Annotated in this window: 105 protein-coding genes, 1 tRNA gene, 2 pseudogenes and 1 riboswitch (1 of these 109 cut by a window edge); of the genes and pseudogenes, 64 read left to right on the plus strand and 44 right to left on the minus strand. The window is 72.1% G+C overall.

The features are described 5' to 3' along the window. Positions 1 to 62: 62 nt before the first annotated feature. Positions 63 to 515 (plus strand): annotated as a pseudogene (locus ABD976_RS01225) (methyltransferase domain-containing protein); the annotation flags it as partial. 73 nt (positions 516 to 588) lie between these two features. Here the strand turns inward: ABD976_RS01225 and ABD976_RS01230 are convergent. The 9 genes from ABD976_RS01230 to ABD976_RS01270 all read right to left on the minus strand — a co-directional run bounded on the left by ABD976_RS01230 (position 589) and on the right by ABD976_RS01270 (position 7,442). After that, positions 589 to 1,251, minus strand: coding sequence for a hypothetical protein (locus ABD976_RS01230; protein WP_345355696.1), 663 nt, complete (start codon positions 1,249 to 1,251; stop codon positions 589 to 591). 478 nt (positions 1,252 to 1,729) lie between these two features. After that, positions 1,730 to 3,181 (minus strand): chromate efflux transporter, encoded by a 1,452-nt coding sequence (gene chrA, locus ABD976_RS01235; RefSeq protein WP_186361366.1) that lies wholly within the window; start codon positions 3,179 to 3,181, stop codon positions 1,730 to 1,732. 29 nt (positions 3,182 to 3,210) lie between these two features. After that, positions 3,211 to 3,642 carry a chromate resistance protein ChrB domain-containing protein gene (locus ABD976_RS01240; protein WP_186361365.1) on the minus strand — a complete coding sequence of 144 codons (432 nt, stop codon included), beginning with the start codon at positions 3,640 to 3,642 and terminating at the stop codon, positions 3,211 to 3,213. Between the two features lie 3 nt (positions 3,643 to 3,645). Then, positions 3,646 to 4,110, minus strand: coding sequence for a Chromate resistance protein ChrB (locus ABD976_RS01245; protein WP_345355707.1), 465 nt, complete (start codon positions 4,108 to 4,110; stop codon positions 3,646 to 3,648). A 134-nt stretch (positions 4,111 to 4,244) separates the two neighbouring features. Continuing rightward, complete coding sequence (locus ABD976_RS01250; RefSeq protein WP_186361363.1) at positions 4,245 to 4,460, minus strand: DUF378 domain-containing protein; 216 nt, start codon at positions 4,458 to 4,460, stop codon at positions 4,245 to 4,247. 126 nt (positions 4,461 to 4,586) lie between these two features. Then, positions 4,587 to 5,645 (minus strand): phosphatidylglycerol lysyltransferase domain-containing protein, encoded by a 1,059-nt coding sequence (locus ABD976_RS01255; protein WP_345355712.1) that lies wholly within the window; start codon positions 5,643 to 5,645, stop codon positions 4,587 to 4,589. Further along, a complete protein-coding gene (locus ABD976_RS01260; RefSeq protein ID WP_186361361.1) occupies positions 5,642 to 6,601 on the minus strand; it encodes a lysylphosphatidylglycerol synthase transmembrane domain-containing protein in 960 nt (319 codons plus the stop codon). Before ABD976_RS01260 ends, ABD976_RS01255 begins: the two co-directional genes overlap by 4 nt. Positions 6,602 to 6,613: 12 nt before the next feature. Next, positions 6,614 to 6,934 (minus strand): DUF1259 domain-containing protein, encoded by a 321-nt coding sequence (locus ABD976_RS01265; protein ID WP_222132560.1) that lies wholly within the window; start codon positions 6,932 to 6,934, stop codon positions 6,614 to 6,616. Between the two features lie 22 nt (positions 6,935 to 6,956). Then, positions 6,957 to 7,442 carry a DUF1259 domain-containing protein gene (locus ABD976_RS01270; protein ID WP_222131394.1) on the minus strand — a complete coding sequence of 162 codons (486 nt, stop codon included), beginning with the start codon at positions 7,440 to 7,442 and terminating at the stop codon, positions 6,957 to 6,959. A 246-nt stretch (positions 7,443 to 7,688) separates the two neighbouring features. Between ABD976_RS01270 and ABD976_RS01275 the strand changes: the two genes are divergently transcribed. From ABD976_RS01275 to ABD976_RS01290, 4 genes are all read left to right on the plus strand, one after another. Further along, positions 7,689 to 8,369 (plus strand): ABC transporter ATP-binding protein, encoded by a 681-nt coding sequence (locus tag ABD976_RS01275; RefSeq protein WP_186361360.1) that lies wholly within the window; start codon positions 7,689 to 7,691, stop codon positions 8,367 to 8,369. Further along, positions 8,366 to 9,130, plus strand: coding sequence for an ABC transporter permease (locus ABD976_RS01280; protein ID WP_186361359.1), 765 nt, complete (start codon positions 8,366 to 8,368; stop codon positions 9,128 to 9,130). Before ABD976_RS01275 ends, ABD976_RS01280 begins: the two co-directional genes overlap by 4 nt. 192 nt (positions 9,131 to 9,322) lie before the next feature. Next, positions 9,323 to 10,021: a response regulator transcription factor gene (locus ABD976_RS01285; protein ID WP_186362846.1), complete on the plus strand. Its 699-nt coding sequence runs from the start codon at positions 9,323 to 9,325 to the stop codon at positions 10,019 to 10,021. After that, entirely contained in the window at positions 9,966 to 11,096 is a 1,131-nt protein-coding gene (locus ABD976_RS01290; protein ID WP_345355738.1) for a sensor histidine kinase, read from the plus strand. Before ABD976_RS01285 ends, ABD976_RS01290 begins: the two co-directional genes overlap by 56 nt. 256 nt (positions 11,097 to 11,352) lie before the next feature. Here the strand turns inward: ABD976_RS01290 and ABD976_RS01295 are convergent, their stop codons facing one another. From ABD976_RS01295 to ABD976_RS01305, 3 genes are read right to left on the minus strand one after another with little or no spacing between them, the layout of a single operon-like run. Continuing rightward, positions 11,353 to 12,150: a DUF2637 domain-containing protein gene (locus tag ABD976_RS01295; protein ID WP_186361356.1), complete on the minus strand. Its 798-nt coding sequence runs from the start codon at positions 12,148 to 12,150 to the stop codon at positions 11,353 to 11,355. Continuing rightward, entirely contained in the window at positions 12,150 to 12,521 is a 372-nt protein-coding gene (locus tag ABD976_RS01300) for a sigma factor-like helix-turn-helix DNA-binding protein (protein WP_345355741.1), read from the minus strand. The genes ABD976_RS01295 and ABD976_RS01300 overlap by 1 nt, the downstream gene beginning before the upstream one ends. Positions 12,522 to 12,547: 26 nt before the next feature. After that, positions 12,548 to 13,555, minus strand: coding sequence for a recombinase family protein (locus ABD976_RS01305; RefSeq protein ID WP_345355743.1), 1,008 nt, complete (start codon positions 13,553 to 13,555; stop codon positions 12,548 to 12,550). Positions 13,556 to 14,390: 835 nt separating this feature from the next. Between ABD976_RS01305 and ABD976_RS01310 the strand changes: the two genes are divergently transcribed. Further along, complete coding sequence (locus tag ABD976_RS01310) at positions 14,391 to 14,972, plus strand: TetR/AcrR family transcriptional regulator (RefSeq protein WP_179773548.1); 582 nt, start codon at positions 14,391 to 14,393, stop codon at positions 14,970 to 14,972. Next, positions 14,969 to 15,499, plus strand: a complete 531-nt coding sequence (locus tag ABD976_RS01315) for a dihydrofolate reductase family protein (RefSeq protein WP_345355752.1) — start codon at positions 14,969 to 14,971, stop codon at positions 15,497 to 15,499. The genes ABD976_RS01310 and ABD976_RS01315 overlap by 4 nt, the downstream gene beginning before the upstream one ends. 184 nt (positions 15,500 to 15,683) lie before the next feature. Here ABD976_RS01315 and ABD976_RS29560 read toward each other — a convergent pair whose 3' ends face one another. The 4 genes and pseudogenes from ABD976_RS29560 to ABD976_RS01335 all read right to left on the minus strand — a co-directional run bounded on the left by ABD976_RS29560 (position 15,684) and on the right by ABD976_RS01335 (position 18,054). Next, positions 15,684 to 15,878 carry a helix-turn-helix domain-containing protein gene (locus tag ABD976_RS29560; protein ID WP_246338559.1) on the minus strand — a complete coding sequence of 65 codons (195 nt, stop codon included), beginning with the start codon at positions 15,876 to 15,878 and terminating at the stop codon, positions 15,684 to 15,686. Between the two features lie 101 nt (positions 15,879 to 15,979). Next, entirely contained in the window at positions 15,980 to 16,624 is a 645-nt protein-coding gene (locus ABD976_RS29565) for a hypothetical protein (RefSeq protein ID WP_369774548.1), read from the minus strand. Continuing rightward, positions 16,624 to 16,839: pseudogene (locus tag ABD976_RS01330) on the minus strand (transposase); the annotation flags it as partial. The gene ABD976_RS29565 and the pseudogene ABD976_RS01330, both read right to left, overlap by 1 nt. Positions 16,840 to 16,854: 15 nt before the next feature. Next, a complete protein-coding gene (locus tag ABD976_RS01335) occupies positions 16,855 to 18,054 on the minus strand; it encodes an MFS transporter (protein WP_345355755.1) in 1,200 nt (399 codons plus the stop codon). 149 nt (positions 18,055 to 18,203) lie between these two features. On the opposite strand from ABD976_RS01335, the gene ABD976_RS01340 reads away from it, so the two are divergent. The 6 genes from ABD976_RS01340 to ABD976_RS01365 all read left to right on the plus strand — a co-directional run bounded on the left by ABD976_RS01340 (position 18,204) and on the right by ABD976_RS01365 (position 24,105). After that, positions 18,204 to 19,952 (plus strand): tetratricopeptide repeat protein, encoded by a 1,749-nt coding sequence (locus ABD976_RS01340; RefSeq protein WP_345355758.1) that lies wholly within the window; start codon positions 18,204 to 18,206, stop codon positions 19,950 to 19,952. Positions 19,953 to 20,053: 101 nt separating this feature from the next. Continuing rightward, a complete protein-coding gene (locus ABD976_RS01345) occupies positions 20,054 to 20,620 on the plus strand; it encodes a TetR/AcrR family transcriptional regulator (RefSeq protein ID WP_345355761.1) in 567 nt (188 codons plus the stop codon). A 275-nt stretch (positions 20,621 to 20,895) separates the two neighbouring features. Then, positions 20,896 to 21,516 carry a phosphatase PAP2 family protein gene (locus ABD976_RS01350; RefSeq protein WP_345355764.1) on the plus strand — a complete coding sequence of 207 codons (621 nt, stop codon included), beginning with the start codon at positions 20,896 to 20,898 and terminating at the stop codon, positions 21,514 to 21,516. A gap of 11 nt (positions 21,517 to 21,527) precedes the next feature. Beyond that, positions 21,528 to 22,202 (plus strand): response regulator, encoded by a 675-nt coding sequence (locus ABD976_RS01355; RefSeq protein ID WP_345355767.1) that lies wholly within the window; start codon positions 21,528 to 21,530, stop codon positions 22,200 to 22,202. Beyond that, complete coding sequence (locus tag ABD976_RS01360) at positions 22,196 to 23,641, plus strand: ATP-binding protein (protein ID WP_345355770.1); 1,446 nt, start codon at positions 22,196 to 22,198, stop codon at positions 23,639 to 23,641. Before ABD976_RS01355 ends, ABD976_RS01360 begins: the two co-directional genes overlap by 7 nt. Continuing rightward, a complete protein-coding gene (locus ABD976_RS01365) occupies positions 23,638 to 24,105 on the plus strand; it encodes a hypothetical protein (protein WP_345355773.1) in 468 nt (155 codons plus the stop codon). Before ABD976_RS01360 ends, ABD976_RS01365 begins: the two co-directional genes overlap by 4 nt. Positions 24,106 to 24,121: 16 nt before the next feature. On the opposite strand, the gene ABD976_RS01370 is transcribed toward ABD976_RS01365, so the two are convergent. The 4 genes from ABD976_RS01370 to ABD976_RS01385 form a co-directional block, all read right to left on the minus strand. Further along, a complete protein-coding gene (locus ABD976_RS01370; protein WP_345355776.1) occupies positions 24,122 to 24,919 on the minus strand; it encodes a TIGR03084 family metal-binding protein in 798 nt (265 codons plus the stop codon). Beyond that, positions 24,916 to 26,094, minus strand: a complete 1,179-nt coding sequence (locus ABD976_RS01375) for a CaiB/BaiF CoA transferase family protein (RefSeq protein ID WP_345355779.1) — start codon at positions 26,092 to 26,094, stop codon at positions 24,916 to 24,918. Before ABD976_RS01375 ends, ABD976_RS01370 begins: the two co-directional genes overlap by 4 nt. Before the next feature lie 131 nt (positions 26,095 to 26,225). Next, positions 26,226 to 26,618, minus strand: coding sequence for a Zn-ribbon domain-containing OB-fold protein (locus tag ABD976_RS01380; RefSeq protein WP_345355782.1), 393 nt, complete (start codon positions 26,616 to 26,618; stop codon positions 26,226 to 26,228). Positions 26,619 to 26,650: 32 nt separating this feature from the next. Next, positions 26,651 to 27,820: a thiolase family protein gene (locus ABD976_RS01385; protein WP_345355785.1), complete on the minus strand. Its 1,170-nt coding sequence runs from the start codon at positions 27,818 to 27,820 to the stop codon at positions 26,651 to 26,653. Between the two features lie 82 nt (positions 27,821 to 27,902). Between ABD976_RS01385 and ABD976_RS01390 the strand changes: the two genes are divergently transcribed. Next, on the plus strand, positions 27,903 to 28,508 hold the full coding sequence (locus ABD976_RS01390) for a TetR/AcrR family transcriptional regulator (protein WP_345355788.1): 606 nt from the start codon (positions 27,903 to 27,905) through the stop codon (positions 28,506 to 28,508). An 82-nt stretch (positions 28,509 to 28,590) separates the two neighbouring features. Beyond that, positions 28,591 to 29,217 carry a LysE family translocator gene (locus tag ABD976_RS01395; RefSeq protein WP_345355791.1) on the plus strand — a complete coding sequence of 209 codons (627 nt, stop codon included), beginning with the start codon at positions 28,591 to 28,593 and terminating at the stop codon, positions 29,215 to 29,217. A gap of 9 nt (positions 29,218 to 29,226) precedes the next feature. Here the strand turns inward: ABD976_RS01395 and ABD976_RS01400 are convergent, their stop codons facing one another. After that, positions 29,227 to 29,829, minus strand: coding sequence for a response regulator transcription factor (locus tag ABD976_RS01400; RefSeq protein WP_345355794.1), 603 nt, complete (start codon positions 29,827 to 29,829; stop codon positions 29,227 to 29,229). Continuing rightward, complete coding sequence (locus ABD976_RS01405) at positions 29,826 to 30,950, minus strand: sensor histidine kinase (protein ID WP_345355797.1); 1,125 nt, start codon at positions 30,948 to 30,950, stop codon at positions 29,826 to 29,828. The genes ABD976_RS01400 and ABD976_RS01405 overlap by 4 nt, the downstream gene beginning before the upstream one ends. 166 nt (positions 30,951 to 31,116) lie before the next feature. On the opposite strand from ABD976_RS01405, the gene ABD976_RS01410 reads away from it, so the two are divergent. From ABD976_RS01410 to ABD976_RS01425, 4 genes are all read left to right on the plus strand, one after another. Beyond that, entirely contained in the window at positions 31,117 to 32,001 is an 885-nt protein-coding gene (locus tag ABD976_RS01410; RefSeq protein WP_345355800.1) for an ABC transporter ATP-binding protein, read from the plus strand. A 13-nt stretch (positions 32,002 to 32,014) separates the two neighbouring features. After that, entirely contained in the window at positions 32,015 to 32,728 is a 714-nt protein-coding gene (locus ABD976_RS01415) for an ABC transporter permease (RefSeq protein WP_345355803.1), read from the plus strand. A 41-nt stretch (positions 32,729 to 32,769) separates the two neighbouring features. Further along, a complete protein-coding gene (locus ABD976_RS01420) occupies positions 32,770 to 34,131 on the plus strand; it encodes an alpha/beta hydrolase (protein ID WP_369774546.1) in 1,362 nt (453 codons plus the stop codon). A 429-nt stretch (positions 34,132 to 34,560) separates the two neighbouring features. After that, the gene (locus ABD976_RS01425; RefSeq protein WP_345355806.1) at positions 34,561 to 35,406 is read left to right on the plus strand and encodes a Rossmann-fold NAD(P)-binding domain-containing protein; all 846 of its coding nucleotides are present in this window, start codon (positions 34,561 to 34,563) and stop codon (positions 35,404 to 35,406) included. Between the two features lie 76 nt (positions 35,407 to 35,482). Here the strand turns inward: ABD976_RS01425 and ABD976_RS01430 are convergent, their stop codons facing one another. The 5 genes from ABD976_RS01430 to ABD976_RS01450 all read right to left on the minus strand — a co-directional run bounded on the left by ABD976_RS01430 (position 35,483) and on the right by ABD976_RS01450 (position 40,824). Beyond that, a complete protein-coding gene (locus ABD976_RS01430; RefSeq protein WP_345355809.1) occupies positions 35,483 to 36,568 on the minus strand; it encodes a sulfite oxidase in 1,086 nt (361 codons plus the stop codon). Between the two features lie 67 nt (positions 36,569 to 36,635). Beyond that, positions 36,636 to 37,820: an acyl-CoA dehydrogenase family protein gene (locus tag ABD976_RS01435; protein WP_345355812.1), complete on the minus strand. Its 1,185-nt coding sequence runs from the start codon at positions 37,818 to 37,820 to the stop codon at positions 36,636 to 36,638. Between the two features lie 26 nt (positions 37,821 to 37,846). After that, the gene (locus ABD976_RS01440) at positions 37,847 to 38,593 is read right to left on the minus strand and encodes a crotonase/enoyl-CoA hydratase family protein (protein WP_345355815.1); all 747 of its coding nucleotides are present in this window, start codon (positions 38,591 to 38,593) and stop codon (positions 37,847 to 37,849) included. Continuing rightward, the gene (locus ABD976_RS01445) at positions 38,593 to 39,771 is read right to left on the minus strand and encodes a CaiB/BaiF CoA transferase family protein (protein ID WP_345355818.1); all 1,179 of its coding nucleotides are present in this window, start codon (positions 39,769 to 39,771) and stop codon (positions 38,593 to 38,595) included. The genes ABD976_RS01440 and ABD976_RS01445 overlap by 1 nt, the downstream gene beginning before the upstream one ends. Before the next feature lie 144 nt (positions 39,772 to 39,915). Then, complete coding sequence (locus ABD976_RS01450; RefSeq protein ID WP_345355821.1) at positions 39,916 to 40,824, minus strand: LysR family transcriptional regulator; 909 nt, start codon at positions 40,822 to 40,824, stop codon at positions 39,916 to 39,918. Positions 40,825 to 40,913: 89 nt separating this feature from the next. Between ABD976_RS01450 and ABD976_RS01455 the strand changes: the two genes are divergently transcribed. Further along, a complete protein-coding gene (locus tag ABD976_RS01455) occupies positions 40,914 to 42,914 on the plus strand; it encodes an NACHT domain-containing protein (protein ID WP_345355824.1) in 2,001 nt (666 codons plus the stop codon). Here the strand turns inward: ABD976_RS01455 and ABD976_RS01460 are convergent. Continuing rightward, a complete protein-coding gene (locus ABD976_RS01460) occupies positions 42,877 to 43,536 on the minus strand; it encodes a hypothetical protein (protein WP_345355827.1) in 660 nt (219 codons plus the stop codon). The genes ABD976_RS01455 and ABD976_RS01460 overlap by 38 nt on opposite strands. A 191-nt stretch (positions 43,537 to 43,727) precedes the next feature. Between ABD976_RS01460 and lat the strand changes: the two genes are divergently transcribed. Next, the gene (lat, locus tag ABD976_RS01465) at positions 43,728 to 45,080 is read left to right on the plus strand and encodes an L-lysine 6-transaminase (RefSeq protein WP_345355830.1); all 1,353 of its coding nucleotides are present in this window, start codon (positions 43,728 to 43,730) and stop codon (positions 45,078 to 45,080) included. On the opposite strand, the gene ABD976_RS01470 is transcribed toward lat, so the two are convergent. Then, on the minus strand, positions 45,081 to 46,577 hold the full coding sequence (locus tag ABD976_RS01470) for an MFS transporter (protein WP_345355833.1): 1,497 nt from the start codon (positions 46,575 to 46,577) through the stop codon (positions 45,081 to 45,083). Positions 46,578 to 46,656: 79 nt separating this feature from the next. Here ABD976_RS01470 and ABD976_RS01475 point away from each other — a divergent pair, with 79 nt between their 5' ends. Next, complete coding sequence (locus ABD976_RS01475) at positions 46,657 to 47,199, plus strand: TetR/AcrR family transcriptional regulator (protein ID WP_345355836.1); 543 nt, start codon at positions 46,657 to 46,659, stop codon at positions 47,197 to 47,199. Between the two features lie 227 nt (positions 47,200 to 47,426). Here ABD976_RS01475 and ABD976_RS01480 read toward each other — a convergent pair whose 3' ends face one another. Together ABD976_RS01480 and ABD976_RS01485 are read right to left on the minus strand one after the other, a co-directional pair. Continuing rightward, positions 47,427 to 48,020 (minus strand): response regulator transcription factor, encoded by a 594-nt coding sequence (locus tag ABD976_RS01480; RefSeq protein ID WP_345355839.1) that lies wholly within the window; start codon positions 48,018 to 48,020, stop codon positions 47,427 to 47,429. Continuing rightward, positions 48,017 to 49,213: a sensor histidine kinase gene (locus tag ABD976_RS01485; RefSeq protein WP_345355842.1), complete on the minus strand. Its 1,197-nt coding sequence runs from the start codon at positions 49,211 to 49,213 to the stop codon at positions 48,017 to 48,019. The genes ABD976_RS01480 and ABD976_RS01485 overlap by 4 nt, the downstream gene beginning before the upstream one ends. 145 nt (positions 49,214 to 49,358) lie before the next feature. On the opposite strand from ABD976_RS01485, the gene ABD976_RS01490 reads away from it, so the two are divergent. Beyond that, positions 49,359 to 50,255: an ABC transporter ATP-binding protein gene (locus tag ABD976_RS01490; protein WP_345355845.1), complete on the plus strand. Its 897-nt coding sequence runs from the start codon at positions 49,359 to 49,361 to the stop codon at positions 50,253 to 50,255. Then, entirely contained in the window at positions 50,255 to 50,953 is a 699-nt protein-coding gene (locus tag ABD976_RS01495; protein WP_345355848.1) for an ABC transporter permease, read from the plus strand. Before ABD976_RS01490 ends, ABD976_RS01495 begins: the two co-directional genes overlap by 1 nt. An 82-nt stretch (positions 50,954 to 51,035) precedes the next feature. On the opposite strand, the gene ABD976_RS01500 is transcribed toward ABD976_RS01495, so the two are convergent. After that, on the minus strand, positions 51,036 to 52,613 hold the full coding sequence (locus tag ABD976_RS01500; RefSeq protein WP_369774545.1) for a dolichyl-phosphate-mannose--protein mannosyltransferase: 1,578 nt from the start codon (positions 52,611 to 52,613) through the stop codon (positions 51,036 to 51,038). Positions 52,614 to 52,687: 74 nt separating this feature from the next. On the opposite strand from ABD976_RS01500, the gene rsmI reads away from it, so the two are divergent. Next, on the plus strand, positions 52,688 to 53,545 hold the full coding sequence (rsmI, locus tag ABD976_RS01505) for a 16S rRNA (cytidine(1402)-2'-O)-methyltransferase (RefSeq protein ID WP_345355851.1): 858 nt from the start codon (positions 52,688 to 52,690) through the stop codon (positions 53,543 to 53,545). A gap of 176 nt (positions 53,546 to 53,721) precedes the next feature. On the opposite strand, the gene ABD976_RS01510 is transcribed toward rsmI, so the two are convergent. Further along, positions 53,722 to 54,978: an aminodeoxychorismate synthase component I gene (locus ABD976_RS01510; RefSeq protein WP_345355854.1), complete on the minus strand. Its 1,257-nt coding sequence runs from the start codon at positions 54,976 to 54,978 to the stop codon at positions 53,722 to 53,724. 166 nt (positions 54,979 to 55,144) lie between these two features. Between ABD976_RS01510 and metG the strand changes: the two genes are divergently transcribed. The 17 genes from metG (at position 55,145) to ABD976_RS01595 (ending at position 75,725) form a co-directional block, all read left to right on the plus strand. Next, entirely contained in the window at positions 55,145 to 56,938 is a 1,794-nt protein-coding gene (metG, locus tag ABD976_RS01515; protein ID WP_345355857.1) for a methionine--tRNA ligase, read from the plus strand. Between the two features lie 3 nt (positions 56,939 to 56,941). Then, positions 56,942 to 57,778: a TatD family hydrolase gene (locus tag ABD976_RS01520; protein WP_345355860.1), complete on the plus strand. Its 837-nt coding sequence runs from the start codon at positions 56,942 to 56,944 to the stop codon at positions 57,776 to 57,778. 162 nt (positions 57,779 to 57,940) lie between these two features. Beyond that, a complete protein-coding gene (locus ABD976_RS01525) occupies positions 57,941 to 58,291 on the plus strand; it encodes a transglycosylase family protein (RefSeq protein ID WP_425570063.1) in 351 nt (116 codons plus the stop codon). 560 nt (positions 58,292 to 58,851) lie between these two features. Then, positions 58,852 to 60,393, plus strand: a complete 1,542-nt coding sequence (locus ABD976_RS01530; RefSeq protein WP_345355863.1) for a resuscitation-promoting factor — start codon at positions 58,852 to 58,854, stop codon at positions 60,391 to 60,393. Positions 60,394 to 60,900: 507 nt separating this feature from the next. Beyond that, positions 60,901 to 61,755, plus strand: a complete 855-nt coding sequence (rsmA, locus tag ABD976_RS01535; protein ID WP_345355866.1) for a 16S rRNA (adenine(1518)-N(6)/adenine(1519)-N(6))-dimethyltransferase RsmA — start codon at positions 60,901 to 60,903, stop codon at positions 61,753 to 61,755. A gap of 174 nt (positions 61,756 to 61,929) precedes the next feature. Next, a riboswitch (SAM riboswitch) is annotated at positions 61,930 to 62,019 on the plus strand. Between the two features lie 4 nt (positions 62,020 to 62,023). After that, positions 62,024 to 62,176 (plus strand): hypothetical protein, encoded by a 153-nt coding sequence (locus ABD976_RS01540; protein ID WP_345355869.1) that lies wholly within the window; start codon positions 62,024 to 62,026, stop codon positions 62,174 to 62,176. Between the two features lie 70 nt (positions 62,177 to 62,246). Next, on the plus strand, positions 62,247 to 63,266 hold the full coding sequence (locus ABD976_RS01545; protein WP_345355872.1) for a methionine ABC transporter ATP-binding protein: 1,020 nt from the start codon (positions 62,247 to 62,249) through the stop codon (positions 63,264 to 63,266). Then, complete coding sequence (locus ABD976_RS01550; protein ID WP_345355875.1) at positions 63,263 to 63,946, plus strand: methionine ABC transporter permease; 684 nt, start codon at positions 63,263 to 63,265, stop codon at positions 63,944 to 63,946. The genes ABD976_RS01545 and ABD976_RS01550 overlap by 4 nt, the downstream gene beginning before the upstream one ends. 75 nt (positions 63,947 to 64,021) lie before the next feature. Further along, entirely contained in the window at positions 64,022 to 64,837 is an 816-nt protein-coding gene (locus ABD976_RS01555; RefSeq protein WP_345355878.1) for a MetQ/NlpA family ABC transporter substrate-binding protein, read from the plus strand. A gap of 145 nt (positions 64,838 to 64,982) precedes the next feature. Next, positions 64,983 to 65,939 carry a 4-(cytidine 5'-diphospho)-2-C-methyl-D-erythritol kinase gene (locus ABD976_RS01560; protein WP_345356456.1) on the plus strand — a complete coding sequence of 319 codons (957 nt, stop codon included), beginning with the start codon at positions 64,983 to 64,985 and terminating at the stop codon, positions 65,937 to 65,939. Between the two features lie 94 nt (positions 65,940 to 66,033). Beyond that, a complete protein-coding gene (locus ABD976_RS01565) occupies positions 66,034 to 67,812 on the plus strand; it encodes an ABC-F family ATP-binding cassette domain-containing protein (RefSeq protein WP_345355881.1) in 1,779 nt (592 codons plus the stop codon). 685 nt (positions 67,813 to 68,497) lie between these two features. Then, a complete protein-coding gene (locus ABD976_RS01570) occupies positions 68,498 to 70,105 on the plus strand; it encodes an ABC-F family ATP-binding cassette domain-containing protein (protein WP_345355884.1) in 1,608 nt (535 codons plus the stop codon). A 182-nt stretch (positions 70,106 to 70,287) separates the two neighbouring features. After that, on the plus strand, positions 70,288 to 70,617 hold the full coding sequence (locus ABD976_RS01575) for a hypothetical protein (protein ID WP_345355887.1): 330 nt from the start codon (positions 70,288 to 70,290) through the stop codon (positions 70,615 to 70,617). Between the two features lie 54 nt (positions 70,618 to 70,671). Beyond that, positions 70,672 to 71,997 (plus strand): hypothetical protein, encoded by a 1,326-nt coding sequence (locus ABD976_RS01580; RefSeq protein WP_345356459.1) that lies wholly within the window; start codon positions 70,672 to 70,674, stop codon positions 71,995 to 71,997. 27 nt (positions 71,998 to 72,024) lie between these two features. After that, on the plus strand, positions 72,025 to 72,348 hold the full coding sequence (locus ABD976_RS01585) for a hypothetical protein (protein WP_345355890.1): 324 nt from the start codon (positions 72,025 to 72,027) through the stop codon (positions 72,346 to 72,348). A 460-nt stretch (positions 72,349 to 72,808) separates the two neighbouring features. After that, complete coding sequence (locus tag ABD976_RS01590; protein ID WP_345355893.1) at positions 72,809 to 73,675, plus strand: proline iminopeptidase-family hydrolase; 867 nt, start codon at positions 72,809 to 72,811, stop codon at positions 73,673 to 73,675. A gap of 397 nt (positions 73,676 to 74,072) precedes the next feature. Continuing rightward, complete coding sequence (locus tag ABD976_RS01595; RefSeq protein ID WP_345355896.1) at positions 74,073 to 75,725, plus strand: fatty acyl-AMP ligase; 1,653 nt, start codon at positions 74,073 to 74,075, stop codon at positions 75,723 to 75,725. Here the strand turns inward: ABD976_RS01595 and pth are convergent. After that, positions 75,714 to 76,289, minus strand: coding sequence for an aminoacyl-tRNA hydrolase (gene pth, locus ABD976_RS01600; RefSeq protein ID WP_345355899.1), 576 nt, complete (start codon positions 76,287 to 76,289; stop codon positions 75,714 to 75,716). The two genes, ABD976_RS01595 and pth, sit on opposite strands and share 12 nt — an antisense overlap. An 82-nt stretch (positions 76,290 to 76,371) precedes the next feature. Further along, a complete protein-coding gene (locus tag ABD976_RS01605; protein ID WP_345355902.1) occupies positions 76,372 to 76,983 on the minus strand; it encodes a 50S ribosomal protein L25/general stress protein Ctc in 612 nt (203 codons plus the stop codon). A 322-nt stretch (positions 76,984 to 77,305) separates the two neighbouring features. On the opposite strand from ABD976_RS01605, the gene ABD976_RS01610 reads away from it, so the two are divergent. Together ABD976_RS01610 and ABD976_RS01615 are read left to right on the plus strand one after the other, a co-directional pair. After that, positions 77,306 to 78,598, plus strand: a complete 1,293-nt coding sequence (locus ABD976_RS01610; protein WP_345355905.1) for an Nramp family divalent metal transporter — start codon at positions 77,306 to 77,308, stop codon at positions 78,596 to 78,598. A 79-nt stretch (positions 78,599 to 78,677) separates the two neighbouring features. Further along, entirely contained in the window at positions 78,678 to 79,289 is a 612-nt protein-coding gene (locus tag ABD976_RS01615) for a malonic semialdehyde reductase (protein ID WP_345355908.1), read from the plus strand. 98 nt (positions 79,290 to 79,387) lie between these two features. On the opposite strand, the gene ABD976_RS01620 is transcribed toward ABD976_RS01615, so the two are convergent. From ABD976_RS01620 to ABD976_RS01635, 4 genes are all read right to left on the minus strand, one after another. Then, on the minus strand, positions 79,388 to 80,359 hold the full coding sequence (locus tag ABD976_RS01620; protein WP_345355910.1) for a ribose-phosphate diphosphokinase: 972 nt from the start codon (positions 80,357 to 80,359) through the stop codon (positions 79,388 to 79,390). An 11-nt stretch (positions 80,360 to 80,370) separates the two neighbouring features. After that, positions 80,371 to 81,813 carry a bifunctional UDP-N-acetylglucosamine diphosphorylase/glucosamine-1-phosphate N-acetyltransferase GlmU gene (gene glmU, locus ABD976_RS01625; protein WP_369774552.1) on the minus strand — a complete coding sequence of 481 codons (1,443 nt, stop codon included), beginning with the start codon at positions 81,811 to 81,813 and terminating at the stop codon, positions 80,371 to 80,373. 322 nt (positions 81,814 to 82,135) lie between these two features. After that, positions 82,136 to 83,812, minus strand: a complete 1,677-nt coding sequence (locus ABD976_RS01630) for a GGDEF domain-containing protein (protein WP_425570064.1) — start codon at positions 83,810 to 83,812, stop codon at positions 82,136 to 82,138. A 137-nt stretch (positions 83,813 to 83,949) separates the two neighbouring features. After that, positions 83,950 to 84,020, minus strand: a tRNA-Gln gene (locus ABD976_RS01635). 421 nt (positions 84,021 to 84,441) lie between these two features. Between ABD976_RS01635 and ABD976_RS01640 the strand changes: the two genes are divergently transcribed. Both ABD976_RS01640 and ABD976_RS01645 read left to right on the plus strand, forming a co-directional pair. Beyond that, positions 84,442 to 85,410, plus strand: a complete 969-nt coding sequence (locus ABD976_RS01640; RefSeq protein WP_345355916.1) for an acyl-CoA desaturase — start codon at positions 84,442 to 84,444, stop codon at positions 85,408 to 85,410. 173 nt (positions 85,411 to 85,583) lie between these two features. After that, positions 85,584 to 86,183: a TetR family transcriptional regulator gene (locus ABD976_RS01645; RefSeq protein ID WP_345356465.1), complete on the plus strand. Its 600-nt coding sequence runs from the start codon at positions 85,584 to 85,586 to the stop codon at positions 86,181 to 86,183. Positions 86,184 to 86,529: 346 nt separating this feature from the next. Here ABD976_RS01645 and ABD976_RS01650 read toward each other — a convergent pair whose 3' ends face one another. After that, positions 86,530 to 87,678 (minus strand): PQQ-dependent sugar dehydrogenase, encoded by a 1,149-nt coding sequence (locus tag ABD976_RS01650; protein WP_369774551.1) that lies wholly within the window; start codon positions 87,676 to 87,678, stop codon positions 86,530 to 86,532. 366 nt (positions 87,679 to 88,044) lie between these two features. Here ABD976_RS01650 and mfd point away from each other — a divergent pair, with 366 nt between their 5' ends. From mfd to ABD976_RS01680, 6 genes are all read left to right on the plus strand, one after another. Then, positions 88,045 to 91,635: a transcription-repair coupling factor gene (gene mfd, locus ABD976_RS01655; protein WP_345355919.1), complete on the plus strand. Its 3,591-nt coding sequence runs from the start codon at positions 88,045 to 88,047 to the stop codon at positions 91,633 to 91,635. Positions 91,636 to 91,810: 175 nt separating this feature from the next. Next, a complete protein-coding gene (locus ABD976_RS01660) occupies positions 91,811 to 93,562 on the plus strand; it encodes a BCCT family transporter (protein WP_345355922.1) in 1,752 nt (583 codons plus the stop codon). Between the two features lie 73 nt (positions 93,563 to 93,635). Next, positions 93,636 to 94,550 carry a SurA N-terminal domain-containing protein gene (locus ABD976_RS01665; RefSeq protein WP_345355925.1) on the plus strand — a complete coding sequence of 305 codons (915 nt, stop codon included), beginning with the start codon at positions 93,636 to 93,638 and terminating at the stop codon, positions 94,548 to 94,550. A gap of 54 nt (positions 94,551 to 94,604) precedes the next feature. Beyond that, complete coding sequence (locus ABD976_RS01670; protein ID WP_345355928.1) at positions 94,605 to 95,627, plus strand: nucleoside triphosphate pyrophosphohydrolase; 1,023 nt, start codon at positions 94,605 to 94,607, stop codon at positions 95,625 to 95,627. Between the two features lie 112 nt (positions 95,628 to 95,739). After that, positions 95,740 to 96,522, plus strand: a complete 783-nt coding sequence (locus tag ABD976_RS01675) for a lytic murein transglycosylase (RefSeq protein WP_345355931.1) — start codon at positions 95,740 to 95,742, stop codon at positions 96,520 to 96,522. A gap of 36 nt (positions 96,523 to 96,558) precedes the next feature. Next, positions 96,559 to 97,374 carry a lytic transglycosylase domain-containing protein gene (locus ABD976_RS01680; protein ID WP_345355934.1) on the plus strand — a complete coding sequence of 272 codons (816 nt, stop codon included), beginning with the start codon at positions 96,559 to 96,561 and terminating at the stop codon, positions 97,372 to 97,374. Between the two features lie 625 nt (positions 97,375 to 97,999). Here ABD976_RS01680 and ABD976_RS01685 read toward each other — a convergent pair. Continuing rightward, the gene (locus tag ABD976_RS01685; protein WP_345355937.1) at positions 98,000 to 98,383 is read right to left on the minus strand and encodes a tetratricopeptide repeat protein; all 384 of its coding nucleotides are present in this window, start codon (positions 98,381 to 98,383) and stop codon (positions 98,000 to 98,002) included. A 222-nt stretch (positions 98,384 to 98,605) separates the two neighbouring features. Between ABD976_RS01685 and eno the strand changes: the two genes are divergently transcribed. The 3 genes from eno to ABD976_RS01700 are packed head-to-tail and all read left to right on the plus strand — an operon-like array spanning position 98,606 to position 100,941. Next, complete coding sequence (gene eno, locus ABD976_RS01690) at positions 98,606 to 99,892, plus strand: phosphopyruvate hydratase (protein WP_345355940.1); 1,287 nt, start codon at positions 98,606 to 98,608, stop codon at positions 99,890 to 99,892. A gap of 3 nt (positions 99,893 to 99,895) precedes the next feature. Continuing rightward, complete coding sequence (locus ABD976_RS01695; RefSeq protein ID WP_345355943.1) at positions 99,896 to 100,432, plus strand: FtsB family cell division protein; 537 nt, start codon at positions 99,896 to 99,898, stop codon at positions 100,430 to 100,432. A 2-nt stretch (positions 100,433 to 100,434) separates the two neighbouring features. Further along, positions 100,435 to 100,941: a DUF501 domain-containing protein gene (locus ABD976_RS01700; RefSeq protein WP_345356471.1), complete on the plus strand. Its 507-nt coding sequence runs from the start codon at positions 100,435 to 100,437 to the stop codon at positions 100,939 to 100,941. On the opposite strand, the gene ABD976_RS29570 is transcribed toward ABD976_RS01700, so the two are convergent. Together ABD976_RS29570 and ABD976_RS01705 are read right to left on the minus strand one after the other, a co-directional pair. Further along, positions 100,928 to 101,446, minus strand: a complete 519-nt coding sequence (locus ABD976_RS29570; RefSeq protein ID WP_425570065.1) for a CGNR zinc finger domain-containing protein — start codon at positions 101,444 to 101,446, stop codon at positions 100,928 to 100,930. The genes ABD976_RS01700 and ABD976_RS29570 overlap by 14 nt on opposite strands. Then, positions 101,403 to 103,043, minus strand: a complete 1,641-nt coding sequence (locus ABD976_RS01705) for an acyl-CoA dehydrogenase family protein (protein WP_345355946.1) — start codon at positions 103,041 to 103,043, stop codon at positions 101,403 to 101,405. Before ABD976_RS01705 ends, ABD976_RS29570 begins: the two co-directional genes overlap by 44 nt. Before the next feature lie 212 nt (positions 103,044 to 103,255). Between ABD976_RS01705 and ABD976_RS01710 the strand changes: the two genes are divergently transcribed. The 7 genes from ABD976_RS01710 to ABD976_RS01740 all read left to right on the plus strand — a co-directional run bounded on the left by ABD976_RS01710 (position 103,256) and on the right by ABD976_RS01740 (position 111,470). Beyond that, the gene (locus ABD976_RS01710) at positions 103,256 to 104,656 is read left to right on the plus strand and encodes a lytic transglycosylase domain-containing protein (protein WP_345355949.1); all 1,401 of its coding nucleotides are present in this window, start codon (positions 103,256 to 103,258) and stop codon (positions 104,654 to 104,656) included. A gap of 64 nt (positions 104,657 to 104,720) precedes the next feature. Beyond that, the gene (locus ABD976_RS01715; protein ID WP_345355952.1) at positions 104,721 to 105,674 is read left to right on the plus strand and encodes a Ppx/GppA phosphatase family protein; all 954 of its coding nucleotides are present in this window, start codon (positions 104,721 to 104,723) and stop codon (positions 105,672 to 105,674) included. 204 nt (positions 105,675 to 105,878) lie between these two features. Next, complete coding sequence (locus ABD976_RS01720) at positions 105,879 to 107,513, plus strand: peptide ABC transporter substrate-binding protein (RefSeq protein ID WP_345355955.1); 1,635 nt, start codon at positions 105,879 to 105,881, stop codon at positions 107,511 to 107,513. 65 nt (positions 107,514 to 107,578) lie between these two features. Further along, on the plus strand, positions 107,579 to 108,505 hold the full coding sequence (locus ABD976_RS01725; protein ID WP_345355957.1) for an ABC transporter permease: 927 nt from the start codon (positions 107,579 to 107,581) through the stop codon (positions 108,503 to 108,505). Further along, positions 108,498 to 109,454, plus strand: a complete 957-nt coding sequence (locus ABD976_RS01730; protein ID WP_345355960.1) for an ABC transporter permease — start codon at positions 108,498 to 108,500, stop codon at positions 109,452 to 109,454. Before ABD976_RS01725 ends, ABD976_RS01730 begins: the two co-directional genes overlap by 8 nt. Positions 109,455 to 109,465: 11 nt before the next feature. Next, entirely contained in the window at positions 109,466 to 110,476 is a 1,011-nt protein-coding gene (locus tag ABD976_RS01735; protein ID WP_369774542.1) for an ABC transporter ATP-binding protein, read from the plus strand. Continuing rightward, the gene (locus tag ABD976_RS01740) at positions 110,469 to 111,470 is read left to right on the plus strand and encodes an ABC transporter ATP-binding protein (protein ID WP_345355963.1); all 1,002 of its coding nucleotides are present in this window, start codon (positions 110,469 to 110,471) and stop codon (positions 111,468 to 111,470) included. Before ABD976_RS01735 ends, ABD976_RS01740 begins: the two co-directional genes overlap by 8 nt. 75 nt (positions 111,471 to 111,545) lie before the next feature. On the opposite strand, the gene ABD976_RS01745 is transcribed toward ABD976_RS01740, so the two are convergent. Next, positions 111,546 to 113,246, minus strand: coding sequence for an amidohydrolase (locus ABD976_RS01745; protein WP_345355966.1), 1,701 nt, complete (start codon positions 113,244 to 113,246; stop codon positions 111,546 to 111,548). A gap of 305 nt (positions 113,247 to 113,551) precedes the next feature. On the opposite strand from ABD976_RS01745, the gene ABD976_RS01750 reads away from it, so the two are divergent. Together ABD976_RS01750 and ABD976_RS01755 are read left to right on the plus strand one after the other, a co-directional pair. Further along, positions 113,552 to 113,707 carry a hypothetical protein gene (locus tag ABD976_RS01750; protein WP_345355969.1) on the plus strand — a complete coding sequence of 52 codons (156 nt, stop codon included), beginning with the start codon at positions 113,552 to 113,554 and terminating at the stop codon, positions 113,705 to 113,707. Between the two features lie 79 nt (positions 113,708 to 113,786). After that, positions 113,787 to 114,013 carry the 5' portion of a DMT family transporter gene (locus tag ABD976_RS01755; protein ID WP_345355971.1) on the plus strand. 703 nt of this gene lie beyond the right edge of the window, so 227 of the gene's 930 nt are visible here — the first part of the coding sequence; it begins with the start codon at positions 113,787 to 113,789; its stop codon lies beyond the right edge, outside the window.

Below are 114,013 nucleotides of genomic sequence, written 5' to 3' on the forward strand. Positions count from 1 at the left end.
GACACCCCCCAAGCATCGCCCACACATCCCGGAACAACTTTTAGCAACACGCCCTAGCCGACGCCGAGTTCGACGCCGTGGTCTGCGAATGCGCATTCTGCACCTTCCCCGACAAACCCACCGCAGCACGTGAATTCGCGCGCGTGCTCCGGCCCGGTGGCCGGGTCGGCATCACCGACATCACCGTGCACCCCGACGGTCTCCCCACCGAACTCACCGGACTTGCCGGCTGGGTCGCCTGCATCGCCGACGCCCGTCCACTTGACGACTACATCGCCATCCTCGACACCGCCGGACTACGCACCACCGACACCCAAAGCCACGACGAGGCACTGCGGTCGATGATCGACATGATGGAAGCGCGGCTGAAACTGCTCCGCATGACCGCCCCCGACCAACTCGTCGCCGCCGGGATCGACGTCAACGCCGTACTGCACTACACGCGACTCGCCGCCGACGCCGCCGCCACCGGCACCCTTGGATATGCGCTCATCACAGCAGAGAAACCACGATAAGCAACGTGGTGTGTGGGCCTCCACCTCTTCGGGCCTAGCGCCCGGCGGAGGCGGCCCACCGCGAGTCCGGTGCTCAGTCCACTGCCGTGAGCACTGCTGCGGGTTGGCGGTGCTGGCGGATGTGGTGGGTGAGGGCGCGGGCTCGTTTCGAGCCGATGCTGAGCTTGCGGCGGAGCGTGTCGGCTGAGATCGGGCGTTGGTACAGGTTCCAGTGTTCGGCGTCGAGCCGGTATGCCTCCCCATATAGCGGATCACCCTCTTCACCGTACGGTTCCGCTGAGTCGGCTTCGGTGCTATGACCAGGCATGTTGTTCACGACCGTGCGAAATGCTGGCACCCTCTCGGCCTCTACAAGAGCGTCCAGCGTCTGGCTGGCCCCGCCTGAATCTGCCGAAGCCGGCAGCGCTGAGCCGGCCTCGGCAGACTCAGGACCGTTCTCGATCGTCATCTCCGCGCGGCGCCGCTTGATGGCCTGGTTGAGTAGTTCGACCGATAGCAGCAGCGCGAGGGGTGGGCAGGCAGCGACATCCATGCGTCCGGCGATCCGGGCCAGTGACCACCCCTGGTGGTAGAGCCGGGCGGCGTCGTCGATCTGCTCGGCGGACAGGCCGCGACGGCGCATCGGGACCCCGTGGCGATGCAGGATGGTGGACACGGTTCGGCGCTCGATACCGAACTGATCACCCAGCTGGTAGACGGTCGCGCCCGAGGTGTAGCCCTCGATCAGTTGCCGCACTTGGTCTCCGTCGAGCGCGGCCAGGCTTAGCCTGCTTCGGTTTCGTTTGGGCGGGCGCATTCAGGTCCGGCAGCTTTTACCGCAGTCCTTCTAGCGCTGTGACCTGGTACTTTGTGTTGAAATAAGCTCCCCCAACCTCCACAGGTAGGGTAACCATAGGAAGCCCCTCCATGTTCGATGACCTGCGGAAATGGCAGGTGAAGGGGCTTCCTGTCGGTCCGTGGTGCGTTTCCGGTGTCTGACGCAAAAGTGCTGGTCAGGACGGCTTTTCGAGTTCTAATCCCGCAAGGTAGTTGGGTTGCACTTGGGTATGAGCTGCTCGTCTTGGTTCATGCCGGGGTCTGCTGACGGCGAATAGGGATCGTTGGCCGATGCGGATCCGTCGTGTGTCGTGTGCGGATGCGTTCACCTCAGTCGTTGCGGCCGTGGTGGTAGGAGATGTAAGCGGCACCGCTGATAGCAGCGGCTTGGCTCGTGTTCAGGTCATTGGTAGCCCGGTCAGCCCTGCGACAAGGCCGAGCAAGGCGCAGATGCCGAGCGTGCGGAGTACTGACCAGCGCAGCCGGAAGATCAGGACGATGGCGACGACGGTGATGGCGACCGCGACCGGTTTGACGGTGGCCAGGTCGGGGACGTTCACATCGAAGATTCCCAGGCGAAGCTGATTGCTGGCCCCGAAGAAGGTGTGGGTGGCGAAGTAGAGGGCGAGGTTGGCGATAACACCGACCACGGCGGCGGTGATGCCAGTCAGCGCCGCGGAGAGGGTGTGGTTGTTGCGGAGTCGTTCGATGTGTGGGGCGCCGAGGAAGATGAACAGGAAGCAGGGCACGAAGGTGACCCAGGTAGTGATGAGCGCGCCGAGGATTCCGGCGATCCAGGGGTTGAGGCCGCCGGGGTGGTGGTAGGCGCCGAGGAACGCGACGAACTGCACGACCATGATCAATGGTCCCGGGGTGGTTTCAGCCAGGCCCAGACCGCGGACCATGTCCCCTGCCGAGAGCCAGGCATAGACTTCGACGGCACGTTGGGCGACGAAGGCGAGCACGGCATAGGCGCCGCCGAAGGTCACGAGTGCGGTGCCGGAGAAGAACATGCCCTGGGTGGTGAACACGCTGCCCACGCCGGTCAGGAGCGCGACGGCCAGTAGCGGCAGTCCCCAGAGTGCCGCACTGATGAGGATGATGCGGGCGGCTCGACCGAGGGTGGGGCGTTCGGTGTGCAGGGCATCGTCGGCGATCAGTGGTTGCGGGCCGTTGCTGTTCTCGGTGCCGTTTCCGGCGCGCAGTGCGTGGGGTTTGATCTTGGCGAGCAGCCATCCGGCGAATGCGGCCACGGCGATCACGATGGGAAACGGGACGCCGAACAGTGCCAGGGCGAGAAAGGCGCCGATCGCGATGGCGATCAGGGCGGGGTGGGTCAGGGCGCGTTTGCCGACCCGGTGGACGGCTTGGGCGACGATGGCCACCACTGCGGGGCCAAGTCCGGCGAAGATCGCGGTGACGAGGATGGTGTCACCGAAGCCCACATAAATGGCGGACAGCGCGAGTAGGGCGATGACACCGGGCAGGACGAACAGCGTGCCGGCGGCGAGTCCGCCGCGGACTCCGTTGAGCAGCCACCCGACGTAGATGGCGAGTTGTTGGGCTTCGGGGCCGGGCAGCAGCATGCAGTAGTTCAGGGCGTGCAGGAAGCGGCGTTGGCCGATCCAGCGTTTGTCGTCGACCAGGGTGCGTTGCATGACCGCGATTTGCCCGGCCGGTCCGCCGAAGGTCTGCAGCGAGATGGCAAACCAGGTCCGCAGCGCCTGCCGAAATGGCACCAGATCGCCGCTACGCGACTGGGGTGTGGCCGCGGATTCCGGGGCGTTTTCGGAGGTGTCCTGCGGCGGCTCTGGTGGCTTCGGGGTGGACTGGTCGGGGGTGTCGCGCATCGATTCTGTTCCTCTGTGGACAGTGGGGGCTATGCGGGTTCGCGGCCGAGCAGAGTGGCGCGGCGGTAGTACTCGTAGAGCCCGTCGAACAGCGGGCGGGTGTGGGCCAGGACTTGCTCGTCGTCGCAAACCATCGACAGCGCGCGCAGCGCGACATCGATACCGGGGGCTTCGGGGGCGTCGTAGCGTTCGTCGTCGAGGTCGGCTTCGTGGATGACCTCGGCGATGCGCCACAGCACGGGGTCGGTGATGTCGTAGCGGCGCAGGATGGTCTCGAAGCTGCAATCCCCCTGGTGGTGCCCGAGTTCGACCCCGCGCATGTCAAACGGGGTCGCGTCGGTGGGCACCTCGGCGGGGTCGGCGACGAAGACGAACTCCGCCTCGGCATCGATGGTGCGGCGAATCAGCCAGGCACAGGCGGCCCGGTCGATGTGGATGTTGGCGCGGGTGGCCCACTTCATCGGTCAGCTCTCCTGCGGCAGGTCGGTTGCGGTGGGATGCAGCAGCGCTTCGACCGCGCGGCGCGCCTGCTCACGATCCGGTGGCGGGAAGTAGTCGCGGCGCGTGATGCGCCGCAGTTCGGCCCGCAGTCGCCGCGCCGTGGACAGCCGCGCGTTCTCTGCCAGGTCGGCGGCCGTGGTGGCTTCCTCAGCGAGGGCGCGGTATTCGCCCGCCCGGGCTTCGGCCATCCCCGAGGCCAGTTCCCGCTCCTGTGCGAGGCTGGCTGGCCGGGCGATCCAGATCCCGGCGATGCCGCCGCCCTCGATGATCTCGTCGGCGAGCCATTCCAAATGTTCGCGGGTGCGCGCGTCGGCCGGGAGCGCGACGACCCCGTCGGCGAGTTGAGCCACGCCGAGGCGTTTGAGCTTGCGCCACACCGCGATCCTCGGGGTGGAGGGCTCCCGCGGCATGCGGTACGACAGCAACACCCACTCCCCGGGCGCATGTGGGCCAGCAGCCTCCGATGACATGTAACCATGGTTGCAGTACAACCATGGTTACATCAATACCCTCTTCTGCAGGGGACGGTCGCGCTGTGCGGACAGCGGCAGAGGGCACGCCGCTATCTTGAGGCTTTCGGGGGCAGGCCGAGTACGCGGGCGATCCAGTACAGCCCGGCCAGGCCGATGAGTCCGAAGACGGTGTCGTCGAGGACGTCGGCGATGGGTTCCAGGGCTACGTCGAGGACGTTGACGTCGGTGATGAACGCGGCCCAGGCGAACGCGCCGACAAGCAGGAGGACAAAGGCTACCCAATCCAGGGTGTTCTGCGGTCGCATCGCGGTTTCCTTTCCATGTTGGGGACGGGGACGGTGTGCAGCAGGCCTGCTTGGAGCAAACCGGGGCTTCTCGTCGCTGCGTTGGCGGGTGTGGCTGGTGTATGGGTTGTCGGGCGGGTGGCTGGGTCATCGGCGTCGGGTGAGGTGGTGCCAGGTGTCGCCGAGGATGCCGCGGGTGCCGCCGGAGGTGAGCAGGGCGACGTCGGACAGGGCGCGGAGGAGGCCGGGTCGGCTCGGGGCGAGTAGGTAGCGGGGCGACCAGTGGGGGTCGAATTTGTCTTTGTACTGGCGTAGCCCGTCGAGGTTGTAGAAGTGGTGCGCGAGGTCGCGGGCCTGGGCGTAGAGCCGGCCGAATCGCCGTGTGGAGAGGTCGTCGGTGGCCGGTGGCAGCGGGGACATGCCGAGGTTGAACCAGGTGTATCCGTCGGCGTGGGCCTGCTGCAGCATGCGGACGAACAGCAGGTCCATGGTGCCGCGCGGGGCAGTGGGCCGGCAGCGCATGAGGTCGAGGTACAGCTCCTGGTGGCTGGTACCGGCCCAGGTGGTGACGAAGGCGAGGGGCTGGTCGTGCTGCTGGATGAGGCCGGCAGCGAAGTCGACGGTGGTCAGGTAGTCGGGGTCGAACCGGCCCAGCGAGAAGCGTTTTTCCCGGGAAGGTTTCGTGCCCAGCCACTCGTGGGAGATTGCGTGTAGTTCGGACAGCCGGTGCGGGGCGTGGGCCAACGAGGGGACCCAGGTGAAGGTGCGCCCGTCCTTGGTCGCGTTGCGCAGCCGGTTGCGCAGGTTGTGCCGCCGGCGGCCGGTCAGCGAGAAGGTGTCCAGGCGCACGCGGGCTTCCTCGGCGATGCGCAGCGGGTGCAGCCCCAGGGTGGTGGCGGTGGCGAGGTGGTCATTGCTGAGTTCGTGGAACACCGGCCGCAGCCCGCGGGTGGTGCACATGGTGTGGAATTGCCGGATCAGCGCGGGGGCGTGCTGCGGCGGGCCAACCGGGTCGCCGAGGGCGACGCAGCTGCGGCCGTGGCCGGCGTACATGATGAAGGCGGTGCCGGCGGAGTTGAACAAGAGGTGCTTGTCGTCGAGCACGGCGAGTTGGGCCTTGGCGGCCGGGTAGGCACGCAGGATCGCGCGGGCGCGCTCGAACGAGCGCTCTCGCCGGGTGGGCATGTGCTGCGTCTCCGGGCTCACGATGCGCCTCCGGGACGGGGGTGGAGTTCGGAAAAGGTCAGGGCGACCAGCGCCGCCGCGAGGGGCAGCAGGTAGTACAGGAGCCGGAACAGCACGAGCGCGCCCACGGCCGCGGCCGGGTCGAGGGCGGGCAGCGCCACCAGCACCACGGCCTCCAGCACCCCGGCCGCGCCCGGCACCTGCCCGAGGGTTGCGATGCCGACGGCGAACACGAACACGCCCAGGACGGCGAGGTAGTCGACCCCCTCCGGCAGCACCGCGTACAGCACGCTCGCGGTGAGCAGCGTGCGCAGCACGGCCACCCCGACCTGGGGCAGCGCCACCCGCAGCGCCGGTGGGCGCAATCGGGCTTGGTCCTGCCCGAGCCCACACCAGGCCAGGTAGGCGCCCACCAGGGCCAGGCAGACCCACCCCAGCGTGTCCAGCGGAACGCCCAGCCGCAGACTCGGGGGCACGCCGGGCGCGGCGAGGGGGAACACCACGCCGGCCAGGGCGAGATAGCCCAGCCAGAACGCCAGCGACACGAACACGACCACGCCGGCGATCTCGCCGGCAGCCAGCCCCGCCGCCCGGTAGAGGCGATACCGCACCGCGCCACCGGCCAACCACACCTGGCCGGCCGTGTTGCTGATCCCGAACCCGATCAACCCCACGCGCACCACCCGCCGCCACGGCAACGGGTGGCCAACGTGCCGCAGCGCGAGCGCGTCGTAGCCGACGAGCGCGACGTAGGCCGCGACCGTGCCGACCAGCGCCACCAGCAGCCACCCGGGCGAGACCGTGCCGAGATAGCCCACGACCGCGCCGAAACGCAGCCCGCGCAGTTCCCGGACCAGCAGCCACCCGGCCGCGCCGATCAGCACGACCGACACCACGATCCCGAGACGCCGCGCCGCCGTCGGCAGGCCCTTGCCGCCGCGGGGGGACGTGCGGGAGTCGACCAGGTGGTGCGTCATGGCTGCGGCCCGTTACTTGGGTGGCTTCACGTTGGTGGCGTCCAGCGCCGGGCGCAGGGCTTGGGCGAGTTGGACAGCGTCGCCTTCGGCCCAGAAGTGGGTGTAGAACAGGCGCGGTTCGTCGTTCAGTCCGTGGTTGTGCAGTGAGATCACGCTGATGCCGTGTTGCCGTAGGGCTCGTAGCACCGGCTGTACTTCGCCTGCGGTCATGGCGAAGTCGCCGTTGATCACGGCGCGGCCTCCGCCGGTGGGTTGGAAGTTCAGCGCCGTGGTCACGCCCATCGCGGGTGGCACGACCATGCCGGAATCGCTGATGGTCTCCTTGCGGGGCACGGAGAACTTATAGACCCCGCCTTCAGCGGTTCCTTTGCGCCCGAGCGCGGCATCGATTCCTGCGGTGTCCAGCTCCGGCGGGGGCTGCTGCTGGCTGCTGGGCGGTGGCGTGGCAGTGGCGTCCAGAGCGGACCGGATGCCGCGGGCGAGGTCTTGGGGGTTGCCGTGGCCGTGGATATGGGCTCCACCACACCGGCGGGGATTCATCCAACAGGTGTTTGTGAATGGCGGTCTGGTTGATCCCCGCGCGCTGCAACGCATCGGTCACGGCGGGCAACTCGCCTTCGGTGACCACCAAATCGCCCATCACCATCGACGAGCCATCCGGATAGCGAGCGAAAGCCGCGTAGGAGCCCAGCGCCAACGCGGGCTTGACCGTCACGTTCTGCGAGGTCACGTCCAGGTCCGAGCGCGGGAAGCTGAACCGGTAGACCGTGCCGTCTTTGAGCTTGCCCGGCCGGCCCAGCACCTCGGCCGCACCTCGCCAGTCAGCCTCGGTCGTGGGCACTGGCGCCTCCGCGGCTTGGGCACCCGTGCCCGCGGCGGGATGCTGCTGGTGCGGCGGTGTGGTTCCGCCGCTGCAGCCGCTGACCACGAGGGCCACAGCCGCGAGCACGGCCACGGTGACCGAAGGGCCGATGTGACTTGGCCGGGAGAACCAGCCTGACTTCTCGGAACGGAGCCGTTGAGGCATTGCCATCACTATCCTCCACGATGTAACCATGGTTACAAGAATCTCAGCGAGGGGGTCGATGTGCAGCAGGACTCGGTGTTCGCCCTCCGTGGCGTGACGCTGCGGCACGGCCCGGCGCTCGTGCTGGAGGACGTTTCGGCGCAGATCCCGCCCGCTGCGTGCACCGCTGTGGTGGGCCGCAGTGGGGCGGGCAAGTCGCGGTTGCTGCGGTTGCTGGTCCGGCTGGATGACCCCGACGCCGGGCAGATCACCTTCCACGGGACCGCGCTGGGCCGGTATGACGTGCTGGATCTGCGACGCCGAGTGCAGCTCGTCGCGCAGCAGCCCCAGTTGTTGAGCGAGTCGGTGGCCGAGGAGATCCGCCTCGGCTGCCCGCACGTGGCCCCAGAGGAGGTAGGTGCCCTGTTGTCTCGGGTCGGCCTGCCGTTGTCGTTTCTCGATCGCAGCACCACAGGGCTGTCCGGCGGGGAAGCCCAACGGGTGTGCCTGGCTCGCGCCTTGGCGCTGGAGCCGGAGGTTCTGCTGCTCGATGAGCCCACCGCGTCACTGGACGCGGCCAGTGCCACCGCCATCGAGCGCACCGTCCGCGATCTTGTCGGGCGCGGCTGTGCGGTTGTGCTGGTCAGCCACAACGCCGACCAAGTCCGCCGCGTCGCCGACCACGTCATCCTGCTGGACCACGGCCGCGTGCTGGCCTCGGGCGCACCCGACGACATCCAGTACCCGGAGGCAGCCTCATGATCACCACGGACGTGACCTGGCTGCAGGTGGCGGCATCGGTGCTGCTGGTGGCGGTGGCCGTCGCGGTCGCCGTCCACCAGCGGTTCGGCCTCACCCGCGACCTGCTCATCGCCTCCGCGCGGGCCGCCGCGCAACTGGCCGCCGTCGGCGTCGTGCTCCTGCTGCTGTTCCAGCACGCCGGGCTGCTCGGTGCCGCGGGCTGGGTGGGATTGATGGTGCTGGTCGCCGGGCACGTTGCTGGTCGGCGCGGTCGGGGTGTGCCTCGCGGATGGCTGCTGGCCACCGTCGCGATCGCCGTCGGCTCGCTGGTCTCGCTGGCCAGCCTGCTGCTCCTGGGCGTCCTGCCGGCTCGGCCCGAGGTCGTGGTGCCGATCGGCGGCATGATCGTGGCCACCGCGATGCAGGCCACCGGCTTGACCTTGCTGCGGCTGGTCGAAGACGTGCGTCACGCCCGGCCGGTGATCGAGGCGCGCCTGGCGCTGGCGATGTCGCTCGTGGACGCCTTCGCCCCGCACCGGCGTTCGGCCGCCCGTACTGCACTGCTGCCCGCGATCGATTCGACCAAGGTCGTCGGCCTGATCAGCCTGCCGGGGGCGATGACCGGGCTGATCCTGGCCGGCGTCGACCCACTGACCGCGATCCGCTACCAGATCGTGGTCATGTACATGCTGCTGGCCGCCGCGACCGTGGCCGCCGCCGTGGCCAGCCACCTCGCCCAGCGTCGACTGTTCGACACCACAGCTCATCGGCTCCGCCGCTAGCCGGACGTCGTGGGGCGCATTCTCCACCGGGGATGAGCTGCGCATTGACGGACACGTCGATGCTCCCCTCCTGCTCGCTGGGGCACTCGTGTGCTGCAACCCTGGTTGCACCGCAGACGGTACGAGCAGTCGATGAGAGGACGATGAGAACAACTTCCCCGGTGACCGGGGATGCCGGATCGTGAGGTGGCCATGCGCGTCCTGGTAGTCGAAGACGAACCCAAAATGGCCGCGCTCCTCTCCCGCGGGCTGCGAGAAGAAGGCCACGTCGCCGACGTCGCCACCGACGGTGACCAAGCCCTGGCCGCGGTGCTGGCTGGCGAGTACGACGTGATCGTGCTGGATGTGATGCTGCCCGGACCGGACGGGTTCGAGGTGTGCACGCGGATGCGGACGCGGAAGGTGGCAACGCCAGTGCTCATGCTCACTGCCCGCGGTGCGGTGCCCGACCGCATCCGCGGCCTGGACGTCGGCGCCGACGACTACCTGACCAAACCGTTCCACCTCACCGAACTGTTCGCCCGGCTCCGCGCACTCGCCCGCCGCGGCCTCGCCGACCGCACGCCCGTACTACAAGCAGGTGATCTGCACCTGGACCCGGCCAGCCACCGCGTCTGGCGCGGCGACACCGAAATCTTCCTCAGTAACCGGGAGTTCGTGCTGCTGGAAACGCTCATGCGCCGGCCTGGCATGGTGCACACCCGCGACCAACTGCTTGATCATTGCTGGGACACCGCCTTCGACACCACCTCGAATCTGGTCGATGTCTACGTCCGCTACCTGCGGCAGAAAATCGACCGGCCCTTCGGCGTGCGCTCCATCGAAACCGTGCGCGGTGCCGGATACCGACTCCGCACCGACGGAGGCCACCATGCGCCCTCTGCTGGCTAGACTGCCCATCCGCTGGCGGCTGACGATCCTGTTCGCCGCCGTCATGGCCCTCGTCCTTGCCGGGGCGGGCATCGCGACCGTGCTGCAGTTCCGCGACGCGGTGAACGAAGGCGACCCCACCGGCGTCCTGCAACAGCACGCCAACGGCATCGTCGCCGACCTCATCCGCGAACTACTCATCGTGTTCCCGCTGGTGCTGCTCGTGGCCGTGCTTGCCGCCTACACCCTCAGCGGCGCCGCCCTGCGACCGGTCGAAGCCATGCGCAGCCGCGCAGCCACCATCGACGCCGACCAACCCGAGCACCACCTCCCCGTCCCCGACACCGGCGACGAGATCGCCCGCCTGGGCCAGACCCTCAACGCCATGCTCACCCGGCTACACACCGCCCTGACCCGCGAGCGCCAGTTCATCGCCGACGCCAGCCACGAACTGCGCACCCCGCTAAGCCTGCTGACCACCGAACTCGAACTCGCCCTGCGCCGCCCCCGCAGCCACGACGAACTCACCACCGCCCTGCACTCCGCGCTGGCCGAAACCCAACGCCTGTCCCGGCTGGCCGAAGACCTGCTCACCCTCAGCCGCACCGACCGCCAGCAGACCAGACCATCGTCCACAGTGGTCGAACTTGGTCCCGTGCTCGAAGCCGTCGCCGACCGCTTCCGCCCCGCACTCCAGCACCATCGCCGCCACATCACCGTCGAAGCCCCCACCGGACTGGCCGCACTGGCCCACGCCGACCACCTCGACCGCGCAATCGCGAACCTCGTCGACAACGCGCTACGGCACGCCACCGGCGACATCCACCTCACCGCCACCCACACCAACGGCCGCGCGGAAATCCACGTCCTCGACCACGGCCCCGGCCTGCCCCACGACTTCCTGCCCCACGCCTTCGACCGCTTCACCCGACCCGACACCGCCCGCACCCACCCCGGAAGCGGCCTCGGACTCGCCATCACCGCAGCCTTGATCACCGCCAACGGCGGCCAAACCCACCTGACCAACCGCCCCGATACCGGCGCCGACGCCTCCATCACCCTCCCCGCTCCACACGACCAGCAACCGCACGGATAAGCGGCCAATGCCCGGCACCTCACGGGCTGGCGGACAGCAATACTTGTTGCGATCCGAGCGCAGTCGTGACCCCTGCCGTCGATTCCCCTTCGTGCAACAACCGGGTCGGACCCGGTCTTGGGAATGTCGGCCGATACCCACTGAACATGCCGAGCCGACGGGAAGATGATCGCCGGGCTCGGGGGAATTCGCCGTCCCCGGCAACTTTGCGGTGGGTTGCCGGCTCCCGGGCGGCAGCCCACCGCGGGTCCGGCGCTCATTCCACCGCCGCGAGCGCTGGTCCGGGCCGTCGGTGTTGTCGGATGTGTCGGGTGAGAGCGCGGGATCGCCGCGAGCCGATGCTGAGCTTGCGGCGGAGGGTGTCGGCTGAGATCGGCCGCTGGTAGAGGTTCCAGTGTTCGGCATCGAGCCGGTACGCCTCCTCTAGCAGTAGATCATCGTCGCCGCCGTCCGGTGGCTCTGAGTCAGCGTCGGCGCTGTTGGTGCTGTGACCAGGAACGTTGTTCACTATCGTGTGCAGTGCTGGCATCTCGGCGCTCGTCTCGGAGTTCTCTGACGACCTGCTTTCACCCGTGTCCGGTGAGTGCGGCTCTGGTGATGCGTTCTCGTCGGGCTCGTGATCGGTGCCGCTTGAGGTTTCCGCGCGGCGGCGTTTGAGCGCTTGGTTGAGTAGTTCCACCGACAGCAGTAGTGCCAGCGGGGGGCAGGCGGCCACGGCGATGGAGAAAGCGTTCAGCTCGGGCGCGGAGGCGATGTTGGCGCACAGCGACAGCCCGATCCCGAGGGCGAACGACAACCATGCCTTCCACTGCCCGCTGGCGCGATACCGGTGACCGGCCTTCCACAGCTCGATCGTTGCCATCGTCAAGAGGCCGTCGACAATGAGAGGCCAGAGGGTGGCGGTAGTTTCGTCGGCACCGAACCGGAGGGCGAACTCACGGCCGTGCCGATAGGAGACGTAGGCCGCCCCCACGGCCACCAACAGCGTGCACGCGCACTGCAGACGAAGTGATCGATCGGGGGCGGGCTGGGATGTGGCTGGCTCGGCGCGCATCAGACCGCACCTGCCCCGGGCTGCCCCTGGGTGTCCCGCATCGTGACACCGTGCTCGTGCAGCCGTTGGCGCACGGTGCCGGCGGCGACGCCCATGCGGTCACCGATCCGGGCCAGCGACCACCCTTGGTGGTAGAGCCGAACCGCGTCGTCGATCTGCTCGTCGGATAGGCCACGTCGACGCATCGCTACGCCGTGGCGGTGGAGGATCGCGCTGACGGTGCGACGCTCGATACCGAACTGGTCACCCAGCTCGTAGACGGTCGCGCCGGCCTCGTAGCCCTTGATCAGTTGCTGCACTTGATGGTCATCGAGCTGCCGGGTGAGGGCGCCAACGGGCGTGACCTGGATCTCTGGACCTTCGACCAGCACGTCGTGGTGGTTCGTATGCTTTAGCGTTAGGTCCACCCTAGGGTTCTTACTAGAACAAGTGCCTGAATGATGGCCACGAAGTAGGACCGTGACGCCTGACGGCGAGCAAGGACCACCCGCACTGTGGGTGGTCCTTTTGCTTGTGCTACCCGCGCTCGTTGCTGCGGTCCGCAGATCTTGGATGGCGTGGAGTTCGCCGAAGGCTCACGGAGTTCACCGTCTGTGATCTTGTCGTGCTCGATGTAGAGGGCTTGGAAGATCGCCTGGTTGAGGAGGCGGTGTTGGTGGTCGTTGCAGCGTCGGTACAGCTGGTCGGGCTGTTCGAGGAGGGCAAGGCTGGAGTTGACGAGCTGGGCGCTGTCGGTGAGGTCGGCGTTGGCTGTGTCGAGGCGCTCCTCCAGTCGGCGGCGCTCGCGGGCGATGTCGCGTAGCTTCTCCTTGACCTTGGTCTGCGGCAGTGTGCTGTCGGCGGCGAGGTCGATCAAGTTCTCCTCCTTCGTGTCGAGTTCCTTGAGCTGTGCGGTGATCTGCCTGCGCAGCAGGCGCGCGGATTTTTCCTGCTCGCCGAGCACGGCATCGATCTGGTCGCGCATGTCAGCGATGAATGGCTGGTTGAAGCGAATCGCCGCGTAGTGGCGTTCGACGGCGTCCTCGACGAGCGTGACGTTGACATAGGGCGCTTGGCACGCCTCCTTCTGCCGGCCGCGGCAGAAGAAGTACAGGTACTCGGCGCCTTTGGAGTTGATGGTCCGTTGGATGATCATCCGCCGTTTGGTGCCGTCGCGTTGGCAGCGTCCACAGAAGAGCGATCCCTTGAGGTAGTGGTGGTGGACGCGACGGCGTTCTTGTGCTGTCGTGCGGGATTCGAGGATCTCCTGGACGGTGTCGAAGAGGTCCTCGTCGATGAGGGGTTCGTGCCGCCCTTGGATTTCTTCGCCGTCGTACTCGACGTATCCGAGGTAGTAGCGATCGCGCAGCATTTGCGAAATCTTGTTCTCGGAGACCTTCTTGGCTGGCTGTCGCGCCTTGCGCAAGCACGCTTCCCGTTGGGCCGGAATGGAGATGCCTTCCGGTTGTAGTCGGTCCGGACTTGCCCGGTCGAGGACACGCGCGGGTAGATCACTGCGCGAGTGCCGGGGGCAAGGTCGTCCATCGGCGGCTGGATAGGGAGGGTGACGTCCTGCTGCAGTTCATCGATGAAGTCGGCATAAGCGCTGGTCATGACGCCTCCTTCTGAGGGCGGCCTGGACGGCGTACCGAAGTGCGAGTTTCGCGTTCCCGAGCACGTCATTCGCGGTCCTGAACACGTAACTCGCCATCCGGACCCTGGGGCCCAACCCGTGAACCCGCGCCGACGCGAACGGGCCACTCACCGCGAGTCTCGTCCCCAGGAACGCGAATGACGCGCTCCGGACCACCCGATCGCACCCCCGCGCCCCCGGACTTTGCCGGGGCACTGACGTACGACGTGGCGAAGGTGGCCTTCCCGAGCTTCCGGCCGTACACTCGCCGTCTTCGCGTTCAGGTGCTCCGCGGGCCGGTGCCCGCCCACATCGGCAACCAGCGCTGGGCGGGCCAACAGGGGTTCGACGACGTCGGCACGGCGCATCGCCGAGGCGCCGAGCACATCGAGCGGCCGGTGGCGTGATGCGAGTACCTCGGTGTCGGCAACCTCACCATCGGCTACGGGAGCAGGGGGGAACTGGTCGACGCCGTCCGCGACCTGCTTCTGGAACAGGGCGCGGCCGGATGGTCCCTGGCCGAGATCGCCGAGTCGGTCACGCCCGACGCCATCGTGGCCATCTCTGCGCCAGTTTAATAAACGAATGTTCCTTTACAAACTCTCTGGGGGTACGTACCGTCGGCGACGTGCCACGACCGAGGACGACCAGCGACGAGGCGATTCTGCACGCCGCGGGGCGGACGATCGCCGAACACGGCCCCGCCGGCCTGACTCTGGCGGCCGTCGCGCGCGAGGCAGGCCTCTCGCCGCCGACGCTGGTCCAGCGCTTCGGCTCCAAGCGCGGCCTACTGCTGGCGGTGGCCGAACGGGCCACTCGGTACACCGGTGAGCTGTTCGACCGGGTCCGCGGCGAACACCCTTCGCCACTGACCGCACTGCACGCGGCGCTCGGCGAGCTGGCCGACGTCGTCGAAGCACCTCACCACCTCGCCAACAGCCTCGCCTTCCTGCAGCTCGACCTGACCGACCCCGACTTCCGCGCACACGCCGCCGCCCAGGCGGACCGGATGCGCGCGGAGATCACGGCGTTGCTCACCGAGGCGGTCCGCGTGGGCGAGCTGACCGGCGACCCGGCGCGAATGGCCCGTTCGGTCCACATCGCCTACAACGGCGTCGTGATCGTGTGGGCACTGCACGGCGACGGCCCGCTCGCCGACGCCCTCCGCGACGAAATCGACCAGCTCCTGACCGATCGGAGTCCCACATGACGTTCACCGCCGCGGCATTCATCGCCACCAGCCTCGACGGCTTCATCGCCCGCCCGGACGGCGACCTCGAATGGCTCACCAGTCGCAATGAACAGGCAGGCGACATGGGGTACGAGAAGTTCACCGCGGGCATCGACACGGTCGTCCTCGGCAGGGCCAGCTACGAGGCGGTCCTCGGCTTCGGGACCGACGTCTGGCCCTACGCGGGCAAGCACGTCGCCGTTCTGAGTACCCGGTTGGCCACCGACGCCGACCCGCGCATTTCCGTCCACCGCGATCTCGACGAACTCGTCGCGCACCTGACCGATCGCGGCGCGAAACACGTGTACGCCGACGGCGGCCAGGTTGTCCAAAGCTTCCTGCGGGCGGGCTTGCTGACCGAGCTGACCATCACCACCGCGCCCGTGCTGCTGGGCGCCGGACTGCCGTTGTTCGGCGAGCTGTCCGCCGACATCGAACTCATCCACGAGTCGACGACCACCTACGACGCCGGTTACGTCCAAACCACCTACACCGTCCGCAAGTGATCGGCGTCGGACAAATTTTTGTATGCGTATGGCTCGAAAATTTTCCTAGCATCGCGTCCGGAATCGACAGTTCTGGAGGATCCGATGATCCCGCAATGGTTCGACGACGCGAAGTTCGGCATGACGGCCTTAACGATGGTGGCTCCGTCCAAACCTGGTCGAGTTGACATTGCTGGGGGCCGGCTCATCGGTGGTCACCTGCGTCGACGCGCGGACTCCCGTGGGTGTCTCGTGTGGGGATGCCGCGTTCGCGCAGCTTGTTGAGCACGGTGGTGTGGTTGACGCCCAGGTGTTCGCCGACTCGTGCCAGGGACCAGCCGAGGTTGTACAGGTGGATGGCGTCGTTGACCTGGTCGTCCGAGAGGCCGCGGCGGCGCATCGGGACGCCGTGCCGATGGAGGATGGTGCTGACCGTTCGCCGTTCGATGTTGAACCGGTCACCGAGTTGGTACACCGTCGCGCCGGACTGGTAGTCGGAGATCAGTTGCTCGACTTGATCGGGGCCCGAGTTGTCGGGCGTGGCCGGGGCAGTCGCGCTTGATCGACGGGGGCTCGGGTGTATCGAGGCTGGGAAGCTTCTCGCGGAGCTCTTCCAGTGCTCTGACCTGGTCTTCTATGTTCGAGTAAGGTCCCCCAACGTCCACGTTCAGCGTGTTCAAGGGGCCCGACTTTGTCGGGCCCCTTTTCCCGTTGTCTTGATTTCTTTACGGGGGCCGAGCCCCCGTAGGCCCCCACGGTGCGGTGGTCACCCTCGGTGTGAGGCTTTCGTTCGTTGTGAGACTTGGGCTCGTTGTGCGGCTTCGGTTCCTTGTGAGGCTTGGGCTTCTTGCTGTTTGTGAGTTGCTGGATGGCATGGAGCTGACTGAACGGTTCCTGGAGATCGTGGTCGGTGACCTCCTCATCCTCGATGTAGATGTTGTGGAAGATCGCCTGGTTGAGCAGGCGCCGCTGCTCGTCGTTGCACCGCCGGTACAACTGTTCGGGCCGTTCGAGCAGCTTCAGGCTCACGTCGATCAGGCGGGCGGCATCGGTCAGGTCGGCGGAGGCGGTGTCGAGGCGCTGGTTGAGGTGCCGTCGCTGGCGTTCGATGTCGCGGAGCTCGGCCTTGACCTTGGTCTGCGGCAATGCACGTTGATCACCCGCCCCTGTTCGCGGACCTTCAACACGAGCGCGTCGGCGGCCACGAACGCATACGGGCCCTGATCGAGGGGGCGGGTGCGGAACGCTTCGACCTGGGCGTCGAGGTCCTGGGCCATCGCCGACACCTGCGATTTCGGCAGACTCGTGACTCCGAGAGACTCGACGAGTTTCTCCATCCGCCGTGTCGACACGCCCAGCAGTATCACCTTCCGCTTCTACGGAGCGGAGGAGGGCCCCGGGGCCGTGACCGCGGCGACGCTGCGTGCATTGCTGTCACGCCTGTCCCGGCGCCGCATCGAGGCGATGTGCACGGTCGCGGCTGCGGCGAGCGGCACGAGGGCGACAGCGGGAAGCAGGTACGGGCCCACAGCGGGAAGCAGGGTGCTGCCGGTGAGGCCGCCCAGGCTCATGCCCAGGTAGACGGAGGTGGTGTTGAGCGGGATCAGCAGGCTGCTTCGTTCGGCGAACAGGTCGATGATGCGTACTTGTTGCGGGGCGATGAAGACCGGGTTGAACAGTCCCCAGAGTGCGAACAGCGCGATGCCGAAGGCCGGTTGGGCGGGCAGCAGGGCGGCGCCGGTGAAGGCGAGTGCCACTCCGGCGATTCCGCCTGCGAGAGCCCAGTCCCCGCCGAACCGGGTGTACGCGCGGGCGCCGAGGCTATTGCCACACAGTGCCACGGCCCCGAAGGCCACCAGGATGCCCAAGACCGCGGTGTCCGAGGCCCCGAAGCGTTGGGGTAGGTAGACGGTCACGGTGCCGTAGACGACGTGCTGGGCGAGCAGGGCCAGGAAGGTGGTCCACAGGATCGGCTGTGCGCCCGGGGCGCGCACGACGGCGCCGAAGTCGCGCATGCGCAGGACGGTTCTGGGCGGCAGCGGTGGGAGCAGGGTTACGGTCGCGACCAAACCGATGAGGATCAGTGCTGCGAGCGCGGCGAGGGCCCATCGCCATCCGATGAGCGCGCCGGCTGCCGAGGCAAGTGGTGCGCCGAGAACCATGGCGGTGATCGCGCCGCTGCCCACGAGCGACAGCATCCGGGCGCGTTGTTCCGGCGGGGCGATCATGGCGGCGGCGACCGACGCGGTGGGCGCGAATACTGCGGCACCGGCGCCCTGGATCGCGCGGGCGATGACCATCGGCGGCAGTTGCGGGGCCATCGCGCTGCCCAGGCCACCGAGCACCATCAGTGCCAGTCCGATGAGCAGGACCTTCTTCCGGTCTACGCGTTGGAGCACCACGGCGGCGACTGGAGCCCCCAGGGCGAAGACAAGGGTGTAGACGGTGCTCAGTGTTCCGGCCGCGCCAGAGTCGGCGCCGAGGCCGTCGGTGACGAGTGGGCCAAGTCCGACAATCGCGAGCGCCGCGGCCACCATGGCGAAGTAGGCGATGGCCAGGGCGAGGAGGGCCGGCATCGGTGAACGTCCAGGGGGCATGGACTCCCTCTTTCAATACGGTACGGTTCGTATTGTATATAGAGGATCTCGCCGGTCCGTACGGGAGGTGGAGGCCCTGCCCCCGCCCCGCACGCCCTACCGTCCACTGATGGGAGTCAGCCAGCACCATGTCCGACACCTACTACGACCTCGGCGCATACCGCCGCACCGTCACCACTTCTTCGCCGCAGGCCCAGCTGTGGTTCGACCGTGGCCTGCTGTGGGCGTACTGCTTCAACTTCGAGGAGGCCGTCCGCTGCTTCGAGAGGGCCGTCGCCGAGGATCCCGAATGCGCGATGGCCCACTGGGGGATCGCCTTCGCCAAGGGCCCCAACTACAACAAAGCGTGGCGCTTCTTCGACGCCGACGACCTGAAGGCGTCCGTCGAGTACGCCAATGTCTCGCTCGCACGGGCGCGCGCCGCCGCCACCTCGTGCACGCCCTTCGAGCGGGGGCTCATCACGGCCCTGGCCGCCCGCTTCCCCGAGCAGGGCGTCCCGGAGGGGCCGGAGGAGTTCGACGCCTTCAACCGTGCGTACGCGGAAGCCATGCGTGAGGTCTACCGAGCACACCCCGATGACCTGGACGCGGCCGCCATCTTCGCCGACGCATTGCTGTGCGTGAGCCCGCGAGCCCTGTGGGACCTGGACAGCGGCGAGCCGGTCGGCTACGGCACCGTCGAGGCCCGCGAGGTCATCGAGTCCGCCTTCCTGCTGCCCGGCGGCGACCGGCACCTGGTCCTCAACCACCTCTACATCCACCTGATGGAGATGTCCCCTTTCCCCGAGGTGGCCCTGCCGGCGGCCGACCGACTGCGCGGCCTCGCCCCCGACGGCGGACACATGGCGCACATGTCCACGCACATCGATGCCGCGTGCGGCGACTGGCGCAACGTGGTGGAGTCCAACACCGTCGCGGTCGCCGCCGACAACCGCTACTTCGCGCGGGAGGGGCAGCAGCACTGGTATTCCCTGTACCGCGCCCACAATCTCTGCGTCCTGGCGTACGGAGCCATGATGTCCGGTCAATCCCGCAAGGCTCTTGCTGCCGCCCGTGACATCGACGCGTTCGTCACGCCGGAGCTGCTGCAGATCACCAGCCCGCCCATGGCCGACCTCATCGAGAGTTATCGCACCACCCTGCCGCATGTACTGATCCGCTTCGGCCGCTGGGAAGAGATCCTCGAACTCGAACTCCCGGAAGACCAGGAGCTGTTCTGCTCGACCACCGCGATGATCCACTACGCGCGTGGCATCGCCTTCTCCGCACTCGGCCGCATCGCCGAGGCCGAGGCGGCCCGCGACGCGTTCGCCGCTGCCCGAGCCACCGTGCCCGAGTCCCGGTGGAACGCCGTGCCGGCAAAGGAGGTGGACGTCCTCAAGGTCGCCGTCGGCATGCTGGAGGGCGAACTGGAGTACCGCAAGGGCAACTTCGACAAGGCTTTCGCCGCCCTGGCGCACGCCATTGAAATGGAGGAGGCGCTCCCGTACACCGACCCGCCGGCCTGGCTCCAGCCGGTCCGTCACGCCTACGCCGCACTCTCGATGGAGCAGGGCCGTATCGAGGAGGCCGCCGCGGTGTACCGGGCCGACCTCTACCTCGACCGCAGTCTCGCCCGCCGCCGCACGCACCCCAACAACGTCTGGAGTCTGCACGGACTCCACGAGTGCCTCACCCTCCTCGGGCGGAACGAAGAGGCCGAGCAGATCGCCCTCGCCCGCGATATCGCCGTCGCCACTGCCGACATCCCCATCGCGGCCTCCTGCTTCTGCCGTCTGAGTGCCTTCGAGAGCGACGGCGAGGCGTCCAACTGTTGCGCCGAACCGCAGCCCGGCACCGCGGCCGAGTCCGCCTGCGCCTGCTGCTCCGAGCAGTGAGCTGAATCCGTACGGACCGTCCGCAGGTATCCCGCTCGGCGGGGCACCTGCGGATGCGTTGAAATAGGTAGCGATGCGGCCCCTGAAGTAAGGTTCACCCTGTGCAAGGAAGACCTCGCGACCCTGCCCTCGACGCGGCGATTCACCAGGCGGCCCTCGACCTAGTCGCCGAACGGGGCTACGGGCGAATGACGATGGAAGGGGTCGCGGCCCGCAGTGGAGTCTCCAAGCAGGCTCTCTACCGCCGCTACTCCGCAAAGGGCGACCTGCTGCTGGCAGCTCTCGATTCCGTGGGGCGTGAGGTCTTTCCCGTTCCGGACACCGGCAGTCTCCGAGAGGACCTGCTGCGCATGGTGACGGCGGCCTTCGCTCTCCACCGCGACAGCAACAGCGCCTTCAGCCAGGCCGTCGCCGCCGAGGCCGCCCAAGGCTCGGACTTCGCCCGGAAGGCGGTCGATTCCGTCATCAACCCGCGCCGGGAGCTCTTCCGCGAGGTCATTACCCGTGCCCGGGAGCGCGGAGAAGTCACCTTCGCCGACGACGACGTACTGATCGACCTCATCTACGGGCCCATGTGGTACGCCCTGCTCTTCGATTTCGACCGGCTCACCGAGAGCTATGCGGCATCCATCACCGACGCGGTGGTTGCGGCGGGCCAGCCGGCCTGAATGACGCGCATCTGAGGGTTCGGTGCCGCCTGTATCCGCAGGTGGCACCGAACCCTCAGGTATGAACGGTCGGTTGGGGCGGCGCGGCCAGGTCCGACAGCTTTCGCCGCAGCGTCTCCAGTGTGCTGACCTGGTGAGGTTTGGGTTCTTTGTGCGGGTTGGGCATGGCTTGGCTTGGGCCTCGGGTTCGCCTTGTTCCTGGTCTTCTGGTGACGTGGTTGTGACTTGGTGGGGATGGTGCGGGGACACCTGGGGGTGAGGGTGGTGGCGTGGTGATGAATGCTGCTGCTCCGGTGCCCCCGAACACGCGTCCCGGGCTCGGCGCAGGTCCTCGGTTCCCCGGCGTCCTGGGATGTCTGGTCGCGCTCGGGTTGAGCTTCGGGTTCTTCGTGTGGACTCCTGTGGGGCAGCGGGTCGACGGGTATTGGTTGGGTTCGCTGGCGGAGCCCGGGAGTTTTGCTCGGGAGCTGCTGGGGTTCTCCGGGGATCCGGTGGTGTTGGGCGCGCTGCTGGTGGGGGTCGTGCTGGTGGCGGTGGTGCGGGGGCGGTTCCGGGACGCGTTGTCGGCCGCCGGCGTCGTCGTCGGGACGGTGGTCGCCGCCCGGTTGCTCAAGGTGCTGCTGCCGCGGCCGGAGTTCGACCTGGTCGGTGCCACCGCGCACAACAGCTTCCCCAGCGGGCACGTCGCCGCCGTCGCGGGACTGGTGGTCGCCCTGCTGCTCGTGGTGCCCCGCGGTGCGCGCTGGTGGTGCGTCGCGCCGGGGGTGGTCGCGGTGGTCCTGGTGGCCGCGTCGACCGTGCTCGCCGGGTGGCACCGGCCCAGCGACGCGCTCGGTGCCGTGCTGGTGGCCGGGGCGGTGGGCCGTCTCGCGGCCGGTGCCCGGAGCCCGCTGTGATACTCGGCGGCATGTCGCGGATCCTGCTGATCGAAGACGACCCGGCGGTGCGGGAGGGGCTCGAACTCGCCCTCACCCGGCAGGGCCACGCGGTGTGCGCGGTGGAGTCCGGCGAGCGCGGTCTGGAGCGGCTGCGCGTCGATCCGCCCGATGCCGTGGTGCTCGACCTCATGCTGCCCGGGTTGGACGGTTTCGAGGTGTGCCGGCGGATCCGCGCGAGCGGCGAGCTGCCGATCATCATGCTGACCGCCCGGGGTGACGACTTCGACGTGGTGGCGGGGCTCGAAGCGGGCGCCGACGACTACGTGGTCAAGCCGGTGCGGCCCCGGGTGCTGGAGGCCCGCGTCCGCGCGGTGCTGCGGCGGACCCGGCGGGAGCAGGCCGAGCAGGAGCGGCACGGCGACCTCGCCATCGACCGGGCCGGGCTGGTGGTCACCAAGCGCGGGGTGCCGATCGGGCTGCCGCCGACCGAACTGCGCCTGCTGCTGGAGCTCTCCGGTGCGCCGGGGCGGGTGCACAGCCGCCAGCAGCTCCTGGAATCGGTGTGGGACTACGCCTACCTCGGCGATTCGCGCCTGGTGGACGCGTGCGTGCAGCGGTTGCGGGCGAAGATCGAGGACGAGCCGGCGAGCCCGGTGTACGTGCAGACGGTGCGCGGTTTCGGTTACCGCTTCGGTCCGTGCTGACGCGGCTCGGCGAGCGGCTGGGCCTGCGCGCCCGGCTGTCCCTCGCGTTCGCGGTGCTGTGCCTGGTGACCACCACGGCCGTCGCCGGGGGGATGTACGCGCAGGCCCGCACGGCGATCCTGCAACGCGCGCAGGACGCCGCGGTGCGGGAGGTGACCGACCAGCTGGTCGGCCTGTACCCGCTGCGCGACCGCGAACCGGGGCCCGCCGAGCTCGACGAGATCGCCGCCGCCACCACCGACCGCGACGGCACGGCGGTGGCGGTGCGCGGCGCCGTGCGCTCGTCCGGTGGGCTGGCACCCGAGGTGGTCCCGCCGGAGCTGCGCGCGGCGGTGCGCGACGGCGACCTCGCGTGGCAGCGCCAGGTGCGCGGCGGCCGTCCCGTGCTGCTGATCGGGGTGCCGCTGCTGGTCGTCGGACCGGACGGTGCGCCCCGGCCGTCCGGCATCGAGGTGTACGCGTCGCGGAGCCTGCTGGCCGAGCAGGAGAGCATCACCCGGCTCGCGGTCACCGCCTGGGGCGTCGGCGGCGGTGCCCTGGTGTTCGCGCTGCTGCTGGCCTGGCTGGCCGCGCGCGGCGTGCTGCGCCCGGCCCGGGAGCTCGGCCGGGCGGCGCAGCGGCTCGGCGAGGGCGACCTGCGGACCCGGATCCAGGTGCGCGGCTCCGACGAGCTGGCCGAGGTGGCGCGGACCTTCAACACCACCGCCGTCGAGCTGGAGCGGCACGTCGACCAGCTCCGCGCGATGGAGGCCGACGCCCGCCGGTTCGCGGCCGACGTGTCCCACGAGCTGCGCACGCCGCTGGCGGCGCTGACCGCCGTCGCCGACGTGCTCGACGAGGAGGCGCCGCACCTGCCCGCGCAGACCGGCCAGGCCGCCCGGCTGGTCAGCCGGGAGACCCACCACCTGACCCGGCTGGTGGAGGACCTGCTGGAGATCAGCCGGTTCGACTCGGGGGCGGCGGCGCTCGCGCTGGACGAGGTCGACGTGCCCGCGCTGGTCCGCACCACCTTGCGCTCCCGGGGCTGGGCGGAGCAGGTCGACGCCGAGCTCCCGCCCGGGGTGACGGCCCGGCTCGATCCGCGCCGCGTCGACGTCGTGGTGGCGAACCTGGTGGGCAACGCGCTGCGGCACGGCGAGCCCCCGGTGCTGGTGCGGCTGCTGGACGACGACCCGGACTGGCTCGTGCTGGAGGTCCGCGACCACGGGCCGGGCATCGACCCGGCCGTGCTGCCGCACGTGTTCGACCGCTTCTACAAGGCCGACGCGGCCAGGGCGCGGTCCGGCGGCAGCGGTCTCGGCCTGGCCATCGCGCGGGAGAACGCCCGGCTGCACCGGGACGGCGAGCGGGCAGGCACCCTGGTCGCCGGCGGCGGTCCGGACGGGGCCGCGTTCACGTTGCGCCTGCCCCGGCGCGCCCGGTGCGAGGAGGACGGATGAGGTGGTCCGCGCTGGTCTGCGCGTTCGGGCTCGTGCTGCTCGCGGGGTGTGGTGTGCAGCCCAGCGGCGTCATCCGGGGCGCGTCCCCACCGAGCGGGCCGGTCGAGCCCAGCACCGCGACGACGCTGCACTTCGTCTCGGACGGCCGGCTCGTCGCGGTCCGGCGGCCGGGTCCGCCGCTCGCGCGGGCCGACGTCCTGGCGCTGCTCGCGGCGGGCCCGACGGAGCAGGAGCGGGCCCGCGGCCTCGGCAGCGAGGTCCCGCCCGAGGCCGCCCCGTTCTCGGCGACCCCGCGCTCGTCCGGTCGCATGCTGGTGACCACCGCCGTGCCCACCGCCCGGTTGTCCGGCACGGCCGTCGAGCAGATCGCGTGCACCGCGGCGGCCACCGACCCCGGCGGCACCACGCGGGTCGAGCTGCTGGGCGCCGGGTCCGCGCGGACGACCGGGCACTGCCCGGGCTGATCCGGCGGCGGTGCCCTCAGTCCGCCCGGTCGGTGGTGCGGGGACGGCCCGGGCCCGGGGGACCGGCGAACGACTGGGCCAGGCGGAGCCAGCGCCGCGCGGTCTCCCCCGCGGCCTCCAGCGCGAGGTCGTCGCGGTGGCGGCGTTGCGTGGTGAGCAGGCAGAAGTCCAGCGCCGGCCCGGTGAGGCGGTCGGTCGCACCGGCCGGCCCCCAAGTCCACAGCTCGCTGTCCGGGGCGGTCAGCTCCACCCGCACCGGTGCTTCGGGGACCGGCAGGCCGTGCAGCTCGAACGCGAAGCCCAGGGTGCGCACGCCCAGGTGGGCGACGTGGCGCAGCCGGGCGGTCGGTTCCCGGTGCACCGCGAGCGCGTCGACGACGTCCTGGCCGTGGGCCCAGGTCTCCATCAGCCGGGCGGTGGCCAGGGACGGGACCTTCATGGGCGGCCCGAACCAGGGAACCCGGGTGTCGGCCGGGGTTGCGGCCAGCAGGTCGTGCAGGGCCCGGCGACCGGTGCGCCACCGCCGCAGGAGTTCCGCGGGGTCCTGCCGGGCGCCCTCGGTCGCGGTGGCGTCGGTGACCCGCACCCCGAGCTGCGCGTCGGCCCGGTTGCGCTCGCGGAACAGCTCGGGGCCGGTGATCGCCTGCCGCGCGCGGTCGTCGGTCCAGGCCAGGTGCGCGATCTGGTGCGCGACCGTCCAGCCGGCCGCGGGGGTCGGTGCCGCCCACCGGTCGGGGGACAGCGGGGCCACGACGGCGTCCAGCTCCGCGCCCTCCGCGCGGAGGGCGTCCAGGATCTCGCCGTACCGGTTCACCGCTGCCGCCGCGACAGCTCGTCGAGGAGCTCGGCGTTGTGCTCGCCGAGCCCGGGAGCGGGACGGGTCGCGGCGGGGGTGAACCCGGCGTAGCGGGCGGGGGTCCGGACGACCGTCTCCGCGCGTTCCCCCTCGGCGACCGTGACCGCGAGCTCGTTCTCGGCGAACAGCGCGGACGAGACGACTTCCGACCAGGACTTGACCTCGCAGCACATCAGCCCGGCGCGTTGCAGGTCCGCCACCCAGTCCGCCGCGTCCCGGGTGGCGAACACGGCGTCGAGCTCGGCGGTCAGCTCCGCGCCGTGCCGCGCCCGCCGCGCCTGGTCCAGGAAACGCGAGTCCGCGGCCAGGTCGGGACGCCCGATGGTCTCGGTGAGCAGCGCCCAGTGCTTCGGGACGTAGGCGGTGAGCACCAGGTACCGGCCGTCGGCGGCCCGGAAGGCGCCGGTGGGCGCGGTGGCGACGCGGGACTTCCCGGGCGCGTCGGCCCGGGCCGGGTCGGTGTTCAGCTGCATGGTCAGGTTGTTCGACTGCAGGCCGCACGCCACGTCGTAGAGCGAGACGCCGATGACGTCGGCGACCCCGTGGCGCTCGCGGTTCAGCAGCGCGGCGAGCACCGCCTGGGCGAGCACGTGACCGCTGGCGGCGTCCACGATCGTCGATCGCACGAACAGCGGCGCCCCGTCCGCGTCCCGGAGCCCGGTCAGCAGCCCCGATTCCGCCTGCGCCATCAGGTCGACGCCCGGCCGCCGGCCCTGCTCGCCCCGACCCCCGTAGGCGGACAGCGAGGCGTAGACGCACCGGGGATTGCGCTGCTGGACGGTGCGGGCGTCCAGGCCCATCCGCGCCATGACACCGGGGCGGAACGACTCCAGGACGACGTCGGCGGTGTCGGCGAGCGCGAGCACCCGCGCCGCGCCCTCCGGGGTGCGCAGGTCCACCTGGAAGGACTTCTTGCCGCGGTTGTTCGGCAGGAAGTAGGGGGCGAGGTGCTCCTGGCCGGGGGTGGTGGCGGTGATCTGGCGGGCGGCCTCGCCGGTCGGCGCCTCGATCTTGATCACTTCGGCGCCGAGGTCGGCCAGCACCTGACCGGCCAGCGGACCGGCGACGTTCTGGGTGAAGTCCAGGACGCGCATGCCGTCCGCGGGACGTGGTGGGGAGCTACCAGCGGGCACGTGATCCTCCTCGATGGCGGGGATTCGCGGTGCGGGACGAAGCGGGTACGTCAGGAGCGGCTCCCGGAGCGAGAAGACCTCTGAGGTTCCGCCACCCGCACCGCCACGCACCCCATCGGCGAAAACCACCCTCAGGCGAGGGCGAAGACCGGGATCGCCTCGCCGCCCTCGGGGCGCTCGAACTCCACGGCGACCTCCCGGCCGCTGCGGACCTCCTCCGGCGCGGCGCGGACGATGCGGGCGTGCAGCCAGGGGCCCTCGGCCAGCTCGACGATGGCGATGACGACCGGGTGCGTGCGGCCCTCGGCGTCGGGTTTGCGGTGCACGGCGGCCCAGGTGGCGATCCGGCCGCGCCCGCTCGCCTCGACCCACTCCAGGTCGGTCGAGCCGTCGGAGCCGGTCTGCGCGGCGGGCGGGAGGTGCTCGCCGGTGCTCGGGCTGCGGCGGATCAGCAGCCTGCCCTCGGCGGTGCCGTCGAAGAACGGGGCCGATTCGGGATCGCGCTGCAACGGGTGGACCGGCATCGGGCCTCCTCGGGATGACCGTCCGGGGCGGATCAGGTCCGCGGTGCGGGGCTGAGGACGAGGGTGGAGTGGTGGTCGAGGACGCCGCCGTTGCCGCTGACCAGGACCAGGTCGTTGCGTTCGACCTGGCGCGGTCCGGCCTGGCCGCGGGCTTGGACGATCGCTTCGGACAGCGGCGTCATGCCCCACATGTAGTAGCCGGAGAGCTGGCCGCCGCCGGTGTTGGTGGGCAGCGCACCGCCGGGGCCGAGCGCGCCGTCGGCCACCAGCGCGCCGCCCTCGCCCTTGGCGCAGAAGCCGTAGTCCTCCAGGGTCACCAGGGTGGTGTAGGTGTAGCAGTCGTAGATCTCCCGGACGCCGATCTGCTCGGGCCGCACCCCGGCCATCCGCATCGCCGCCCTGCCGGACCGGGCGGCACCGGTGACCAGGCCGAAGTCGCTGCCCGCGCGGTCGGTGCGGCCGGGGTGGCCCTGCCCCCACCCGTGCACGTGCACCGCGGGCCGCCGCAGGTCGCGGGCCTTCGGCCCGGCCGTGACGAGGACCGCGACGCCGCCGTTGGAGACCAGGCAGCAGTCCAGCAGGTGCAGCGGTTCCACGATCCACCGGGAGTTCTGGTGGTCGGCCACGGTGATCGGGTCGCGCATCTGGGCCAGCGGGTTCAGCCGCGCCCACTCCCGGGTGCTGACGGCGATCGCCCCGAGCTGCTCGCTGGTGGTTCCGTAGGTGTCCATGTGGCGGCGCGCGGCCAGGGCGTACCCGGCGTTGGGGCCGAGGGCGCCGCCCGCGGCGGCCAGGCCCGCGAAGCCGGGCCGCACCCGCCTGGCCGGGTCGGCGTAGGCGGCGCCGGTGCTGGCCTGCGGTTTCAGCGGGGCGTCGGCGAACACGCACGCCACCGCGGTGGCCATGCCCGCGGCGATGGCCAGCGACGCCTGCGCCACCATCGCGCCCGCCGAGGAGCCGTAGGCCTGGACCTGGGCCGCGAAGCCGAGGTCGCGCAACCCCAGCGCGCGCTGGATCCCCAGGTCGATGCCGCCGCTGATGCCCGGGTTGACCAGCAGCCCGTCGATCTCGGCGACCGGCATCCCGGCGTCGGCGGCGGCCAGCCTGATCGCGTCCACGCCGAACTGCGCCGCGCTGCGGTCGTGGACCTTGCCCATCTCGGTCATGCCGAGTCCGGCGATCGCCACGTCGGGGACGTCCATGTCGCCTCCTGGTGCTCGCAGGTCGCATCCTATTGCGGACGGTTATCGTCGTAAATAGTGCGGTGGTGGAAAGATGTGCGGCATGGCCGAGACCCGACGAGTAGGACGACCGAGGGACCCCGAGCTGGAGCGCCGCGCCCACCTGGCCGCCCGCAGCGTCTACGCCGAGCGCGGCTGGAACGGCTTCACCCTGGACGAGGTCGCCAGGCGCTCCGGGGTCGGCAAGGGGTCGCTGTACCTGCGCTGGCCGTCCAAGGCCGATCTCCTGGTCGAAGCGGTGCGGGCGCGCACCCGGTTCATCGCCGAGATCGACACCGGCGAGCTGCGCTCGGACCTGATCGAGTTCGCGACCCGCTGGATGGCGTACCTGCGGAGCGACGACGGCAAGCTCGTCGGCCGGCTCTCGGTCGACGCCCACCGCGTGCCGCAGCTCAAGGACGTGCTGGCCGGCGACCCCTACCCGGAGCACATCCGGGCCACCCGCGCGATCGTCCGCCGCGGCATCGACCGGGGTGAGCTGCCGCCGGGGACCTCGGTCGCCCTGGTCGCCGACCTCGTCGCGGGCGGGGTCACCAACCACGTCGGCGCGACCCCGCCGCACCTGCGCGAGCAGGCCGGTGCGGAGTCGGCGGAGTACGTGGCCGCGCTGGTCGACGCGGTCGTCGCGGGCGTCCGCGCCACGGCCTGAACGCCGCCCCGCAAGCCGCGGCGGGGCGCTCCCGGGCGGTACCGTGTCGAAGGTTCCCGCTTCTTTCGCGAGGTGATGCGCGGTGAGCAGCGCAGCGCTGTGGTCCTTCGTCGTCGTGGCGTTCTTCGGCGTGGTCACGCCGGGCCTGGACACCATGCTGGTCCTCCGGCACTCGCTGCTGGGCGGGCGCGGGCGGGGGTTCGCCGCCGCGGTCGGCATCGCCCTCGGCTGCCTGGCCTGGGGGACCGCGAGCGTGGTGGGGCTGACCGCCCTGCTCACCGCGTCCGAGATCGCCTACGACGTGGTGCGGGTGCTCGGCGCGGCCTACCTGATCTGGCTGGGCGGCTCCGCGCTCTGGAAGTCGTTGCCGCGCAACCGGGTCGACAGCGATCCGGAGGCCGTCGTGGTCGCCGGCGGACGGCTCGCCGCGCTGCGGTCGGGGCTGGTCACCAACCTGCTCAACCCCAAGGTCGGCGTGTTCTACATGAGCCTGCTGCCGCAGTTCATCCCGGCGCAGTCGCAGTCCGCGGCCTGGGGCGCGGTGCTGGTGGCCATCCACCTGACCTTCACCCTGGTGTGGTTGCCCGGCCTGGTGTGGGCGGCCGGTCGGGCCCGGACGTTCTTCCTGCGGCAGCGGGTGCGCCGCTGGATGGACCGGATCACGGCGGGCGTCCTGCTGGGCCTCGGCGTCAAGATGGCCGTGGGGTGACGGCGCCCGCTACAGCCAGTCGTGCTCGCGCGCGTACCGCGCGGCGGCGTGCCGGGTCCGGGTCTGGGTCTTCTGCATCGCGTTGGAGAGGTAGTTGCGCACGGTGCCCTGCGCCAGGTGGAGCTGGGCGGCTATGTCGGCGACCGAGTACCCCTCGCCGGTCACCCGCAGCACGTCGAGCTCGCGGTCGGTGAGCGGGCAGTCGTCGACCACGGCGAGCGCGGAGACGTCCGGATCGACCCAGCGCCTGCCCCCGTGCAGCGCCGCGATGACCGACGAGATGTGCTCCGGCTCCGCCGATTTGCTGACGAAGCCCTGGACGCCGAGCTTCAGCGCCTTGCGCAGCACCCCGGGCCGGGCGTGCCGGGTCAGCATGAGGACCACCTGGTCCGGCCGCGCGCGCCGGATCTCCGCGACGGCGCCGAGCCCGTCCACGCCGGGCATCTCCAGGTCGATGACGAGCACGTCGGGCTCGTGCTCCAGCGTGGCCCGCACGGCCGCTTCGCCGTCCCCGGCTTCGGCGAGCACGGTGATCTCGCCTTCGAGGGGCAGCAGCGACGCCAGCGCCTTGCGGAGGAGGGCTTCGTCGTCGGCGAGCACCACGGTGGTCATCGGTCGTCCTCCCGAACCGGTCCGGACCCGGGGAACCGCGCGGCCGTCAGGAAACGTCCGCCCTCCCGCGCCACGGTCAGCTCCCCGCCGCCGTCGGCCACCCGCCGTCGCAGGGTGGCGAGCCCGCTGAGCTCGGGGAGCGGGTCGCTCGGCACGCCGTCGTTGGCGATGGCGATACCGGCCGCGGAGAGGGTGATCCGCACCTCCTCGGCCCGGGCGTGCCGCAGGATGTTGGTCGTCGTCTCCCGGAGGACCTGGCCGAGCAGCTCGCCCGCGCGGGGATCGACCTCGGCTTCGCGGTCGACGCGCACCCGGATCCCCGCGGCCTCGAAGAGGTTCTTCGCGTTCTCCAGCTCGGCGGCCAGGTTGAGCCGCCGCTGCGCGTAGGCGAGTTCCTTGGTCTGCGCGATGGTGTCGGAGACGAGGGCGTGCACCTCGCGCAGTTCCTCCGCCGCCCGATCGACGTCGCCGCGCACGAGCTTCTGGGCCAGCGCGACCTTCAGCTTCACCACGTGCAGCGTGTGGCCCTGGATGTCGTGCAGCTCGCTGGCGAAGCGGATCCGCTCGCGGGCGACGGCCAGTTCCGCCTCGCGCTCCCGGGCCTCCTCCAGGTCCGCGACCACGTCGTAGAACCGCTGGTTGGGGAACATCAGCCCGGTCACCACCACGGTGACCGCCGTGGGGACGAGGACGTAGGCGAGGAGCACGCCGCGGACGTCGCCCTGCTCGATCAGGAGCCGGACCGCCCCCACCCCGGCGACGAAGGCGCACAGCCCCAGGGCCGCCGCGCCGCGGTGGCGCGGCAGCCGGGGGACGACGAGCGGGCCCACGAACGAGATGCCGTAGAACGCCGTGTGGCTGCCCACCAGCATCCCGACGACCCACACCGCCGCCGCGACGACCAGGCAGGGGAGCGCGACGCGGGCGAGCTCGCCCGCCGCCCACCGCACGAAGGCCACCACCGGCATCGCCGCGCCCAGCGCCAGGAGCACGGCCTCCCACCAGGAGCGGGCGTCGACCGCCAGCAGCACCACCCCGGTGACGGCCAGCGTCGGGAGCAGCATGGTGAGGTTGAGGTGGCGCAGCCGTCCCCGCGTCGCAGGATGGTGCGCGGTGTCCATGTGCGGCGCTCCGAGGGGTCGAGCAGCGGGTTCGGCGCCCAGTATCCGGCCCGCCGCCCGGGGCCACCAGTGACACCACGTCACGGGTCCACCCCGCGCGACGTCATGGGGAAGTGGTGACGTCGCCGCACTGCCGGACGAGCGCGTCGGCGGCTGTCATGGACGCATGACCACAGCACCAGTCGTCGACGTCGAAGACCTCAACGTCGCGTACGGCGACTTCCACGCCGTGCGGGACCTGTCCTTGCAGGTGCGCCGCGGGGAGCTCTACGCCCTGCTCGGCACGAACGGGGCGGGCAAGACCTCGACCCTGGAGGTCGTCGAAGGCCACCGCGCCGCCACCTCGGGTTCGGTCCGGGTCTTCGGCGGCGACCCGCGCGACCGCCGCGCCGTGCGGCCCCGGATGGGCGTCATGCTGCAGGAGAGCGGGTTCTCCCCGGACCTGGCGGTGGGTGAGACCGTCCGGCTGATCGGCGGGCTCACCCGGCGCGTGGACGAGGTCGGGCGCGTGCTCGACATCGTCGGCCTCACCCGCAAGGCCCGGACCAAGGTGTCCCAGCTCTCCGGCGGCGAGAAGCGACGCCTGGACTTCGCCACCGCCGTGTACGGGACGCCGGAGCTGATCGTCCTGGACGAGCCCACCACCGGGTTGGACGTCCAGTCCCGGGACGACTTGTGGGCCGCCGTGGACCGGTTGCGCGAGGACGGCTCGACCGTCGTGCTCACCACGCACTACCTGGAGGAGGCCCAGCAGCGCGCCGACCGCATCGGGCTCATGCACGAGGGCGCCCTCCACCGGGAAGGCACCGTCGGCGAGCTGACGCGCACCCTGCCCGCCACCATCCGCTGCACCCTCCCGCCCGCCGCCCCGCCGCTGCCGCTGCCCGCCGACCGCGGGCGGGACGGGGCGGTGCTGGTCGAGACCTTCCGCCTGCCGCAGGACCTGCACACCCTCCTGGACTGGTCGCGGGAGCACGCCGTGGAACTGCGGGACCTGGAAGCCGGACCGACCCGGCTCGACGACGTCTTCCGCGCCGTCGGCACCTCCTGAAAGGACCTCCGCCATGCTCTCGATCGCGCGCAGCGAACTCGTCCAGCTCTCCCGGAACCGGCTGGTGCTGCTCACCAGCCTCGTCATGCCCGTGGCGGTCAGCGCCTTCTTCGTCCAGCAGCACGAGGTGTTCACGGCCCTGGGCAGCCTCGGGTACATCGCGGCGGTGGTGGTGTTCACGGTGGGCGCCTTCGGGCTCTACACCACCGCGGTGACCACGCTGGCCGCGCGCCGCCAGAACCTCTTCCTCAAGCGGCTGCGCTCGACCGCGGCGGGTGACGCGGGCATCCTGTCCGGGCTGCTGCTGCCGATCACCGCCATCACGCTGGTCCAGCTCGTGCTGATCCTGGCCGTGCTGGCCGCGGTGGCCGGCGAGCCCGCCGACGTCCTGCTGCTGGCGGTGGCGGTCCTCGCGGCGCTGATCATGCTGCTCGGCCTGGGCCTGGCCACCGCGGGGCTGACGAACTCGCCCGAGCACGCCCAGGTGACCACGCTGCCGGTCAGCCTCGGCACCATCGCCGTGGCCAGTTGGGTGGGGCTCACCGGCACCGAGGAGTTCACCCTGCTCAAGCGGCTGCTGCCCGGCGGCTCGGCCACCGAACTCGTCGTCGACGCCTGGAACGGCGGCGCCGCCGACTCGCTCGTCCTGCTGGTGCCCACCGCGAGCTGGGCCGTGGTCGCCGTCGCGCTGGCGTTCCGGCTGTTCCGCTGGGAGCCGCGCCGATGACCGCGAACGGCTGCTCGCGCCGATCCCGAGGAGGAATCCGAATGCGCACCTTCCTGACCGCCCTCGCCGCCGCGGTGGTGGCTTCGTCGGTCCCGGTGGGGGTGGCGGGCGCGGCGGACACCCTGGAGTGGGGCCCGTGCCCGGCGGGCGTCGGCACCGGTCTGGAGTGCGCGACGCTCGACGTCCCGCTGGACTACCGCGATCCCGACGGGCGCACGATCGAGCTCGCGATCTCCCGCCTGGCCAGCGCGAACCCGGAGCAGCGCCGGGGCGTGCTGCTGACCAACTCCGGCGGGCCGGGCGGGCCGGGGCTGGGTTTCCCGGCCGCCCTCCGGGACATGGGGCTGCCGCGCGGCGTGCTGGACAGCTACGACGTGATCGGGATGGACCCGCGCGGTGTCGGCCGCAGCACGCCGGTGACCTGCGACCTCCCACCGGAGTACCGGAGCAACATCCCACCGCACGCGCTCGACGCGGCCGACGTCGCCGAGCGGGCCGGGGAGGTCGCCGGGATCGCCGAGCGGTGCGGCTCGTCGCGGACCGCGGCGCTGCTGCCGCACATCACCACCGCCAACACCGCGCGCGACCTGGACCGGGTGCGGGCGGCGCTGGGCGAATCGGAGGTGTCCTACTTCGCCCCGTCCTACGGCACCTACCTCGGTGCGGTGTACACGACGCTGTTCCCGCACCGCAGCGATCGGTTCCTGCTCGACAGCGCCACCGGCCCCGGCGGTTGGGACGCCACCATGTCGCGGTCGTTCGGCCGGGGCTTCGAGGACCGCTTCCCGGACTTCGCGGAGTTCGCCGCCGCGCACCCGGACTACGGCCTCGGCGAGACGCCGGAGCAGGTGCGGGCGACGTACTTCGAGCTCGCCGCGCGGCTGGACGCGCGACCGAGCCCGGGAGGCATCGACGGCGAGCAGTTCCGGCAGCTCACCTTCGGCAACCTGTACTACGACGCGGCGTTCCCGAACCTCGCCGCGACCTGGCAGGCGCTCGACACCGGCGCTCCGCCGCCGGAGACCATGCCGAGCCCGGAGAACTACCTCGCCAGCCAGCTCCACGTGATCTGCAACGACTCCGACTGGCCGGAGTCGGTCCGCACCTACCAGCGCAACGTGGCGAGCGACCGGGTCGAGCACCCGATGTTCGGCGCGGCGGCGGCCAACATCACGCCCTGCGCGTTCTGGCCGTCCGAGCCGACCGAGCCGCCGGTGGAGATTACCGACCGGGGACCGTCGAACGTGCTCCTCCTGCAGAACCTCCGCGACCCGGCGACGCCGCTGGCCGGCGCGCAGCGGATGCGGCAGGCCCTCGGCGACCGGGCCCGGATGGTCACCGCCGACCAGGGCGGCATCCCGCCTACCGGTACTTCGACAACCCGTGCGTGGACGAGGTCGTGACCCGCTTCCTGGTCGACGGGCAGCGTCCGGAGCACGACCTGGCCTGCGGCTCCGGACCGGCCTGACGCACCGCCGTGACGCCGGACGGGTGACCTCTCGCCAGGTGAGGGGCACCTTCATCCGACATAGCCGGATGAAGGTGCCCCTCACTCACCAGCCTTCCGGGTGAGGCTCACCCGTTCGGGAGCTGAGTGAGGGGCACCCTTGCCCAAGTAACTTGGACAAGGGTGCCCCTCACCTGGTGTTCTACCGGGTGAACGGGTGGCGGGTGCGCGGCCCGGTCGGTGCGGTCACCGAGCAGCTCGCCCACGAACCCCGATCCGGAGATCGCCGCGCCGTGGGCGGTCTCGCCCGGCGCGATCTGCTTTCGGGGGCACTCGGCCGCGCAGGCGCGGACGCGTGCGACCGGGCCTCGGGCATCCTGGACCGATGAACCACGAGGCGACGACGAGCGGCACCGCGGTCCTCGCGGGCTGCGGTGACCTGGGTGGCCGGGTGGGCGTGCGGCTCGCCGCGAGCGGCTACCGGGTCCTCGGTCTCCGGCGGCGGCCGGACCGGATTCCGGCGCCGATCGAGGGGCGCGCGGTCGACCTCGGCCGCGAGGTGCCCCGGCTGCCCGCGGACACCGGTGTCCTCGTGGTGGCGCTGACCCCGGGCGAGCGCACCGAACAGGGCTACCGGGACACCTTCGTCGCGGGCCTGCGGAACCTGCTGGACGCCGTCGACGGGCTCCCGGCGCCGCCGCGCACCCTGTTCGTGTCCTCCACCGCCGTGCACGGCACCGCCGACGGGAGCTGGATCGACGAGCGCACCCCGGCCGACCCGCCGACCGCCACGGCGGCGGTGCTGCGCGAAGCCGAGGAGCTGCTGCACGAGCGGCTGCCGACCGCGAGCGCGGTGCGGTTGGGCGGGCTCTACGGAGCGGGGCGCGGCCCGCTGCTCACCTCGGTCGCCGAGCGCACCGCGACCCTCCCGCGCACCCCGGTGTTCATCAACCGCATCCACCGCGACGACGCGGCCGCCGCCCTCGCGCACCTGAGCACCCGCGCCACCCCTCCCGCCCCGCTCTACCTGGGCGTCGACGACGAACCGTGCGAACGAGGCGAGGTGCTCCGCTTCCTCGCCGACGAGCTCGGCGTCGAGCACCCACCCGTCGCCGACGACGAGCAACCACGCGGCCAGGGCAAGCGCTGCCGAAACGACCGCCTACGCGAAACCGGCTTCGAGTTCCAATATCCCACCTACAGGGAGGGCTACCGAGCAGTCCTGAGTTGAAGGTGCCGTGGTCTTTTTGGCGCGCGGTGCGGGTGGTTCCGCCACCCGCACCGCCACGCAACAGGACCACAGCACTTCAAACTGACGTGACATGGATCCGGGCCCAGGCGTTGTTGGCGTACCCCTTGGGATTCCACAGGTGCGCGGCGTGCTCGGGCTGGGCGGCGGCGGTGCTGTCCCACGCGCGGGCGGTGAGGGTGACCGGCCCCGGCGGCAGGTCCAGCGAGGTGCGCCAGAGCCGCCACGTCCACGGGCCGGGCGGGCCGTCCAGCTCGGCCTGGGTCCAGGTGCGCCCGCCGTCCGCCGACACGTCGACGCGGGCGACCTCCCGGTCGTCACCGGCCAAGGCGTACCCGCGCACGGTCGCGGGTCCGGCGCGCAGCCGGGCGCCGTCGTCGGGCAGCAGGATGTCGGAGTTCAGGGCGAGCGGCCCGAGCGAGATCCCGTCGCCGGGTCCGGCCGCGGCGGGGTCGGCCTCCGGTGGCAGCAGCCGGTAGGACGTGGCCTGGAAGAAGTTGTCCGACGGGTGGTCCTGCACGGTGATCCGGTCGAGCCACTTGACGCTGCGGGCGCCGATGTAGCCGGGCACCACCGCGCGCACCGGGGCGCCGTGCACGGCGGGCAGCGGCTCGTCGTTCATCGCCCAGGCCAGCAGGACCTCGCCGCCGCGCGCCTTGGCCGCGGGGATGGAGCCGCCGAACCGCTGCGGGGGCGAGGCGATGCGGGACACGTCGGGGGCCTCGAAGGCGACGTGCCCGGCGTCCGGGTCGGCCCCGGCGGCGGCCAGGACGTCGGCCAGCCGCACCCCGGTCCAGCTCGCCGTGGCGGTGGCGCCCGGACCCCACGGGGCTTCGCCGGGGATGTCGCGCACCTGCGCCAGCCCGGCCCGGCGGTTGCCCGCGCACTGGAGGGTCGCGACGAGCTCGTGGGCGGTGAACCGGCCGCGCAGCTCCGCCAGGGACAGCTCCAGCGGTCGGGCGACGCGCCCGCCCACCCGGAGCCGCCAGCCCGCCGGGTCGATCCCGGGCACCGGGCCGTGGTTGCGGACGTACCAGGTGTCCAGCGGGGTGCGGTGCGCCGCCGCCAGCGCCGCGCGGGGCGGCTCGGCGTTGAACGGTTCCCGCTCGTGCACGATCACGTCCGCCCGCTTGCCCCACGCCACGGCGGCACCTCCTCCGGTTCGGCCTCCCCGCAGTGTGGTCGCCCCCGGCCCCACCGGCACGCGGCGATCACGCGAAAGCGCTCAGCCCGGTGATCGACTTGCCGACGATCAGGGTGTTCATCTCCCGGGTGCCTTCGAAGGAGTAGAACGCCTCGGCGTCGGCGAAGAACTTGGCGACCTCGTGCTCCAGCACGATGCCGTTGCCGCCGAACAGCTCGCGCGCCCAGGCGACGACCTCGCGCATCCGGGTGGTGGTGAACGCCTTGGCCAGCGCGGCCCGGTCGGCCCCCGCGCGGCCCTGCGCGACGAGCTCGTTGAGCCGCACCACCACGCCGAACATCGCGGTGATGTTGCTGAGCATCTTGACCAGCAGGTCCTGCACCATCTGGTAGGAGCCGATGGGCTTGCCGAACTGCTCGCGGCGCACCGCGTAGTCGCGGGCGAGTTCGTAGGCGCGCAGCGCCACCCCCAGCGACGACCAGGCGACGCCGCCGCGGGTGGCGGCGAGCACCTTGGCGGTGTCCCGGAAGCCGTTGATCCGCTGGAGCCGGTCGGCTTCCGGGACCCGGACGTCGTCGAGCACGAGGTCGGCGTTCTGCACGGTGCGCAGCGCGATCTTGCCCTCGATCTTGGACGCGGTGAGGCCGGGCGCGCCCTTGCCGACCACGAATCCCTTGACCTGGTCGTCGGCCACGTCCCGGGCCCACACCACGATCAGGTCGGCGAAGGTGCCGTTGCCGATCCAGCGCTTGGCGCCGCGCAGCACCCACTCGTCGCCCTCGCGGCGGGCCGTGGTGCGCATCCCGCCCGCGACGTCGGAGCCGCCCTCGGGTTCGGTCAGCGCGAACGCGCCGATCGCGTCCATCGCCGCCATGCCGGGCATCCAGCGCCTGCGCTGCTCCTCGTCGGCGCCGCCGTTGATGCTGCCCATCGCGAGTCCGGTGTGGACGCCGGAGAAGATGGACAGCGACGGGTCGGTGCGAACCAGTTCCAGGCTGAGGAAGCCGCTGAACAGCGGGCTGCGCGGGCGTCCGTCGCCGAACTCGGGGTAGTGGTACCCGGCCAGCCGCAGCTCGGCGAACTTCGGGATCACCTCGAACGGGAATTCCGCGGCCTCCCACGCCGCGTTGGCGACCGGCTTGATCTCGCGTTCCAGGTAGTCGCGGATCTCGGCGAGCTCGGTGCGCTCGGCGTCGCTGAGCAGTTCGGCGTAACCGAAGAAGTCGGGGTCGGTCTGGACGGTCCTGGGCATCGGTGTTGCCTCCGTGGGGTCGTGGTTCAGCGGCCGGTCCACCGCGGGGCGCGCTTCTCGGTGAAGGCGCGCACCCCTTCGGCGAAGTCGGCGGAGTCCCGCAGCGCGCGCAGTTCCGCGCGGTGCTGGTCGAAGGGTTCGGCCTCGCGGACCAGCCGCTTGACCGCGGCCAGCGCGAGGGGGGCGTTCGCGGCGAGTTCGGCGGCGAGCTCCAGCGCGACCGGCAGCGCCGCGCCTTCGGCGGTCAGCCGGTTGACCACGCCGAGGTCGTGGGCGCGGGACGCGGTGATCGACCGGCCGGTGAGCAGCGCCTCCATCGCCACGTGGTGCGGGATGCGCCTGGGCAGCCGCAGCACGCCGCCGCCCGCGGCGATCAGGCCGCGCTTGACCTCGGGCAGCGCGAACGTGGCGCCCTCGGCGGCGACGACCAGGTCGCAGGCCAGGGCCAGCTCGAACCCGCCGCCCAGCGCGTAGCCCTCGACGGCGGCGATCAGCGGGGTGGTGGTCGCGGCTTCGGCGAGCCCGGCGAACCCCTTGCCCGCCACCGCCGGGGATTCGCCCCGCGCGGCGGCCTTGAGGTCCATGCCCGCGCAGAACGTGCCCGCCGCTCCGGTGAGCACGCCCACCCGCAGGTCGGCGTCGGACTCCAGCTCGTCGATCGCCGCGGCGATCCCGCGGGCGACCTCGGCGTCGACGGCGTTGCGCGCCTCGGGCCGGTCGATCGTGATGACCAGGGCGCTGCCCGCGGTCTCGGTGCGCACGGACGTGGTCATCACCGCTCCTCGGCGTCGAGTTCGGACAGGACCTCCGCGGTGTGCTCCCCGGGCAGCGGGGCGTGCCTGCGCACCGACGCGGGGGTGGCGGAGAAGCCGATCGGGACGCCGATCGACCGGTAGCTGCCCTCGCTGGGGTGCTCGGCGAGGTCGAGCAGGTGGCCGTCGCGCACGTACGGGTCCTCGGCGGCCTCGTCGAGCCGCAGCACCGGCCCGACCGGGATGCTCCGCTCGGTGCACACCTCGATCCACTCGGCGGTGGTGAGGTTCGGGGTGACCGACTCGATCAGCTCGGCGATCGCCTCGCCGTCGGTGCGGTTGTCGATCCGGTCGCCCGCCACCCGGGGGTCCTCGGCGAGGTCCGGCCGCCCGGCGGCGCGGAACAGGTCGCGGCAGTTGCCCGCGGTGTAGGGCGCGATCATGGCCAGGCCGTCCTTGGTCGGGCGGGCCCGGTGGCCCTTGTTCATCGACAGGGTGAACCCGGTCGGCCCCATCGGGGGCTCGAAGGTCCGGCCTTGCAGGTGCTCGACCAGGTTGAACGCCAGCAGCGTGTCGGCCATCGGCACCTCGACGAGCTGGCCCCGCCCGGTGGCGCGCTGGTGCAGCAGGGCGGCGAGCACCGAGTAGGCGATCGTCAGCCCGGCGACCTTGTCGGCGAGGATGCTCGGCAGCACCACGGGGGCGCCGATGTCCCCGGCCCGGTCGGCGACGTCGACCAGCCCGGACGCGGCCTGCACGGTCTCGTCGTAGGCGGCGAGCCCGGCCCGGTCGGAGTCGGGGCGGAAGCCCTGGGCGTGCGCGTAGACCAGCCCCGGGTGGCTCGCGGCGAGGCTGTCGTGGTCCACGCCGAGGCGCCGCAGCGCGTCGATGCGCATGTTGGTGATCAGCACGTCGGCGCCGGCGATGAGGTCGAGCGCCCGCGCGCGCCCGGCGTCGTCCTTGAGGTCGAGCGCGACGCTGCGCTTGTTCCGGTTCACCGCGAGGTTGAGCGGGGTCATGCCGGGCGTGTTCCGGTACAGGGCGCCACCGCGCACCGAATCCCGCGGTGATTCGATCTTGATCACGTCGGCGCCGAGGTCGCCGAGGATCTGGGCCGCGTACGGGCCCATCACCACGGTCGCCATGTCGATGACGCGGACGCCTGCCAGCGGTCCTGGTTCGTTCGCGGCGGAGGTCATCACCACTCCTGGGGAAGGGAAGCCGCGCCGGCCGGGCTGCAACGGCGCAATTCGTTTGCTTCGCTAACTACTTTAGGTCCGCGTTCCCGGGGAGTTCAAACGATCAGCGTCACCGATCCGCGAACGTCGGCGTGACCGCAGCGGTCACGCCCCGGCGCCGTCCAGCACCCGCCGCGCCGCGGCGAGCAGCTCGCCGAGCCCGGACTGCGCCGCGGCGCGGTCCGCGCGCCAGATCAGGCCGGTCGGCAGCTCCGGGTCGAAGTCCTCGAAGGGCAGCACCACGACGTTGTCGTCCCGGTACTTGCCCATCCCGCTGCCCGGGGCCAGCTTCGAGATCGCGAAGGCGGACCCGTTGGCCACCACCTCGCCGGTGCTGCCGTAGTCGCCGGTGCTCAGGGTCACCTTCCGGCGGATCCCGGCGGCCTTCAGCCGCCCCAGGAGCTCGTCGTAGTAGGCGGGCAGGAGCTCCGGCGCCGGCGAGACGTAGGTGTGGTCGACCAGCTCGGACAGCGACACCGAGGTGCGGGAGCCGAACTCGGCGGCGGGCAGCACCGCGCCCAGCGGCTCGCGCAGCACCTCGTGCACCTCGACGCCCTCGGCGTGCACCGGCAGGTGCACCAGCGCCATCGCCAGCGCACCGCGCTGCACCGCGTCGAGCAGGTCGCTGCTGGAGCCGGGCCAGCGCTTGATGTCGCACTCGGCGGCGCACCGCCGCGCCAGCTCCTTGATCCGCTCCCGCAACCGCGGGTGCAACCCGGGCGGGGTGCCGATGTGGACGGTCCGGCGGGGCGGCCGCACGGCCTCCCGCAGCCGCCACGGGAGGTCGTCGAACCGGCCCACCACGTCGCGGGCGATCGGCAGCAGCGCCGCACCGGCGTCGGTGAGGCGCACGTGGTGCGAATCCCGTTCGAACAGCGCGGTGCCGAGCTCCTGTTCGAGATCGCGCACCCGGCGGCTCAGCGGCGAGGTCGCCATGTGCAACCGCCGCGCCGCCCCCGAGAAGCTCAGGTGCTCGGCGACGGCCACGAAGTACCGCAGGTGCAACATCTCCATCAACGGCCCAGGTTACCGGCGGCGGGGCCGGGCGGAATTTCGCCGCGAACCCGGGAAACTCGTTCGGATCCCTGCCATGATGGACCGCCGTGGCGGGTGCTCGGGTGCGGTGGCGGACCGCGGCGCTGGTGCTGGTCCTGGTGGCGTGCGGCTTCGGGCTCGCGTGGGTGCTGCGCGTCCAGGGCTTGCAGAACGCGGCGTCGTGGGCGCAGCTGCTGTCGCTGGTGGTGGCCGTCATCCCGCTGTTCGCGCAGCGCCCCGCCGCCGGTCCCGCGGTGACCACGCCGACCCGGGCGGCCGAGGCCGCCGACGTGCTCGCGGCGCTGGTGCTGCGGCAGTGGCGGGACGAGATCCGGGTGCGGCGGCTCGACGACCCCGAACCGCTGGCGGTGCGCTGGCGGGCGGACGCCGTCGAGCTGAGCGCGGCGGGCGAACTGGCCGACCGGTTCCGCGCGCTCGACCGCCCGCGGCTGGTGATCACGGGCGCGCCCGGCGCGGGCAAGACGACCTTGGCGGTGCTGCTGGTGCGCGACCTGCTCGTGCACCGCGCGCCCGAGGACCCGGTCCCGGTGCTGCTGCCGATCGCCGACTGGTCACCGCCCGCCGAGGCGTTCCCGGACTGGCTGGCGCGGACGCTCGCCGCGCACTACCCGGCGTTGCGTGCCCCGGAGTTCGGCCCCGACGCACCCGCGACGCTGGTCGCCGACGGCCGCGTGCTGCCGGTGCTCGACGGCCTCGACGAGCTGCCCGAGCCGCTGCGCCGACCCGCGCTCACCGCGCTGAACGCGACCCTGACCAGGGAAGACGCGCTCGTCCTGAGCTGCCGCGCGGACGAGTACGCGGTGCTGGAGGACAGCATCACCGGCGCGGTCGTGGTCGCACCGGCCCTCGAACCCGGCGACGCGGTCGCGCACCTGCGGCGCTGCACCTCGGGTGGACCGGGGTGGGAGCGGGTGTTCGCCGAGCTCGACGCCGACGCCGACGCCCCGGTCGCGGGCGCCGTGCGGACCCCGCTGGACGTGTGGTTGCTGCGGCAGGTCTACGGCGGGACCGGCGCGGACCCGGGGGAGCTGACCGACCGGTCGCGCTTCCCGGCCGCCGCCGACATCACCCGGCACCTGCTCGACCACCTCGTCGGGGCGCTGCTGGGCGCGTCCCCGCGGGGGCGGCGGCGCTGGGACGCCGAGGACGCGGCGCGCTGGCTGTCCTGGCTGGCCCGGCACCTCGACACCACCGGCACCCGCGAGTTCGCCTGGTGGCGGCTGCATCGCGCGCTGCGCTTCGGCCCGCTGCTGCGGACCGGCCTCGGCGTGGTGTTCGGCCTGGTGCTGGGCGCGCTGATGGGCGCGGTCGGCGCGGTGAGCGGCTGGTGGTTCGGCGCCCCGTCCACCGGGTTCCTCGCGGGCGCGGTCGGCGGGCTCGGCGTCGGGCTGGCCTACGGGTTCGCGGCCGGGCACACGGCCGAGCCCGCCCAGGTGGACCTGCGGTGGTCGAAGCGGGGCGGGCAGCTCGGCCGCGGCCTGGTGGTCCCGGTGGCGCAGTGGCTGCTCGGCGGGCTCGTGGTCGGCGCCGCCTTCGCGGTGCTCGGCATCGACGTGCTGGCGGAGTTCGCGGTGCTGGCCCTGGTCCTCGGCCTGCTGCACGGGGTGGTGCTGTGGGTGGCGGGACCGGTGCCCGACCAGCTCGCCGTGGACCCGGTCGGTGCGCTGCGCGGCGACCTGCGGCTCAGCGCCGTCCGCATCGGGGCGTTCGTCCTCGTGGCCGGGCTGATCATCGGGTTCGGCGCCGGGCTCATCGGGAACCTGACCCTGGTGCCCGCCTTGGTGGCCGCGGTGCTGGTCGCGCTCCTGCAGGACCGCGCATCCCCGCCGCGTTTCGCCGGCCTGATCTACGGCGGTGTCGTGGTCGTCCTGGCCCTGCGCCGCCGCGTGCCGCTGCGGCTGATGCGGTTCCTCGACGACGCGCACCGGATCGGGCTGCTGCGCGCGGTCGGGCCCGTGCACCAGTTCCGGCACGCGGAGGTCCACGACCACCTGGCGCGGGCCGAGGCCGTCAGCGGCGCGGACCGATCGCCGAACCCGCTGCCATGAGCAGGAATCCGGCGAAGACCGTCCACACCCCGGGGCCGAGCAGGGCGGCGTCGAAGTCGAACAGCTGGAGCGTCAGCAGCAGGTACATCACCCCGACGACCAGCTCGCAGCCGGCCACCATGATCCGCATCCCGGTGAGCTTGCCCGCCCGCACCGACTTGCCCGTGCTCCCGAGGACCAGCAGGGCGGTCTTCTTGCCGCGCACGGCGCCCGCGCTCCACGAGATGCTGTAGAGCGCCATCAGCACGACCAGGAGGATCGTGCCGAATTCCAGGTGGATGCGCAGCAGCGTGCTGCCGGTGATCAGCCCCCGGTCGATCGCGGCGCCGTAGGCGCGGGCCAGGTCGAACATCCCGGCTCCGTCGGCCCACTCCAGGGCGAACATGCCGATCGAGGCCACCACCAGGCCCAGCGCGGAGGGGATCAGCCCCCAGCCCGGCCGGGTCCACGGCCCGCTGCCCCGAGGCGGCTGCTGCCCGGGCTGCGGGTACGGCCCGGGCTGCGGGTGCTGCGGGAACGGCTGGTGCTGCGGGTGCTGCTGGTACGGCCCCGGCGGGGGAGGTGCGGGGTGCGGCTGCTGCGGGGCGCCCCACGGGGCACCTCCGGCCGGTGGCTGCGTCATGGGCCCGGATCTTACGGATCACCCGAGCGGCGGCGGGGCGTTCCGCCGAAGGCGCGGAGGGGATCAGCGTCGCTGGGGCTCGGAGAAGAAAATATTTTGTGTCACGTCGGGAATCCGTGAGGATCTTGTGCGTAGAAGCTGAAGTGCTGTAATTATTGCTCGACAGGTGCTGCCTGATCCGGGAGGACGACATGACCGTTCCGAAGGAAACCGTCCGCGCCGCAGCGGTGCCCGACCCGCGATCCGGGTCGGCCGTGGGCGCGCTGCGCGAACGCGTGACCGGCGATCTGCTCGACATCGTCGTCGACCTCGACGCGGGGGCCGGGTGCCGGCTCCGCGACCTGCGCGACGGCACCGAATACCTCGACATGACCATGTACTTCAGCTCGGCGCCGCTCGGGCACGGCCACCCCGCGCTGCGCGAGCCGGAGTTCGAGGCGGAGCTGCTGCGGGTCTCGCGGGTCAAGCCGTCGAACCCGGACTTCGCCACCGTGCAGCAGGCCCGCTTCGCGGAGACCTTCGCGCGGGTGGTCGGCGTCCCCGAGCTGCCGCTGCTGTTCTTCATCGACGGCGGGACGCTGGCGGTGGAGAACGCGCTCAAGGTGGCCTTCGACTGGAAGACGAAGGTCAACGCGCGCGCCGGGATCGGGGTGCGCGGCTCCCGCGTGCTGCACCTGGAACGCGCCTTCCACGGCCGCAGCGGCTACACCATGTCGCTGACCAACACCGACCCGACGAAGGTCCGCGACTACCCGATGTTCGACTGGCCGCGCATCCCGAGCCCGGCGATCGAGCCCGGCCCGCGCTGGGACGTCGACGACCTGCTGCCGGAGGAGGTCGTGGCGCTGGAGGCCGCCGGCGCCGCGCTGCGCCGCTACGGCCGGGAGATCGCCTGCTTCGTCTACGAGCCGATCCAGGGCGAGGGCGGCGACCGCCACCTGCGCCCCCGGTTCCTGCAGGCGGTGCAGGAGCTCTGCCGGGAGCACGACGTCCTCACCGTCGCCGACGAGGTGCAGACCGGGGCGCTGACCGGGCGGGCGTGGGCGCACGAGGCGCTCGGGCTGGAGCCCGACCTGGTGGCGTTCGGCAAGCGGATGCAGGTGTGCGGGGTGATGGGCGGGCGCCGGGTGCTCGACGTCGCCGACAACGCCTTCCGCGAGCCCAGCCGGATCAGCTCCACCTGGGGCGGCTCGCTGACCGACATGGTGCGCGCCACCCGGGTGCTGGAGGTCGTCGAGCGCGACGACCTGTTCGCGCACAGCGCCCGGATGGGCGACCTGCTGCTCCGGGAACTGCGCGGGCTGGCCCAGGAGTTCCCGTCGGTGCTGCGGGACGCGCGCGGGCGCGGCCTGATGTGCGCGGTGGGCTTCCACGCCCCGGAGCAGCGGGACGCGGCGCTGCGGTCGGCCCGGGAGGGGCAGCGGACGCTGTTCCTGCCCTCCGGGACCGATTCGCTGCGCTGCCGCCCACCGCTGGCGGTGCGGCCCGACGAGATCGCCGACGCCGTCGGCGCCCTGCGGGCCGCCCTGGCCGAGCTGGCCTGATCAGCGCTCGTGGCGCAGCGCCCACCAGGCCTGGGCGGCGGCGACCGCGAGGAACGCGACGCCGATCAGGCTGGTGAGGTGGACGCCCGAGGTGAACGCGGCGACGGCGGTCTCGCGCAGCGCGGCACCGCCGTCGCCGGGCAGCTCCGCCGCCGCGGCCAAGGCGCCGCCGAGGGTCTCCCCGGCCACCGGCAGCACCTCCTCGGGCAGCCCCGCCCGGTAGGCGGTGGTGAGCACGGTGCCCAGCACCGCCACCCCGAGCGCGGCGCCGAGCTCGTAGGCGGTCTCGGAGATCGCCGAGGCCGCACCCGCCCGGTTCGGCGGCACGGTGCTGACGATCCGGTCGTTGGTGGCGGTCTCGGTGACGCCCGCGCCGAGCCCGATCACCATGAACGCCGCCACCAGCAGCCACGGCCCGCCCTCGGGGCGCAGCCCGACCAGGAGCAGGCAGCCGACCGCGGTGCACACCAGCGAGCAGCCGAGCAGGTCGGCCAGCCGCACCCGCCGCAGCAGCGGCACGGCCAGCGCGGAACCGGCCATCGTCAGCAGCACGCCGGGCAGCAGCGCCAACCCGGCGAGCAGCGGGCTCATCCCGAGCACGAGCTGGAGGTGCTGGGTGAGGAAGAACAGCCCGCCGACCATCACGAACACCACGAGCAGGTTGCTCACCACCGAGGCGCTGAACCCCCGGTCGGCGAACAGCCGCAGGTCCAGCAGCGGTGCCTCGGTCCGCCGCTGCCTGCGCACGAACAGCCACCCGAGCAGCGCGGCGGCGGCCAGCGCGCCGACCGGCACCAGGACCGGCCCGCCGATCGACTTCACGCCGAGCACCAGCGCGGTCATCGCCCCCAGCGACAGCGCGGCGCCGGGCAGGTCGAAGCGGCCGGGCGCGGAGTCGCGCGACTCCGGGATCAGCAGCGGCCCCACCACCAGGAGCAGCGCCATCACCGGCAGGTTGATCAGGAACACCGAGCCCCACCGGAAGTGCTCCAGCAGGAAGCCGCCGAGCAGCGGGCCGATCGCCGCCCCGGCTGCGAAGGTCGCGGTCCAGGCGGCGATGGCGGTGGTGCGGGCGCGCCGGTCGGTGAAGACGTTGCGGATCAGCGACAGCGTCGAGGGCATCAGCGTCGCGCCCGCCACGCCCAGCAGCACGCGGGCCGCGATGAGCACCTCGGCGGTGGGGGCGAAGGCGGCCAGCAGCGAGGCCGCGCCGAACCCGGTGGCGCCCAGCAGCAGCAGCCTGCGGCGGCCGATGCGGTCGCCGAGCGATCCCATCGTGACCAGCAGCCCGGCCAGCACGAGCGAGTAGCTGTCGACGATCCACAGCAGTTGGTCGGCGGTGGGCCGCAGGTCGCTGCTGAGGGCGGGCACGGCGAAGCCGAGCACGGTGTTGTCCACCGAGACGAGCAGCACCGGCAGCAGCAGGGCGCCGAGCGCGGCCCACTGCTTCAGGGGCGTGGGCTTGGGCTTCGGGGTCGTCTTGGAAAGTCGAATCATCATCATTTCTGTACCGTCCAGACGGTATAGTAAACCGTCCAGACGGTACAGTACACGCCGCGGGCGGTACGGTGCCACCGTGGCCACGGACACCAGGGACCGCATCCTCGACGCGTTGCAGGACATCCTCGTCGCGAAGGGAGCCGGTGCCGTCACCCTCGAATCGGTCGCCGCCACCGCGGGCGTCTCCAAGGGCGGACTGCTCTACCACTTCCGCTCCAAGCAGGCGATGCTGCACGGCCTGGTCGGCCGGCTCGCGGAGGAGGCCGCGGCGGAGTTCGCGCACGCCCAGGAAGCGGGCACCGACGTGGTCGAGTACTTCCTGGAGACCTCGTTCCCGCAGTCCGACAAGGAGCTGGCGCTGTACTGGTCGGTGTTCGCGGCGCTGCGCGGGGCCGACGAGCTCGGCGAGGAGGACGCCGCGCTGCTCGCGGGCGTCTTCGGCCAGTGGTCGAAGCTGCTCACCGACTACATCGGCGACCCGGTGCTGGCCGAGCAGGTGCGGCTGGTCGGCGACGGCCTCTACCTGAGCGCCCTGGCCGGGCTGCCGCGCCCCGACCCGGAACTCCTGCGCGGCGTCTTCCAGCGCCTCCGGGACCAGGTCGCCCAAGCCCGTTCGTGAAGTAGGTGAGGGGCACCCTTGCCCAAGTATGTCGGGCAAGGGTGCCCCTCACCTCGTTCGCATCCGGGGCGCACCTCACCCGGGAGTGTGGTGAGTGAGGGGCACCCTGTACCGAGTGACGTGGTACAGGGTGCCCCTCACCCATGACGACGACGGGTGACGTCGGCGTGTTGTGCGGCGGGGTCGGTGGCCTCCGGGGGAGGTCCCTCGGCAGACCGGCCGGTGGGTCAGATCCAGCCTTCTTCCCAGGCGCGGCGGGCCGCTTCGTGGCGGGTGGTCACGTGCAGCTTCGCCATCGCGTGCGAGAGGTAGTTGCGGACCGTCCCCTGCGCGAGGTGGACCTCGGCCGCGATCGCCGCGATGGTGCCGCCGCGCAGGGTGTGCCGGAGCAGCTCCAGTTCCCGGTCGGTGAGCGGGCAGGCACCCTCGGTCAGCGCGCTCGCGGCGATCTCCGGGTCGATGTAGCGCCCGCCGCCGTGCACGTCGCGCAGGATCGCGGCCAGCTTCGTGGCCGGGGTCGTCTTCGGCACGAACCCGCGCACCCCGGCGGCCAGCGCCCGCTTCAGCACGCCGGGCCGGGCGTGCCGGGTGACCAGCACGATCGGCACCCCGGTGAGCCGCCGGGCGGCCTCCACCCCGTCCAGCTCGGGCATCTCCAGGTCGAACACGGCCACGTCGGGGCGGTGCCGCTCGACGGCGCGGACCCCGTCGAGGCCGTTGCCGACCTGGGCGACGACCTCGATGTCGGGCTCCAGGTCCAGCAGCGCCGCCAGCGCTCCCCGGATCAGGTCCTCGTCGTCGGCCAGCACGACGCGCATCACGCGATCCTCCCCGGTTCCTCGGCGCTGCCGACGAGTTCGAACCACCCGCCGGTCCGGTGCTCGGCCGAGACCCGGCCGCCCAGGGCGGCGAACCGCTGGCGCAGGCCGTCCAGTCCGGAGCCCGCCCCCTCCCGGCCTAGTCCTTCCAGGCGGCCCGGCTGCGAGCCGTCGTTGCGCAGCGCCACCCGGGTGCCGCCGTCGGCGGTCTCGATCCGCAGCTCGCAGGCCGCCGCCCGGGAGTGCCGCAGGATGTTCGTGGTGCCCTCCCGCACCAGCGCGCCGAACAGCGGTTGCAGCGGCGGCGGCACCTCGGCCGCGTCACCGTCCACGGTGGTCTCGATCCCGGCGGCCCGCATCAGCTCGCAGGCGTTGGCCCACTCCGTGACCAGGTCCGCGCGCCGGTAGCCGTGCACCAGCGCGCGGGTCTCGCGCAGCGCGGTGCGGGCCAGCTCGGCGATCTCGGCGGACTGCGCGGCGGCGGCCTCCGGAGCGCGGTCGACGAGCCGCTCGGCCAGCTCCGCCTTCAGCGCGATGGCCTGGAGGTGGTGGCCCTGGATGTCGTGCAGGTCGGCGGCGAAGCGCAGCCGCTCCTGCGCCACGGCCAGCTCGGAGTCCACCTCGCGGGCCCGGTCCAGCTCCAGCGCCACGTCCCAGATCCAGGCCTGGGCGACCACCGTCATGATGATGACCCCCGTGATCAGCCCCGCGTACAGCGCCACGCTCGGGGTGGCGACCGGGGCGCCCAGGAACTGGTTCGCCACCGCGCACACCACCGCGAGCAGCACCGACAGCGCGGTCCCCAGCCCCCAGCGGCGGCCGGTGGGGGTCGCCGCCACGATGGTCCCGGCGAGCAGGGCCGGCAGGAACATCCACCAGATCACCAGCACCGGGTCCAGCGCCACCGCGTACACCACCAGCGCCACCGCGCCCCCGAAGGTGACGGCCTGCTCCGCGCGGTGCTCGCGGCTGCCGAGGCCGCGCATCATCTCCAGCGAGAACCGGGTGCCCTGCACCGCGACCAGCACCAAGCCGGGGAGCAGGACGGCCAGGTGCCACGCCGAGTAGTCGCCCCCGCCGAGCACGGTCATCAGGACGGTCATCAGCGCGAACACCGGTGCCGTCGGCACGATCGTCCACCAGGTGTAGCGGCGCAGGCGGTGCAGCCGCTGCTGGTGCCGGGGCGAGGAGCTCACCGGTCCAGCATCGTCGATGGCCCCCGCGCGCGGGAGGGCGGATCCGCCGGTGATGACAACTGTCATCGGCGGCGCTGACATCGCGGCCCGGAAGCGCTGACGGATCGTCCTACCGGCGCGGCGGTCGGCACCCGAGGCTGGTGGCATGGCAGAACCAGTGATCGAGGTGAGCGGGCTCCGCTGCCGGTACGGGGAGTTCGAGGCGGTGCGGGGCATCGACTTCGAGGTCGGGCGCGGCGAGCTGTTCGCGCTGCTCGGCACGAACGGGGCGGGCAAGACGACGGCGGTGGAGACCGTCGAAGGGCTGCGGGCGCCGGACGAGGGCGCGGTGCGGGTGTTCGGGCGGGATCCGCGCGCCGACCGGGCCGAGGTGCGGCGCCGGACCGGGGTCGTGCTGCAGGACAGCGGTTTCGCCGGGGAGCTGACGGTGCTGGAGACGCTCCGGCTGGGCGCCGCGCTGACCAGCCGGAAGTCCGATGTGGACGCCGCCGTGGCGATGCTGGGGCTGGACCACCGGATCGGCGTCCGGGTGAAGGGCCTGTCCGGCGGCGAGCGGCGCAGGCTGGACCTGGCGCTGGCGGTGCTCGGCGATCCCGAGCTGCTGTTCCTCGACGAGCCGACCACCGGGCTCGACCCGGAGTCCCGCCGCGCGGCGTGGCAGGTCGTGCAGTCGCTGCGCGCGCGGGGCACCACCGTGCTGCTCACCACGCACTACCTGGAGGAGGCGGAACGGCTCGCGCACCGGCTGGCGATCATGCACCAGGGCCGGATCGCCGTCGCCGGGACGCTGCTCGACGTGCTGGCCACCCAGCGGGCGCGGATCGGCTTCGACCCCGGCCCCGGCGCGGTGCTGCCGGAACTGGCGGGCTCCGCCGAGTTCACCGGCACCCGGGTGGAGATCCGCACCCCGGCGCTGCAACGGGACCTGCGGGTGCTGCTGGAGTGGGCCGAGCAGCGCGGTGTCGAACTCGCGGGGCTGCGCGCGCACCACGCCTCGCTCGACGACGTCTTCCACTCGGTGCGCGAGGAGGTGCTGGTGTGATGTCCGCGGTGCTGGCCTTGAGCCGGGTCGAGCTGAAGCTGCTGGTCCGCAACCGGGCCGTCGCGGTCAGCGCGCTGGCGCTGCCGCTGGCCGCCGGGGCCTACCTGGCGTTCGCGTTCCCCGGCGGGAGCGACGTCCGGGTCTGGTCGACGGTCATCGGGGTGCAGGTCCTGATGGTGCTGGGGTTCACGGTCTACTTCGGGGCGACCGCCTCGCTCACCGCCCGGCGCGAGGACCGCTATCTGAAGCGGCTGCGCAGCGGGGAGCAGGGCGACGTCGCGATCCTCACCGGTCTGCTGCTGCCGCTGGTGCTGCTCAGCCTGCTCCAGTCGGCCGTGCTGGTGGCGATCGCCGTCGCGGCCGGGGCGCCGCTGCCCGCCCGGCCGGAGGTGCTGCTGCTCGCGGTGCTGCTCGGCAGCGCGCTGTGCGTGGCGGCGGGCGCGGTCACCAGCGCCTGGACCAGCAGCTCCGAGCACGCCCAGATCACCACGGTGCCGTTCTTCCTGCTGCTGGTCGGCGGACTCGTCTGGTCGGGGCTGCCCGCGCCGGTGGACCCGAGCGGCGCGCTCGTCGACCTCATCCGCGCGGCGATGACCGCCGACCTCGCCGCGGCCGTCCCCGGCGCCGGAGTTCTGCTCGCCTGGACCGCGGTGCTCGCGGTGCTGGCCACCCGCACCTTCCGCTGGGCCCCGCGCTAGCCGCGGTTCCCCCGGAAGTGCGCTGAGTGGGGGGCACCTTCATCCGACTATGCCGGATGAAGGTGCCACTCACCCGCGGACGTCATCGCCAGGAGGGCAGCCAGAGCTCGGCCTGCCACCGCTCCTGGGTGATCGGCTCGCCGTTGAGGATCGGCCACAGCCACACGAAGTTGGCCACCACCAGGCCCGTGTAGAGCGCCACCGCGAGCAGTCCCGTGCGGCGGCGCTCGAAGTGGTCCCGGGCGGTGCCCAGCACCTCGCCGAGCACCAGCACCAGCCCGAGGACGAGGAACGGCGCCAGCGGCGTGGCGTAGAAGTAGTACATCTGCCGGTCGAGGTTGACGAACCAGGGCAGGTAACCGGCGCCGTAGCCGACCAGCACCGCCGCGTAGCGCCAGTCCACCCGGGTGACCGCGCGCCACAGCGCCCACGCGGCCACCGGCAGCGCCAGCCACCACATCGCGGGCGTGCCGACGAGCATGATGGCCTCGACGCAGTTCGACCGGCCGCAGCCGGGCATGCCCGACTCGTAGTAGTAGAGCATCGGGCGCAGCCCCATCGGCCACGTCCACGGCTTGGACTCCCACGGGTGCGGATCGTCCGGCGTGGTCAGGCCGGTGTGGAATTCCAGCACGTTCAGCTGGTAGTAGAGCAGCGACCGCAGCGGGTCGGGCAGGAACGCGAAGCCGACGTCGTCGCTGACCAGCGTCGCGTGCCGGTCGGTGGCGGTCTCGCTGGCGAACCAGCCCGCCCAGGTGGCGAAGTAGACCAGCAGCGGGAGGGCCACCAGCGACGCCAGCGCGGGCGCGGTGTCGCGCAGCAGCGCTCCGCGCCACGGCCGCCGGACGCCCGCCGAGCGCCGGGCCAGCGCGTCCCAGAACACGCTGAGCAGGCCGAACGCCATGATGTAGTAGACGCCGTTCCACTTCACCCCGCAGGCCAGCCCGAGCAGCAGTCCGGCGCCGAACCGCCACCAGCGGAAGCCCAGCCGCGGTCCCCACGCGCTGTCGCCGATGCGGGCCTCGGTGACCACCAGCCAGATCCGCTCCCGGACCTGGTCGCGGTCCACCAGCAGGCAGGCGAATGCGCCGAGCAGCAACGCCGCCTGGAAGATGTCGAGCATCCCGACCCTGGCCTGCACGTGGCTGAGCCCGTCGCAGATCAGCAGCACTCCGGCCAGCGCGCCGAGCAGCGTCGACCGGGTCATCCGGCGGGCGATCCGGACGATCAGGACCACCATCACCGTGCCCGCCAGCGCGGCCGTCACCCGCCAGCCCAGCGGGGTGTAGCCGAACAGCCACTCGCCGACGGCGATGAGCTGCTTGCCGACCGGGGGGTGCGCGACCAGCTCGTAGCCGGGGTTGTCCTCGTAGCCGCCGTTGCGCAGCATCTGCCACGCCTGCGGGACGTAGTGCTTCTCGTCGAAGATCGGCGTGCCCTCGTGGGTGGCGCGCCCGAGGTTCTGGAACCGGACGATCGCGGCGATCAGGCCCAGCCCGAGGGTGATCAGCCAGGCGCGCATCCGGTCCTGCGGCATCGCCACGTCGAGCAGGCGGCGCGGGTCGGTCACCCCCGGCCTGCGGGCCGCGGGTGTGCGGCCGACCCGGACGAGCTCGTCGCTGTCGGCGCGGCCGCCGGGGCGGGGGACGAGGACGCTCACAACCCCAGATCGTAGGACGGGGACCGGGTGGCCGGGCCGCGCCCCGAAGCTCGGCCGAAATACGCTGTGCGGTCATGGACGCCCCCGCCGGACCCGGCTCGCTGCTGCTCGCCGCCACCCCGCTCGGCGATGTGCGCGACGCCTCGACGCGCTTGGTCGACGCGCTGCGCACCGCCGATGTCGTCGCCGCCGAGGACACCCGGCGGGTGCGCGCGCTGGCCACCGCGCTGGAGGTGACCCCGGCCGGGCGCGTCGTCAGCTACTACGAGGGCGTCGAGGCGGCCCGCGAGCCCCTGCTGCTGGACGCGCTGCGCGAGGGCCGCACCGTGCTGCTGGTCACCGACGCCGGGATGCCCAGCGTGTCCGACCCCGGGTACCGGCTGGTGTCGGCGTGCATCGCCGAGGCGCTGCCGGTGACCTGCCTGCCCGGTCCGTCGGCGGTGACCACCGCGCTGGCGGTGTCCGGGCTGCCGTCGGACCGCTTCTGCTTCGACGGGTTCCCGCCGCGCAAGTCGGGGGAGCGGCGCCGCTGGTACGGGCGGCTGGTCGCCGAGCAGCGGACCTGCGTGTACTTCGAGGCGCCGCACCGGCTGGCCGACTCGCTGGCCGACGCGGTGCGGGTCCTCGGCGGCGAGCGGCGGGCGGCGGTGTGCCGGGAGCTGACCAAGACCTACGAGGAGGTGCGGCGCGGCCCGCTCGCGGAGCTGGCGGACTGGGCGGCCGAGGGGGTGCGCGGCGAGATCACCGTGGTCCTCGACGGCGCGGCCGAGGCGGCCCCCGCCGACCCGGCGGAGCTGGTCGGGCAGGTCGAGCAGCGCGCCGCCGCCGGGGTCCGGCTCAAGGACGCCGTCGCCGAGGTCGCCGAACTCGCCGGGGTCCGCAAGAAGGAGCTCTACGACGCGGTCCTCACCGCAAGAGCCACGTCCGAGTGAGCCGACACCCGGTCAGGGGCACTTGACGCTCATCCGGGTGCCCCTCACTCACCACCCTTCCGGGTGAAACGGGTGTCGCCGACCCGGGCGCCATCCCATCGGGTGTCACCCGTTGTCGACGTAGGTGAGGGGCCCCCTTGTCCGAGTTACTTGGGCAAGGGGGCCCCTCGCTCTGCTCACGACCGGGAGAGCAGGTCGAGGAGCGGGGCTGCCTTGGTGCGGACCTCCTGCCATTCCCGGTCAGCGTCGGAGTCCGCCGTGATGCCGCCGCCGACGCCCAGGTGGAACACGCCGTCCGGGGCGAGTTCGAGGGTGCGGATGGCGACGTTGAGCTCCAGCCCGGCGGCGGGGGAGACCATGCCGATCGCGCCGCAGTAGACCCCGCGCGGGTGCTCCTCCAGCTCGGCGATCAGCTCCAGCGCGCGGACCTTCGGGGCACCGGTGACCGAGGCGGGCGGGAAGGTCGCCGCCAGCAGCGCCGAGTCCGGCAGACCCGGCGGCAGCTCGGCGACCACGTCCGAGACCAGGTGCCAGACGCCGGGGTGCGGCTGCACGTCCAGCAGCGCGGGCACCGACACCGAGCCCACCTCGGCGACCCGGCCGAGGTCGTTGCGCGCCATGTCGACGATCATCACGTTCTCCGCGACGTCCTTGACCGAGGCGCGCAGCCGCTCGGCGTTGCCGTCGTCGGCCGGACCCCGGCGCGGCAGGGTGCCCTTGATCGGACCGGTCCGCACCGAGCGCCCGTGCCGGGCCAGGAACAGCTCCGGCGACAGCGACACCACCGCGCCCCAGCCCCCGGCCAGGTAGGCCGCGCGGGCCGGGTGGAACCGCGCGCTCCCGGCGGCGAAGACCGCGACCGGATCACCCTCGAACGGCACCTCGAACCGGGTGCAGATGTTGGCCTGGAACACCTCGCCGGCGCCGATCTCGGCGACGCAGCCGCGCACCGCCTTGCCGTGCCGCTCCCGATCCGGCGCCCGCACCGGTCCGGCGGTCCACGGCGCGGCGGGTTCGGCGCCGCCGCGCACCAGCTCGGCCAGTTCGCTGACCAGCGCGGCGTCGGCGCCGGTCAGCGACTCGAACCACCACCGGCCCGCCGGGTCGCGGCGCAGCACGTGGTCGGTCCAGCCCCAGGCGGCGGTGGGCAGCACCCGGGGTTCGGGGTGCCGACCGGGGTCGGTGCGGCCGTAGCCGAGGTAGCCGATCCAGCCGCCGCCGACCGCGCCGGGCGGGGCGTCGACCTGGTCGAGGTCCGGCGGCGCGTCGACGTCCGGGGAGATCGGCACCGAGGGCGCCAGCACCGCCGAGCCGCCGAACCAGTCGCCGGTGAGCGCGGCGGGCGGCGGCAGGTCCCGGCGGCGCGCGCGGGCGCCCAGCGCGCGCAGCACCTCCTCGGCCGGTGCGCCACCTTCCAGGGGGACGATCTGCATGGGGTCCAGTATGTCCGCCCCGATGCGCCCGGATCCGCCGCTCGCGGGGCCGTGCGCTGCGGTGATGCCGAGAACACGGGGTCCGGGGTGATTTCCGCGACCCGACCGGCCGCGGCGGGCCGGGGACCGGCGGCACCGCGTGGGAGCGCGAACGTAGGCTGGACCCATGAGCGCCTCTGTGTTGACCGCTGTGGCCTGGCCCTACGCCAACGGCCCTCGGCACATCGGCCACGTCTCCGGTTTCGGTGTGCCCTCCGACGTCTTCTCGCGCTACCAGCGGATGGCGGGCAACCGGGTGCTCATGGTGTCGGGTACCGACGAGCACGGCACCCCGATCTCGGTGCAGGCCGAGAAGGAGGGGCTGTCCACCCGCCAGCTCGCCGACAAGTACAACCGGGTGATCACCGAGGACCTCCAGGGCCTCGGGCTGTCCTACGACCTGTTCACCCGCACCACCACCGGCAACCACTACCGGATCGTGCAGGACCTGTTCCTGGCGATGTACCGCAACGGCTACGTGGTGCCCAAGACGACCACCGGGGCGATCAGCCCGTCCACCGGCCGCACGCTGCCCGACCGCTACATCGAGGGCACCTGCCCGCTGTGCGGTTCCGACGGCGCGCGCGGTGACCAGTGCGACAACTGCGGCAACCAGCTCGACCCGGCGGACCTGATCAACCCGGTGTCCCGGGTCAACGGCGAGAAGCCGGAGTTCGTCGAGACCGAGCACCTGTTCCTCGACCTGCCCGCGTTCACCGAGGCGCTGGGCGGCTGGCTGTCCACCCGCACCGACTGGCGGCCGAACGTGCTGAAGTTCGCCACCAACCTGGTCGAGGACATGCGCCCGCGCCCGATCAGCCGCGACCTGGACTGGGGCGTGCCGATCCCGCTGGACGGCTGGCGCGATCACCCGATGAAGCGGTTCTACGTCTGGTTCGACGCGGTGATCGGCTACTTCTCGGCCAGCGTGGAGTGGGCCCGCCGCAGCGGCGACCCGGACGCCTGGAAGGAGTGGTGGACCGACCCGTCGGCCACCGGCTACTACTTCATGGGCAAGGACAACATCACCTTCCACGCCCAGATCTGGCCCGCGCTGCTGATGGGGCACAACGGGCAGGGCGACAAGGGCGGCGAGGTCGGCCCGTTCGGCGCGCTGAACCTGCCCGACGAGATCGTCTCCAGCGAGTTCCTCACCATGAGCGGCTCGAAGTTCTCCACCTCGCGCGGCACGGTGATCTACGTGCGGGACTTCCTGCGCGAGTTCGGCCCGGACGCGCTGCGCTACTTCATCTCGGTGGCGGGCCCGGAGAACCAGGACACCGACTTCACCTGGGACGAGTTCGTCCGCCGGATCAACTTCGAGCTGGCCAACGAGTGGGGCAACCTGGTCAACCGGTCGATCTCGATGGCGGCCAAGAACAACGGTGCGATCCCCGCGCCGACCGCGCCCGCCCCCGCCGACGAGGAGCTCAAGGCCCTGTCCCGGGGCGCGTTCGACGTGGTCGGCGGGCACCTGCGGCGGTCCCGGTTCAAGCAGGCCGCGCAGGAGGCGATGCGGGTCGTCTCGGCGGCCAACAAGTACCTGTCCGACCAGGAGCCGTGGAAGCTCAAGGAGGACCCGGACCGCCGGGACGCCGTGCTGCACACCGCGTTGCAGGTGGTCTCCGACTCCAACGCGCTGCTGACCCCGTTCCTGCCGCACTCGGCGCAGCGGGTGCACGAGCTGCTCGGCGGCACCGGCACCTGGTCGGCGCAGCCGGAGATCCGCGAGGTGTCCGATCTGGACGATCCGGCGATCGAATACCCGGTGCTCATGGGCGATTACGCCGCGGAGCAGGCGGTGTGGCGGTCGGTGGACGTCGAGGTGGGCCGCCCGCTGAGCAAGCCGAGCCCGGTGTTCTCCAAGCTCGACCCGGCGCTCGGCGAGACCGGCCCGGAGTGGGCGCCGATCGAGGGCTGAGGCGTGGGCAAGAAGGAACTGCCGCCGGTGCCCGAGGCGCTGCCCGTCCCGGCGGTCGACGCGCACACGCACCTGGACGCCTGCGGGGCCACCGACGCCGACTCGGTGCGCGCCATCGTCGACCGCGCCGAGGCGGCCGGGGTCGGCCGGGTGGTCACGGTGGCCGACGACCTCGACTCGGCGCGCTGGGCGGTGCGGGCGGCCGACTGGGACGAGCGGGTCTTCGCGGCGGTCGCGCTGCACCCGACCCGGACCAAGGACTTCGACGGCGCCGACCGGGCGGTGCTGGCGGAACTGGTGGAGCACCCGAGGGTGGTCGCGGTCGGCGAGACCGGGCTGGACTACTACTGGGACTTCTCGCCGCCGGAGCCGCAGCAGGAGGCGTTCCGCTGGCACATCGACCTGGCCAAGCGCAGCGGGAAGCCGCTGATGATCCACGACCGGGACGCCCACCAGGACGTGCTGCGGATCCTGGCCGAGGAGGGCGCGCCGGAGACCGTGGTGTTCCACTGCTTCTCCGGGGACGAGGAGTTCGCCCGCGCCTGCGTGGCCGAGGGCTACGTGCTGTCCTTCGCGGGCACCGCGACCTTCCGCAACGCCGCGGGGGTCCGCGCGGCGGCGGCGGTGGTGCCGGTGGAGCAGATGCTGGTGGAGACCGACGCGCCGTTCCTCACCCCGCACCCGCACCGCGGGCGGCCGAACGAGCCGTACTGCGTCAATTACACCCTGCGGAACCTCGCGGAACTCCGCGGTGTGAGCCTCGAAGAACTGACCGTGGCGACGTCCGCCACGGCCGAGCGAGTGTTCCGCCTCGATCAGGTGTCCCCCAAGGCCGCCTGAGATCACCGAGCGCTCTCTGGTAGCGCGGTCGGCGCGGGGCCGGTTTGCGGCTGCCGGAGCCGTCGGCGACCGTCCCTGGCGACAGCCGGGACGCGGGACGCGACCCCGAACTCCACCCCCGTGGAGGTCCTGCCGCCCGGAGGTACGGCAGTCAGGACGACGATGATCCCTCGTGTTCGACGGTCCGCCGCCGCGGCCGCGCTGCTGGTGTGCGCCGGCACCGCCACCGCCACCACCGCCCAGGCCCAGGCCCCCGCTCCCGACCGCGTCTGGGACCGGCTCGCCGAGTGCGAATCCGGTGGCCGCTGGGCGCTCGACTCCGGCAACGGCTACTACGGCGGCCTCCAGTTCAGCCGCGGCACCTGGTCCGCCTACGGCGGCGCGGAGCACGCGCACTACCCGCACCGCGCCACCCGCCAGCAGCAGATCGCCATCGCGGAGCGGCTGCTGGGCGCGGAAGGCGGTTACGGCGCCTGGCCCGCGTGCGCGCGGGAACTCGGATTGCCGCGCTGACGGATGTGATGTTCACCGCTCGGTAGTGTCGATGATCACGCTGCGCAGTCGGCGCCGACCGGCCCGCGCGCTCCGGGCGCGCGGGCCGGATGTCGTCCACGAGCAGCAACGCCGCCACCGCGGAATGGGCCGTTCGCGGGCCCGCGGCAGCTCGGAACGGCCGAATCCGGCGTCGTGCCACCAATGGAGCAACCGTCCGATTCGCGGTGACCGAACGTGGTGAGTTGCTCGGCATTCGCGGGTAACTCACGTCACAGCCCTGATCGGGGGCCTTGGCTCCGCCCGTTTGATCACGCTAGAGTCTCGGCCTCGTAACCGATGACAAGCCAGTCACGGGAACGCCCGCTAGTCGCCGCTGGTGTACGTCGGGGAAGTGGACCGGGGCAACGGAGCTCCGCGGTCCGCTAGGACGGCGCCGGCTACGGGAGTCGGATGCAGACGCGAAGCACGAAGGTTCCGTGCCGCGCGGAAGTGGAGGGACGTGCGCGACAACAGTGCGCCCGCCCCCTCCGCCGATCAACGCGCGGACACGACTTCCGCCTTCGGGAGGTAACGACCCTGTGAACGGACTCGGCGAGCCCAGTCATGCCGGCCGGGGCGCGCACCGCGCCCCCAGCGACGGCTACTGGACCGATCCCTTCGACGCGGCCACCGATTGGTTCACGCCGGTGCGCGAGCCCGAACCCCGCACCGCGGTGGGGCTCATGGAGCGCCCGGAGACCGACGACACCGCGTTCCACGACTTCTCCGGCGGGTTCTCCGGTGACCTGACCGGCGAGTTCCCCGCGACGGACTTCTCCACCCTGCCGCCGGGCGCGCTGGACATCACGCCCGACGACATCTACGAAGCGCTCGGCCCGGACGCCGAGGACATGCTGGCCACGGCCGAGGTCGACGTCGACGAGGTCATCCGGCTGATCAACGCCGAGACCGTCGTGCTCCCGCCGCTGGTGCTGCCGGAGGCCGAGGGCGAGGAGCAGCTCGCCGAGCCGGAGCTCGTCGAGGCCGTCACCACCTGGAAGCGCCGCTTCCTCAAGGGCGCCGTCGCGGGCGTGCTGCTCACGCTGACCAGCACCGGTGGTGCCGCCGCCGCGATGGACAAGTCCGTCACCGTCGAGGTCGACGGCAAGGAGCGGACGGTCAGCACCTACGAGGGCACCGTCGGCGAGGTGCTGGCCGACGAGGGCATCGAGGTCGGCAAGCACGACGCGCTGAGCCCCTCGCCGCAGGCCGAGGTCGGCCACGGCGACACCATCACCCTCGACCGGGGGCGCCAGCTCACGCTCACCGTCGACGGCGAGCAGCGCCAGGAATGGGTCCGGTCGGTCACCGTCGACCAGGCGTTGCGCCAGCTCGGCGTGCCCACCGACGGCTCCTGGATCTCCGCGCGCGGCTCGATGGCGGTGCCCGCCGACGGCATGGAGCTGGTGGTCAAGACCGCCAAGCAGATCACCATCCTCGACGGGGCGAACCAGCCGCGGCAGTTGACCACCACCGCCGTGACCGTCGACGAGCTGGCCCGCGAGCAGAACCTCAAGATCGGGCCGGACGACCGGATCACCCCCGGCGGCGACCAGAAGATCACCGACGGCGCCGAGATCCGCATCGACCGGATGGGCAGCGCGGTCGTCAACGTGACCGTCCCGATCCCGCCGCCGGTCGAGGAGATCGTCGACAACTCGATGCTCAAGGGCGAGGAGCGGGTCGAGAAGCCCGGCTCGCCCGGCGAGAAGGTCGTGTTCACCCGCGAGACCAGCCGCAACGGCGAGGTGGTCGACCGCGAGGTGGTCGGCGAGCGGATCATCAAGGAGGCCGAGCCCCGGGTCGTCCGGGTCGGCGGCAAGGAACCGCCGAACAGCGGCGTGTGGGACAAGCTGGCCGAGTGCGAGTCGGGCGGCAACTGGTCGATCAACACCGGCAACGGCTACTACGGCGGACTCCAGTTCAACAAGTCCACCTGGGACGCCTACGGCGGCGACCAGTACGCGCAGTACCCGCACCAGGCCAGCCGCGAGCAGCAGATCGCCGTGGCCTCCAAGATGCGCGACGCGCGCGGGGGCTACGGGGCCTGGCCAAGCTGCTCCGGCCAGCTTGGTTTGTAGGGGTATTTTTCTCATCTTGCGGAGCGGTGCGGGTGGCGGAACCTCAGCGGCCTTCTCGCTCCGGGCGCCCTTCTTGATGTATTCCGATACACGGCATCAGGGCGTCCTCGCGAGAAGACCGCTGAGAACCCGCGGCGGTGCCAGTTGCTTAGGTGGGGTGAAGCGGAAGCGGCTTCGCCGCTTGCCTGACGGTGGTGCAGACCCGCGTGTGCGTTCGCCGGAAGCGGCTTCGCCGCTTGCTTGACGGTGGTTGCGGCGTGTTCGGCGTGCACCGTCCCACCGCATCGTCCGGGTGAGTTTTCGTGAGTGAGGGGCACCCTTGCCCCAGTAACTTGGGCAAGGGTGCCCCTCACTCATGTCTCGAACGGGTGAGGGGCGTTCGGCTCGGGGCTCCGGTGCGGTAGCGGGCCGCTGCGGCACCCGCACCGCTTCGCGAAGCGGCCATCGCACCTTCCACCGCGTGGTCCCGGGGGTTGGTGGGTTGCTGGGTCCGGGTACGTTCTCCGGGTGGACCAGCAGGCGGCGCTGCTCGGCCCGGCCGACGTGCGTCGGCTGGCCGGCGAACTCGGCATCCGGCCGACCAAGAAGCTCGGGCAGAACTTCGTGCACGACCCGAACACGGTGCGGCGGATCGTCGCCGCGGCCGGGCTCGGTGCCGAGGACGTCGTGCTGGAGGTCGGTCCCGGGCTCGGTTCGCTGACGCTGGGGCTGCTGCCCGCGGTCCGCGCCGTCACCGCGGTGGAGATCGACCCGGTGCTCGCCGAGCGGTTGCCGCGCACGGTCGGCGAGCAGGCCCCGGCGCTGGCCGACCGGCTGCGGGTGCTGCGGGCGGACGCGCTGAAGGTGCGCGCCGACGACTTCGCCGAACCGCCGACGGCCCTGGTGGCGAACCTGCCCTACAACGTGGCGGTGCCGGTGGTGCTGCACCTGCTGGCCGAGCTGCCGGAGCTGCGGCGCGGGCTGGTGATGGTGCAGTCCGAGGTGGCCGACCGGATGGCCGCCGATCCCGGCAGCCGGGTCTACGGCGTGCCGAGCGTCAAGGCGGCGTGGTTCGCCGACGTGCGCCGCGCGGGTCCGGTCCCCCGATCGGTGTTCTGGCCGGTACCCAATGTGGACTCCGGGTTGGTGTCGTTCGAGCGGGTCGAGCCGCCGTCGCCGATCCCCCGCGAGGAGGTCTTCCGCGTGGTCGACGCGGCGTTCGCCCAGCGGCGCAAGACGTTGCGCGCGGCGCTGTCCGGCTGGGCCGGATCGGCGCCCCGGGCGGAGGAGCTGCTGCGCGCCGCGGGGGTCGACCCGGCCGCCCGCGGGGAGCAGTTGCGGATCGGCGACTTCGTGCGGATCGTCGAAGCGACCCGCATCTGATCACTCGTTCAGCGGTGTGCACCGGGCAGCAGATCCATTACGCGGAGTGAGTGACAACGCTGGTTCGAGCGGAAAAATTCCCGCTCGAACCGGGATGTGATTCTGTCGACGATTTCGGATAGTGACCGATATCAACTTGCCCTCGGCTCCACCGATGGGTTCTACTATTCGGGAAATCCATCCCGAGCGGCCGAGAGACCTGGCTCGTCGAAGCCGCAGCAACCACCCCGATGGGGCAGGTGCTAACGCCAGGACCGATGGAGCCATCGTGCTGAACCTGGTCTCGCCAAGCCTGCCCGCCGCCCTGAGCCCGGCCCGGCGGTCGCGATCCCGGCGCGCCCACATCCGGATGCTGCTGACCCAGCGCCGCGTCATCGACCACGGGCGCCGCACCACCAGCGCCTGTCGTCGCGAGATGTGACCCAGCGCAAGTCTTCTCGTCCTTCCCCGCTCGTTGCCGCGTGCGACGTGAGCTGATGTGGAGTCGAATCGTGATCACTGTCGAGAACCTCACCAAGTCCTTCCAGCACAACGGGGGCACCGTCCGGGCCCTCGACGGCGTGTCCATGGAGGTGCCGTCCGGGGCGGTGTGCGGCGTCGTCGGTGCCAGCGGCGCGGGCAAGTCGACCCTGGCGCGGTGCATCGCGCTGCTGGAGAAGCCCGACTCGGGCGCCATCCGGGTCGAGGGCACCGATCTCGTCGCGCTGGACGGCAAGGCGCTGCGCGCCGCCCGCCGCCAGATCGGCGTGGTGCCGCAGGGCGATTCGCTGCTGCGCCAGCGCACCGCGGCGGGCAACATCGCGCTGCCGCTGGAGGCCGCCGCGGTCTCCGGGCCGCAGCGCCGCACCCGCGTCGCCGAGCTGCTGGACCTGGTCGGGCTCAGCGACAAGGCAGGCGTCTACCCCGACCAGCTCTCCGGCGGGCAGCGCCAGCGCATCGCGGTGGCCCGCGCGCTGGCCGCCAAGCCCTCGGTGCTGCTGGCCGACGAACCGACCTCGGCGCTGGACCCGTCCACCACCGATTCGGTGCTCGCGGTCCTGGACCGGGCGCGCTCCGAGCTGGGCGTCACGGTGCTCGTGGTGACCCACGACATGGCCGTGGTGCGCCGGATCGCCGACGACGTCGCGGTGCTGGAGGACGGTCGCGTGGTCGAGCACGGCAAGGTGCTGGACCTGGTCTCCGAGCCCGGCAGCCGGATCAGCTCCTCGCTGCTGCCGGAGACCGACCAGGCCGGTTCCCTCAAGCCCGGGTCCGGGCACGACGTGGTGGCCGAGGTCGTGCTGGTCGGCTTCGCCGCGGTCGGCGCCCTGCTGCCCGAGGCGTCCAGCCGGTTCGGTGTCGAGCTGTCGATCCTCGGCGGCGGCCTGACCCGGCTCGGCGACACCCCGGTCGCCAAGTTCAAGGTCGGCCTGACCGGCGAGCGCGCCGAGCAGGCCCTGAAGTGGATGGTGGAGCGCGATGCGCACGTGCGCCGCGCCCCCGTGAGCGTTGACGGAGTTGCTGCGGCGTGAGTGATGCGACCCCCTGGTCGGAGGTCCTGGAAGTCCTGGGTGGAGCGACGGTCGAAACGCTCTACATGGTGGCGGTCTCGACGGTGCTGGCGGTGCTCGGCGGACTGCCGCTGGGCGTGCTGCTGCACCTGACCTCACCGGTCGGGCTGAACCCGAAGCCCGGGCTGTACCGGGTGCTCGGCGTGATCGTCGACGTCGTCCGGTCGGTGCCGTTCGTGGTGCTGCTGGTGGTGCTGGCCTCGTTCACCCGGCTGCTGATCGGCACCTCGATCGGCAGCACGGCGGTGATCGTGCCGCTGACCATCGGGGCCGTCCCGTTCTTCGCCCGGTTGACCCAGAACGCGGTGCGCGAGGTGAGCTTCACCGCGGTCGAGGCGGCGGTGACCACCGGCGCGGGCCGGTTGCGGATCGTGTGGACCGTCCTGCTCGGCGAGGCCCGGGCCGCGCTGGTCGGCGCGGTCGGGGTCACCGCCGTGGCGCTGATCGGCTACGCCGCGATGGCCGGCGCCATCGGCGGCGGCGGGCTGGGCACCACCGCGATCCAGGACGGCTACCAGGGCTTCGACGACCGCCTCCTCTGGGGCTCGGTCGTGGTCCTCGGGGTGCTCGCCTTCGCGATGCAGCGCGCCACCGACATCACCGCCAAGGCCGTCGACCGCAGGCGCACCGCCATCGGCTGAGCGCGCGGTCACCCGCGGGGCGCGGCCGGTGATCCCGGCCCGCCCCGAACTCCCGAACCCGGAAGGACAACCCTGATGCGTGTACGACTCGCCGCCCTGGTGGCCGGTTCGGCCCTGGCCCTGACCGCGTGCGGGGGCGGCGGCACCGAGGCCGCCGAGGACCCCAACGCCCCGCTGAAGGTCGGCGTCAGCCCGACGCCGCACGGCGAGATCCTGGAGTACGTGGACGACAACCTCGCCCAGCAGGCCGGGATCGACCTGGAGATCGAGCAGTTCAACGACTACATCCGCCCCAACGAGGCGCTGCAGCACGGCGAGCTGGACGCGAACTACTTCCAGCACCAGCCGTACCTGGAGAACTACCAGGCGCAGCACGGCGGGACGGAGCTGGTGTGGGTGGAGCCGGTCCACCTGGAGCCGCTGGCGATGTACTCCAAGAACCACGACACCCCGGAGCAGATCCCGAACGGCTCGGTGATCACCCTGCCCAACGACCCGGCCAACCAGTTCCGGGCGCTGAAGCTGCTGGAGAACGCGGGCCTGCTCACCCTGAAGCCGGAGGCCGCGGTGGGCACCCGGCTGGCCGAGGCGGTCGCGGACAACCCGCGGCAGCTCCAGCTCAAGGACCTCTCGCCGGACCAGCTCCCGCGCACCGTCGAGGACTCCGCCGCCGCCGTGGTCAACGGCAACTACGCGGTCAAGGCGGGGTTGCAGGACCCGGTCTTCGTGGAGTCGGCGGAGGGCAGCCCGTACGCCAACGGCCTGGTGACCAGCCCGCGGATGGCCGAGGACCCGCGGATCGCCAAGCTCGCCGAGCTGCTGCGGTCGCCGGAGGTCGAGCAGTTCATCGACCAGGAGTACGGCGGCGTGGCGGTCGTCCCCGCCCGCTGATCGGCCGGGAACGCACCCCGGCGGCCCCCTCGCGAGGATGCCCGGAGCGAGGGGGCCGCTGCGGTCCGGCCACCGGCACCGCGCCCGTTGTCCACTGAGTCGGCGCCGGGCTGGCCCGGACACGTACGCTGCAAGGGTGCTCTCCGTGGTCCCAACACCCATCACCGTCCGAGTCCCGGCCAAGGTGAACCTGCACCTGGCGGTCGGTGACGCCCGGCCGGACGGCTACCACGAGCTGGTCACCGTCTTCCAGGCGTTGTCGCTGACCGACGAGGTCACCGTCGTCCCCGCGGACGAACCGACGATCGAAGTGCACGGGGAGGGCGCTGATTCGGTGCCCACCGGTCCGAGCAACCTGGCCTGGAAGGCGGTCCGGTTGCTCGCCGAGCGCAGCGACCGCGATCCGGAGGAGCCCGGCGTCGCGCTGACGATCAACAAGGGCATCCCGGTGGCCGGTGGCATGGCGGGGGGCAGCGCCGACGCCGCCGCGACCCTGCTGGCGCTCAACGCGGTGTGGCGCCTGGAGATGGGGCGCGACGAGCTCGGCGCGCTGGCCGCCGAGCTGGGCAGCGACGTGCCGTTCTCCTTGCAGGGCGGCACCGCGCTGGGCACCGGGCGCGGGGAGCGGCTGGTCCCGGTGTTGGCCCGGCACACCTTCCACTGGGTGATCGCGCTGGACAAGCGCGGGCTGGAGACCCCCGCCGTCTACGGCGAGCTGGACCGGCTGCGCGGCGAGTCCGGCCAGAGCCGGGTCGGCGAGGTGGAGCCGCTGCTGGAGGCGCTGGCCTCCGGTGATCCCCGGCAGCTCGCCCTGCTGCTGGGCAACGACCTGCAGGCCTCGGCGGTGTCGCTGCGCCCGGGACTGCGCCGCACGCTGCGCGCCGGGGTGCAGGCCGGTGCGCTGGCCGGGATCGTGTCCGGTTCCGGCCCGACCTGCGCGTTCCTGTGCACCGACGGGGAGGCCGCGGTCCGGGTGGCCGCCGAGCTCTCCGGCGCCGGGGTGTGCCGGACCGTGCGGGTGGCGCAGGGGCCGGTGCCCGGCGCCCGCGTGGTCTCCGACGACCGCGCCGACAAGCCGACACCGCCCCAGGTGCACGCCTGACCGCACCGCTCCGGGAGCGCGGACCCGTCCGGGGTCCGCGCCGGCAGCGGTGCGCCCTGGAAGAACCCTCAGCGATGGAGAGAACGACCCCGCGATGGCGAATCTGATCAATCTGGAGTCGGTGAGCAAGAGCTACGGCGTCCGGCCGCTGCTGGACGCCGTCTCGCTGGGCGTCGGCGAAGGGGACCGCATCGGGGTCGTCGGGCTCAACGGCGGCGGCAAGACGACGCTGCTGGAGGTGCTGTCCGGGCTGGAGCAACCGGACACCGGCCGGGTCAGCCACTCCCGCGACCTGCGGATGGCGGTGGTGACCCAGCGCACCGAGCTCCCCGACGGCGCCACGGTGCGCAACGCCGTGCTCGACCCGCACGGCTTCGCCGCCGAGCACGAGTGGGCCGCCGACCCGAAGGTGCGCAACGTCCTCGACGGCCTCGGGATGACCCGGCTGGGGCTGGACACGCCGGTCGCCGACTTCTCCGGCGGGGAGCGGCGCCGGGTCGCGCTGGCCGCCGCGCTGGTGCGCGACCTGGACCTGCTGGTGCTCGACGAGCCCACCAACCACCTGGACGTGGAGGGCGTCCGCTGGCTGGCCGATCACCTGCTGGAACGCCGCTGCGCGCTGGTGATCGTCACCCACGACCGGTGGTTCCTGGACACCGTCTGCAACCGCACCTGGGAGGTCACCCGGGGGCAGGTCGAGCAGTACGAGGGCGGCTACGCGGACTGGATCTTCGCCCGCGCCGAGCGCGCGCGGCTGGCCCAGCAGGCCGAGGAGAAGCGGCAGAACCTGGCCCGCAAGGAGCTGGCCTGGTTGCAGCGCGGCGCCAAGGCGCGGACCTCCAAACCGCGCTTCCGGATCGAGGCGGCCGAGGCCCTGATCGCCGACGTCCCGCCGCCCCGCGACACCGTGGAGCTGGTGTCGTTCGCCAGGCGCCGGCTCGGCAAGACGGTGCTGGAACTCGAGAACGTCGACCTGTCGGTGGCCGGGCGGACGCTGCTGCGCGACCTCACCTGGCGGATCGGGCCGGGGGACCGCATCGGTCTGGTCGGCGTCAACGGTTCCGGCAAGACCACGCTGCTCAGGCTGCTGGCGGGGGAGCGGGCGCCGGACGCCGGGCGGCGCATCGAGGGCAAGACCGTGCGGCTGGCGCACCTCACCCAGGAACTGCACGACCTGCCGGGCGACTGGCGGGTGCTGGAGGCGATCGAGGACGTCGCCGAGCGCACCACCCTCGGCAAGTACGAGCTGACCGCGTCGCAGCTCGGCGAGCGCTTCGGCTTCGGCAAGGGCAGGCAGTGGACCCCGGTCGGCGACCTCTCCGGCGGTGAGCGGCGCCGGTTGCAGCTCGCCCGGCTGCTCATGGGCGAGCCCAACGTGCTGGTGCTCGACGAACCGACCAACGACCTCGACATCGACACCCTCCAGCAGCTCGAAGACCTGCTGGACGGCTGGGCCGGAACCTTGGTGGTCGTCTCCCACGACCGCTACCTGGTGGAGCGGATCTGCGACAGCGTGTACGCGCTGTTCGGCGACGGCGGGCTCACCCACCTGCCCGGCGGCATCGACGAGTACCTCCAGCGGCGGCACTCGCTGCTCGCGGCCGAGGCATCCTCGGGCAAGCAGGCCTCCGACGCGGTCAAGCCCACCGGACTGTCCGGCGCCGAGGAACACGCCGCGCGCAAGGAGCTGGCCCGCTGCGAACGGCGGCTGGACAAGCTCGCCGAACGCGAGCAGGAACTGCACCAGCGCCTCGCCGAGGCCGCCACCGACCCCGACCGGCTCCCCGAGCTCAACTCCCAGCTCCAAGCCCTCGGCGAGGAGAAGGACGAGGTGGAGTCGCGCTGGATGGAACTAGCGGACTCCCTCGGTTGAGGTTTTTGTGCCGTGGTCGTTTTGCGTGGCGGTGCAAGCAGCGGAACCTCAGCTGCCTTCTCGCGGTTGAAGGTGCCGTGGTCCCGTTGCTTGGCGGTGCGGGTGGCGGAACCTCAGCTGCCTTCTCGCTCCGGGCGCCCTTCTTGATGTATTCCAATTACACGGCATCAGGGCGTCCTCGCGAGAAGGCAGCTGAGAACCCGCGGCGGTGCCGGTTGCTTGGGTGGGGCAAAGCGGAAGCGGCTCGCGCCGCTTGCCTGACGGTGGTTCCGTTCCGCTCGTGCGTGCAGCGCTTCGTCTTTGACGTCCGGGTGTGTTGGGGCGTTGTTGCCCGTCCGGGTGGCTGTGATGTGAGTGAGGGGCACCCTTGTCCCAGTGTGTTGGGCAAGGGTGCCCCTCACTCGTGGTCCTGATGGGTGAAGCGCGCTGGTGCGGTCGGCGGTGGTCGTGGGCCCGGAAAAACCGTTCGAGGGGTGGGGTGGGCGGCTGGTAGCGTCGCCGTGCGAGTGATTCCGGATGAGGGAGTTCCGACGTGCTGGGAGACGACGACATCTCCGGGTGAGCCCGGACGTGTCCGGCCGCAGGCAGGCGCGCGTGGAGCGCAGCCGCCGTGGCCTCCTCACCGCACATCCCCGTTCCTCCCGGGCGGCTCCGGCGCGCCCGCATCGCACCCGAGGGCTCTCGCATGTCCGATGTCATCTGCTCGAACCTCTTCTTCTCCTGGCCCGACGACACCCCCGTCTTCGACGACCTGACCTTCACCGCGGGCGTCGGCCGCACCGGCCTGGTGGCGCCCAACGGTGCCGGGAAAACCACGCTGCTCAAGCTGATCGCCGGGGAGCTCCGGCCCCGGGGCGGGTCGGTGTCGGCGACCGGTGTGGTCGGCTACCTGCCGCAGACCCTGCCGTTCGACGGCGATCTCACCGTCGCCGAGGCGCTGGGCATCGCCCCGGTGCTCCGCGCGCTGCACGCGGTCGAATCCGGTGACGTCGCCGAGGAGCACTTCACCGCGATCGGCAACGACTGGGACGTCGAGGAGCGCACCCGCGCCCAGCTCGACCGGCTCGGCCTCGGCGACGTCGAGCCGACCCGGCGGCTCGACACCCTCAGCGGCGGCCAAGTCGTCTCGCTCGGGCTCGCCGCGCAGTTGCTCAAGCGGCCCGACGTGCTGCTGCTCGACGAGCCGACCAACAACCTCGACCGGGACGCCCGGCGCAGGCTGCACGCGGCGCTCGACGACTGGACCGGCTGCCTGCTCGTGGTCAGCCACGACCGCGAGCTGCTGGACCGGGTGGACCGCATCGCCGAGCTCTCCCGCGACGGCGTCCGCACCTACGGCGGGAACTTCACCGAGTACCAGGAGGCCGTGCGCGCGGAGCGGGAGGTGGTCGAGAAGAACCTCCGCAACGCCGAGCAGGACCTCAAGCGGGAGAAGCGGGAGCGGCAGCAGGCCCGCGAGCGGGCCCAGCGGCGGTCCGGCACGGCGGCGCGCAACATCGCCAGCGCCGGGCTGCCCAAGATCGTCGCCGGCGCCATGAAGCGGCGCGCCCAGGAGTCGGCGGGCAAGGCCGACGACGTGCACTCGGCGCGGGTCGCCGATGCCCAGGCGCGGCGGGACGAGGCGGACCGGGCGGCGCGGGAGGACGACCGGCTCGCGCTGGAGCTGCCCCGGACCCGGGTCCCGGCGGGGCGCACGGTGTTCCTCGGCGAGGACCTGCGCCTCCGCGGCGGCGGGCGCGACCTGCTCACCGGCGACCTGGCGATCCGGGGCCCGGAGCGGATCGCGCTCACCGGCCCGAACGGCGCGGGGAAGTCGACCCTGCTCCGGCTGATCGGCGGGCAGCGCGAGCCGGAGGAGGGGGCGGTGACCCGCGTCGACGGCCGGATCGCGTCGCTGTCGCAGCGCCTCGACCTGCTCGACCCGGGCCGCACCGTCGCGGAGAACCTGGACGCCGCGGCCCCGGAGCTGGACGCCACGCGGCGGCGGCACCTGCTCGCCCGGTTCCTGTTCCGCGGGGACCGGATCCACCTGCCGGTCGGCGTGCTCTCCGGCGGCGAACGGCTGCGGGCGACCCTCGCCTGCGTCCTGCACGCCGAACCCGCGCCGCAACTGCTGCTGCTGGACGAGCCGACGAACAACCTCGACCTGGTCAGCGTCGGTCAGCTGGAGAGCGCGCTCAACGCCTACGAGGGCGCCTTCGTCGTGGTCAGCCACGACGAGCGCTTCCTCGCCGGGATCGGCATCACCCGCCGCCTGCACCTCGCCGACGGCCACCTCCACGAGGCGGGGTGATCCGAGTGCGGGGCACCTTCGACTTGCCCGGATGAAGGTGCCCCGCACTCCGCAGCCTCCCGGTGAGCTCCTCCGTTCGTGTGCTTCTTGGCGGAGCGCGCCAGAAAGCGCCCCGTGCTCAGCAGACTCGGCTGCGGCGGAACGGGAAGCACCTGCGGGCGCCACCGCGGGAAGGAAGGCCCATGACAGGCTTCAACGTTGACCCGGAATCCATCGACGGCAACTCGCACCTGCTCACCGAACTGGCCGGTCTGCTCCACGAGGGAAGGCTGGACGGTGATCTCGCCACGATGTCGAGAGCGCCTCGGGCGCATCCCGACGTCGGGAAGCAGGTAGCGGAGTTCGCCACTTTCGCCAACGACCAGCACCGCGACCTGGTCGCACTGCTGGGCGCATTGGCCACCAAGCTCAAGGCCGTCGGTGAAGAGCACGTCACCGTGGACGGCACCGTGCGGGACGAACTGGCCCGCTTCCTGTCCGAAGGTTCGTTCGTACCACCCGGAAAGCGGTGACCGGAGATGGCCTACTACGCGGACGTCGAGTTCCTGAGCGAAGTCGTGCCGCCGATGGTGGAGCGCAACGCCGACGAGTTCAAACGGATCCACGACCTGCTCGAATCGATCAAGCCTTCGGTGCGCCGCGCGAAGGAGGACACGGAGTGGGACGGCGCGGGCCGCGACCAGTACGACGCCCGCCTCGGCGACGTCAGCGGCTTGGTCGAGGCGCTGAGCGCCGGGTTCGCGACCGCTCGCCAGGCGTTGGCCGGTTACGCGCCGGAGCTCGCCAAGGCGAAGCGGCTCGTCGAGGAAGGCCAGGCCACCGAGCAGAAGTTGGCCGCCGAGATCGGCAAGGTCGCGCAGGCGATCAGCCGGACGGCCCAGGAAGCCGAGCCGATGCGCCAATGGGAGGACATCCGCGCCACCACGGGTGTCTTCGACTGGATCGCCGAACTCGGCATGGATGTGGACTCGATCCGGGACAACGCCGAGCGGTTCTACGAACAGACCAAGGGCAAGTTCGAAGAAGCCAGGACGACCGAGGATTTCGCTCGGAAGACCTGCCTCACCGCGCTCAAGGAGGCTTACGGGCAGCTGCCCGACTTCCGCGCGAACGCCAAGGACGCGGCGGCGATCATCGAGGGCGTCGGCGACATCGCGGCGGAGGCGGAACAGGCGCGCGGCGATGAGAACGTGGCACTACCCGGCAGCGGTCCGAAGACCGACGTGGAGCCGTTCGACCCGAACGCGGCCCAATCTCCGACGCTCAAGCGGTTCCAGGAGATCGCCGCAGGTATGCCGGAAATGGAGAATACGCCGTACATCAGCAACTTCGACGATCGGGCGGGCTGGATCAGCGACAACAAGGAGGCGATCCGCACCGCCGCGGAAGAAGCGGGCCTCCCGCCCGAGCTCGTCGCCGGGATCGCCTGGCAGGAGGTCGGCGGGAAGGGGCGGATCTGGGACGACGTGGTCCAAGGCATCCGGGACGCGGCGGATTCGGGGGGCAGCCCGATCGCCCCGGAGAATCTGCCGGGCAGGGCGGGCGGGGAGCCGGACGAGGTGTCCTACGGCGCGCTCTCCATCCAGGTCCGGCGCGCTGCGGAGGTGTTGGGTTACGACCCGGAGAACCTGTCCGACGACCAGCGCGAAGAAGTCGTCACCGCTGCGGAGAACCCGAAGACGAACCTCCTGATCAGCGCCCAGCACCTCGCCGACATCAAGGCCCGGACCGATTTCGCCGACGTCCCGCCCGATCAGATGACACCGGAGCACTACGCCGAGATCGGTGCTCGATACAACGGCGGACCGAACTGGGCAACGAACCCGGACGCGCAGGCCTACGGGCAGACCCTGAACGAGAACATGCCGAAGGCGAACGAGGCGATGAGGTAGCCGATGGACCGACCTGGAAGAGGTGCGGTGGCCGCACCCCGCTCCAAGCCCCGCTTGGTCGCTGCGGTGCTCAGCGGGGTGCTGTGCGCTGCCGTGGACCTGGTCGCGCTGTTCGCGGTGGTCTCGGCGTTCACCATGAGGCCGGACGGCGGGTGGGACGAGGACGTGCTGACCGCGATCGAGGTGAGCGCGTTGACCGGCGGAGTGCTCGCGGTGCTCGGGGTGGTGCCCGCCGGGCTGGCGGTGGCCCTGCGCTGGCTGCGCTGGTGGTGGCTGCTCCCGCCTGCCGTGCTGCTGCTCGCCGCGATCGCCCGGTTCTCGTGGTCCGCCCTCACCTACCCCACCGGATAGTGCGCACTACCCGTTCGGAAGGAGGTGCGGGTCCCCGTGCCCGAATTGCCGCCCTCGGCCGTCCGGACGCCGACGCCGTCTGCTCCCCCGACGGCCGGGACGTGGTGCTCGGGGAGTGCGGCCACACGGCGTGGAGCCCGCACCGGGTCCCGTTCCCGGACGCGCGCTGGCCGGTGTGCGCCGAATGCCTGCGTACCGCCAGGTCGCGCGCCTCGTGTTGCCGGGATGGTCGGTCGGCGGCTCCGGAAGACCGTGCTCAGCGCGCTGCTGACGCACTGGCGGCCCGGTCCCATCACCCGCCGCCTGCACCTCGCCGACGGCCACCTCCACGAGGCGGGGTGGTCCGAGCGCATCTCGGCGCCTGCCGGAAGCCGCCCGGCCGGACAAGACTCGTCCTCGGCGGCTCGCCTCCCTAGCCTGATCATCGAGCGCGGGATCGCGCCGGTCGGGGAGGTGGAGCGTGGTCGAAGGCAAGGTGCGCGTGCCGGGCGGGGAGGTCTGGTACCGCCGGATGGGCGGTGGCGGCGTGCCGCTCCTGCTCGTCCACGGTGGACCAGGCTATCCGAGCGATCCGCTGTTCGAGGCGTTCGAGCCGCTCGCGCGGGAGCGCGAGGTCATCTGGTACGACCAGCTCGGGGTGGGGCGCTCCGACCCGATCGACGAGCCCTCGCAGCTGGTGGTGGATCGCTTCCTCGACGAGCTCGGCGCGGTGGTCGACGGCCTGGGCCTGGACCGCCCGCACGTCTACGGCCACTCCTGGGGAGCCATGCTCGGTCTCCAGTTCGCCGCGCAGCGGTCGCCCGACTGGACGAGCCTCGTCTGCGCCAACGGCGTGGCGAGCGTGCCCCGGTTCCAGCGGGAGGTCCGCGACCTGCTGGCCGCGCTGCCGGGCGAGGTGCTGGACCGCACCTTCGGCCGGGAACTGCGCGGGGCGACCGACGACCCGGATTACCGGGTCGCGCAGGAGGAGTACCTGCGCGCCTGCGTCGTGCGCACCGCCGCCGTGCACCTCGACCCGGCGCGCATGAGCGCGACGACGTTCCGGACGCTGGTCGGGCACGCGGACTACCACGTCACGGGGTCCCTCCGGGACTGGGACGTCTTCGACGAACTCGACCGGATCCGGGTGCCCACCCTGGTGCTCGGCGGGGAATTCGACGAATGCGTTCCCGCCCACCTCGCCGACATCGCCCGCCGGATCCCGGACGCCGAGCACGTCACGCAGCCCGGCGCGGCCCACATGGGCTACCTCGAAGCCGAACCGCTGCGCGGCGAGTACCTCGCGATCATCCGCGACTACCTGGCGCGGATCGAATCCCGCCCGTGAGCGCCGGGGCCGCGACACCACCACGCCGCCCGAACCCCTCAGAACCGGAACCCACCCGCCGCGTCACCCGTCCGTGAAGTGAGTGAGGGGCACCCTTGCCCAAGTAACTCGGACAAGGGTGCCCCTCACCTATGACGATTTCGGGTGACGTGCGGGGTTCGGGGTGACGCGCGGGGTGATCCGCTGGCGGACGCGCCCGGGTCGGCGGCGCCGCCCCCACTGGGCAGGGGGGCTCGTCGGCTAGCGGAGCGAGTTCTCCGGCACGCCGCCCGTCCCGCCGTGCGGTGACCCCGCGGCCCCATCGGCGGAACTCGGGGAGCGCGTTCTCGACGGACTGCGTCGACCCCGACCTCCGCATCATCCTGACGGGTGGACTTTGCGCGCTTAAGCTGCCCGTATGAGTCGGTTCGTGGATGCCCTGGTGGCGACGGCGCTCGACAACGCCGGGGACGGCGCACGCGGCATCACCACCGGTGAGCCGGACCGGCCGGTGCGCCGCACCTGGGGCCGGGTGCACGCCGAGGCGCTGCGGCTGGCCGGAGCGCTCGGCGACGACCTCCGCCCCGGCGCCTCGGTCGCGATCCTGGCCGCCGACCCCGCGCTGATCGCCACCGCCGTGCAGGCCACCTGGCTCGGCGGTGGCAGCGTCACGATGCTGCACCAGCCCACCGCCCGCACCGACCTCGGGCAGTGGGCCGAGGACACCGTCCGCACCCTGCGCATGATCGACGCGCACCTGGTGCTGCTCGGACCGCCGTTCGACGAGCTGGCCGGGGTGCTCGACGAGCACGGCATCGCCCACCGCGACCTCGCCGCGCTGGCCGCCACCGACGCCACACCGCTGCCCCGGGCGGTGCCGGTCGACGAGGACGCCACCGCGCTGCTCCAGCTCACCAGCGGCTCCACCGCCGCTCCCAAGGCGGTCCGGATCACCCACGGCAACCTGCACGCGAACATGCGCGCGATGGTCGAGTCCGCCGCGCTGGACCCGGCCGGCGACGTGATGGTCTCCTGGCTGCCGCTGTTCCACGACATGGGCATGGTCGGGCTGCTGACGGTGCCGATGGCCACCGGGATCGAGGTCGTCAAGGTCACCCCGGCGGACTTCCTGGCCCGGCCGCTGCTGTGGCCGGAGCTGATCAGCCGCTACGGCGGCACCATCACCGCGGCGCCGAACTTCGCCTACGCCGTAGTCGGGCGTCGGCTCGGGAACGCCGAGGACGGCGCGTTCGACCTGAGCACGATGCGGTTCGCGCTCAACGGCGCGGAACCCATCGACCCCGACGCGGTGCGCGGGTTCACCGAGGCGGGCGCCCGGTTCGGACTGCGGGAGTCCTGCGTGGTGGCGGCCTTCGGGATGGCCGAGGCGACGCTGGCGGTGTCCATCGCGCCCCGGGACCGGGGCTTGGAGGTCGACGTCGTGGACCCCGACGAGCTCGGGCGCGGCCGGGCCGAACCGGCGAGCACCGGCCGGTCCCGGGAGTTCGCGCTGCTCGGTGCGCCGCTGCCCGGGCTGGAGGTGGAGGTGGTCGACGACGCGGGCACCCGGCTCGGCGAGCGCGGCGTGGGGCGGCTGCGGGTCCGGGGCGCGGCGGTCACCCCCGGCTACCTCGCGGTGGACGGGCCGCGCGCCGCCCAGGACGAGGCGGGCTGGCTGGACACCGGCGACGAGGGCTACCTGGTCGACGGGCAGGTGGTGATCTGCGGTCGCCGCAAGGACGTGATCATCATGGGCGGGCGCAACCTGTACCCGGTGGACGTCGAACGCGCGGTCGGCGAGGTCGAGGGCGTGCGGCCCGGCAACGCCGCCGCGGTCCGGCTCGACGCGGGCAGCCGCCGCGAGCGCTTCGCGGTGGTGCTGGAATCGAAGCTGGCCGGCGACGTCGACGCCGAGCAGCGGCTGCGCAAGGAGGTCGCCGCGCGGGTGGTGGACGCCGTGGGCGTGCGACCGTTCGCGGTGGTGGTGCTGGCCCCGGGCACGCTGCCGAAGACGCCCTCGGGCAAGCTCCAGCGGGCCGCCACCGCCGCGCACGTGGGCTCAGTGGAATGAGTTCTGCGCCGACTCCAGACCGTCGGTGACCAGCGCCTCGGTGGCGTCGGCGCAGCGGTCGACGAAGTAGGCCAGCTCCTTGCGCTCGGCGCCGGAGAAGTCCTTGAGCACGTAGTCGGCGGGGTCCATCCGGCCCGGCGGGCGGTCGATGCCGAACCGCACCCGCAGGTAGTCCTTGGTGGCCAGCGACTTGCTGATGGACCGCAGCCCGTTGTGGCCGTTGTCCCCGCCACCGCGCTTGAGCCGGATCGTGCCGTACGGCAGGTCCAGCTCGTCGTGCACGACCACCACCGAATCCGGGGTGGTCTTGAAGAACTTGGCGGCGCCGGACACCGGGCCGCCGGAGAGGTTCATGTACGAGCGGGGCTTGAGCAGCACCACCCGCCGGTCCCGCAGCCGTCCCTCGACGATCTCGCCGCCGGACTTGTGCGCCTTGAACGAGCCGCCGATCCGGTCGGCGAGCTCGTCGGCGACCAGGAAGCCGACGTTGTGCCGGTTGCCCGCGTAGCGCGGGCCGGGGTTGCCGAGTCCGACGATGAGCGCCGGTGCGTCCGGGCTGGTCACGACGTCTCCTGGTGGCTCGTGGGCGGGCCGCCGCGCCGCCCCGCCGGGAAGCGGGACGGCGCGTGCCGCGCCCGACGCTGGGTCAGCTCTGCTCGGACTCCTCGGCGGCCTCCTCGGCCTGCGCCTCGGCCTCCGCCTCGTCCATCGGGGCCGACGCCTCGACGACGTTGACCACCAGGGTGTCCGGGTCGGACTGCATGGTCACGCCGCGGGGCAGCACGATGTCGGAGGCGTGGAACTGCGTGCCGACCTCGGCGCCCTCGATGGAGAGCTCGAACTGCTCGGGGATGTGCAGCGCCTCGGCCTCGACCTCGATCTCGGTGGTCTCCTGGCTGACGACGGTGCCGGGGCCCGCGGTGCCGGTGATGGCCAGCGGCACCTGCACGGTGACCTTCTCGCCGCGCTTGACCAGCAGCAGGTCCACGTGCTCGATGTAGGACTTGATCGGGTGGGTGGTGATCGTCTTGGTCAGCGCCAGCTCGTTGGAGCCGTCGGCGACCTCCAGGGTCAGCACCGCGTTGTGCCCGTTGTCGCGGACGGCGCGGGCGAACTCCACGGCGGGCAGCGACAGGTGCTTCGGGTCGGAGCCGTGGCCGTACAGGACCGCGGGGATCTTGCCGGCACGGCGGGTGCGGCGGGCCGCACCCTTGCCGAACTCGGTGCGCTGTTCGACGGAAAGACGTACCTCGGACACGGTGGTGCACTCCTCGTGGCGTCGGGCGGAACGTGACTAGGTCGCTGGCCTCCGGCGGCGGGGGCGCGCAGCAGGCGTGAGGACGACTCGGTGCCGGAAAGAGCGGCACACCGGTGGCGGCAGAAGGCCGACCCGGGGTCGGCTGCGCCCAGCCACCACGTCGATCACGCCGGGCGAACGACCCGACCTCGCCGAGGCAACCAGAACAGTTTAAACGGTCGCCACCGGGACGTGTCCGCACGGGTTGCCTCCGGCCGGACGCGACGTCACGGTTTGATCGCGCGCCCGCTGGATTCCGTCCACCCGAGGTTAGGTTCCCGGCATGTCTGCAGACGCCAAGCCCGAGGACGTCGCCGTCCCCGAGGCCACCTGGAAGGCCCGGCTCAAGCAGGTCGGACCGGGCGTGATGGCCGCGGCGACCGGGGTCGGCGCCGGTGATCTGGTGGCCACCATGGTCGCGGGGTCGCGCTACGGCTACGCGCTGTTCTGGGCGGTCGTGCTCGGCGCGGTGTTCAAGCTCGCCCTCGGCGAGGCGGTGGGGCGCTGGCACCTGGCCTCGCACCGCACCATGCTCCAGGGCTGGCGGACGCTGGGCCGCTGGGCCACGACCTACTTCGGCATCTACATCGTCATCTGGGGCTTCATCTACGGCGCCACCGCGATGTCGGCCTCCGCGCTGCCGCTGAACGCGCTGTTCCCGGTGCTGCCGGTCTCCGGCTGGGGGATCGTGTGCGGGCTGCTGGGCCTCGCGCTGGTCTGGTTCGGCCGGTACCGGCTGCTGGAGAAGCTGATGACGGTGCTGGTCGGGATCATGTTCGTGACCGTGGTCGGCACCGCGATCCTGGTCGGCCCGAACCTGCCCGCGCTGGGCGCCGGGCTGGTGCCGAGCCTGCCGGACGGTTCGGTGGCCTACGTGCTGGGCCTGATGGGCGGCGTCGGCGGCACCATCACGATGGCCGCCTACGGCTACTGGACCTTCGCCAAGGGCTGGCGCTCGCCGAAGTGGCTGCCCTTCATGCGCACCGACAACGCCGTCGGCTACATCACCACCGCCATCTTCGTGGCCGCGATGCTGGTGGTCGGCGCCGGGATGCTGCGCGGGGCCAACCTCACGGCCGGGGACACCGGCCTGCTCCAGCTCGGCGACGCGCTCGCCACCGACTACGGGCAGTGGGCGCGCATCCCGTTCCTGGTCGGCTTCTTCGCCGTCGCGTTCACCTCGGTGATCGGGGTGTGGAACGGTGTCAGCCTGCTGTTCGCCGACTGGTGGCGGACCTGGCGGATGCCGAAGTCGGCGCCACCGGAGACGGCCGCGGACTACGACCACGCGGCGGGGGAGAAGTCCCCGGCGTACCGGTTCTACCTGCTGTGGTTGACCTTCCCGCCGATGCTGCTGCTGTTCCTCGGCAAGCCGTTCCAGATCACCATCGTCTACGGGGTGCTGGGCGCGCTGTTCATGCCGTTCCTGGCGGGGACCTTGCTGTGGCTGCTCAACTCGAAGACGATGATGCCCGCCGAGCACCGCTCGCGCTGGGTGTCCAACACCGCCCTGGGGCTGTGCCTGCTGCTGTTCGTCGGCGTCGCGGCGAACGAGCTCATCGACGTCCTGGGGTGATGTGCGGCACACCCGGGATTGTTGAAGCGTCAATGATCGTTGGCGGAACCGTACGCGGATTCCCCGAGAAAGGCCCCCGATGACCACCACCGAGCACGCCCAGCGCCTCAGCCTGTCCGAAGACGCGCAGGACCTGCTGTTCCGCGAGGCCCGCACGGCCAACACCTTCAGCGACGAGCCGGTCACCGACGAGCAGGTGCGCGCGATCTACGACCTGGTCAAGTGGGGCCCGACGTCGATGAACCAGCAGCCGCTGCGCGCGGTGCTGGTGCGCAGCGACGAGGCCCGCGCGCGGCTGCTGCCGCACCTCATGGAGGGCAACCGGGCGAAGACGGAGCAGGCGCCGCTGGTGGCGATCCTGGCCGCCGACACCGACTTCCACGAGAAGCTGCCGGAGGTGTTCCCGCACGCGCCGCAGGCCAAGGAGATCTTCGCCGAGGAGGGCTTCCGGACCCGCAACGCCCACCTCAACGCCTCGCTCCAGGTGGGCTACTTCCTGCTGGGCGTGCGCGCGGCGGGCCTGGCCGCGGGCCCGATGACCGGTTTCGACGCGGCCGGGATCAACGCCGAGTTCTTCCCGGAGGGCGTCCGGCAGGTGCTCGTCGTGGTCAACATCGGCAAGCCGGGCGAGAACGCCTGGATGGAGCGGCTGCCGCGGCTGGACTACGACCAGGTCGTCACCACGGCCTGAGTCACGGCCTGCGTCACCCGGTCGTGAACTGAGTGAGGGGCACCCTTGCCCAAGTTACTTGGACGAGGGTGCCCCTCACCTACATCCCGAAGGGGTCGTCAGGCCTGGCCGTCGAAGAGGCTGGTGACGGAGCCGTCCTCGAACACCTGGTGGATCGCCTCGGCGACCAGCGGCGCGATGGACAGCACGTTCAGCGTCGGGAACCGGTACTCCTCCGGGATCGGCAGCGTGTTGGTCAGCACGACCTCCTTCGCGCCGCTGCTGGACAGCCGGTCCACCGCCGGGCCGGACAGCACCGCGTGCGTGGCCGCGATGATGACGTCCTTGGCGCCCGAGGCCAGGAGCTGCTCGGTGGCCTTGGTGATCGTGCCACCGGTGTCGATCATGTCGTCGACCAGCACGCACAGCCGACCCTCGACGTCACCGACCACGCGGTTGGCGACGACCTGGTTCGGCTTGCTGGGGTCGCGGGTCTTGTGGATGAACGCCAGCGGCGTGCCGCCGAGGTCGTCGGCCCACTTCTCCGCCACCCGCACCCGGCCGGAGTCGGGGGAGACCACGGTGATCTCCTCGCCGGCGTAGGTGTCCCGGATGTAGCTGGCCAGCAGCTTCTGCGCCATCAGGTGATCCACCGGGCCGTCGAAGAAGCCCTGGATCTGGTCGGTGTGCAGGTCCACCGCCATGATCCGGTCCGCGCCGGCGGTCCGGAACAGGTCGGCGATGAGCCGGGCGGAGATCGGCTCCCGGCCCTTGTGCTTCTTGTCCTGCCGCGCGTAGCCGTAGAACGGCATGACCACGGTGATCCGCTTGGCGCTGGCCCGCTTGAGCGCGTCCACCATGATCAGCTGTTCCATGATGGCGTCGTTGAGCGGGCTGCAGTGCGACTGGATGACGAACGCGTCGCATCCCCGGACCGACTCGTCGTAGCGGACGAAGATCTCACCGTTGGCGAACTTGTACGCCGCCTGCGGCGTGACCGTCACGTCGAGCTGCTTGGCCACCTCCTCGGCCAATTCCGGGTGGCTGCTCCCGGAGAAGAGCTTGAGGCTCTTCTTCGGGGTCGCAGACATAGCACTCACGGTCATCGTCCCTCCCGTGGGACGTCCGTCGTCGGACGTCGTTGGTCGGCGGTCGGTTCTGCATCCGCCAGGGCCGCTCCCGCGGCCTGGTCGGCGGCGGTACCAGGGCGGCGCCGGGCCACCCAGCCTTCGATGTTGCGCTGCCTCCCGCGCGCGACCGCCATCGCGCCCGGGGGGACATCCTGGACGATCACGGAGCCCGCGGCGGTGTAGGCGCCGTCGCCCACCTCGACCGGCGCGACGAACATGTTGTCCGCGCCGGTGCGGGCGTGCGAGCCGATCGTGGTGTGGTGCTTGGCGACGCCGTCGTAGTTGACGAAGACGGTGGCGGCGCCGATGTTGCTGCGCTCGCCGATGGTGGCGTCGCCGACGTAGCTCAGGTGCGGGATCTTGGTGCCCGCGCCGATCGCGGCGTTCTTGGTCTCGACGAAGGTGCCGATCTTGCCGTCGGCGCCCAGCGAGGTGCCCGGCCGCAGGAACGCGAACGGGCCCACCGAGGCGCCCGGACCGACCTCGGCGCCCTCGCCGTGGCTGCGCACCACGGTCGCGCCGGGGCGGATCGCGCAGCCGGTCAGCGTGGTGTCCGGGCCGATCGCGGCGCCCTCGCCGACGGTGGTCCCGGCGCGCAGCTGCACGCCCGGTTCCAGGACCACGTCGCGGTCCAGCTCGACGTCGCAGTCCAGCCACACCGACCCCGGGTCGGTGACGGTCACGCCCGCGCGCATCCAGCGCAGCAGCAGCCTGCGGTTGAGCTCGGCGCCGAGCCGGGAGAGCTGGACCCGGTCGTTGACGCCCTCGACCAGCCACGGGTCCGGGCAGACCAGCGCGCTGACCCGGCGGCCGTCCTCGCGGGCGATCGCCAGCACGTCGGTCAGGTACAGCTCGCCCTGGGCGTTGTCGGTGGACAGCCGGCGCAGCGCGTCGTCGAGCACCGCCGCGTCGAAGGCGTAAACCCCGGAGTTGACCTCGGTGATCGCGGCCTGCTCGGCGGTGGCGTCCTTCTGCTCGACGATGCCGGTGACCTGGCCGTGCGCGTCGCGCAGCAGCCGGCCGTAGCCGGTCGGGTCGTCGACCTCGGCGGAGAGCACGGTCACCGCGTTGCCCGCGTCGCGGTGCTCGGCGAGCAGCCCGCGCAGCGTCGCGGCGTCCAGCAGCGGCACGTCGCCGTAGCTGACCAGCACGGTCCCGGTCCGCGCCGCGGACAGCCGGGACAACCCGCAGGCCACGGCGTGCCCGGTGCCGAGCTGCTCCTCCTGGACCGCGGTGCGGACCTCGCGTCCCAGCGCCGCGGCCACCCCGTCGAGGTGCTCGCCGACCGCCTCCCGCCCGTGGCCGACCACGACCACGAGGTCCTCCGGATCGACCCCCGCCGCGGCGCGCACCGCGTGCTCGACCAGCGGACGCCCGCCGAGCCGGTGCAGCACCTTCGGGGTCGCCGAGCGCATCCGGGTGCCTTCGCCCGCCGCGAGCACGACGGTGCTGATGCGGTCGGCAGGCGCGCCGTCGGCGCCGCGGGAGGAGGGCTGGGCGGTGTCGCCCTGGAGCATCAGCGCTCTCCCTTGATCTAGAAGCTGCTCGCCGGTCCGGGGACCGGGAACCCGGGGGTCCGGCACCTTTCGTCCAAGCGGGTGAAGGGTAACCGGACGGTGATCCCGGGAGGAGCGGTGCCCCTGCCAGCTCCGCCGGTGCGGGCGATCCTACCCGCCGCACGCCCGAGGTTCGCTCCGACACCCCCGCTCCACCTGGGGTTTTGTGATCTTTGTCGGGTCAGCGCGGGTCCGGCGGGATCCACACCGGGGTGACCTCGCCGGTGTCCTCGGCGGCGGCGAAGGCCGCCACCCGGTTCCCGCCGTCCCGCTTGGCCCGGTACATCGCGGCGTCGGCGCGGGCGAGGACCTGGGCGGCGGACTCCTGCGGGCGCATGGCGACCACGCCGATGGACAGCGTCACGCCGCGGGAGAGCTCGCCGGGCAACCGGTCCACCGCCTGCACCGTCCGCCGCAACGCCGCCTCCGCGGCGGCCAGCGTCACCCCCGGCAGCAGCACGACGAACTCGTCACCGCCGTAGCGGGCCACGAAGTCGTCGGTGCGCAGCGTGTCGCGCAGCGTCACCGCGATGGTCCGCAGCACGTCGTCGCCCTCGGCGTGCGAGCACTTGTCGTTGACGCCCTTGAAGCCGTCGAGGTCGACCAGCGCCACCGCCAGCGGCTGCACGTCGGGCGTGCTCAGCAGCGCCTCCAGCCGGTCGTCGAGGGCCCGCCGGTTGGACAGCCCGGTCAGCGGGTCCTGGAGCGCCTGCCGGGTGATCGCGTCGTGCTTGTTGCTCAGCCGGGAGTTCTCCAGGCGGGTCAGCAGGGTGGAGAAGCGGACCTGCCGGGTGGTCCACAGCTCGGCCTCCAGCTCGATCGCGTAGTCCCGCAGCGCCGCGTTGGTGTCGGCGGAGTCCAGCTCGGTGAGCTGCGCGTACTCCCGGGCCAGCGAGATCCGCAGGGTGGGCTCGGAGGTGTCCTGGGTCAGCTCCTCGCGGGTGTTGCCGAGCAGCCGCACCGCCTGCGGGCCGCGACCGGACTCGACCAGGCACCGGGACAGCGCGATCGCCACGATGATCTTCTCGCGGGGGTGGATCGCCCGGTCCAGGGTGCGCAGCACGTCGAGCCGGGGGATGTGCTCGGCGTGCGGCTGGGCCAGCGCGTGCGCCGCGCCGAGCACCGGCATCTGCTCCGAGGCGGGGCGGTCGGAGACCCGGGGGAACAGCGACTCGCGCCACGGGCCCTCCACGGCGACGGCGATGGCGGAGGCGGTGGCGAACCGGGTCGCGGCGTCGCGCTGCTGCCCGATGCGCTCCAGCCGCAGGCCCCAGCCGAGCAGCATCCGGCAGCGGTTGATCATGTGCACGGCGATCTCGTGCGGACCGCCGCTCTCCCGGATGCGGTGGTGGGCGCGGCCCATCACCTCGTCGGCCATCTCGTAGACGCCGAGCTGGGTGAGCACCAGGCCGATGTCGGTGAGCGCGGTGGCCAGCAGCCGTTCCCAGGAGCGGCGGCCCAGGGTGCGGTCCGGGACGAGCTCGTCGTCGAGCATGGCCAGCCCGTGCGCGACCTCGGTCAGCGCGTTGTCCTCGGCGCCGCCCAGCAGCGCGCGCCTGCCGCGCAGCGCGTGCGCGTCGGCCTGCAGCACGACCAGGCCGTGCCTGCGGGTGTGGGTGAGCAGTTCGTCGAGCAGCGGATCGGCGGTGCTGACGGCGTCCTGGGTGGTCAGCCGCATCGCGGCGCAGTGGCGCAGGAGCTGGGAGACGATCCGGGGCTCGCCGCGGCGCTGCGCCTCGGCGAGCAGCTGGTCGGCTTCGCGGATGGTGGCGTGCTGCCCGGCGGTGGTGGAGTGCTGTCCGACCGCGTTGAGCTCCCGAGCGCGACCGACCAACCAGGCGTCGGACACCTCGTGCAACGCGGTCGCCGCCTCGTCCTGAACGGCGGTCGTGTCGTCGCGCAGCGGCGCACACCCCCTGTTCCCCGTTCGTCCCGGCCGGTCGGCGCCACCGGCCGGGCCCGCGGTCACCACCGCGGGTCCGGGAGGGTCGTCCGCTCCGCCGCCAGGATTCGAACCTGGACCATCGGAACCAAAATCCGAGGTGCTGCCTTTACACCACGGCGGATCGCGCGTCGGCGCCCTCCGGAACCGGCGGTCCGTCGCCGGAGCCGCCGCCCGAGCTTACCGGTTCGGTGCGGAAGCCGATGTTGGCTCGCGGACATCGTGGCATGGGCGCCGCCCGGCTCGGGGGCGGGGCGGGCGGCAGCGGCTGCGCGGGCGGGCACGTCGGTGCGACGCGGCGGTGGCGGTGCCGGTTTCACCGCGCCACCGGCCCGAACGGGTGATGTGGCGCTGGGCCCGGCGAAATGCGAGACACGCCCGGGTTGTCGCGACACGCCGGAAGTTTGCGCCCCCGGGGTGACGATTTGGCATCGAAGAACTTACGCTGGCGTAGGTTACGGTGCCGTAGGTCGGAGGTGTCCGGGGCCGTGACCAGCGGAGCTGATCGCCGTTTTCCCACCTCCCAACCAGCAGAGGTAGTGAGTATGACCGCAGCAACCGAACAGGCGGCGCCGCCACCGGCGGGCGCCTCCGGTGGACCGAAGCCGCTGACCGCGGGTTCCCGTTCCACGGGCGCTCAGTCGCTCGTCTACGTCTTCGTCATCGTGCCGTTCCTCGCGCTCATCGGCGCCGTGCCGTTCGCCTGGGGCTGGGGACTGGGCTGGACCGACATCGCGATCGCCGCGGTGTTCTACGTGATCAGCGGGCTGGGCGTCACCGTCGGGTTCCACCGCTTCTTCACGCACGGGGCCTTCAAGACCAACGCCGCGGTCAAGGCCGCGCTGGCCATCGGCGGCATGATGTCGGTGCAGGGGCCGGTGATCACCTGGGTCGCCGACCACCGCAGGCACCACGCCTACTCCGACCGCGACGGCGACCCGCACTCGCCGTGGCGCTTCGGGTCCTCGGCCGGGGCGCTGGCCAAGGGCTTCTGGTACTCGCACATGGGCTGGCTGTTCGAGCGGGACGTCACCAACGTCGACCGCTTCGCCCCGGACCTGGTCAAGGACGGGGCGCTGGTCCGGCTCAACAAGCTGTTCCCGGTGTGGACGCTGGTCAGCTTCCTCGCGCCCGCCCTCATCGGCGGCCTGGTGTCCTGGTCCTGGTGGGGCGCGTTCACCGCCTTCTTCTGGGCCGGGCTGGTGCGGGTCTCGCTGCTGCACCACGTGACCTGGTCGGTGAACTCGATCTGCCACATGATCGGCGAGCGCCCGTTCAAGAGCCGGGACCGCGCCGCCAACTTCTGGCCGCTGGCGATCCTGTCGTTCGGCGAGTCCTGGCACAACTCCCACCACGCCGACCCGACCTGCGCCCGGCACGGCGTGCTGCGCGGCCAGCTCGACATCTCGGCGCGGCTGATCTGGGCCCTGGAGAAGGTCGGCTGGGCCTGGAAGGTCCGGTGGCCCAACGAGAAGCGGCTCGCCCGCATCGCGGTGACCGACTACAAGTCCTGATCCTCGCGACCCCACCGGCGCCCGCCGTTCCTGGCGGGCGCCGGTGCACGTCAGGGGACCGGTCGGTCACCTGCGACCGGCCACGGCTTAGGCTTGCGCGAGTGGCAGGACGGCGACGAGGGCGAGGCACCGACCCGGACAACGGTCCCCCGGCGCGGGCCGCCCGGGTCCGGATGACGGGCAAGGAACGCCGCCAGCAGCTCCTGGACATCGCACGCGCGCTGTTCGCGGAGAAGGGCTTCGACGGCACCTCCATCGAGGAGATCGCGCACCGCGCCGGTGTCTCCAAACCCGTGGTCTACGAGCACTTCGGCGGCAAGGAGGGCGTCTACGCGGTCGTCGTGGACCGCGAGATGCGCAACCTGCTCGACCTGATCGTCTCGGCGCTGTCCGCCGGGCACCCCCGCGAGCTGCTCGAACAGGCCGCGGGCGCGCTGCTGGAGTACATCGACAACTCCACCGACGGCTTCCGGGTGCTGGTCCGCGACTCCCCGGTGGCCAGCACCAGCGGCACCTTCTCCAGCCTGCTCAACGACATCGCCAGCCAGGTCGAGCACATCCTGGGCCTGCAGTTCAGCGCGCGCGGCTACGACGCCAAGCTCGCGCCGCTCTACAGCCAGGCGCTGGTCGGCATGGTCGCGCTGACCGGCCAGTGGTGGCTGGAGGCGAAGAAGCCGAAGAAGGAGGAGGTCGCCGCGCACCTGGTGAACCTCGCCTGGAACGGCCTGTCCCACCTGGAGCACAAACCCCGCCTGGGCACCAAGCGCGGCTGACGTCGGCCGCCGCGCTCGTCGGCGCGTGAGCGGCCACCCACCGGCGAGCCGCGAGCCCCCGGCTCTCACCCGTTCGTGACATGAGTGAGGGGCACCCTGTACCCCATCACGTGGTACACGGTGCCCCTCACCTGGTGAGCGACCACTCGGATGGGTGTTCGGTGCCCGGTCGGTCACCTGTTCGGGACGTGAGTGAGGGGCACCCTTGTCCGTGGTTGGTACATCAGGAGCGGCTCCCGGAGCGAGAAGGCCGCTGAGGTTCCGCCACCTGCACCGCCACGCAGATCGTTCTGGAACAGGTCCTTACTTGGGCAAGGGTGCCCCTCACCTGGATCGAGCGGTCGGGTCAGTTCGCGGTGATGCGGAGGACCTCGTCGTCGGTGCCGTTGTCGGTGGTGACGTAGGCGGCGCCGTCCGGGCCCTGGCGGAGGGTGCGCAGCCGCCCGTGGGTGCCGTCCAGCTCGGGCGGGACGCTGACCTGCTCGACGCGGCCGTCCTCGGCCAGCCGGAACAGCAGCAGCTTGCTGCCCTTGAGGGCCGGGACCGCCAGCACGCCGTCCAGCGCGCCCCACTGCGGTCCGGTCAGGAACCCCGCCCCGGCGATCGCCTCGGTCGGCGAGCCGGAGGACCACACCGCCGGGACCGCGTCCGGGAACCGGTTCAGGTCGGTCATCGGCACCGACTCGTCGTAGGAGTCCTCGGTGCCGCCGCGCGAGGGGTCCCAGCCGTAGTTGCCGCCGGCCCGCAGCGGGTTGATCTCGTCGTCGACGTCCGGCCCGTGCTCGGCGATGAACACCTGGCCGCCGGGCCGCACCGCGACGCCCTGCGGGTTGCGGTGGCCGTAGCTGTACACCAGCCGCTCCGCCGGGTTCGGCGAGTCGGCGAAGGGGTTGTCCGGCAGCGGCGCACCGGTGTCGACGTCCATCCGCAGCACCTTGCCGCCCAGCGAGGTCCGGTCCTGCGGGACGTCGGGCCGGGCGGCGTCGCCGGTGGCCAGCAGCAGCGCGCCGTCCTCGGCCAGCGCCGGGCGGCAGCCCGAGTGCCGTCCGCTGGGGTTCACCGGCAGCCCGGTGAGCAGCGGTTCGCCCACCCGGTCGGCGCGGGAGCCGTCCTCGGCGAGCCGCCAGGTGATCACCCGGACGTCCTCGGCGTGGTTCTGGCAGGTCAGGAACAGGCGGTTGGTGGCGAAGTCCGGGTGCGGCAGCAGGCCCATCAGGCCGCCTTCGCCGCCGACCGCGAGATCGCCGAAGTCGGCCTGCACGGGAGTGGCGGTGGCCCCGGGGGTGAGGCCGTCGAGCAGCGTCAGGCCGCCGGAGCGCTCGGTGACCAGGGCGCGCCCGCCGGGCAGGAAGCCGATGTCCCACGGGTTCTCCAGACCCGAGGCCACCACCTCCACCCGCAGCGCGTTCTCCGGTGCCGAGGTCGGGGTCGTCGGGGCGGGGCCGGGTTCGGGGGCGCACGCGGCGGTCGCGGCGGTCGCGGTGAGCAGGGACAGGGCGGCGAGGCGGTGGCTGAGGACTGCTTTCCGGCGGGGACCATGCGCCGGTGCCGGTGGCGGAACCTCAGCGGTCCCCTCGCTGCGGGATCCCCTCCTGACGTAGCCGTCCGTACGCGGCGTCGGGGCTGTCCTCGCGAGGGGACCGCTGAGAACCCGCGGCGGTGCCGGTTGCCCTGGCGACCGCAAGCGGCTCCGCCGCTTTCCGAAAGGAGCTTTGAGGGTGGCCATGAGCACAGTGTGTGGGATCCGGCACGGCGCGGGACGGGGCGCCAGGGACACGTCACCCGTGCGTCGTAGGCTGGACGAACACCTCCGGACCAGGCCCGAGGCGCATCCGCATCCATCTCGCTGCGAGGTACCTCCATGATCCAGGCAGGCCCCCTGCGCGGGCTGCTCGACGCCGTGCTCCGCGATCCCGCGTTGCGCCGGGTCGCCGATTCCGCAGGTCGCGAACGCCTGGTGATGGAAGGTCCCGCCGCGGCGCGCCCGTTGGTGGCCGCCGCGCTCGCCGCCGCGGACCGCCCGGTGCTGCTGGTCACCGCCACCGGCCGGGAGGCCGAGGAGGCCGCCGCCGCGCTGTCCGATCTGCTCGAACCGAGCGCGATCGAGGTCTTCCCGTCGTGGGAGACGCTGCCGCACGAACGGCTCTCGCCGCGCGCCGACACGGTGGGCCGCCGGTTGTCGGTGCTGCGCAGGCTGGCCCACCCCGAGGAGCACCCGGCCGGCGCGCCCCGGGTCGTGGTCACCACCGTCCGCAGCCTGATCCAGCCGATCGCCCCCGGCCTCGGCGAGCTGCGCCCGGTGCGGCTCGCGGTCGGCGAGGAGCACGACTTCGCCGAGCTGGTCGAGCAGCTCGCCGGGCTCGCCTACGAGCGGGTCGACATGGTGGAGAAGCGCGGTGAGTTCGCGGTGCGCGGCGGCATCGTGGACGTCTTCCCGCCGACCGGGGAGCACCCGCTGCGGGTGGAGTTCTGGGGCGACGAGGTCACCGAGGTCCGCCCGTTCTCCGTCGCCGACCAGCGCTCGCTGCCCGAGGCCGAGAACACCGAGCTGTTCGCCCCCGCCTGCCGCGAACTGCTCATCACCGAGCGGGTGCAGGAGCGCGCCGCCGGGCTCGCCGAGCAGCACCAGGCCGACGGCCAGCTCAACGAGATGCTCGGCAAGATCGCCGCGGGCGCGCCGGTGGAAGGCATGGAGGCGCTGATCCCGGCGCTGTGCGAGGGCGAGATGCGGCTGCTCACCGAGCTCGTCCCCGAGGGCACCCACGTGCTGCTGGCCGATCCGGAGAAGGTCCGGGCCCGCGCCGCCGACCTGGTGCGCACCGGCCAGGAGTTCCTGGAGGCGTCCTGGATGGTCGCCGCCGACGGCGGCAAGGCCCCGATCGACCTCGGCGCCTCCGCGTACCGGGGGCTCGGCGAGGTCGCCGAGCACACCACCGCCATCGGCCGCCCCTGGTGGCTGCTGACCCAGCTCAGCAGCGAGGCCGAGGAGGAGGACGACGAGGTCGTCCGGCTCGCGCTCAAGCCGGTCGAGTCCTACCGCGGCGAGGTCGAGCGGGCCTTCGGCGACCTGCGCGCGCACACCGCGTCCGGCGGGGCGGCGCTGCTGGTGGTGGCCGGTGCGGGTACCGCGCAGCGCGCGGTGCAGCAGTTGCGCGACGGGGAGCTGCCCGCCGCGCTCGCCGAGGACGGGCTCACCGGCGAACCCGAGCCCGGGGTGGTGACCGTGGTGCGCGGCGGGCTGGAGGACGGCTTCGCCGCGCCGGAGGTCGCCCTGGTGGTGCTCACCGAGGCCGATCTGACCGGCGGCCGGGGCGGCACCTCGACCCGCGACATGCGCAAGATGCCGTCGCGGCGGCGCAACGCGGTGGACCCGCTGGCCCTCAAGGCCGGTGACTACGTGGTGCACGAGCAGCACGGCATCGGCAAGTACGTCGAGATGGTGCAGCGCACCGTCGGCGGGGCCACCCGCGAGTACCTGCTGCTGGAGTACGCCTCCAGCAAGCGCGGCCAGCCCGGCGACCGGCTGTTCGTGCCCACCGACCAGCTCGACGAGGTGTCCCGCTACGTCGGCGGCGAGGTCCCCGCGCTGAACAAGCTCGGCGGCTCCGACTGGAAGAGCACCAAGGCCAAGGCGCGCAAGGCGGTCAAGGAGATCGCCGCCGAACTCGTCCAGCTCTACGCCGCGCGGCAGTCCTCGCCCGGGCACGCCTTCGCCGGCGACACCCCGTGGCAGCGGGAGCTGGAGGACGCCTTCCCCTACACCGAGACCGGCGACCAGCTCGCCGCGATCGACGAGGTCAAGACCGACATGGAGCGGGCGGTGCCGATGGACCGGGTGATCTCCGGCGACGTCGGCTACGGCAAGACCGAGATCGCGGTGCGCGCGGCGTTCAAGGCGGTGCAGGACGGCAAGCAGGTCGCCGTGCTGGTGCCGACCACGCTGCTGGCCCAGCAGCACCTGGGCACCTTCACCGACCGGATGCGCTCGTTCCCGGTGCGGGTCAAGGGGCTGTCCCGGTTCACCGACCCGATGGAGTCCGAGCAGACCACCAAGGGTCTCGCCGACGGCGAGGTGGACATCGTGATCGGTACCCACCGGCTGCTGCAGACCGGCATCCGGTACAAGGACCTCGGGCTGGTGATCGTCGACGAGGAGCAGCGCTTCGGCGTCGAGCACAAGGAGCACATCAAGGCCCTGCGGACCCACGTCGACGTGCTGACCATGTCGGCCACGCCGATCCCGCGGACCCTGGAGATGAGCATGGCGGGCATCCGCGAGATGTCCACCATCCTCACCCCGCCGGAGGAGCGCCACCCCGTCCTGACCTACGTCGGCGCCTACGACGAGAAGCAGGTCGCCGCCGCGATCCGCCGCGAGCTGCTGCGCGACGGCCAGGTGTTCTTCGTGCACAACCGGGTGCACGACATCGAGAAGACCGCGCGCCACCTGCGCGAACTGGTCCCCGAGGCGCGGATCGTCACCGGGCACGGGCAGATGAACGAGGAGCGGCTGGAGAAGATCATCCAGGGCTTCTGGGAGCGCGAGCACGACGTGCTGGTGTGCACCACGATCGTGGAGACCGGCCTGGACATCTCCAACGCCAACACGCTGATCGTGGACCGCTCCGACATGCTCGGCCTGGCCCAGCTGCACCAGCTCCGGGGGCGCGTCGGCCGGGCCCGCGAGCGCGGCTACGCCTACTTCCTGTACCCGCCGGAGAAGCCGCTGACCGACCAGGCGCACGACCGGCTGGCGACCATCGCGCAGAACTCCGAGCTCGGCGCGGGCATGGCGGTGGCGATGAAGGACCTGGAGATCCGCGGCGCGGGCAACATCCTCGGTGCCGAGCAGTCCGGGCACATCGCCGGCGTCGGGTTCGACCTGTACGTGCGGCTGGTCGGCGAGGCCGTGGAGAGCTACCGCGCGGCGTTCGGCCGGGAGTCGGGGGAGGAACCCGCCGCCGAGCTCGTCGACGTCCGGGTGGACCTGCCGGTGGACGCGCACATCCCGCACGACTACGTCCCCGGCGAGCGGCTGCGGCTGGAGGCCTACCGCAAGATCGCCAGCGCCGCCGACCCCGACGGGCTGGCCGCGATCCGCGCCGAGCTGGTCGACCGCTACGGCCCGCTGCCCGACCCGGTGGAGCGGCTGCTGGAGGTCGCCCGGTTCCGCCAGGTCTGCCGCGACCACGGCGTCACCGAGGTCACCCTCCAGGGCAACTCGCTGCGGCTGGCACCGGTGGAGCTGGCCGACTCGCAGCAGATGCGGCTCAAGCGGCTGCACCCCAAGTCCGTCTACAAGCCCGCGGTGCGCACCGTGTCGGTGCCGCGCCCGACCGAGGGCGCCGCGGGGGGCCGGATCGGCGCGCCGCCGCTGCGGGACAGCGCGCTGCTGGAGTGGTGCGCGAACCTGCTGGAGTCGTTGCAGCCCGCGCCCGCCCCCACCGGGTGACGTTCGCGGGCGGCGGTCCCCGCGCCGGGGTCCGCCACCCGCACCGCTTCGCGAGCCGGCCACGACAGGGGCTCCGGTGACGGTCTGAGTTGCCGATCTCCCGTGCCGGGTTGACCGTTGACGTGCTGGGATCCGCGCTGCGCGGACACCGCCGTCACCGGGAGGGCGCGGGAGCATGACCGAGCCGGACAAGCCGCACGAGCAGGGGGACGACCCGACCACCGGCGAACCCGAGCTCGGTGCCCGGGAGGCCGAGGCCAAGGGCCGCACGGACATCGTCGTCTTCGGCGTCACGGCCCTGATCACCGTGTTCCTCGTGACGTGGGGCGTGGCCTCCACCGACACCCTGAGCACCGCCGCGACCGCCGCGCTGTCCTGGCTGGTGACCAACATCGGCTGGGGCTACGTGCTCGCCGCCACCGGCTTCGTGATCTTCGCGCTGTGGCTGGCGTTCAGCCGCTACGGCGCGATCCCGCTCGGCGCGGACGACGAAGGACCGGAGTTCCGCACCATCTCGTGGATCGCGATGATGTTCAGCGCGGGCATGGGCATCGGCCTGATGTTCTTCGGCGTCGCCGAGCCGCTCTCGCACTTCGTGGAACCGCCGCCGCGCTCCGCCCCGCCGTTGAGCGACGACGCGGTGGAGACCGCGATGGCCACCTCGCTGTTCCACTGGACGCTGCACCCCTGGTCGATCTACGCCGTCGTGGGGCTGGCCATCGCCTACGGCAGCTTCCGGCGCGGGCGCAAGCAGCTCATCAGCGCCGCCTTCACCCCGCTGCTCGGCGCCAAGCGCGCCGAGGGACCGCTCGGCCGGCTGATCGACATCCTCGCGCTGTTCGCGACGCTGTTCGGCTCGGCCGCCTCGCTGGGGCTGGGCACGCTGCAGATCCAGAGCGGGATGCAGGCCGCCGGGTGGATCGGCAGCGTCGGCACCACGGTGCTGGTCCTCATCATCGTGGTGCTGACCATCTGCTTCATCGTCTCCGCGGTGTCCGGGGTGGCGCGCGGCATCCAGTGGTTGTCGAACATCAACATGGTGCTCGCCGCGCTGCTGGCGTTCTTCCTGTTCGTGGTCGGACCGACGGTGTTCATCCTGGACCTGGTGCCGCTGGCGATCGGCGACTACGTCCGCGACTTCGGCGAGATGGTCTCCCGCTCCGGCGCCACCGGCGGCGCGGCGATGAACGACTGGCTGTCGAGCTGGACCATCTTCTACTGGGCCTGGTGGATCTCCTGGACGCCGTTCGTCGGCATGTTCATCGCCCGGATCAGCCGGGGGCGCACGATCCGGCAGTTCGTCGGCGGCGTGATCCTGGTGCCCAGCGTGGTGAGCATCGTCTGGTTCGCCATCCTCGGCGGCAGCGCCATCAACGCGCAGGCCGGGGGCGCGAACATCTTCGGCTCCGGGGGTGAGGAGGCGCAGACCTTCGCGATGCTGGAGACGCTGCCGATCAGCACGATCACCACGGTCCTGGTGATGATCCTGGTGGCGATCTTCTTCGTCTCCGGCGCCGACGCCGCGTCGGTGGTGATGGGCACGCTGTCCCAGCGCGGGTCGATCGACCCGAACCGGGCCGTGGTGGTGTTCTGGGGCGCGGCCACCGGTGGCGTGGCGGCGATCATGCTCATCGTCGGCGGGGAGGACGCGCTCAGCGGCATCCAGAACCTCACGTTCATCGCCTCCGTGCCGTTCGCGGTGGTGATGATCCTGCTGTGCGTGTCGCTGGTGAAGGACCTGCGCGACGACCCGATGACGCGCCGCGAGGAACTCGGCGCGCAGGTGCTGGAACAGGCCGTGATCAGCGGAACCGAGCTGCACGGCGGGGATTTCCAGCTGGAGATCAGCGCGGCCGAGGACACCGAGGAGGAGCCCGGCGAGGAGTCCGGGCGCGGCGAGGGCGGCTCGGAGGGCTCGCGGGGCTGAGCCGACCCCGCACGGTCAAACGTCCTTCACCCAGCGCCACCGGCGTGAGAGGGTGTCGGCTGTGAGGTCCGCCATGCCGCGCCGAGGGCGCCTGCTCGCTCTGCTCGCCACCGCCGGAGCGCTGCTCGTCGGCTGCTCCGGTCCCAGCCACGCCGGGGCCGCCGCGATCATCGGGGACACCCGCATCCCCGTCTCCGACGTGCAGTCCTGGATGGACGAGGTGATGCGCAAGGAGCCCGCCGCCACGGCGCAGCTCCAGCAGCAGGACCAGCTCGACGACCTGGGCAGGCAGCTCGCGTCCCAGCTCGTGGTGCAGGAGCTGGCCGCGCACGCCGCCCGCGAGGAGTCGCTGGCCGTCACCCCGGAGCAGGTCAACGCCCGGATCGACCGGATGGGCGGGCCGCGGGCCGCCACCGAGGGCGGCATCTACACCGAGGGCAACGTCCGCGACGCGGTCCGGGCCCAGCTGCTGGCCACCGAGCTCGGCCGCAAGTACTTCGACCGGCTCGCCGTCACCATCGACTACACCCAGGCCACCACCCGCGCCGACGCGCAGCGCAAGGCCGAGCGGATGGCCGAGGGCCCGGAGCAGGCCACCGCGCTGGTCGCCGCCGACCGCCGGACCGGTGTCCCCGCCGTGGCCGACCAGCGGTTGCGCGCCGCCGACAGCCCGCAGCTCGCCGCGATGACCCCGCTGTTCGGCGCCGAACCCGGCACCGTGCTGGCCTTCGAGCCCGAGCCCAACAGCGGCCAGTGGCTGATCGCCCGGATCGACCACCGCAGCACCGAGGCCACCGGACCGCCCAGCGGCGCCGACGACCAGCTCCTCCAGCAGTTCGGGTTCAACCTGCTCGGGCACACCGCCCAGCGGGCCGGGCTGGAGCTGAGCCCCCGCTACGGCGTGTGGGACGCCATCGCGCTCACCGCCGCGCCCGGCGAGGGCCAGACCACCGGCTGGCGGATCGAACCCGCGGACCGGCAGTCGTGACGGCCCGGTCGTTCCAGCGCGGGAGCGGCCCCGCGACCTTGGCACAATGGGGTCATGAACGCTGAGCTCCGCGCGGTGGACGGCTGCGCCGTCGTGGTCGTCGACGACCGGCTCGGCGAGGTGCTGCCCGCCGCCGCGGTCCCGGTGCTGCGGACCGCGACCGCCGTGCACGCCGGGACCGGGCTGTCCGCCGCCGCCCGGAGCGAGCTGGGCGCCACCGACCTGCCGCCGCTCGACGACCTGCGCGCCGCCGCCGCCCGCGAACCCGTCGTGGTCGTCGTCGGCGAACCCGACGCCGAGGAGGCCGCGCTGCTGCGCGCCGCCGGTGCGCCGCTGATCGCCGCGCCCGCCCCGCCCGGCGCCGAACTCCTCGACGCGGTCACCGTGATGGACCGGCTGCGCTCGCCCGGCGGCTGCCCGTGGGACGCGGCGCAGGACCACGACACGCTGCGGAAGTACCTCGTCGAGGAGACCTACGAGCTGCTCGACGCGATCCAGCAGCGCGACCGGGCGGCGCTGCGCGAGGAACTCGGCGACGTGCTGCTGCAGGTGCTGTTCCACGCCCGGGTCGCCGCCGAGGACGCGACCGACCCGTTCGGCATCGACGTGGTCGCCGCCGAACTCGTCGGCAAGCTGGTGTCCCGGCACCCGAACGTCTTCGCCGAGGACGGGGCGCTGCTCGACGCCGAGTCCCAGCACGCGCGCTGGGAGGAGCTCAAGCAGCGCGAGAAGCAGCGCGAGTCCATCGTGGACGGTGTCGCGCTGGGGCAGCCCGCGGCGGCGCTGGCCGCCAAGCTGGTGCAGCGCGCGCAGCGGGCGGGCATCCCCGCCGACGCGCTGCCCAGCGGCGGGAGCCCCGGCGCCGAGCTGTTCGGCATCGCCGCCGCGGCCCGCATCGCCGGGGACGACCCGGAGGACCAGTTGCGCGCGGTGGCGCTCGACGTCGCCGACCGCATCCGGTCCGCCGAAGGCCGGGCCCGGGACGCCGGCCGCGATCCGCAGCGGCTCACCGCCGACGAGTGGCGGTCGCTGTTGTCCGATTCGCCCCACCCGGCCGGAACGCGGCCGGAGGCGTGACCCACACTGGGCTGACCGCGCGCCCGACCGGTGCGGCGGTCGCTGCCGAGCACGTCGGCGCGGACAACCCCGCGCGGGCGGTGACGAGCGTGTCGAAGGGGGAGGGATGGCCGTGCGGCGTCGATCCTGGTTGCACTGGATGCCCGCGCTCGCCGCGGTCACCGGTCTCGTGGCCTGTTCCGGGCCGCCGCCGGAGGAGCCCGTCATCCCGCTGGAACTGCCCACCGCCACCGCCCCGCCCGACCCCGGGATCGCCCCGCCCGTCGTGGAGCTGCTCGCCACCGGCGGCCCGGTGCTGGCCCCCGAGGACCGCCCGCAGCGGCAGCTCACCGCGTGGTCCGAAGCGCTGGCCGACGAGCTCAACATCCCCCGCGCCGCGCTCCAGGCCTACGGGTTCACCCAGCGCACCCTGGAGCGGACCGACCCGAGCTGCGGGCTGAGCTGGACGGTGCTCGCCGGGATCGGCGCCGTCGAGTCCAGCCACGGCCGCCACGGCGGCGCCAAGCTCGACATCACCGGACGGCCGAGCCAGGACATCATCGGGCTGCCGCTGGACGGCAGCGAGGGCGTCAAGCGGATCGAGGACACCGACGGCGGTGAACTCGACGGCGACACCGTCTTCGACCGCGCCGTGGGGCCGCTCCAGTTCATCCCGACCACCTGGCAGAAGTGGGCGGTCGACGGCGACGGCGACGGCGTCGCCGACCCGCACGACATCGACGACGCCGCCCTCGCCGCCGCGCACTACATCTGCTCCGGGGGCGCCGACCTGCGCGACCCCGAGGACTTCTGGGCCGCGCTGATCGAGTACAACGAGAGCCGCTCCTACGTGCAGGAAGTCCTCGACTTCGCCGACCACTTCGGCCGCACCAGCAAGACGGTGGCCGTCGAGTAGGTGTTCACCGGCGATCTCCCCGAGTAGCCTGATCCGGTGATCTCGCCCACTTCGACCGCGCTGGCCGCGGTCGGCCGCCTGGCCGTCGCCGCCGGGCTGCTGGTGGCCGTGGCCGGTGGGGTGGGTCTGACCGGCCACCTCAGCGCGCCGCCGCGGGCCCCGATCGCCGGACCGCCGCCCGAACCGGTGCTCGAACGCGCGCCGGTGTCCCCGGGATCCATCGCGCCGCCCGTCGAAGAACCTCCCGAACAGCTCGCCGCACCCGGACCCGAGCCCGACCCGCTGCGCGCCTGGGCCGACGAGGTCGCCGCCGTGGTCGACATCCCGGCCCGCGCGGTCGTCTCCTACGCCCACGCCGACCTCGCCATGCGCGAGCACCAACCCGGCTGCCGCGTCTCCTGGGCCACCCTCGCCGGCATCGGCCGCGTCGAGTCCGACCACGGCCGCTTCGCGCACCGCACCCTCACCGAGGACGCGGTGCCCTCCGAACCGATCATCGGCATCCCCCTCGACGGCCGCCCCGGGGTGCGCGCCATCCACGACACCGATGGCGGCGTCCTCGACGGCGACACCACCTACGACCGCGCCGTCGGGCCCATGCAGTTCATCCCCGGCACCTGGCGCAAGTGGGCCAGCGACGGCAGCGGCGACGGGATCGGCGATCCGCAGAACCTCGACGACGCCGCCATCGCCGCCGCCCGCTACCTCTGCGCCGGGGGGCGGGACATGACCACCGGCGCGGGCTGGTGGGCCGGGGTGATGTCGTACAACAACTCCGTCGAGTACGGGCAGAAGGTGTTCGCCTTGGCCGAGAGCTACGCCGAAGCGGGCAACCGCGGCCTCCGGGAGTGACCCCGCCTTCCGCGGTGCGCCGAACCCCACGATCGGGTGCGGCAGGAGCAGGTGAGGGGCACCCTTGTCCGAGTAACTGGGGCAAGGGTGCCCCTCACTCATAACCCTTTCGGGTGATGGAGCCGGTCGGTCAGCGGCAGCCGGTGGCCGGTCCGGGGGCGAGCGTGCTGCCCTGTCCGGGTGTGTTCGTCGAGGTGAGGGGCACGCTTGTCCGAGTAAGGGGTCTTTTCAGAATGCGGCGGAGCCGCATGCGGTGAGGCACGCAGCTTGCACCGCGGCCCGTGCTCGGACGTGACCGCTCAGCGGTCTTCTCGCGGGGACAGCGCCGATGCCGTGTACGTCGTGGGTACATCAGGAGCGATCCCGCAGCGAGAAGAGCGCTGAGGTTCCGCTACCCGCACCGCCACGCAGGCCGCAGGCCATTGGCGAAAGCGGTCCTTACTGGGGCAAGGGTGCCCCTCACCTCGAGGACTTTCGGCGGTGGGAGGCGCCGCACCGGGCCGGAGCGTTCGCGGGGGAGCCGCTCGGGTCCGGCGGTGGTGGAGCTCGCCGGGGTCGCGGCCCGCGGCACGGGCTCGTGGTGGTGCGGGTGGTCCGGGGCCCCGTCGGGCTCCCGGCGTCGGTGTCAGCCTGCTTCCGGGTGGGTGGCCAGGTAGGCGTTGATCTCGCCCAGGGCTTCCTGGTAGGCCGGGTCCGGGTACATGGTGGCGGCCATCTTGATCTGGGCCCGGGCCTCTTTGATGCGTCCTTGCCGCTGGAGGGTGCGGCCGAGGACCAGCCGTGCGTAGTGATCGGTGGGATCGGCGTCCAGGACGCGGAGGAAGGCGTTCTCCGCCCGCCGGAGCTGCGCGGAGAAGAAGTAGGCGCGCCCGAGCAGGAGCTGGACGCTGGGCTTGTCCTCCGCGATGTCGAGCACGGGCTCGAGGGCCCGGAGCGCTTCCCACGGCCTCCGCCGGGCGACCAAGTCCTCCGCCCGCCGGAACGCTTCCAAGGTTGCGTCAGTCGTCATCGCACCTCCCACGTTACGTGCCATCCGCGCGCTCTTCGAGGGTCCGACCGGATGGTGTGGGCCCGCACCTCCCCGGCCACGTCCGGTGACCGCGCGAGTCTGCGTGAGCCGTTCCGCGGGCCCCGTTAGGCTCGTACCCGGTCGTCGGGCTTGACCCGTCGCGTGCGGGAACGCCGGGGCGGTGCGCAACGTCCGTAGTTCAAATGCTGGTTAGGAGCACACGTGGCGATCATCGAGCAGGTCGGCGCCCGCGAAATCCTGGACTCCCGCGGGAACCCCACCGTCGAGGTCGAAGTGGCACTGGAGGACGGCACCCTGAGCCGGGCGGCGGTCCCCTCCGGCGCTTCGACCGGCGAGCACGAGGCCGTCGAACTGCGCGACGGTGACGCGGCCCGCTACGGCGGCAAGGGCGTGGAGAACGCCGTCGCGGCCGTCCTCGACGAGATCGGTCCGGAGCTGGCGGGCACCGACGCCACCGAGCAGCGGGTCGTCGACCAGAAGCTGGTGGACCTGGACGGTACGCCGGACAAGTCCCGGCTCGGCGCCAACGCCGTGCTCGGCGTGTCGCTCGCGGTGGCCAAGGCGGCGGCCGAGACCTCCGGGCTGGAGCTGTTCCGCTACGTCGGCGGACCGAACGCGCACGTGCTGCCGGTGCCGATGATGAACATCCTCAACGGCGGTGCGCACGCCGACACCGGCGTGGACATCCAGGAGTTCATGATCGCGCCGATCGGTGCGGAGTCGTTCTCCGAGGCGCTGCGCTGGGGCGCCGAGACCTACCAGGCGCTGAAGTCGGTGCTCAAGGCCAAGGGCCTGGCCACCGGCCTCGGCGACGAGGGCGGGTTCGCCCCCGACCTGGCCAACAACCGCGAAGCGCTGGACCTGATCACCTCCGCCATCGAGAAGGCCGGGTACAAGCCGGGTCGCGACATCGTGCTCGCGCTCGACGTGGCCGCGACCGAGTTCTACGAGAACGGTTCCTACTCGTTCGAGAAGACGCAGCGCAGCGCCGCCCAGCTCGCCGAGTACTACGCCGAGCTGCTCAGCGCCTACCCGCTGGTCTCCATCGAGGACCCGCTGTCGGAGGACGACTGGGACGGCTGGGTGCAGCTCACCGAGCAGATCGGCGGCCAGGTGCAGCTCGTCGGCGACGACCTGTTCGTCACCAACCCGGAGCGGCTGGAGGACGGCATCAGCCGGGGCGCCGCGAACGCGCTGCTGGTCAAGGTCAACCAGATCGGCACGCTCTCGGAGACCCTGGACGCGGTCAACCTGGCCACCTCCTGCGGGTACAAGAGCATGATGAGCCACCGCTCCGGCGAAACCGAGGACACCACCATCGCCGACCTCGCGGTGGCCACCGGCTGCGGTCAGCTCAAGTCCGGTGCTCCGGCGCGCAGCGAGCGGGTCGCCAAGTACAACCAGCTCCTGCGCATCGAGGAGAACCTCGGGGAGGCCGCTCGCTACGCCGGTGAGCTGGCCTTCCCCCGCTACACCCCGGAGGGCTGAGTCATGCCGGTGGGACGCGCTTCGCCGGATCGGCGTCGTCGGCGCAGCGAGGGCGAGCAGCCCCGCCAACCGGCGCGCCGGGCGGAGCGCGCCCGCCGGGGCACCGGTGCGAAGGGCAGGCGACCGGGCGGGCAGACCGCCCGGTCGCGGCCCCGGTCCAGCACCGGTGGCGCGTTCAAGCTCTCCTCGACGCGGCGCGCCGCCGCGCTGGCCATGCTGGTGTGCGTCCTGGCGCTCAGCGTGGCGGTGCCGCTGCGCACCTACCTGAGCCAGCGGGCGGAGCTCGCCGAGCAGCAACAGCAGCAGGAGCGCCTCGCCGAGGAGGTGCGGCAGCTCGAGGAGCGCAGGCAGCAGCTCTCCGACCCGGCCCACGTGGAGGCCGAGGCGCGGGCCAGGCTCGGCTACGTCCGCCCGGGCGAGACGGCCTACATCGTGCACCTGCCGGGGGAGCGGGAGCCGGAGCGGCCGCCGAAACCGGAAGACGATTCGGCACCGTGGTACGAGAAGTTGTGGAATTCGGTCGTGGGGAAGGATTCGTGAGGGTGAACTCCGGGGAGACCGCGCCGGTCGGCGATGACGATCGGGAGGCCGTCGCCCGCCAGCTCGGCAGGCCACCGCGCGGCCTCCGCGCCATCGCGGCCCGCGACGCCGGCGGTGAACCGACCGTGGTGCAGACCCACCCCCGGCTGGAGGACGGCACGCCGTTCCCCACCCTCTACTACCTGACCGCGCCGGGCCTGGTGGCGGTGTGCTCCACGCTGGAGGCCGAGGGCCTGATGCGCGAGTTCGCCGACCGGCTCGACAGCGACGCCGACCTCGCCGAGCGCTACCGCTACGCGCACGAGTCCTACCTCGCCGAGCGGGACGCCCTGGAGTCGCTCGGCACCCGGGTCAGCGCCGGGGGGATGCCCGATCGCGTCAAGTGCCTGCACGTGCACGTCGGCCACGCGCTCGCGGCGGGACCGGGGGTCAACCCGGTCGGTGACGAGGTCCTGGACATCATCGCCGACCGCTGGCCGGAGCACCGGCCGCTGATCAACCGCGCCTGAGCTGCGCCGCCGAGCTGCGTGCCTGAGCTGCGAACCTGAGCTGCGCCGCCGAGCTGCGTGCCTGGGCGGCGGGGCTGAGCGGCGGGGCTGAGCGGGTGGGGCGCAGGCGGTGCGGGTGCCGCGCGGCGCGGTGCACGTCAGGCGGACGGAGCCGTGCGCGACGGCTCCGCGACTCGATGATCGGTCGCGCGGGGGCGTAGGTGCGATCACCTCTCCTTCCGGTCGCAGCGGTTCGTTCTCGGACTCGCGACGTCACTCCCGAGCGCCGGGTGCCAGGGAGACGCGTGTCGACTCGCGGGAGGTGCGTGCTGGTCCGTGGGACGGGTCGGCGGGTGCGCCGGTAGTGGCGGCGGGCCTTCTCCCGGTCGCCGCAGACGGCCGTCGAGCACCAGCGGCCGCGGGTGGTTCTTCGTAACTGCTCCGTTCGTCCGGTGCGGGGGCGGGGTGGGTTCCTCCTTCGGTCAGCGGGGCGTGATGCGGGACAGCAGGGCGCCGGGATCGCCAGGGATCAGGTCGCTGCCGAAGGTGCGACCCGAGGTGGTGAGGCGGGTGCCGGTGAAGGCGTCCGCGACCTCCGCCGGGGTGTGGCGCAGGAGCAGCGACGCCTGGAGGGTGAGCGCGATCCGCTCGGCGAGGTGCCGGGCGCGAGCAGGTGCGGCGGCGTCCAGCTCGCCGTGCAGCACCGAGACCGCCGCGTCGTAGCGGGTGTCCGCGCCGCGCGCCGCGTCGAGCTCGGCGAACAGCGCTTCCCGCGCCGCCGGTTGCCGTTCGAGAGCGCGGAGCACGTCCAGCGAGGTGACGTTGCCCGACCCTTCCCAGATCGACAGCAGCGGTGACTCCCGGTAGAGCCGGGGCAGGCCCGATTCCTCGACGTAGCCGTTGCCGCCCAGGCATTCCATCGACTCCGCGACGGCGTAGGGCGCGCGCTTGCAGACGAAGAACTTCGCCGCCGGGAGCGCGAGCCGCAGCAGCTCCCGCTCCCCGGCGTCCACGGCCTCGGCCAGCCGCAGCGCCAGCGCGGTCACCGCCTCCGATTCCAGCGCCAGGTCGGCGAGCACCTGCCGCATCAGCGGGGCGTCGGCCAGCCGTTGCCCGAACGCGCTGCGGTGCTGCACGTGGTGGGCCGCCTCGGACAGCGCCGCGCGCATGTTCGCCGCCGAACCCAGCACGCAGTCCAGCCTGGTCAGCGACACCATCTCGATGATGCAGCGGACGCCGCGACCCTCCTCGCCGAGGAGCAGCCCGACCGCGCCGTCGTACTCGAGCTCCGCCGAGGCGTTCGACTTGTTGCCGAGCTTGTCCTTCAACCGCTGGAGGCGGATGCCGTTGCGCTCGCCGCCGGGTAGCACCCGGGGGACGAGGAAGCAGCTCAACCCGCCCGGCGCCTGGGCCAGGGTGAGGAACAGGTCGTTCATCGGCGCGGAGGTGAACCACTTGTGCCCGGTGAGTCGGTACTCGCCGCCGCCGAGCGGCTGCGCCGCGGTGGTGTTCGCCCGGACGTCCGAGCCGCCCTGCTTCTCGGTCATCGACATGCCCGCGAGCAGCGCCCCCTTGGTCGCCGGGTCGCGCAGGCCGGGCTCGTAGCCGGTGGCGGCCAGCGCGGGCACGTACCGGTCGGCCAGCTCGGGCGCGGAGCGCAGCGCGGGGACCGCCGAGTACGTCATCGAGATCGGGCAGCCGTGCCCGCCCTCGGCCTGCGACCACAGGTAGAAGCCGGCGGCGCGGCGCAGGTGCGCGCCGGGACCGCCGAGCCACGGCGCGGCGTGCAGCCCGTGGCTGATCGCGCGACCCATCAGCCAGTGCCACGAGGGGTGGAACTCGACCTCGTCGATGCGGTGGCCGTAGCGGTCGTGGGTGCGCAGCACCGGTGGGTGCTCGTTGGCGAGCCTGCCGTGCTCGCGCGCCTCCTCCGACCCCGCTTCGCGGGCGAGGTCGCCGAGGTCGTCGATGCCGTGCCGGTCCAGCACCGCGCGCAGCGCCGGGTCGGAGGCCAGCGGGTCGTGACCGGCCAGCGGTGGTGGCTGGTTGGTCACCGCGTGCGTCGACGCAGTGGGTGGTGCGGTGGAGGGTGTGTCGGGGGCGGGCTCCTCATTGAGCGTCATGTTCCGGAGCGTAGGTCGGCGGGAACACCGGGGACATCGGCCTGCGGGCCGATCCTCTCGGCCGATCGGCCGGGTTCGGACAGCCGTTCGGCCGAGTGATGGCGGTGCTCCGCCACCCGGCGCGCCCGGCGCGCCTGGTGTATCCAGGGAGCGCGGCGCGTGTCGCCGGACGGTCCAGCAGGGGGATGTCGCTCGACGCGGCAGGAGGATCAGTGACGGCTCGTGGGGGACGGCATGGGGGCAGGCACGCGCGTCGGCCGGAACCGGTCCGGCACCGCACCAGGAGGTGGTGGGCCGCCACGGCCCTGACCCCGACGCTGGTGCTGGCCGGAGCGCTGGTCGGCGCCTCGGCGTCGTACCTGGCGACCCCACCGCAGGAGGCCGATCGGCCGCGCCCGGCGGCTCCCGACCTGCGCGACGTGGGCGTCACCGGACGGCTGCCCGCCGCACCCGCGCCGAGCCCCGAGCTGCTCGACCGGGCCGCCGAGCGGCGGCCCTTCGGCACCGGGGCCGGTCCGGAGGTCGCCGTGCCCGACGGCCCGCTGGGCATCCCGGCGCCGGTGCTGGCGGCCTACCGCGAGGGCGCGGACGGGCTGTCCGGCACCGGGTGCGGCCTGCACTGGTCGGTGCTCGCCTCGATCGGCCGGATCGAGTCCGGGCACGCGCGCGGCGGTCGGCTCGACGCCGGGGGGACCACGGTGGAGGCGATCCTGGGACCGCGGCTGTCCGGCGGGCCGGGGGTGGCCGCCGTGCCGGACACCGACCGGGGGGAGCTGGACGGCGATCCGGTGTGGGACCGCGCCGTGGGGCCGATGCAGTTCATCCCGGGCACCTGGGCGAAGTTCAGCGCCGACGGCAACGACGACGGCGCGCGCAGCCCGCACAACGTGCACGACGCGGTGGCGGCGGCCGGGCGCTTCCTCTGCTCGGGCGGTGCCGACCTCGGCGATGAGCGGGAGCTCGCCAAAGCCGTCTTCCGCTACAACCACTCCGACGAGTACGTGCGCACCGTGCTGGCCTGGGCCCGCGCGTACGCCGGAGGCGTGACGCCGACGCCCGCGGAGCCGATGCGGGGGTCCGACGAGGACGTGCTCGCGGCCAGCAGGCTCCCGGACCCGGTCCCGGTGCCGCTGCCGGAGCCGGCCGAGCCGAGCTTCCCGCCGCTGGAGGTGCCGTCCACCGGCGCGGAACCGCTCCCGCCGATCACGACGCCGCCCACGACCGCGCCGCCGAGCAGCTCGGAGACCCCCGGGGCGCCGGAAACCAGCGCTCCCGGCACGAGCACCCAGACCACCCCGAGCACGCCCGGCGGCAGCACCCCGGAGAGCAGCACCGCGGGCAGCAGCACCGCGGATAGCAGCACGCCCGGCACGAGCACCACGACCCCAGGCACCACCACCCCGGGCACCACCACGCCGAGCACGCCCGGCAGCAGCACCCCGGGCACCGCCCCGGACTGCGACCCGGCGGTGCTGAACCGGGGCGAGTTCGCGCTGCGGCCGGGCGCGGAGCCGGTGGGCGGGGACCCCGCCGCGGCCCTGCCCGGTACGGCGGTGCACCTCGCCGGCGGTGAGCGCTGCACGGTCCCGGAGGACTTCAGCCCGTCGCCGTGAGCGGTGGGCGCGGCCCGCCCGATAGCGTGGAGCCGAGGGTTCCACGCGTTGAGGAGGACGGTTCATGTCGAGGGTCGCGGCGATCGACTGCGGGACGAACTCGATCCGGTTGCTGGTCGCCGACGTGGCGGTGCACGACGACGGCCGCCGCGACCTGCGGGACGTGCACCGGGAGATGCGGATCGTGCGGCTCGGCAAGGGCGTGGACGCGACCGGGCGGCTGGCCGAGGACTCCCTGGAGCGGACCCGCGCGGCGCTGGTCGACTACGCCGCGATCGCCCGCCGCAAGGGCGTCGAGGCGGTCCGGATGGTGGCGACCTCGGCGACCCGGGACGCCGCCAACCGCGAGGACTTCTTCGAGATGGTGCGCCGGACGCTGGGCGTGGACGCCGAGGTGATCACCGGCGACGAGGAGGCCCGGCTGTCTTTCACCGGCGCGGTGGGGGATCTGGACCCGGCCGACGGCCCGTTCGTGGTCACCGACGTCGGCGGCGGGTCCACCGAGGTGGTGGTCGGCGACTGGGACGGGGTGCGCGCCGACATCGCGGCCGCGCACTCGGCCGACATCGGGTGCGTGCGCCTGAGCGAGCGCTGCCTGCCCGGCGACCCGCCGAGCGCGGCGGAGATCGAGGGGGCGGAGTCGGTGGCCCGCGAGGTGCTCGACGACGCCTTCGCGGCGGTGGACACCTCGGCGGCCCGGACCTGGGTCGGGGTCGCGGGAACGGTGACGACGTTGTCGGCGATCGCGCAGGACCTGCCGGAATACGATCCGACGGCAATTCATCTTTCCCATGTTTCCCGGAGCCAGATCGAGCGCATTGCCGGTGATCTGCTGGGAATGGATCACGACCAGCGGGCCGCGATCGGCTCGATGCACCCCGGTCGGGTGGACGTGATCGGCGGCGGGGCGCTGGTCGTCAAGGTCCTCGCCGACGAGCTGGCGCAGCGCGCGGACATCGCGGGGATGACAGCCAGTGAGCACGACATTCTCGACGGTATAGCACTGTCTATCAGCTAGTTCTCATCATGTGGACGCAGCGTTCCAACAACTGGGTGAAACCCGCGCTGGATCGAGCCAGAAAGTGACGGCTTTGTGACATCGCATTGCCCTGAACGGGTTCTCACTTATGTTTACGCTCATCTGTCGCGGCGGTGAATACTGCCGGGCGTGGTGTCCCCGGAAAATCTCGGCTGGGGCCGCGCGTGCATACAGGAGGACGGAATGCGTAAACGACGCTTGGCCGCGTGGATCGCGGCCCCGCTGGCGGTGGGCCTGCTCGCCACCGGCTGCGGCGGCGGAGCAGGGGCCGGCGACGCCGGGGACGGGATCGTCTCGGTCAGCCACACCGAGCCGCAGAACCCGCTGGTCCCGGCGAACACCACGGAGACCGGCGGCGGCGATGTGCTCGACGCGATGTTCACCGGGCTGGTGGCCTACGACGAGCAGACATCCGAGCCGTACAACGCGGTGGCGGAGTCGATCGAGAGCCCGGACAACACGGTCTTCACCATCAAGCTGAAGCCCGGCTGGACCTTCCACGACGGCAGCCCGGTCACCGCCAACAGCTTCGTGCGCGCCTGGAACTACGCCGCGTACGCGCCCAACGGCCAGTCCGGCGCGTCCTTCTTCGAGCACATCGCCGGGTTCGAGCAGGTCAACCCGGCGGACCCGGACGGCGAGACCGGTCCGGCGCAGGCCCCCGAGCCCACCGCGCAGGAGATGTCCGGCCTGAAGGTCATCGACGACCTGACCTTCGAGGTCACCCTGAACGCGCCGTTCGCGACGTTCCCGACCATGCTCGGCTACACCGCGTTCTCCCCGATGCCGGAGAGCTTCTTCGCCGACAAGGCGGGCTTCGAGGCGCACCCGATCGGCAACGGGCCGTTCCAGTTCGACTCCCGCCAGCCGAACGCGCACATCACGCTCAGCAAGTACGAGCAGTACGCGGGCCAGCACAAGCCGTCGATCAACGGCGTCGAGTTCCGCGTCTACAACGAGCTGGAGACCGCCTACCAGGACCTGGTGTCGGGCAACCTCGACTTCGTCAACCAGCTACCGCCGTCGGCGCTGGTCGGGGACAAGTGGAAGGCCGACCTCCAGGACCGGGGGATGGTCAAGCCGATCCTGAGCAACAACGCGCTGCAGCTCCCGCTGTACGACCCGAAGTACCAGGACGTGCGGGTGCGGCACGCGCTGTCGATGGCGATCGACCGCAAGCAGATCACCGAGACGATCTTCGAGGGCGCCTACACGCCCGCCAACGGCTGGGTGCCCGGCGACGCCATCCCCGGCTACGAGCCCGGTGCCTGCGGTGAGTTCTGCGAGTTCAACCCGCAGCGCGCCAAGCAGCTCCTCGACGAGTCCGGCTTCCAGGGCCCGGTCACCATCACCTCCAACGCCGACGGCGGGCACAAGGAGTGGATCGAGGCGATCTGCGGCCAGTTCAAGAACAACCTCGGGCTGGACTGCGTGTTCAACCCGGTGCCGACCTTCGCCGAGTTCCTGAAGATGCACGACGAGAACGCCCACCAGGGGCCGTTCCGCTTCGGCTGGCTGGGCGACTACCCGGCGGCCGAGACCTTCCTCGGCAAGATCTACCGCACCGGCGCGTCGTCGAACTACATGCGCTACTCCAGCCCCGAGTTCGACGCGGCGATGGACCGCGCGGACCGGGCGCCGACCGAGGAGGAGGGCAACCGGCTCTACGCCGAGGCGGAGAAGGTCCTGGCCAAGGACATGCCGTCGATCCCGCTGTGGAACCAGAACGCCGTGGTCGGCTGGTCCGACCGCCTCGAAGGCGTGCAGGTGACCTTCGACCGGCAGCTCAACCTCGAGACCGTCAAGCTGGTCTCCTGATCGCGTGAGCCCGGGTCCGGTCCGCGCGCGGACCGGACCCGGCGTGCGTCCTGGAGGAGGTTCGCGTGGGGCGCTATGTACTGCGGCGGTTGCTGCAGCTCATCCCGGTGTTCATCGGGACCACGTTCATCATCTACGCCCTGGTGTGGGCGTTGCCCGGTGATCCGTTCGCCGGTCGCTGCGGGGACCGGGCCTGCCCGCCCGCCTACATCGCCGAGATGACCGACAAGTACAACCTCGACGACCCGGTCATCGTGCAGTACTTCAAGTACCTCGGGCAGTTGCTCACCGGCGACTTCGGCGAGACCTTCGCCGGGATCGAGATCAGCACGCTGCTCGCCGACGCCTACCCGATCACCATCCGGCTGGCCATCGTCGCGCTGGTCATCGAGGCCGTCATCGGCATCCTGGCGGGCATCCTGACCGGCCTGCGCGGCCGCGGGTTCCTGGACAACCTGGTCCTGATGTCGACGCTGTTCCTGATCTCGCTGCCGGTGTTCGTCACCGGCTTCATCCTCCAGGTGGTGCTGGGCACCGAGCTCGGCATCATCCGGCCGAGCGTCAGCTCCGAGGGCACCTGGGGCGAGCTGATCGTGCCGGGATTCGTGCTGGGCAGCCTGTCGATGGCCTACGTGGCGCGGCTGACCCGGACCAGCCTGATGGAGAACAAGCGCGCCGACTACATCCGCACGGCCACGGCCAAGGGCCTGGAGCCCAAGCGGGTGGTCGGCGTCCACCTGCTGCGCAACTCGATGATCCCGGTCGTCACGTTCCTCGGCACCGACCTCGGCGCGCTGATGGGCGGGGCGATCGTCACCGAGGGCATCTTCAACATCCGCGGCATCGGCGGCCTGATCTACGACTCGATCCTGACCAAGGAAGGCGCCACGGTCACCGGCATCGTGACGTTGCTGGTCCTGGTGTACTTGTTGATGAACCTGCTCGTGGACCTGCTCTACGCCGTTCTGGACCCGAGGATCCGCTATGACTGACCGTGTTGAGCCCGCCGACGGCGCGGCGGTGGTGGTAGGCGCACCCACGTCCCAGGACGCGCCCCCGCCGCACAAGGAGCGGCGCGGCGGCCTGTGGTCCGACGCGTGGCGGGACCTGCGCCGCCGGCCGATGTTCCTGGTCTCGGTGGGGATCATCCTGGTGCTGCTGGTGATGGCCCTGTTCCCGCAGCTGTTCACCTCGATCGACCCGAACCACCAGGTGCTGGAGCGCTCCCGGCAGGGTCCGTCGGCGGAGGCCTGGTTCGGCTACGACACCCAGGGCCGCGACATCTACGCCCGCACCATCTACGGCGCCCGCGCCTCGATCGTGGTGGGCGTGCTGGCGACCCTGGCCACCGTGCTGATCGGGTCGCTGTTCGGGCTGGTCGCCGGGTACTTCGGCGGCTGGCTGGACAACCTGCTGTCCCGGTTCAGCGAGATCTTCCTCGGGCTGCCCTTCGTGCTCGGCGCGATCGTCATCCTGACCACGCTGAACCCGGCGACCGGCATCCCCGACCCGACGCGCATCATCGGGCTGGTGATCCTGTCGATCTCGGTGCTGTCCTGGCCGATCGCGATGCGGATCATGCGCTCGGCGGCGATCTCGGCGCGGCAGCAGGACTACGTCAAGGCGGCCCGGGCGCTGGGGGCCGGTCCGGTGCGGATCATCTTCCGGCACATGCTGCCGAACTGCCTGGCGCCGGTGCTGGTCTACGCCACGATCGCGCTCGGCGGGTTCATCGGGGCCGAGGCGACGCTGTCGTTCCTCGGGCTCGGGCTGCGCTCGCCGGTGGTGTCCTGGGGCGTGATGATCGCCGATTCCCGCGACTACATCCAGGTCGCGCCGCACCTGCTGCTGTTCCCGGCCGGGTTCCTCGTGGTGACGGTGCTGGCGTTCGTGATGCTCGGTGACGCCGTCCGCGACGCGCTCGACCCGAAGCAGAAGTAGGAGGAACCGCTTTGTCTACTGTGGACGACAAGGGCGCGGCGGAGCGGCTGCTCGAGGTCGAGGACCTGCACGTGGAGTTCCGCACCCGGGACGGCGTGGCCAAGGTCCTCAACGGGGTGAGCTACCACGTCGACGCCGGGGAGACCCTCGCGGTGCTGGGCGAATCCGGCTCCGGCAAGAGCGTCACGGCCCAGACCGTGATGGGCATCCTGGACATGCCGCCCGGCTTCATCACCGGCGGCACGATCCGCTACCAGGGCGAGGACCTGCTCACCGCCTCCGCCGACCGGCGGCGCGAGCTGCGCGGCGACTCGATGTCGATGATCTTCCAGGACGCCCTCTCGGCGCTGAACCCGGTCTACACCGTCGGGTTCCAGATCGCCGAGCAGCTCCGGACCCGGCGCGGGATGTCCCGCAAGGACGCCACGAAGCGCGCCGTGGAGCTGCTCGACCAGGTCAAGATCCCGAACGCCAAGCAGCGCGTGAAGGAGTTCCCGCACCAGTTCTCCGGCGGGATGCGGCAGCGCGCCATGATCGCGATGTCGCTGGCGCTGGACCCGGAGCTGCTCATCGCCGACGAGCCGACCACCGCGCTCGACGTCACCGTGCAGGCCCAGATCATGGACCTGCTCGACGAGCTGCGCCGGGACCGCGGCATGGGCCTGATCCTCATCACCCACGACCTCGGGGTGGTCGCCGAGGTCGCCGACCGGATCGTGGTGATGTACGCCGGTCGGATCGTGGAGGCCGCCGACGCCTACGCGCTCTACCAGCAGCCCGGCCACCCCTACACCGAGGGCCTGATGCGGTCCATCCCACGGCTGGACCTCAAGGGGCAGGAGCTGGAGACCATCAAGGGGTTGCCGCCGAACCTGATGGCGATCCCGCCGGGGTGCCCGTTCCACCCCCGGTGCCCGCGTGCCGAACAGCGCTGCCGCGAGGAGGTGCCGGGCTACCACCAGCTCGGTCTCGGCCGGGCCAGCGCGTGCCACTTCGCCGAGGAGCTGATGACCCGTGGCTGAGCCGATCCTCCAGGTGCGGGACCTCGTCAAGCACTTCCCGGTGACCCAGGGCGTGCTGTTCCGCCGCACCATCGGGCAGGTCCGCGCCGTCGACGGCGTCTCGTTCGACCTGCACAAGGGCGAAACCCTCGGCGTGGTCGGCGAATCCGGCTGCGGCAAGTCGACGCTGGCGCAGGTGCTGATGCGGCTGGAGAAGCCGACCAGCGGCAGCGCCACCTTCGAGGGCCGGGACATGTTCGGGCTGCGCGGCGCCGAGCTGCGCAAGCTGCGGCGCGACATGCAGATCGTGCTCCAGGACCCGTACACCTCGCTGAACCCGCGGCGCACCGTCGGCGACATCGTCGGCGAGCCGTTCGAGATCCACCCCGAGGTGGCGCCCAAGGGCGAGCGGCGGCGCAAGGTGCAGGAGCTGCTGGAGGTCGTCGGGCTCAACCCCGAGCACATCCAGCGCTACCCGCACCAGTTCTCCGGCGGGCAGCGGCAGCGCATCGGCATCGCCCGCGCGCTGGCGCTCAAGCCCAAGGTGATCGTCTGCGACGAGCCGGTCTCCGCGCTCGACGTGTCGATCCAGGCGCAGGTGATGAACCTGCTGGGCGAGTTGCAGCAGGAGTTCGGGCTGTCGTACGTCTTCATCGCGCACGACCTGGGCGTGGTGCGGCACCTGTCCGACCGGGTGGCGGTGATGTACCTCGGCAAGATGGTGGAGGTCGGCACCGACGAGCAGATCTACGAGCGCCCGCAGCACCCGTACACCCAGGCGCTGCTGTCCTCGGTGCCGGTCCCGGACCCGACCCTGCGCGGCCAGCGCGACATCATCCGGCTCACCGGCGACGTGCCGAGCCCGGCGAACCCGCCCTCGGGCTGCCGGTTCCGCACCCGCTGCTGGAAGGCGCAGGACATCTGCGCCGAACAGGCGCCGGAGCTGGAGATCCGGCACGGCGAGCACCCGGCGGCCTGCCACTTCGCGGAGGAACGCCCGCACCTCGTGTCGTGATGCCCGGGCGCCGGCCCGTCGCCTGGTGCGGGGCACCTTCATCCGACCACGCCGGATGGAGGTGCCCCGCATTCGTCACTCGACCGGGGGGAGGTCGGGGCCGAGGGAGGCGAACTCCTCCTTCGAGACCACCCGTTCCGGCGGCCAGGTGATGTTGTCCGGCGGCCAGCTCTGGCCGGTGCGGCGCAGGAACCACTCCGGCGGCTCGTACATCGGCGGTTCGTAGTCGTCGGGCAGCAGGCTGCGCCACTCGGTGCCCTCGGTGCGCTGGGCGAACTCCGCCCGGAGCTCCCGCAGCCGTTCCGGCTGGGTGAGCAGGTCGATCGCGGTGGCCGACAGGTAGCGGGCCGTGGCCAGCAGCGCCGCGTGCCCGGTGCCCGATCCGGCGGCGGCGGTGAACGCCCAGTTGTGCGTCTTGGCGCCGATCGGGGCGACCGCGGTGCCGAGGCTGACCGTGGGCACCTGCCAGCTGATGTCGGCGACGTCGGTCGAACCGCCGCCGAGGAACACCGGGTTCGGCGGCACCAGCTCGGCGATCTCGGAGAACATGCCCACCTCGGGCAGGCCGAGCGAGGACTGCACCTGCTTGGCGAAGCGCTGGTCGGCGTCGGTGAACCGGGGCGGGCCGAGCTGGACCATGTTCTCGTGCAGCAGCTCGGCCGCCGAGCGCGAGGGCAGCTTGTGCCACACCGACGCGGTGACCCGGTGCCGCACGGTGGTGCCGCTGGCCTGGGCGGCGGCCTCAGCGCAGCGGATGACCGAGTCCAGCAGCGCCCGCACCCGCTCCGGGCTGCCCTCCCGGACGTAGAAGGAGATCTGCGCGATCTCCGGGGTGACGTTCGCGGCGTCCCCGCCCTGGTTGATCACGTAGTTCAGCCGTCCCGAGGGGGCCAGCCGCTCCTCGCGGAGGAACTCGGTCATGGTGGCGAGCATGACGGCGCCGTCCAGGGCGCTCTTGTTGCCCAGCGGGTCCCCGCCGTGCCCGGCGACGCCGAGGAAGGTGAAGGTCACCGCGTTCATCGCGCTGGTGGTCCCCCAGCCGGTCGCGGTGGTGGCCGCGGGATGCCAGTCGAGGAACGCGTCGAGCCCGTCGTACGCGCCGGCGCGCACCGCGTACGCCTTGCCGATCATCAGTTCCTCGGCGGTGGAGCCGAAGAACTTGACCGTGCCGCCGATGCGGTGCCTGCGCATGCCCTCGGCGGTGGCCGCGGCCGCCCCCGCGGCGGCGGCGCCGAGCGCGCAGTGCCCGCAGCCGTGCCCGGTGCCGTAGGACGGCGCGAACGGATCGTGGTGGTAGACCAGCGGATCGTGGGTGCCCGCACCGGCGCGCTGGGAGAGGCCGGGCAGCGCGTCGTACTCCCCGCTGAAGCCCAGCGCCGGACCGCGCCCGTTGCGGAACGTCGCGGTGAACGCGGTGGGGAAGCCTGCGGTGCCCCACTCGATCTCGAACCCGGCGCGCCGCAGGAACTCCGCCTCGGCCAGCGCGGAGTTCCACTCCCGCAGGGAGAGCTCGGCGTGCTCCCAGATCTCGTCGTTGAGCCCGGTGACCTCGCCGGCGTGGCGGTCGATCCAGGACAGCGCGGCGCGCTTGGCCGGGGTGTCCTTGGCCAGGCCGGTGCGCGGTGCGCCGGGTTCCGGCTCGGCCGCCGCCGTGCCCGCTCCCGCCGCCATGCCGGTGGTGACGCCCGCCGCGGCCAGCAGCTGCATGACCTGGCGCCGGTTCAGCCCGCTGTCCGGGGCGGTGCGTTCGTGGTCGCTGTGGTGCAGATCGCACACGTCGGCCTCCCAACCTGGTGATCACGATCAGCCTTCGGCGGCTGTCCGGAACGGGTCAAGAAGGTGAACCCGAATGGACGCGCCGGTCGTGAGCCGACCCCCCGGATCGCGAAACAGGTTGCGGTACAGTGACATCCCGCGAAAACGGCGTCACCGGTGCGGCCGGTCCGGCGCTGTACAGGCGGGCCGGACCGTGGTATGCAAGGCACCCGCGGTGCCGGTGGCACGGGCAGTCCCCGGCGCCCATCCGGTCGTACATCCCGCGCAGGCCCGGTGCCTGCGCCGCGGTCACCCAGGAGACGGACATGGCCGATCACGTCCAGGACTGCTCGAACGAGGCGCCCACCACCGACCAGCCCGCGGGCTGGTTCGAGGAGGGCCCGACCACGTCCCGGCTGCTCATCGAGGCGGCTTGGGCGGAACTGCGCAACGTGCTGCCGATCCAGCGCAGCGGCGACTAGCGGCGGCCCGCCGGCGGCGCGCTACGAGGTCCGGAATTCGCTGGCCCGCGGCCCCGCCCGCGGCGTTGAATGGACTGCCGTGGGTACCGGATCGAGCAAGGCGCAGGCCACGGTCGTGGCGCAGTTCGCGCTGCTGGCGCTGGCGTGGGGATCGAGCTTCCTGTTCATCAAGGTCGGGCTGCGCGAGCTCTCGCCCACCCAGGTGACGCTGGCGCGGATGGTGTTCGGCGCGCTGGCCCTCGGCGTGCTGGTGGCGATCACCCGCCGGCCGCTGCCGCGCGACCCGCGGATCTGGGGTCACCTCGC

Origin of the sequence: Saccharopolyspora cebuensis (assembly GCF_039542665.1) — a bacterium.
Taxonomy (GTDB): Bacteria; Actinomycetota; Actinomycetes; order Mycobacteriales; family Pseudonocardiaceae; genus Saccharopolyspora; species Saccharopolyspora cebuensis.

Bases quoted from the DNA above. Each gene is read 5' to 3' on its own strand.
- chrA (WP_186361366.1), bottom strand. From the start codon at position 3,181: ATGCGCGACACCCCCGACCAGTCCACCCCGAAGCCACCAGAGCCGCCG.
- ABD976_RS01240 (WP_186361365.1), bottom strand. From the start codon at position 3,642: ATGAAGTGGGCCACCCGCGCCAACATCCACATCGACCGGGCCGCCTGT.
- ABD976_RS01250 (WP_186361363.1), bottom strand. From the start codon at position 4,460: ATGCGACCGCAGAACACCCTGGATTGGGTAGCCTTTGTCCTCCTGCTT.
- ABD976_RS01260 (WP_186361361.1), bottom strand. From the start codon at position 6,601: ATGACGCACCACCTGGTCGACTCCCGCACGTCCCCCCGCGGCGGCAAG.
- ABD976_RS01280 (WP_186361359.1), top strand. From the start codon at position 8,366: ATGATCACCACGGACGTGACCTGGCTGCAGGTGGCGGCATCGGTGCTG.
- ABD976_RS01285 (WP_186362846.1), top strand. From the start codon at position 9,323: ATGCGCGTCCTGGTAGTCGAAGACGAACCCAAAATGGCCGCGCTCCTC.
- ABD976_RS01295 (WP_186361356.1), bottom strand. From the start codon at position 12,150: ATGCGCGCCGAGCCAGCCACATCCCAGCCCGCCCCCGATCGATCACTT.
- ABD976_RS01315 (WP_345355752.1), top strand. From the start codon at position 14,969: ATGACGTTCACCGCCGCGGCATTCATCGCCACCAGCCTCGACGGCTTC.
- ABD976_RS29560 (WP_246338559.1), bottom strand. From the start codon at position 15,878: ATGCGCCGCCGCGGCCTCTCGGACGACCAGGTCAACGACGCCATCCAC.
- ABD976_RS01335 (WP_345355755.1), bottom strand. From the start codon at position 18,054: ATGCCGGCCCTCCTCGCCCTGGCCATCGCCTACTTCGCCATGGTGGCC.
- ABD976_RS01340 (WP_345355758.1), top strand. From the start codon at position 18,204: ATGTCCGACACCTACTACGACCTCGGCGCATACCGCCGCACCGTCACC.
- ABD976_RS01350 (WP_345355764.1), top strand. From the start codon at position 20,896: ATGAATGCTGCTGCTCCGGTGCCCCCGAACACGCGTCCCGGGCTCGGC.
- ABD976_RS01355 (WP_345355767.1), top strand. From the start codon at position 21,528: ATGTCGCGGATCCTGCTGATCGAAGACGACCCGGCGGTGCGGGAGGGG.
- ABD976_RS01365 (WP_345355773.1), top strand. From the start codon at position 23,638: ATGAGGTGGTCCGCGCTGGTCTGCGCGTTCGGGCTCGTGCTGCTCGCG.
- ABD976_RS01380 (WP_345355782.1), bottom strand. From the start codon at position 26,618: ATGCCGGTCCACCCGTTGCAGCGCGATCCCGAATCGGCCCCGTTCTTC.
- ABD976_RS01385 (WP_345355785.1), bottom strand. From the start codon at position 27,820: ATGGACGTCCCCGACGTGGCGATCGCCGGACTCGGCATGACCGAGATG.
- ABD976_RS01390 (WP_345355788.1), top strand. From the start codon at position 27,903: ATGGCCGAGACCCGACGAGTAGGACGACCGAGGGACCCCGAGCTGGAG.
- ABD976_RS01400 (WP_345355794.1), bottom strand. From the start codon at position 29,829: ATGACCACCGTGGTGCTCGCCGACGACGAAGCCCTCCTCCGCAAGGCG.
- ABD976_RS01405 (WP_345355797.1), bottom strand. From the start codon at position 30,950: ATGGACACCGCGCACCATCCTGCGACGCGGGGACGGCTGCGCCACCTC.
- ABD976_RS01410 (WP_345355800.1), top strand. From the start codon at position 31,117: ATGACCACAGCACCAGTCGTCGACGTCGAAGACCTCAACGTCGCGTAC.
- ABD976_RS01415 (WP_345355803.1), top strand. From the start codon at position 32,015: ATGCTCTCGATCGCGCGCAGCGAACTCGTCCAGCTCTCCCGGAACCGG.
- ABD976_RS01420 (WP_369774546.1), top strand. From the start codon at position 32,770: ATGCGCACCTTCCTGACCGCCCTCGCCGCCGCGGTGGTGGCTTCGTCG.
- ABD976_RS01425 (WP_345355806.1), top strand. From the start codon at position 34,561: ATGAACCACGAGGCGACGACGAGCGGCACCGCGGTCCTCGCGGGCTGC.
- ABD976_RS01435 (WP_345355812.1), bottom strand. From the start codon at position 37,820: ATGCCCAGGACCGTCCAGACCGACCCCGACTTCTTCGGTTACGCCGAA.
- ABD976_RS01440 (WP_345355815.1), bottom strand. From the start codon at position 38,593: ATGACCACGTCCGTGCGCACCGAGACCGCGGGCAGCGCCCTGGTCATC.
- ABD976_RS01445 (WP_345355818.1), bottom strand. From the start codon at position 39,771: ATGACCTCCGCCGCGAACGAACCAGGACCGCTGGCAGGCGTCCGCGTC.
- ABD976_RS01450 (WP_345355821.1), bottom strand. From the start codon at position 40,824: ATGGAGATGTTGCACCTGCGGTACTTCGTGGCCGTCGCCGAGCACCTG.
- ABD976_RS01460 (WP_345355827.1), bottom strand. From the start codon at position 43,536: ATGACGCAGCCACCGGCCGGAGGTGCCCCGTGGGGCGCCCCGCAGCAG.
- lat (WP_345355830.1), top strand. From the start codon at position 43,728: ATGACCGTTCCGAAGGAAACCGTCCGCGCCGCAGCGGTGCCCGACCCG.
- ABD976_RS01470 (WP_345355833.1), bottom strand. From the start codon at position 46,577: ATGATTCGACTTTCCAAGACGACCCCGAAGCCCAAGCCCACGCCCCTG.
- ABD976_RS01490 (WP_345355845.1), top strand. From the start codon at position 49,359: ATGGCAGAACCAGTGATCGAGGTGAGCGGGCTCCGCTGCCGGTACGGG.
- ABD976_RS01495 (WP_345355848.1), top strand. From the start codon at position 50,255: ATGTCCGCGGTGCTGGCCTTGAGCCGGGTCGAGCTGAAGCTGCTGGTC.
- rsmI (WP_345355851.1), top strand. From the start codon at position 52,688: ATGGACGCCCCCGCCGGACCCGGCTCGCTGCTGCTCGCCGCCACCCCG.
- ABD976_RS01510 (WP_345355854.1), bottom strand. From the start codon at position 54,978: ATGCAGATCGTCCCCCTGGAAGGTGGCGCACCGGCCGAGGAGGTGCTG.
- metG (WP_345355857.1), top strand. From the start codon at position 55,145: ATGAGCGCCTCTGTGTTGACCGCTGTGGCCTGGCCCTACGCCAACGGC.
- ABD976_RS01525 (WP_425570063.1), top strand. From the start codon at position 57,941: ATGATCCCTCGTGTTCGACGGTCCGCCGCCGCGGCCGCGCTGCTGGTG.
- ABD976_RS01555 (WP_345355878.1), top strand. From the start codon at position 64,022: ATGCGTGTACGACTCGCCGCCCTGGTGGCCGGTTCGGCCCTGGCCCTG.
- ABD976_RS01565 (WP_345355881.1), top strand. From the start codon at position 66,034: ATGGCGAATCTGATCAATCTGGAGTCGGTGAGCAAGAGCTACGGCGTC.
- ABD976_RS01570 (WP_345355884.1), top strand. From the start codon at position 68,498: ATGTCCGATGTCATCTGCTCGAACCTCTTCTTCTCCTGGCCCGACGAC.
- ABD976_RS01575 (WP_345355887.1), top strand. From the start codon at position 70,288: ATGACAGGCTTCAACGTTGACCCGGAATCCATCGACGGCAACTCGCAC.
- ABD976_RS01580 (WP_345356459.1), top strand. From the start codon at position 70,672: ATGGTGGAGCGCAACGCCGACGAGTTCAAACGGATCCACGACCTGCTC.
- ABD976_RS01595 (WP_345355896.1), top strand. From the start codon at position 74,073: ATGAGTCGGTTCGTGGATGCCCTGGTGGCGACGGCGCTCGACAACGCC.
- ABD976_RS01610 (WP_345355905.1), top strand. From the start codon at position 77,306: ATGTCTGCAGACGCCAAGCCCGAGGACGTCGCCGTCCCCGAGGCCACC.
- ABD976_RS01615 (WP_345355908.1), top strand. From the start codon at position 78,678: ATGACCACCACCGAGCACGCCCAGCGCCTCAGCCTGTCCGAAGACGCG.
- ABD976_RS01620 (WP_345355910.1), bottom strand. From the start codon at position 80,359: ATGTCTGCGACCCCGAAGAAGAGCCTCAAGCTCTTCTCCGGGAGCAGC.
- glmU (WP_369774552.1), bottom strand. From the start codon at position 81,813: ATGCGCTCGGCGACCCCGAAGGTGCTGCACCGGCTCGGCGGGCGTCCG.
- ABD976_RS01640 (WP_345355916.1), top strand. From the start codon at position 84,442: ATGACCGCAGCAACCGAACAGGCGGCGCCGCCACCGGCGGGCGCCTCC.
- ABD976_RS01645 (WP_345356465.1), top strand. From the start codon at position 85,584: ATGACGGGCAAGGAACGCCGCCAGCAGCTCCTGGACATCGCACGCGCG.
- mfd (WP_345355919.1), top strand. From the start codon at position 88,045: ATGATCCAGGCAGGCCCCCTGCGCGGGCTGCTCGACGCCGTGCTCCGC.
- ABD976_RS01660 (WP_345355922.1), top strand. From the start codon at position 91,811: ATGACCGAGCCGGACAAGCCGCACGAGCAGGGGGACGACCCGACCACC.
- ABD976_RS01665 (WP_345355925.1), top strand. From the start codon at position 93,636: ATGCCGCGCCGAGGGCGCCTGCTCGCTCTGCTCGCCACCGCCGGAGCG.
- ABD976_RS01670 (WP_345355928.1), top strand. From the start codon at position 94,605: ATGAACGCTGAGCTCCGCGCGGTGGACGGCTGCGCCGTCGTGGTCGTC.
- ABD976_RS01685 (WP_345355937.1), bottom strand. From the start codon at position 98,383: ATGACGACTGACGCAACCTTGGAAGCGTTCCGGCGGGCGGAGGACTTG.
- ABD976_RS01695 (WP_345355943.1), top strand. From the start codon at position 99,896: ATGCCGGTGGGACGCGCTTCGCCGGATCGGCGTCGTCGGCGCAGCGAG.
- ABD976_RS01705 (WP_345355946.1), bottom strand. From the start codon at position 103,043: ATGACGCTCAATGAGGAGCCCGCCCCCGACACACCCTCCACCGCACCA.
- ABD976_RS01715 (WP_345355952.1), top strand. From the start codon at position 104,721: ATGTCGAGGGTCGCGGCGATCGACTGCGGGACGAACTCGATCCGGTTG.
- ABD976_RS01720 (WP_345355955.1), top strand. From the start codon at position 105,879: ATGCGTAAACGACGCTTGGCCGCGTGGATCGCGGCCCCGCTGGCGGTG.
- ABD976_RS01730 (WP_345355960.1), top strand. From the start codon at position 108,498: ATGACTGACCGTGTTGAGCCCGCCGACGGCGCGGCGGTGGTGGTAGGC.
- ABD976_RS01750 (WP_345355969.1), top strand. From the start codon at position 113,552: ATGGCCGATCACGTCCAGGACTGCTCGAACGAGGCGCCCACCACCGAC.